Source organism: Bacillus sp. NMTD17 (assembly GCF_002998735.1).
In the GTDB taxonomy this organism is placed as follows: domain Bacteria; phylum Bacillota; class Bacilli; order Bacillales; family Bacillaceae; genus Bacillus.
In genome coordinates this window covers 748,606-844,845 of the sequence record NZ_PVRH01000002.1, presented here as the reverse complement: position 1 = coordinate 844,845, position 96,240 = coordinate 748,606, and the positions used below count along the sequence as shown (strand labels likewise).

Annotated in this window: 90 protein-coding genes, 17 tRNA genes and 1 rRNA gene (1 of these 108 only partly in view); 76 read left to right on the top strand and 32 right to left on the bottom strand. The window is 41.0% G+C overall.

Annotated elements, in window-relative coordinates; translation table 11 throughout:
- Positions 1-187: 187 nt before the first annotated feature.
- The 18 genes from rrf (at position 188) to C6347_RS09415 (ending at position 2,999) form a co-directional block, all read left to right on the top strand.
- Positions 188-303: ribosomal RNA gene (gene rrf / locus C6347_RS09500) — 5S ribosomal RNA — on the top strand.
- Between the two features lie 9 nt (positions 304-312).
- Positions 313-387: transfer RNA gene (locus tag C6347_RS09495), tRNA-Asn, on the top strand.
- A 4-nt stretch (positions 388-391) separates the two neighbouring features.
- Positions 392-482: transfer RNA gene (locus tag C6347_RS09490), tRNA-Ser, on the top strand.
- Positions 483-499: 17 nt separating this feature from the next.
- A tRNA-Glu gene (locus C6347_RS09485) sits at positions 500-574 on the top strand.
- A 31-nt stretch (positions 575-605) separates the two neighbouring features.
- Positions 606-681, top strand: a tRNA-Val gene (locus C6347_RS09480).
- 15 nt (positions 682-696) lie between these two features.
- Positions 697-773, top strand: a tRNA-Met gene (locus tag C6347_RS09475).
- Between the two features lie 4 nt (positions 774-777).
- A tRNA-Asp gene (locus tag C6347_RS09470) sits at positions 778-854 on the top strand.
- 18 nt (positions 855-872) lie between these two features.
- Positions 873-948: transfer RNA gene (locus C6347_RS09465), tRNA-Phe, on the top strand.
- 6 nt (positions 949-954) lie between these two features.
- Positions 955-1,027, top strand: a tRNA-Thr gene (locus tag C6347_RS09460).
- A gap of 15 nt (positions 1,028-1,042) precedes the next feature.
- Positions 1,043-1,127 (top strand) — tRNA-Tyr (locus tag C6347_RS09455).
- A 13-nt stretch (positions 1,128-1,140) separates the two neighbouring features.
- Positions 1,141-1,214, top strand: a tRNA-Trp gene (locus C6347_RS09450).
- 30 nt (positions 1,215-1,244) lie between these two features.
- A tRNA-His gene (locus C6347_RS09445) sits at positions 1,245-1,320 on the top strand.
- A gap of 9 nt (positions 1,321-1,329) precedes the next feature.
- Positions 1,330-1,401, top strand: a tRNA-Gln gene (locus C6347_RS09440).
- 7 nt (positions 1,402-1,408) lie between these two features.
- Positions 1,409-1,483, top strand: a tRNA-Gly gene (locus tag C6347_RS09435).
- A 5-nt stretch (positions 1,484-1,488) separates the two neighbouring features.
- A tRNA-Cys gene (locus C6347_RS09430) sits at positions 1,489-1,559 on the top strand.
- A gap of 14 nt (positions 1,560-1,573) precedes the next feature.
- Positions 1,574-1,662, top strand: a tRNA-Leu gene (locus C6347_RS09425).
- Between the two features lie 37 nt (positions 1,663-1,699).
- Positions 1,700-1,781: transfer RNA gene (locus tag C6347_RS09420), tRNA-Leu, on the top strand.
- 513 nt (positions 1,782-2,294) lie between these two features.
- Positions 2,295-2,999: a hypothetical protein gene (locus tag C6347_RS09415; RefSeq protein WP_106071609.1), complete on the top strand. Its 705-nt coding sequence runs from the start codon at positions 2,295-2,297 to the stop codon at positions 2,997-2,999.
- A gap of 34 nt (positions 3,000-3,033) precedes the next feature.
- On the opposite strand, the gene C6347_RS09410 is transcribed toward C6347_RS09415, so the two are convergent.
- The 4 genes from C6347_RS09410 to C6347_RS09390 all read right to left on the bottom strand — a co-directional run bounded on the left by C6347_RS09410 (position 3,034) and on the right by C6347_RS09390 (position 5,812).
- Positions 3,034-3,579 carry a histidine phosphatase family protein gene (locus C6347_RS09410; protein WP_106071608.1) on the bottom strand — a complete coding sequence of 182 codons (546 nt, stop codon included), beginning with the start codon at positions 3,577-3,579 and terminating at the stop codon, positions 3,034-3,036.
- A gap of 68 nt (positions 3,580-3,647) precedes the next feature.
- Complete coding sequence (locus C6347_RS09405; protein WP_106071607.1) at positions 3,648-3,839, bottom strand: hypothetical protein; 192 nt, start codon at positions 3,837-3,839, stop codon at positions 3,648-3,650.
- Positions 3,840-4,301: 462 nt separating this feature from the next.
- Positions 4,302-4,991: a DUF1963 domain-containing protein gene (locus C6347_RS09395; protein WP_106071606.1), complete on the bottom strand. Its 690-nt coding sequence runs from the start codon at positions 4,989-4,991 to the stop codon at positions 4,302-4,304.
- Positions 4,992-5,008: 17 nt separating this feature from the next.
- Entirely contained in the window at positions 5,009-5,812 is an 804-nt protein-coding gene (locus C6347_RS09390; RefSeq protein WP_060595830.1) for a DUF2262 domain-containing protein, read from the bottom strand.
- Positions 5,813-6,347: 535 nt separating this feature from the next.
- Between C6347_RS09390 and ltaS the strand changes: the two genes are divergently transcribed.
- On the top strand, positions 6,348-8,288 hold the full coding sequence (gene ltaS, locus C6347_RS09385) for a lipoteichoic acid synthase (RefSeq protein WP_034663829.1): 1,941 nt from the start codon (positions 6,348-6,350) through the stop codon (positions 8,286-8,288).
- A gap of 155 nt (positions 8,289-8,443) precedes the next feature.
- Positions 8,444-9,010 (top strand): signal peptidase I, encoded by a 567-nt coding sequence (gene lepB, locus C6347_RS09380; RefSeq protein ID WP_106071605.1) that lies wholly within the window; start codon positions 8,444-8,446, stop codon positions 9,008-9,010.
- A 42-nt stretch (positions 9,011-9,052) separates the two neighbouring features.
- Here the strand turns inward: lepB and C6347_RS09375 are convergent, their stop codons facing one another.
- Entirely contained in the window at positions 9,053-10,348 is a 1,296-nt protein-coding gene (locus tag C6347_RS09375) for a homocysteine synthase (protein WP_106071604.1), read from the bottom strand.
- Positions 10,349-11,206: 858 nt separating this feature from the next.
- Here C6347_RS09375 and C6347_RS09370 point away from each other — a divergent pair.
- From C6347_RS09370 to C6347_RS09340, 7 genes are all read left to right on the top strand, one after another.
- Positions 11,207-11,419: a hypothetical protein gene (locus tag C6347_RS09370; RefSeq protein ID WP_003211695.1), complete on the top strand. Its 213-nt coding sequence runs from the start codon at positions 11,207-11,209 to the stop codon at positions 11,417-11,419.
- Positions 11,420-11,534: 115 nt separating this feature from the next.
- Entirely contained in the window at positions 11,535-12,281 is a 747-nt protein-coding gene (locus C6347_RS09365; protein WP_034663820.1) for an ABC transporter ATP-binding protein, read from the top strand.
- Entirely contained in the window at positions 12,259-13,725 is a 1,467-nt protein-coding gene (locus tag C6347_RS09360; protein ID WP_106071603.1) for a hypothetical protein, read from the top strand. The genes C6347_RS09365 and C6347_RS09360 overlap by 23 nt, the downstream gene beginning before the upstream one ends.
- Positions 13,709-14,614 (top strand): PqqD family protein, encoded by a 906-nt coding sequence (locus C6347_RS09355; RefSeq protein WP_060595835.1) that lies wholly within the window; start codon positions 13,709-13,711, stop codon positions 14,612-14,614. The genes C6347_RS09360 and C6347_RS09355 overlap by 17 nt, the downstream gene beginning before the upstream one ends.
- A complete protein-coding gene (locus tag C6347_RS09350; protein ID WP_060595836.1) occupies positions 14,611-14,892 on the top strand; it encodes a hypothetical protein in 282 nt (93 codons plus the stop codon). Before C6347_RS09355 ends, C6347_RS09350 begins: the two co-directional genes overlap by 4 nt.
- Before the next feature lie 76 nt (positions 14,893-14,968).
- Positions 14,969-15,625 carry a hypothetical protein gene (locus C6347_RS09345; RefSeq protein WP_106036591.1) on the top strand — a complete coding sequence of 219 codons (657 nt, stop codon included), beginning with the start codon at positions 14,969-14,971 and terminating at the stop codon, positions 15,623-15,625.
- A gap of 127 nt (positions 15,626-15,752) precedes the next feature.
- Positions 15,753-15,826, top strand: a tRNA-Gly gene (locus C6347_RS09340).
- Between the two features lie 97 nt (positions 15,827-15,923).
- On the opposite strand, the gene C6347_RS09335 is transcribed toward C6347_RS09340, so the two are convergent.
- Positions 15,924-16,520, bottom strand: coding sequence for a hypothetical protein (locus C6347_RS09335; protein WP_223253325.1), 597 nt, complete (start codon positions 16,518-16,520; stop codon positions 15,924-15,926).
- Positions 16,521-16,603: 83 nt separating this feature from the next.
- Between C6347_RS09335 and queG the strand changes: the two genes are divergently transcribed.
- The 10 genes from queG to C6347_RS09285 all read left to right on the top strand — a co-directional run bounded on the left by queG (position 16,604) and on the right by C6347_RS09285 (position 27,252).
- A complete protein-coding gene (gene queG, locus C6347_RS09330) occupies positions 16,604-17,752 on the top strand; it encodes a tRNA epoxyqueuosine(34) reductase QueG (protein WP_060596035.1) in 1,149 nt (382 codons plus the stop codon).
- A gap of 61 nt (positions 17,753-17,813) precedes the next feature.
- Complete coding sequence (locus C6347_RS09325) at positions 17,814-18,716, top strand: amidase domain-containing protein (protein ID WP_060595838.1); 903 nt, start codon at positions 17,814-17,816, stop codon at positions 18,714-18,716.
- 43 nt (positions 18,717-18,759) lie between these two features.
- Entirely contained in the window at positions 18,760-19,233 is a 474-nt protein-coding gene (gene trmL / locus C6347_RS09320) for a tRNA (uridine(34)/cytosine(34)/5-carboxymethylaminomethyluridine(34)-2'-O)-methyltransferase TrmL (protein ID WP_034282301.1), read from the top strand.
- A 165-nt stretch (positions 19,234-19,398) separates the two neighbouring features.
- Positions 19,399-20,106 (top strand): YrpD family protein, encoded by a 708-nt coding sequence (locus C6347_RS09315; protein ID WP_106039589.1) that lies wholly within the window; start codon positions 19,399-19,401, stop codon positions 20,104-20,106.
- Between the two features lie 377 nt (positions 20,107-20,483).
- A complete protein-coding gene (locus C6347_RS09310) occupies positions 20,484-22,379 on the top strand; it encodes a PrkA family serine protein kinase (RefSeq protein WP_034663803.1) in 1,896 nt (631 codons plus the stop codon).
- Between the two features lie 139 nt (positions 22,380-22,518).
- Positions 22,519-23,682 carry a sporulation protein YhbH gene (gene yhbH / locus C6347_RS09305; RefSeq protein ID WP_060595839.1) on the top strand — a complete coding sequence of 388 codons (1,164 nt, stop codon included), beginning with the start codon at positions 22,519-22,521 and terminating at the stop codon, positions 23,680-23,682.
- A 363-nt stretch (positions 23,683-24,045) separates the two neighbouring features.
- Positions 24,046-24,678, top strand: coding sequence for a biotin/lipoyl-containing protein (locus tag C6347_RS09300; protein WP_034663794.1), 633 nt, complete (start codon positions 24,046-24,048; stop codon positions 24,676-24,678).
- A gap of 39 nt (positions 24,679-24,717) precedes the next feature.
- The gene (locus C6347_RS09295; RefSeq protein WP_034663790.1) at positions 24,718-26,337 is read left to right on the top strand and encodes a DHA2 family efflux MFS transporter permease subunit; all 1,620 of its coding nucleotides are present in this window, start codon (positions 24,718-24,720) and stop codon (positions 26,335-26,337) included.
- A 17-nt stretch (positions 26,338-26,354) separates the two neighbouring features.
- Positions 26,355-26,879, top strand: coding sequence for a flavodoxin family protein (locus C6347_RS09290; protein WP_034663787.1), 525 nt, complete (start codon positions 26,355-26,357; stop codon positions 26,877-26,879).
- Between the two features lie 13 nt (positions 26,880-26,892).
- Entirely contained in the window at positions 26,893-27,252 is a 360-nt protein-coding gene (locus tag C6347_RS09285) for a hypothetical protein (RefSeq protein WP_060595840.1), read from the top strand.
- Positions 27,253-27,363: 111 nt separating this feature from the next.
- On the opposite strand, the gene cspB is transcribed toward C6347_RS09285, so the two are convergent.
- Both cspB and C6347_RS09270 read right to left on the bottom strand, forming a co-directional pair.
- Positions 27,364-27,564: a cold shock-like protein CspB gene (gene cspB / locus C6347_RS09280; RefSeq protein ID WP_003212277.1), complete on the bottom strand. Its 201-nt coding sequence runs from the start codon at positions 27,562-27,564 to the stop codon at positions 27,364-27,366.
- 211 nt (positions 27,565-27,775) lie between these two features.
- Positions 27,776-28,867 carry a diguanylate cyclase gene (locus C6347_RS09270; RefSeq protein ID WP_034663781.1) on the bottom strand — a complete coding sequence of 364 codons (1,092 nt, stop codon included), beginning with the start codon at positions 28,865-28,867 and terminating at the stop codon, positions 27,776-27,778.
- Between the two features lie 98 nt (positions 28,868-28,965).
- Here C6347_RS09270 and C6347_RS09265 point away from each other — a divergent pair, with 98 nt between their 5' ends.
- A complete protein-coding gene (locus C6347_RS09265) occupies positions 28,966-29,346 on the top strand; it encodes a hypothetical protein (RefSeq protein ID WP_060595841.1) in 381 nt (126 codons plus the stop codon).
- 34 nt (positions 29,347-29,380) lie between these two features.
- Here the strand turns inward: C6347_RS09265 and C6347_RS09260 are convergent, their stop codons facing one another.
- Entirely contained in the window at positions 29,381-29,779 is a 399-nt protein-coding gene (locus C6347_RS09260; protein WP_034663775.1) for a hypothetical protein, read from the bottom strand.
- Positions 29,780-29,931: 152 nt separating this feature from the next.
- Between C6347_RS09260 and C6347_RS09255 the strand changes: the two genes are divergently transcribed.
- Together C6347_RS09255 and C6347_RS09250 are read left to right on the top strand one after the other, a co-directional pair.
- Positions 29,932-30,438 carry a YhcN/YlaJ family sporulation lipoprotein gene (locus C6347_RS09255; RefSeq protein WP_034663773.1) on the top strand — a complete coding sequence of 169 codons (507 nt, stop codon included), beginning with the start codon at positions 29,932-29,934 and terminating at the stop codon, positions 30,436-30,438.
- A gap of 156 nt (positions 30,439-30,594) precedes the next feature.
- Positions 30,595-31,470, top strand: a complete 876-nt coding sequence (locus C6347_RS09250) for a hypothetical protein (protein WP_106036807.1) — start codon at positions 30,595-30,597, stop codon at positions 31,468-31,470.
- Positions 31,471-31,495: 25 nt separating this feature from the next.
- Here C6347_RS09250 and C6347_RS09245 read toward each other — a convergent pair whose 3' ends face one another.
- On the bottom strand, positions 31,496-32,140 hold the full coding sequence (locus C6347_RS09245; protein WP_012009386.1) for a spore coat protein: 645 nt from the start codon (positions 32,138-32,140) through the stop codon (positions 31,496-31,498).
- Positions 32,141-32,283: 143 nt separating this feature from the next.
- Here C6347_RS09245 and C6347_RS09240 point away from each other — a divergent pair, with 143 nt between their 5' ends.
- The 3 genes from C6347_RS09240 (at position 32,284) to C6347_RS09230 (ending at position 39,266) form a co-directional block, all read left to right on the top strand.
- On the top strand, positions 32,284-35,664 hold the full coding sequence (locus C6347_RS09240) for a CheR family methyltransferase (RefSeq protein ID WP_106036593.1): 3,381 nt from the start codon (positions 32,284-32,286) through the stop codon (positions 35,662-35,664).
- Between the two features lie 85 nt (positions 35,665-35,749).
- Positions 35,750-38,653, top strand: coding sequence for a 5'-nucleotidase C-terminal domain-containing protein (locus C6347_RS09235; RefSeq protein WP_060595844.1), 2,904 nt, complete (start codon positions 35,750-35,752; stop codon positions 38,651-38,653).
- 46 nt (positions 38,654-38,699) lie between these two features.
- Positions 38,700-39,266 carry a class D sortase gene (locus C6347_RS09230; protein WP_060595845.1) on the top strand — a complete coding sequence of 189 codons (567 nt, stop codon included), beginning with the start codon at positions 38,700-38,702 and terminating at the stop codon, positions 39,264-39,266.
- Positions 39,267-39,472: 206 nt separating this feature from the next.
- On the opposite strand, the gene C6347_RS09225 is transcribed toward C6347_RS09230, so the two are convergent.
- On the bottom strand, positions 39,473-40,381 hold the full coding sequence (locus C6347_RS09225) for an RluA family pseudouridine synthase (RefSeq protein WP_060595846.1): 909 nt from the start codon (positions 40,379-40,381) through the stop codon (positions 39,473-39,475).
- A 109-nt stretch (positions 40,382-40,490) separates the two neighbouring features.
- Between C6347_RS09225 and C6347_RS09220 the strand changes: the two genes are divergently transcribed.
- From C6347_RS09220 to C6347_RS09145, 15 genes are all read left to right on the top strand, one after another.
- Positions 40,491-40,841, top strand: a complete 351-nt coding sequence (locus C6347_RS09220) for a DUF5365 family protein (RefSeq protein WP_106071602.1) — start codon at positions 40,491-40,493, stop codon at positions 40,839-40,841.
- 309 nt (positions 40,842-41,150) lie between these two features.
- Positions 41,151-41,816, top strand: a complete 666-nt coding sequence (locus C6347_RS09215) for an HAD family hydrolase (protein ID WP_106036598.1) — start codon at positions 41,151-41,153, stop codon at positions 41,814-41,816.
- A gap of 15 nt (positions 41,817-41,831) precedes the next feature.
- Positions 41,832-43,370 (top strand): bifunctional GNAT family N-acetyltransferase/carbon-nitrogen hydrolase family protein, encoded by a 1,539-nt coding sequence (locus tag C6347_RS09210; RefSeq protein WP_066031113.1) that lies wholly within the window; start codon positions 41,832-41,834, stop codon positions 43,368-43,370.
- Between the two features lie 197 nt (positions 43,371-43,567).
- Positions 43,568-43,984 carry a VOC family protein gene (locus tag C6347_RS09205; RefSeq protein ID WP_066031112.1) on the top strand — a complete coding sequence of 139 codons (417 nt, stop codon included), beginning with the start codon at positions 43,568-43,570 and terminating at the stop codon, positions 43,982-43,984.
- An 88-nt stretch (positions 43,985-44,072) separates the two neighbouring features.
- The gene (locus tag C6347_RS09200) at positions 44,073-44,990 is read left to right on the top strand and encodes an AEC family transporter (RefSeq protein WP_066031771.1); all 918 of its coding nucleotides are present in this window, start codon (positions 44,073-44,075) and stop codon (positions 44,988-44,990) included.
- Positions 44,991-45,022: 32 nt separating this feature from the next.
- Positions 45,023-46,615: a PucR family transcriptional regulator gene (locus tag C6347_RS09195; protein ID WP_106071601.1), complete on the top strand. Its 1,593-nt coding sequence runs from the start codon at positions 45,023-45,025 to the stop codon at positions 46,613-46,615.
- Positions 46,616-46,849: 234 nt separating this feature from the next.
- Positions 46,850-48,190 carry an aspartate aminotransferase family protein gene (locus C6347_RS09190; RefSeq protein ID WP_106071600.1) on the top strand — a complete coding sequence of 447 codons (1,341 nt, stop codon included), beginning with the start codon at positions 46,850-46,852 and terminating at the stop codon, positions 48,188-48,190.
- A 183-nt stretch (positions 48,191-48,373) separates the two neighbouring features.
- A complete protein-coding gene (locus tag C6347_RS09185) occupies positions 48,374-48,931 on the top strand; it encodes a glycerol-3-phosphate responsive antiterminator (RefSeq protein WP_034663739.1) in 558 nt (185 codons plus the stop codon).
- Between the two features lie 216 nt (positions 48,932-49,147).
- Complete coding sequence (locus C6347_RS09180; RefSeq protein WP_106048865.1) at positions 49,148-49,963, top strand: MIP/aquaporin family protein; 816 nt, start codon at positions 49,148-49,150, stop codon at positions 49,961-49,963.
- A gap of 15 nt (positions 49,964-49,978) precedes the next feature.
- Entirely contained in the window at positions 49,979-51,475 is a 1,497-nt protein-coding gene (gene glpK, locus C6347_RS09175) for a glycerol kinase GlpK (RefSeq protein ID WP_060595850.1), read from the top strand.
- Positions 51,476-51,614: 139 nt separating this feature from the next.
- Complete coding sequence (gene glpD, locus C6347_RS09170) at positions 51,615-53,276, top strand: glycerol-3-phosphate dehydrogenase (protein WP_106036600.1); 1,662 nt, start codon at positions 51,615-51,617, stop codon at positions 53,274-53,276.
- Between the two features lie 142 nt (positions 53,277-53,418).
- Complete coding sequence (locus C6347_RS09165; RefSeq protein WP_106071599.1) at positions 53,419-55,164, top strand: phospho-sugar mutase; 1,746 nt, start codon at positions 53,419-53,421, stop codon at positions 55,162-55,164.
- A 151-nt stretch (positions 55,165-55,315) separates the two neighbouring features.
- Positions 55,316-56,461, top strand: coding sequence for a GAF domain-containing sensor histidine kinase (locus tag C6347_RS09160; RefSeq protein WP_106071598.1), 1,146 nt, complete (start codon positions 55,316-55,318; stop codon positions 56,459-56,461).
- Entirely contained in the window at positions 56,458-57,108 is a 651-nt protein-coding gene (locus C6347_RS09155) for a response regulator (protein WP_106031618.1), read from the top strand. The genes C6347_RS09160 and C6347_RS09155 overlap by 4 nt, the downstream gene beginning before the upstream one ends.
- Before the next feature lie 251 nt (positions 57,109-57,359).
- Entirely contained in the window at positions 57,360-58,244 is an 885-nt protein-coding gene (locus tag C6347_RS09145) for a GNAT family N-acetyltransferase (RefSeq protein ID WP_060595855.1), read from the top strand.
- Between the two features lie 35 nt (positions 58,245-58,279).
- Here the strand turns inward: C6347_RS09145 and C6347_RS09140 are convergent, their stop codons facing one another.
- Positions 58,280-58,528 carry a YhdB family protein gene (locus C6347_RS09140; protein WP_024426598.1) on the bottom strand — a complete coding sequence of 83 codons (249 nt, stop codon included), beginning with the start codon at positions 58,526-58,528 and terminating at the stop codon, positions 58,280-58,282.
- A gap of 128 nt (positions 58,529-58,656) precedes the next feature.
- Here C6347_RS09140 and C6347_RS09135 point away from each other — a divergent pair, with 128 nt between their 5' ends.
- Positions 58,657-59,040, top strand: coding sequence for a YqzG/YhdC family protein (locus C6347_RS09135; protein ID WP_060595857.1), 384 nt, complete (start codon positions 58,657-58,659; stop codon positions 59,038-59,040).
- Between the two features lie 238 nt (positions 59,041-59,278).
- Here C6347_RS09135 and C6347_RS09130 read toward each other — a convergent pair whose 3' ends face one another.
- Positions 59,279-60,754: a catalase gene (locus C6347_RS09130; protein ID WP_066031106.1), complete on the bottom strand. Its 1,476-nt coding sequence runs from the start codon at positions 60,752-60,754 to the stop codon at positions 59,279-59,281.
- A gap of 159 nt (positions 60,755-60,913) precedes the next feature.
- Complete coding sequence (locus C6347_RS09125) at positions 60,914-61,345, bottom strand: Rrf2 family transcriptional regulator (protein WP_034663719.1); 432 nt, start codon at positions 61,343-61,345, stop codon at positions 60,914-60,916.
- Between the two features lie 184 nt (positions 61,346-61,529).
- Between C6347_RS09125 and C6347_RS09120 the strand changes: the two genes are divergently transcribed.
- The gene (locus tag C6347_RS09120) at positions 61,530-62,729 is read left to right on the top strand and encodes a globin domain-containing protein (RefSeq protein ID WP_060595859.1); all 1,200 of its coding nucleotides are present in this window, start codon (positions 61,530-61,532) and stop codon (positions 62,727-62,729) included.
- Positions 62,730-62,796: 67 nt separating this feature from the next.
- Positions 62,797-64,221 carry a SpoVR family protein gene (locus tag C6347_RS09115; protein WP_374955730.1) on the top strand — a complete coding sequence of 475 codons (1,425 nt, stop codon included), beginning with the start codon at positions 62,797-62,799 and terminating at the stop codon, positions 64,219-64,221.
- A gap of 49 nt (positions 64,222-64,270) precedes the next feature.
- On the opposite strand, the gene C6347_RS09110 is transcribed toward C6347_RS09115, so the two are convergent.
- A complete protein-coding gene (locus tag C6347_RS09110) occupies positions 64,271-65,635 on the bottom strand; it encodes an alkaline phosphatase (RefSeq protein ID WP_106036602.1) in 1,365 nt (454 codons plus the stop codon).
- A gap of 353 nt (positions 65,636-65,988) precedes the next feature.
- Between C6347_RS09110 and C6347_RS09105 the strand changes: the two genes are divergently transcribed.
- Positions 65,989-66,822 (top strand): C40 family peptidase, encoded by an 834-nt coding sequence (locus C6347_RS09105; protein ID WP_106071597.1) that lies wholly within the window; start codon positions 65,989-65,991, stop codon positions 66,820-66,822.
- A gap of 140 nt (positions 66,823-66,962) precedes the next feature.
- Here the strand turns inward: C6347_RS09105 and C6347_RS09100 are convergent, their stop codons facing one another.
- The 3 genes from C6347_RS09100 to C6347_RS09090 are packed head-to-tail and all read right to left on the bottom strand — an operon-like array spanning position 66,963 to position 68,783.
- On the bottom strand, positions 66,963-67,253 hold the full coding sequence (locus C6347_RS09100) for a hypothetical protein (RefSeq protein WP_034663689.1): 291 nt from the start codon (positions 67,251-67,253) through the stop codon (positions 66,963-66,965).
- Complete coding sequence (locus tag C6347_RS09095) at positions 67,241-68,299, bottom strand: anti-sigma factor (RefSeq protein WP_034663685.1); 1,059 nt, start codon at positions 68,297-68,299, stop codon at positions 67,241-67,243. Before C6347_RS09095 ends, C6347_RS09100 begins: the two co-directional genes overlap by 13 nt.
- Complete coding sequence (locus C6347_RS09090; RefSeq protein ID WP_003211938.1) at positions 68,292-68,783, bottom strand: sigma-70 family RNA polymerase sigma factor; 492 nt, start codon at positions 68,781-68,783, stop codon at positions 68,292-68,294. Before C6347_RS09090 ends, C6347_RS09095 begins: the two co-directional genes overlap by 8 nt.
- A gap of 372 nt (positions 68,784-69,155) precedes the next feature.
- Between C6347_RS09090 and C6347_RS09085 the strand changes: the two genes are divergently transcribed.
- Complete coding sequence (locus C6347_RS09085; RefSeq protein WP_034663683.1) at positions 69,156-69,758, top strand: lysophospholipid acyltransferase family protein; 603 nt, start codon at positions 69,156-69,158, stop codon at positions 69,756-69,758.
- 39 nt (positions 69,759-69,797) lie between these two features.
- Here the strand turns inward: C6347_RS09085 and C6347_RS09080 are convergent, their stop codons facing one another.
- Together C6347_RS09080 and C6347_RS09075 are read right to left on the bottom strand one after the other, a co-directional pair.
- Positions 69,798-71,129 (bottom strand): hemolysin family protein, encoded by a 1,332-nt coding sequence (locus tag C6347_RS09080; RefSeq protein WP_012009419.1) that lies wholly within the window; start codon positions 71,127-71,129, stop codon positions 69,798-69,800.
- 58 nt (positions 71,130-71,187) lie between these two features.
- Positions 71,188-71,580, bottom strand: coding sequence for a MerR family transcriptional regulator (locus C6347_RS09075; RefSeq protein WP_106071596.1), 393 nt, complete (start codon positions 71,578-71,580; stop codon positions 71,188-71,190).
- 384 nt (positions 71,581-71,964) lie between these two features.
- On the opposite strand from C6347_RS09075, the gene C6347_RS09070 reads away from it, so the two are divergent.
- Both C6347_RS09070 and C6347_RS09065 read left to right on the top strand, forming a co-directional pair.
- Positions 71,965-73,347: a hemolysin family protein gene (locus C6347_RS09070; protein ID WP_060595863.1), complete on the top strand. Its 1,383-nt coding sequence runs from the start codon at positions 71,965-71,967 to the stop codon at positions 73,345-73,347.
- Between the two features lie 89 nt (positions 73,348-73,436).
- Positions 73,437-73,829 carry a hypothetical protein gene (locus C6347_RS09065; protein ID WP_060595866.1) on the top strand — a complete coding sequence of 131 codons (393 nt, stop codon included), beginning with the start codon at positions 73,437-73,439 and terminating at the stop codon, positions 73,827-73,829.
- Here the strand turns inward: C6347_RS09065 and crcB (C6347_RS09060) are convergent.
- From crcB (C6347_RS09060) to C6347_RS09050, 3 genes are read right to left on the bottom strand one after another with little or no spacing between them, the layout of a single operon-like run.
- Entirely contained in the window at positions 73,826-74,191 is a 366-nt protein-coding gene (gene crcB, locus C6347_RS09060) for a fluoride efflux transporter CrcB (protein WP_060595868.1), read from the bottom strand. The genes C6347_RS09065 and crcB (C6347_RS09060) overlap by 4 nt on opposite strands.
- The gene (crcB, locus tag C6347_RS09055; protein WP_060595870.1) at positions 74,192-74,587 is read right to left on the bottom strand and encodes a fluoride efflux transporter CrcB; all 396 of its coding nucleotides are present in this window, start codon (positions 74,585-74,587) and stop codon (positions 74,192-74,194) included. It lies immediately after the preceding gene.
- Positions 74,588-74,592: 5 nt separating this feature from the next.
- Positions 74,593-75,309, bottom strand: a complete 717-nt coding sequence (locus C6347_RS09050; protein WP_106071595.1) for a glycerophosphodiester phosphodiesterase — start codon at positions 75,307-75,309, stop codon at positions 74,593-74,595.
- A 306-nt stretch (positions 75,310-75,615) separates the two neighbouring features.
- On the opposite strand from C6347_RS09050, the gene C6347_RS09045 reads away from it, so the two are divergent.
- From C6347_RS09045 to C6347_RS09035, 3 genes are all read left to right on the top strand, one after another.
- Positions 75,616-75,717, top strand: coding sequence for a YhdX family protein (locus C6347_RS09045; protein ID WP_017360338.1), 102 nt, complete (start codon positions 75,616-75,618; stop codon positions 75,715-75,717).
- Positions 75,718-75,881: 164 nt separating this feature from the next.
- Complete coding sequence (locus C6347_RS09040; RefSeq protein WP_060595874.1) at positions 75,882-76,970, top strand: mechanosensitive ion channel family protein; 1,089 nt, start codon at positions 75,882-75,884, stop codon at positions 76,968-76,970.
- Positions 76,971-76,999: 29 nt separating this feature from the next.
- Complete coding sequence (locus C6347_RS09035; protein ID WP_374955734.1) at positions 77,000-77,731, top strand: NAD-dependent protein deacylase; 732 nt, start codon at positions 77,000-77,002, stop codon at positions 77,729-77,731.
- A gap of 43 nt (positions 77,732-77,774) precedes the next feature.
- Here C6347_RS09035 and C6347_RS09030 read toward each other — a convergent pair whose 3' ends face one another.
- Positions 77,775-78,629 (bottom strand): polysaccharide deacetylase family protein, encoded by an 855-nt coding sequence (locus tag C6347_RS09030; protein WP_066031100.1) that lies wholly within the window; start codon positions 78,627-78,629, stop codon positions 77,775-77,777.
- A 296-nt stretch (positions 78,630-78,925) separates the two neighbouring features.
- Here C6347_RS09030 and dat point away from each other — a divergent pair, with 296 nt between their 5' ends.
- Positions 78,926-79,783: a D-amino-acid transaminase gene (dat, locus tag C6347_RS09025; protein WP_060595878.1), complete on the top strand. Its 858-nt coding sequence runs from the start codon at positions 78,926-78,928 to the stop codon at positions 79,781-79,783.
- Between the two features lie 46 nt (positions 79,784-79,829).
- Here dat and C6347_RS09020 read toward each other — a convergent pair whose 3' ends face one another.
- A complete protein-coding gene (locus tag C6347_RS09020) occupies positions 79,830-80,336 on the bottom strand; it encodes a universal stress protein (protein ID WP_003210990.1) in 507 nt (168 codons plus the stop codon).
- A gap of 557 nt (positions 80,337-80,893) precedes the next feature.
- Between C6347_RS09020 and bmrC the strand changes: the two genes are divergently transcribed.
- Together bmrC and C6347_RS09010 are read left to right on the top strand one after the other, a co-directional pair.
- The gene (bmrC, locus tag C6347_RS09015; protein WP_060595882.1) at positions 80,894-82,651 is read left to right on the top strand and encodes a multidrug ABC transporter ATP-binding protein BmrC; all 1,758 of its coding nucleotides are present in this window, start codon (positions 80,894-80,896) and stop codon (positions 82,649-82,651) included.
- A complete protein-coding gene (locus tag C6347_RS09010) occupies positions 82,648-84,663 on the top strand; it encodes an ABC transporter ATP-binding protein (protein ID WP_060595884.1) in 2,016 nt (671 codons plus the stop codon). The genes bmrC and C6347_RS09010 overlap by 4 nt, the downstream gene beginning before the upstream one ends.
- Before the next feature lie 119 nt (positions 84,664-84,782).
- On the opposite strand, the gene C6347_RS09005 is transcribed toward C6347_RS09010, so the two are convergent.
- The 7 genes from C6347_RS09005 to C6347_RS08975 form a co-directional block, all read right to left on the bottom strand.
- Positions 84,783-85,400, bottom strand: a complete 618-nt coding sequence (locus tag C6347_RS09005) for an NAD(P)-dependent oxidoreductase (RefSeq protein ID WP_060595886.1) — start codon at positions 85,398-85,400, stop codon at positions 84,783-84,785.
- A 288-nt stretch (positions 85,401-85,688) separates the two neighbouring features.
- Complete coding sequence (locus C6347_RS09000) at positions 85,689-85,892, bottom strand: alpha/beta-type small acid-soluble spore protein (RefSeq protein ID WP_034663637.1); 204 nt, start codon at positions 85,890-85,892, stop codon at positions 85,689-85,691.
- Positions 85,893-86,125: 233 nt separating this feature from the next.
- Positions 86,126-87,232 carry an ABC transporter ATP-binding protein gene (locus tag C6347_RS08995; protein WP_060595888.1) on the bottom strand — a complete coding sequence of 369 codons (1,107 nt, stop codon included), beginning with the start codon at positions 87,230-87,232 and terminating at the stop codon, positions 86,126-86,128.
- Positions 87,233-87,371: 139 nt separating this feature from the next.
- A complete protein-coding gene (locus C6347_RS08990; protein ID WP_106071593.1) occupies positions 87,372-88,247 on the bottom strand; it encodes a helix-turn-helix domain-containing protein in 876 nt (291 codons plus the stop codon).
- Between the two features lie 20 nt (positions 88,248-88,267).
- Positions 88,268-88,477: a YheE family protein gene (locus C6347_RS08985; protein WP_003211787.1), complete on the bottom strand. Its 210-nt coding sequence runs from the start codon at positions 88,475-88,477 to the stop codon at positions 88,268-88,270.
- 155 nt (positions 88,478-88,632) lie between these two features.
- Positions 88,633-89,910, bottom strand: coding sequence for a YheC/YheD family endospore coat-associated protein (locus tag C6347_RS08980; RefSeq protein ID WP_258182061.1), 1,278 nt, complete (start codon positions 89,908-89,910; stop codon positions 88,633-88,635).
- 38 nt (positions 89,911-89,948) lie between these two features.
- Positions 89,949-91,052 carry a YheC/YheD family protein gene (locus tag C6347_RS08975; RefSeq protein ID WP_106071592.1) on the bottom strand — a complete coding sequence of 368 codons (1,104 nt, stop codon included), beginning with the start codon at positions 91,050-91,052 and terminating at the stop codon, positions 89,949-89,951.
- Positions 91,053-91,266: 214 nt separating this feature from the next.
- On the opposite strand from C6347_RS08975, the gene C6347_RS08970 reads away from it, so the two are divergent.
- The 5 genes from C6347_RS08970 to C6347_RS08950 form a co-directional block, all read left to right on the top strand.
- On the top strand, positions 91,267-92,400 hold the full coding sequence (locus C6347_RS08970) for a DUF445 domain-containing protein (protein ID WP_106071591.1): 1,134 nt from the start codon (positions 91,267-91,269) through the stop codon (positions 92,398-92,400).
- A gap of 121 nt (positions 92,401-92,521) precedes the next feature.
- Positions 92,522-92,881 (top strand): YlbF/YmcA family competence regulator, encoded by a 360-nt coding sequence (locus C6347_RS08965; protein ID WP_034663625.1) that lies wholly within the window; start codon positions 92,522-92,524, stop codon positions 92,879-92,881.
- Positions 92,882-93,327: 446 nt separating this feature from the next.
- Positions 93,328-94,194 (top strand): Cof-type HAD-IIB family hydrolase, encoded by an 867-nt coding sequence (locus C6347_RS08960; protein WP_060595898.1) that lies wholly within the window; start codon positions 93,328-93,330, stop codon positions 94,192-94,194.
- 114 nt (positions 94,195-94,308) lie between these two features.
- Positions 94,309-95,808 carry a coproporphyrinogen III oxidase gene (locus C6347_RS08955; RefSeq protein WP_060595900.1) on the top strand — a complete coding sequence of 500 codons (1,500 nt, stop codon included), beginning with the start codon at positions 94,309-94,311 and terminating at the stop codon, positions 95,806-95,808.
- A 75-nt stretch (positions 95,809-95,883) separates the two neighbouring features.
- A protein-coding gene (locus C6347_RS08950; protein WP_106071590.1) for a lysine N(6)-hydroxylase/L-ornithine N(5)-oxygenase family protein crosses the window boundary here: on the top strand, positions 95,884-96,240 show its 5' portion. The gene runs 918 nt beyond the window's last position; only the first 357 of its 1,275 coding nucleotides appear in the window; its start codon is at positions 95,884-95,886; its stop codon lies beyond the right edge, outside the window.

Here is a 96,240-nt window from a genome sequence, read left to right as displayed (position 1 = left end):
ATCAGGTTGATAGGTCTGAGGTGGAAGCGTGGTGACACGTGGAGCTGACAGATACTAATAGATCGAGGACTTAACCTATATTCTAATGTGAAGCTTGAACATTGTTATCTAGTTTTGAGAGAACATTTTTAAAATATCTCTTGATTTATTTTCAATACATAGTATAATATCTTTTGTCACTAAATTGTCTGGTGATGATGGCGAAGAGGTCACACCCGTTCCCATGCCGAACACGGAAGTTAAGCTCTTCAGCGCCGATGGTAGTTGGGGGTCTCCCCCTGTGAGAGTAGGACATCGCCAGGCTTTCTTCATTCCGCAGTAGCTCAGTGGTAGAGCTATCGGCTGTTAACCGATCGGTCGTAGGTTCGAATCCTACCTGCGGAGCCAATTTGGAGAGCTGTCCGAGTGGCCGAAGGAGCACGATTGGAAATCGTGTAGGCGGTAACCCCGTCTCAAGGGTTCGAATCCCTTGCTCTCCGCCACAATTTACATAATAAAGGGCCCGTTGGTCAAGCGGTTAAGACACCGCCCTTTCACGGCGGTAACACGGGTTCGAATCCCGTACGGGTCACCATTTTATAGAATATACACCAGTATTTTTATTCGGAGGATTAGCTCAGCTGGGAGAGCATCTGCCTTACAAGCAGAGGGTCGGCGGTTCGAGCCCGTCATCCTCCACCATATCTTTTATATCGTCGCGGGGTGGAGCAGTTCGGTAGCTCGTCGGGCTCATAACCCGAAGGTCGCAGGTTCAAATCCTGCCCCCGCAACCAAAATGGTCCGGTAGTTCAGTTGGTTAGAATGCCTGCCTGTCACGCAGGAGGTCGCGGGTTCGAGTCCCGTCCGGACCGCCATTTTTAAAAAGAATACTTGGCTCGGTAGCTCAGTTGGTAGAGCAACGGACTGAAAATCCGTGTGTCGGCGGTTCGATTCCGTCCCGAGCCACCACTATTTGCCGGTGTAGCTCAATTGGTAGAGCAACTGACTTGTAATCAGTAGGTTGGGGGTTCAAGTCCTCTTGCCGGCACTGTTTTTCAAATGTGGAGGGGTAGCGAAGTGGCTAAACGCGGCGGACTGTAAATCCGCTCCCTCCGGGTTCGGCGGTTCGAATCCGCCCCCCTCCACCATTTTTGTTTTCATAGGGGCATAGTTTAAAGGTAGAACAGAGGTCTCCAAAACCTCCGGTGTGGGTTCGATTCCTACTGCCCCTGCCAATTTTCTTAATATGATTCATAACATCTATGGCGGTTGTGGCGAAGTGGTTAACGCACCAGATTGTGGCTCTGGCACTCGTGGGTTCGATTCCCATCAATCGCCCCATTTTATTATTGGGCTATAGCCAAGCGGTAAGGCAACGGACTTTGACTCCGTCATGCGTTGGTTCGAATCCAGCTAGCCCAGTTGATTTGCGGAAGTAGTTCAGTGGTAGAACACCACCTTGCCAAGGTGGGGGTCGCGGGTTCGAATCCCGTCTTCCGCTCCAATAATGGCGGCATAGCCAAGTGGTAAGGCAGAGGTCTGCAAAACCTTTATCCCCGGTTCAAATCCGGGTGTCGCCTTTTTTGAAAAGACTGCCGGGGTGGTGGAATTGGCAGACACACAGGACTTAAAATCCTGCGGTAGGTGACTACCGTGCCGGTTCAAGTCCGGCCCTCGGCACCATTATTTTTTATCATAAGTTGCGCTCTTTAATGATCATGCCGGTGTGGCGGAATTGGCAGACGCGCACGACTCAAAATCGTGTTCCTCACGGAGTGCCGGTTCGACCCCGGCCACCGGTATCTATTAAAAGTTTCATGATCGGTTTTTACCGTCAACCTAACGTTTCACCACAATGGTGAAACGTTTTTTTGTGGTTAAAACGAGTTATTTAGATGAAAATATAAACTTATTAGAAAATTTTGCAACAGCAGTTAGGCGTTATACCACTCTTATCAAGCAGATCGTGTAGCTGCCTCCCTTGAAATAAGAAGGACCAATAGAATATGCTAAATGCTGAAGGAAATGAATTCGCCTAGGATTATCTCGATTTTGAACATGGCTTGTGTTTAGATGACTACGGGGAGACATTCTCAGCAGCTGAAAGCGTGTATTATGTTGAAGATCGTTGGGAGAACTACGATAAAATCAAAAAAGTGATTCAAAAGCGTTATATAGATTGGGTGAATCAACGTTAAGGAATCTAGTTTTGTTTCGATAAATAAGAGCTTCTCATCTTTGTACTGTTTCATGTGGACGTTACAATTGGCTATAGGAGATAAATAGAATGAATTTAGAGGGGCGGAGTTGTTATCTTGCAAACGAAGACGATATTACAGACCATCATTGAAGACGAGGGATCACGAGATTATCCGCTTTTTAGACAGTACTGTGAGAGAAAAGAGCAGGGTCTGCGTAAAGATGCGCTTAAAGTTCTTCAGTCCTTTATTGCGGAGATGAAGGAGAACGAGGTTGAAGCAAAGCGTGTATTTGTTGCTTGGCTGTTTGAGTGGATTGAACGGTTTGAGGATGGTCATCATTTGCTTGTGTTTCCATTGGTAAATGAGGTGATTCAGCCCGTTCTGCAAGAGTGGGAGAATGTTGATCCAATGGATGTGAGACCATATCGCTGGCAAGGCTTGTTCGTGCATCAGGGAGAAGGGCTGCCTTACTTATTGAAGGCACTAGAGCTTGGAGGCAGCAAGGAGCAGCGTGTGATAGTTCAAATTTGTGAAACCTATCTATCGGCCTTATGGTATTCGTTTCATCATATACATGAAGATCTTTATTTAAGCACCTATGAGAAAGATCAAGAGCGAATTCAGGGCATTGAAGATGTCATGACACTGATTGAAGATAAGAGGATTCGTACCAATGTTGAAAAACATTCGGTCTACTATAACCAGCTTTTATCGGATTGGAAGGAATTTCAGCAGACGGAGACAAGAGGCTTTATGAAATGGTGTGCGGAGCGTAAGAAGCCCTATGAGTGGGTAGAGGCATTTTATTATCATCAATAGATGAGGAAACGGCAGAATTCATTCTGCCGTTTTTTTACTTATGCCATATTCGCTCTATTTCTACATGATCTGGTCTAAAATATTGCAGAACATAGACATCTGGATTGCTTAGCTGATCCCACTCCTTGAATCCAATCGTGGGATCGGCGTGTTTTAGAAGCAGGCTCATAATATTGCCATGTGTGGCGAATAAGGTACGATCTTTTCCTAATTTTATTTGTTCATAGAGTGCCTCTACAATACGGTTCATCGCTTCTTGGCTCGATTCTCCGCCTTCACAGGTCATATGTAAGTCCGAAAAACTGAGCTTTAGTTTCTCATACCAATCGTCCATTGGTTTGCTGCTTAACACACGTTCAGAAAGACGCTGATCAATTTGTACCTCGAGCTGTTTCACATGAGCAAGGGGCTCAGTGGTTTGGATCGCTCGTTTATAAGGACTTGAGATGATCTGATTGAGATGGATACCGGAAAAGAACTGTGCTAGTTCGTGAGATTGTGCGATGCCTTGAGGCGTTAAAGACGCATCCTCGGATTGTCCATTTGCTTGGCAATGTCTGACGATATAATATGTTTTCATGGGGCACACCTCTCATCGAGTATAAAAAAATCATCCAGGATTGGATGAGGATTCATGAAGGTCTAGGTTCATTTGCTCGGATCTGTTTCTTTATAGGGATCTGTGAGCTTTGAGGTTAGGTCTAAGTTGAACAAAAAATCGTCTACGGTGTCTGTGCCAAAGGGAAGTGTGGAGAAGTTGATTGGGATGCTGTCTTCTTGCTTTTCTGAAGTGACCTGCTGTTTAGGCTGCTTTTTTCTCCAGTACTTAAACAAGCGCATGTAAAGCCCCCTTTTCTATGAAAAAGATGGATTTATACATAATATACGGGGAGAGTTGTCCAGGCGTCAAATGTTTTCTTAGAGAACGATGAAAAGAGCCACAGGAAAGTGCGGCTCTTTTTGTACATTTACATAGCACGACGTAATGCTTTCAGCACTTTACGTTCGCATTTTAAGTTATATCGCTTGTGATGGAGTTTATCCGTGTTACATCTGCCAATGACTTGTCTGACATCTGGATGATAAATGATGAGATTCCTGAAAGTTGGATCATTTAATAACGTGTGAAACCAGCTGAATTTTTTGAGATGCGCTGCATTTCTAGAGATATCCTCTTCATCTACCTGTAGAAAAGGGATATAACAGCAAGTGAAAAGATATCGAAAATGAATCCCATTTTGGTTCCTCCCCCCATATTATTTCCTACGCTTAGAAGAAGGAAAGGTTTCATTCAATAAACCTTTAAAAACAATCCCAGTACATCAACCATTCTTTTTTGTCTTTGTCGTAATAGAAATACATCGTGCCGTTATCACCAATCATAAACCGAGGTTTTTCTTCTGGGGCGATTTGCAGCATGAATTCTCCTGGTTGATGACGGGGTGGGGATTGAATATATGCGCCATATCCATCGATTTTTGTGAATGAATAATTTGTGTATTGCTTAAAGAAGTGTTCTGTCGCTTCCTCACTTTCATTTACTTCTGATAAATCAACATATGACCACGCTTTTTCCCAGCAAGGGAAGTCCTTTTGCTCACTTTCATTCCATTGAATTTGAAAGGGTTTGAGTCCTCTCACTTCTTCTGGAGTCTCAACTACTTCGAATCCTTCCATAGTTGCGTATTCAATAAGCTTCCAGCCTTCGCCGTTTTTGGTGATATCAATCGGAAGTGCTTTCTGATTAAGAAAGATTTGAATCATCTTACATTCATTGCATCCGTTCATTCCTCCTGGCACTTCAGGTGAATAAATTTGTAAGATCGGAATCATGACACCATCTTGATCTGCTGGCCAGCCTTGATCGGGGTGGATGAAGAAATGACTGGCAAACCAGCTGTGTGCTGCTGGATCAGGACGAAAACCGCCAATCTTAGCCACGATGGGTGTTTTTCCCAGTTGTTCTAATTCGTGAAAAGCCTTTATCTCCATTACTTATCCCTCAATCTTTAGCCTGCAATGTGGGCATCTTGAAACGTGCCATTGATATTGCCTGAGACAATGATGACATGTCCCCAAAATAAATCACCGTCATGACAGTACACTTCAAACTCTCCATCTGGGTAAGCATGAAGGCTTTCGAGTGAGATGCGGCTCATAAATTGATCCAGTGTGAGCTCTTCTTGTTTTTCAGCGGAGTCATCTTGTGCCTGCCAGTCTTTAGCTAGTTCAATCAGTTGATTTGCTGCAAATGATTTAATGGAAGAGTTCCATGTGGTCTGCTCTTCCATGAGTTGTCTAGCGGTTCGAAGAGAGTCGTTTACTTTTTCATCTTCTTCGAGGTTGAAGTAGAGCAGGCACTCTTGATTGCTCCATTGGATCGTTGTTTCAAATAAGTCTAGTCCTTTCACTAATTCAAAGGTGCCCAGCATGTCATCATGGTAAAAGACAGGTTTTTGAGCTTCTTCTCGTATCTCTTGAAGCTCTTGATCCTGTGTATCTGTATCGATGAGTGATACAAGCATGAACTCACCTTCACCTTTTCGGACCTGAAGTGTCACGATTGATTCTTTATGTAATTGTGCCTGCTTTTCCCGCAAGCCCTCTTCATCTGTTAACCAGCAGAGCCTTATGTTTTCGGTTGTGATGAGGTCTTTTTCCTTCCATGCAATCAGTGGAATAGAAGCGGTCCAAAGAGATTCCTGTCCGGTTTTTCCTGCGCCTACTCCTGAAGGTCCTGTGACAGCAATGATGTGATCTATTTCTGCTGAAAATCTTTCTTTAAATGCGCTTATTTGTTTGTTATTCTTCATGTGATGTCCTCCAGCCTGCTTTTTGAAAATCTATATCTTTATCACACCGCACATCAGAAGGAGAAATCAAGCTTTTTTTTGCTTAAAACTTTTTTAGATTGACAGAGGGAGAGAAAATACATGGATTGTTGGAGGGTGAGTCACAATAAAAAACAAATGGATTATGTATCTAATTTTGTATAAATTTAGGTGAAAGAGTCGAAAGGCCTAGGTGATTCTTCCTTTTCTTTATAATTACTTTGACACGAATAGATGAAAAAAGTAAAGTAGTACTGAGTGACTTACAAACCCTTCTTCATCCACTAAAACATGAAGTGTGTGTAAATGAAGTGTAAATGGATATTTTTCCTTTTATTTACTCGTATTTTTTTTGAAACCTTTGAAGCTTCTCATACGTTATATTAAAGGAGCACATATGTCCGGCGGAAACAGAGCATCGGAATGCTTGGTGAAGAAGATTTACATTTGCAAAATCAATGTAAATTTTTTATGATTTCATTTATATCAGAACGATAACTAAGAAAGAAGAGGTTTTATGAAAAAAATATTTGCGAACAAATATAGCTTTTTTGTATTGGCTGTCCTTTTATTTTGGGCGAAATCGTACGCTGCCTACAAAATGGACTTTAATTTAGGAGTGAAAGGTTCTTTTCAAGAGGGGCTTCTCTTATTAAATCCATTTAGTTCAGCCATTGTGTTTTTGGGACTGGCTCTCTTTTTGAAGGGTCGTAAATCTGCCATTGTTTTAATTGTTATTGACTTTATTATGACCGCACTTTTATATGCGAATGTAGCGTACTACCGTTTCTTTGATGACTTTTTGACTTTCTCCACAATGAAGCAAGCAGGCAATCTTGGAGGAGGCATGACTGGCGGTGTATTATCTAGTATTAAGCCGCATGACCTTTTGTATTTCCTTGATATCATTATCTTGATTGCGATTGTGATTTGGAGACCAGAAGTGAAAAAATTCCAAATGAAAAAGACATTTGCACTGCTGATTGTGGCTGCAGGTGTAGGACTGTTTTTTGTAAACCTTCATTTAGCTGAAAAGGACCGTCCAGAATTATTAACAAGAACATTTGATCACAAGTATGTTGTCAAATACTTAGGTGTTTATAATTATACGATTTATGACGGAGTACAATCAGCACAAAATGCAACACAGGTAGCAAATGCGAGCAGTGAAGATTTAACGGATGTTGTAAACTATACGGCTTCTCACTATGCGAAGCCAAACGCAGAGTATTTTGGTAAAGCAAAAGGGAAAAACATCATTAAAATCCATTTAGAAAGCTTCCAGTCTTTCTTAATTGACTACAAACTAAATGGAGAAGAAGTGACGCCGTTTTTAAACAAACTAGCTCATGGTAAAGAGGATTTTACGTATTTCGACAACTTCTTCCATCAGACAGGTCAAGGAAAGACAGCTGATGCTGAGCTAATGATGGATAATAGTATGTTCGGCTTGCCAGAGGGAGCAGCGTTTGTGACAAAAGGTGAAAATACTTACCAATCACTCCCTGCCATCCTAGATCAAAAAGCAGGCTATACGAGCGCAGTGCTTCACGGGGACTATAAATCTTTCTGGAACCGTGACACGATTTATAAGCATATGGGATATGATCAATTCTTCGATGCTTCATATTACAACATGGATGAAGAAAATCTTGTGAATATGGGTCTGAAGGATAAACCATTCTTCAAAGAATCAATCCCGATGCTAGAATCAATGAAAAAGCCATTTTATGCACATTTAATGACATTGACTAATCACTATCCATTTAATTTAGATGAAAAAGATGCGACAATTGCTAAGGCAACAACTGGTGACAAAACAGTAGATAACTACTTCCAAACAGCAAGATATCTAGATGAGTCATTAGAGCAATTCTTTAAAGACTTGAAAAAATCAGGTATGTATAAAGACTCGGTCATTTTATTATATGGTGATCACAACGGTATTTCTGAAAACCATAACCGTGCAATGAGCGAAATTCAAGGGAAAGAAATTACACCTTATCAAAACGCACAAAACCAGCGTGTACCACTCATGATTCGTATTCCTGGCAAACAGGGCGGCGTGAACCATACGTATGGTGGTGAAGTAGACGTGATGCCTACGCTTCTTCACTTACAAGGTATTGATTCAAATGAGTATGTGAATTTTGGAACAGATCTATTCTCTAAGAAGCATGATCAAACTGTTGCATTCCGTAACGGAAACTATGTGACACCAAAATATACACTCGTAGATAACACTGTCTACGATACAAAAACAGGTAAAGTTGTGAAACAAAATAAAAAGACAGAGGCGATTAAAGCCCGTGTCGATAATCAGTTAAGCCTTTCAGATAAAGTGCTTTATAGGGATCTTCTTCGATTCCATAAGCTGTCTGACTTTAAACCAGTGAATCCATCTGATTATTTCTATGGTAAATCAAAAGAAAAAGAAGAGGATTCTTCTGCTAAGTAACTGAGTTTTGGGCAAGCACAGAAGGGTGCTTGCCTTTTTCTCTCTCACCGCTTGATTTGTTGGCAAAATATGTTTATATTTAGGGTGATACAAGCGTGATGCTGGCGTGCAGCTGGCGGAACTCATTTCGTCCTAGGGGATTTCAGGAGGAGCTTATGACAACAAATACAAAAACACAAAAAAAGAAATCAGAAGTATGGGGCTGGCTCAAAGCGATCTTAATCGCATTCATCGCTGTTTTTATCATTCGTAACTTTTTATTCGCACCGTATATTGTAAAAGGGACCTCTATGGATCCAACATTGCATAATACAGAGCGGGTTTTTGTGAATAAAACGGTTGATTACTTCGGCGATTACAAACGGGGACAGATCATTGTTCTTGATGGGGAAGACCGCAGCACTCATTATGTAAAACGATTAATTGGTTTACCTGGTGATAAAATTGAAATGAAAAATGACCAGCTATATGTCAATGGTCAAAAAGTGTCGGAGCCTTACTTAGCGTCAAACAAAAAGAAAGCAGCCGCAGATGGGACCTTGCTGACACCTGATTTTGGCCCTCTTACCGTTCCAAAAGGCAAGTATTTTGTCATGGGTGACAATCGTCAAAACTCAATGGACAGCCGCAATGGCTTAGGTCTTTTTACAAAGAGTGATATTCAAGGAACGACTTCATTTGTGTTTTATCCTTTCCAAGACATTCGACTACTCAATGATTAATGACTCATAAAAAAAAGCACACAGAGGTGTGCTTTTTCTATTTCATTCAGCCTGGCTTTTTGTGATCGCCTGTTCAAGATCTGCAAGGATGTCTTCAATCGCTTCTGTTCCAACAGATAAACGAATGAGTTCTGGTGTGACGCCTGTCGTTTTTTGTTCTGCTTCACTTAATTGTTGATGCGTTGTGCTGGCAGGATGAATAATCAGTGATTTAGAATCGCCGACATTTGCAAGGTGTGAGAACAGCTTAACGGAATCAATGAGCTTTTTACCAGCTGCTCGCCCACCTTTAATACCGAATGTGAGAATGGCGCCTTGTCCTTTTGGCAAATAGGTTTGAGCAAGCTCATAAGATTCATGGCTTTCAAGACCTGGGTAGCTTACCCAATCTACAAGAGGGTGATCTTGTAAAAATTGCGCTGTTTTTAACGCATTTTCACTATGACGCTCGAGACGCAAATGTAAAGTTTCTAGGCCTTGCAGAAGTAAAAATGAGTTAAATGGAGACAGGGCAGCCCCTAAATCCCGCAAGAGCTGCACACGTGCTTTTGTGATATAAGCCGCTTCTCCAATTGCTTCGGTATACGTCAGACCGTGATAACTTGGATCTGGTTCAGTCAGCCCTTTGAACTTATCACTGTCAGCCCAAGGAAACTGGCCGCTATCGACAATGACACCGCCGATTGATGTACCATGACCGCCAATGAATTTCGTAGCGGAATGGACGACAATGTCTGCACCAAATTCGATCGGTCTTAATAAATAGGGGCTTGCGAGCGTATTGTCCACAATAAGCGGAATATGGTGCTTGTGTGCAATGGCTGAGACGGCTTCAATATGTAGAATGTCGCCTTTAGGATTCCCAATGCTTTCTGCATACACTGCCTTCGTTTTGTCTGTAATCGCTGCTTCGAGTTCTTCCAAGTTGGATGAATCAACAAATTTCACTGTAATGCCGAGCTTTTTGAGTGTATGGGCAAATAAATTGTACGTGCCTCCATAAAGGCTGCTGGAGGATACAATTTCGTCACCAGCTCCTGCAATGTTTAAAATAGAATAAGTTGTCGCTGCTTGTCCAGAAGAGACAGCAAGTGCACCAATGCCGCCCTCAAGCTCAGCGATCCGTTTTTCAAAGACGTCATTTGTAGGGTTCATAATGCGAGAATAAATATTTCCGGGTTCCTGCAGTCCAAATAAATTCGCCGCATGCTCACTATCTCTAAAACCGAAAGAGCTTGTTTGGTAAATAGGCACGGCTCTTGAATAGGTTGCTGAATCAAGCTCCTGACCTGCGTGAATGGCTTTTGTTTCTAAACGGAATGGACGTTCTTCTGACATGTGTGTATCCTCCTTTTGTTAGATAAAACCAACTACTTTGATAAGAAATATTTAATAAGACTATAAATCTTGTTTCATGCCTGGTCAATCATTTTTTAGATAAATCTGAAAAAATAATCAATAAAATTGATGAACTTTTTTATTTCAATTGGAAGGGTGTATATGTTGGTGAAAAGAGAGATTGTTTCCTTAGAGAGTGCGGATCAGTTTTTTTAGAAAGCAGCAAATCATTCAAGTGTTGTTTGAAAAGATCATGCTCGCCATCGTTTTAGATGAATTCTATAAGCGATTAATCTAATTTGAAGCACAAAGAATGCCAGCTGGTGGAATCATGGGGAAAGCCTATGCTGTAGGTTGCTTTTTCATAGAAAGGAGCGTGTCATATGTTGGATGTTACTCAAGAAGGCAAGGGCTTTTTTCCCAATGATCTCTCTTGTATATACATATTTTAAGTGACAAGAGAAGAAGGAAAATATGCTCACTTTTTTGTCGGAATTATCAGTAAATATTTCATAAATGGAGTTATAACGACATATAATCAGGACTTTTATATCTGATATATCGGGGGAATTCTTTCTATCTCACAAAAAAGAAAGAATATATAAAGGAGATGATAAAAATGGCCTATTTCAAAAAAAGAAGAAAAAAGATGGTTTAATTGACATTATATGGGTTTGGTGGTTCTTATGGAGTGAAAAAACCTAGTTAATAAGAGAGGGGTTATACACTTAAAAGTGAATAATTGAATAAAAAGTCACATTTTACCCAAAAGTATGTTCGGTCAAAAATGGGATCTTCTGTTGATGTTTGGAGAGTGACGCCTATGATACGATCATCATAAGCTGGGAGGTGAAAAGTATGACTTATGCAGCGCCGCAAGTTGACTATTCCACTATGGAACCTGCTATTATGGATCAAGCTTGGTTCTTAGTATTTGTTGCTGTCCTTCTTGGATTGGGAGCAACAGTTGTTCTAGGAGCAGCAGTTTGGTGTTTAGCAAACGGCAAGGGTAGCTTTACAGGAGCCGTTCAGTGGGAAAGTGGCTTAAAAGTCCAAATTGAATGTAAGTAGCTATACTTAGGATTCATCTTTTTACTTCTATGAAATGACACCAGGGCTAAACCGTCTGTGGCGGGCGGTTTAGCCTGATCTGTTTTTAAAGAATATGCAGACACTTGGAGGTTATATGTTTACGATCGAGAATTTAACTAAGACGTATAAAAATAACGTGACTGCTGTCAATGATTTTCATCTACAGATCGACCCTCATCAAATCGTTGCTGTTGCTGGACCGAATGGTTCCGGTAAAACAACGATGATTAACTGTATACTCGGCATCATTAAGCATACAGAAGGAACGATTCTCTTGCAGGACGTCACAAATGACGAACCATCCTTTAAAAAACAAGTAGCCTATGTTCCAGATGATCTGCTACTCCCTGAAGCTTTGACTGGTGCTGAATATTTAGATTTTGTTTCTTCTATGTATGAATGTAAAACAATTCATAGAAGAAATCAACTAATTGAACTGTTTGATATGGACTCGGCTTTATCAAGACCGATCGAAACCTATTCACATGGTATGAAAAAAAAGACACAGCTGATTGCCGCCTTTATGCTTGATAGTCAATTGGTGATCATGGATGAGCCCTTTAGAGGACTTGATATTGAAGCGGTTATAAACACAAAGAAACTGATGAAGCGTTATGCCGAGCACCATGGTGCGATCTTGCTTTCAACGCATGATATGCTTTCAGCGGAAGAGCTGTGCCACAAAATCGCCATTATTTCTAAGGGAAATAAAATGGATGAAGGAACGGTCTCAGCCTTAAAGGAGAAGTATCAATCAAGCACATTGGAACAGGTGTTTCTGAAAGCTTCAATGTTAAGTGATAGGGGTGCACATTTTGATGAAATCATTAATCATTTCTAGAATGATGCTTAAAATGTGGCAGCAGGAGATGTATAAGCTCTTTGATACTCAGACGAAGCGGATCATTGTGATCTTATTCTTTTTGTTTGCCGTCACAATGGGCGCCATCATCGGATACAGTTTTACGGGTGTCTTTATGAAGGCTTTCTTAAATGGAGATGAACGTTCACTTGGATTACTCGTTGTGTCAATGGCGATCAATGCATCCATATTTACAAGCTTGTTATTCATTTTGATCAAGGTCAGAACGCCTGAGCAAGACCGTTTTTCTATGCAGCTCAGCTGGTTCCCGCTTTCTACCTTTCAGAAAAGCCTTGGATACTTTATTCCGATGGTGACAGTGGTGGCAGGACTTGTGTTATTTTTTATCGGTATCCTGCTTTTACCTAACTTTATTGCCCAGGGAATAGGTATTTTCTTTATCTTTACGTTCTTTTTAATGGTGATTTTGCAATCGCTTTTTGTCTTAATGCTTCTGCAACTCATTTATAATATTACCTATTTGGTCGTTCTGAAATTAAAATTACCGTTGCAAAAATTTGCAGCGATCTTTGTTTTATTAGCACTGGTTGTGGCGTATGGAATGACGCATTTTGATATCAGTCAAATTCAGCAATCATATATACAGTTTGATTATCATTTGATGTATTTTACAGCACCGTTTTTCTTAGCGGCTCAAGGAATGTCTCCTGAAGGGGTAAATTATGCAATCTTGATCCTGTTCATCCTTTTATCGGCGGGCGGCGCATTTCTTTCTCTTGCGATGATGCCAATTATGGCAGAGAAAAAAGCGTTAACCTTTTTAAACAAACTGCCGTTCTCTTCTTCAAAAAAATGGTCACTTATTGTAAAGGAAATGAAATCACAGGTGCGAAATGAAGAAAACATTTTAAACTTTCTCATTCTCCTCATTGTGATCTTATTCGTCCGTTATCAGTTTGGATTCCGCTTTGAAGAAGAAGCGTTTTTTGTTCTCTGCGCTCTTGCTGGATTAACCGCCTTCAATTCATTTGGCAATGATAAACGAATGCTGGGGATGTACAAAACATTTGGCCTAAGATCGTGGGAAGTGGCTCTGTATAAGTTTATCGGGCTTTTGCTTGTTGGTATACTGCAAATTGCGTTATTCATGCTGACAACGCTGACGCTTCCTGATCAGATTTGGAACGTATTGATTGGGGCTGCTGTTTTATGCAATGCCACTGCGCTTTTTTATGTGGTAGGTATTTTACTTCCGCTTGACCGAAACAATCCCTACACAGGTATTTTTTCATTTGGAGCACTTATTTTACTCATGATTCCGATTGTTTTTATTGGAAACTATGTCATAGGGGAGTCGAGTCAAACACTTCAGTGGCTGCTTGTAGCTACATTTGAAGGTCTGCTCATCTTTGCCATATACAAAGGTTTTTCATGGAGGTATTCACATGATTCAACTTCTTAACAATAAGCTAAAGATTGAGCGGGTACCGGCACTCGCGCCGTATGTGACCTTACAAAAGAGGCATCTCACTGATACGCAGTATGGAAGCACACTCCCGATTAATGAAAGTGCCTATCATATGTTAACGAAAGTAGATGGCAAAAGGACAGAAGCAAGTATTACCGCAGAGCTCGCCGATTTGTTTCAGGTCGATGAATCTGTGATTTCTCGTGACTTTTATCAACTGATAATGGGGTTAAATCAGCATCACTTGCTGTCTATTCATTATCAATCACCATATCGGATTGTGACAGCCTGTTGTCAATTTTTCAAACAGTATCAAGTGAAAATGAAGGAACGATTTGATTGCACTGGTCACTCGTTCCTGCACATTTTGGGGACGGCTTTGCTCATGGTGACGCGTAAAATCATCTTTTTCTGGATGCTTTTTATGGTCATGGCAGGGATCGCTTTTTTATTCATTCCTGACCAGTCGATTGCAGCCATTGCGATTTATTTTACTATTATTTATTTTGGATTAATTACCGGGACCGCCTTACATGAGGCAGCACACGGCTATGCGCATCGGAAATTTGCGGGACGGGATGGTCCTCAAGGCTTTTTTGCGAGTGATATGATGTCTGTGAAATTTGTGAGACCTGTATTAGATCCGTTTCAGAAAAAGCAAGTATGGATTACTCTGCTTGGGCCGCTTGTCCCGGGTGTGATCGGGGCAGCAGGGATCATTGTGACCGTATTATTTCTGAAAGAAAATCCAATTTCGACAGGTTTCTTTATTTTTTCAATCACGTATTTTATTCAATTACTCTATCTTCTTCCATTTATGGGGGATGGTAAATCCATTATGAAGCAGCTATTGCTTGGGGGAATGGGAGGACAACGATCATGAACGTACAGGCGATGAAACAAGGCGCTATTGTTGGTGGCTTTCTAGGATTTTTAGGCTTTCCGATGCTGACAATTGGTGTATTGTTCTATCATTTATTTCAATCAAAAACGAATGATGCCTTATTATTTAACAGTCTCGCTTTTGAGATGGAAGGTTCATCCGCATTTACTTTTCAGATCAAGCCAAACTTTTTTATTTATATGATTGTGATTTTTGCCGCGAGTTTTCTCATTGTGGCTTTCTTATCAGCAATGAAGCAGAAAAAAGCAAAAGATTAGGAGAATCCTCCTAATCTTTTTTTTGTATAATCAACCAAATTTTAGTATAATAGAAAAAACATCAAAGGGGATCTCAATGTTAAAAAAATGGAGTGTTCTTATATTCACTGTTTTTCTATTAGCAGGATGCGGCGAGAAGGCCGAAGAAACCACGACAACCGAGAAGACGGTATCTACAATAAACACGGAGTCTGCTACTAAGAAGCAAGTAACCATCGAACAAATGAAACTGACAAAAAAAGAAAAAAACTTACTAGAAGCATCAACCCCTAATGAAATGGTGGCTTTGACACTAAAAGGATTAACGAAGAAGGATAAGAGTATTACGTTTATCGGGAGTCATTACAAAAATGGTCGATTAGCTAATCAGGAAGCATCATCTGCCACCTTTACTTTACATCAGAATGGAACCGACCAAACGATGAATGTGCTCTTGCAATTAAAGCATGAGAAAGATACATATGAATCACAATTTAGTATTTGGTCAGACAAAAAGAATGAGGGAATGACGAAAGCGACATCAAGCTTCCCGTTCAAAGTAAGTGACTATGTTTTTTCTGCACAATCTGAAACTGTCAAAGTCTCTTCTGGAGGAAAGGCATTGATTGCATATACAGCGGCAATGGGGAAAGACGGGAATTCACCTATGCTTGAAGTGATTGAGAAGAATCCAAAGCAAGCGCTGAAGAATAAGTCACAAGCATACTTATTTTATATCCAGCTAGATAAATAACTATCGTAATATATACGGAGAATATGAAGTTTTTTGACGAAAAATCTTCATATTCTCTTGACGAATTGTTAAGAAAGTTGTAACATAATAAAAGTCAACGCGATGACGTTGCTTTTGAAAAATTGATGCGGGTGTAGTTTAGTGGTAAAACCTCAGCCTTCCAAGCTGATGTCGTGAGTTCGATTCTCATCACCCGCTCCAATACATAATTTTGTTTATAACGCAGTATTTCGTTTCATAGATAAACGAAGTGTTGCGTTTTTTATTATGTCAGTATAATGTGAAAAGCACTGTCAAGCTACAGTGCTTTTTCAATAAGTTCATATTTACTTTCTCCACCATGTATTTGTACAAACATCTTCGTCAAGGATTGGATTAGAGCTTCACTCTTTTCCCGGGAAATAGATGGCGGAAAGAGGATGATTTGCAGAATGTTTTTTGTGTCTTGAGAAATTTGTGCTTTACTTGCATGAGAAAATAATCCCTTAAGTCCCGCGTCCTCCTGCCATTCAATGTGGCCAGTCTCATGTTTTGCTAGTGAAAGCGGCTCTTCTATGCGATCAGCATCGAATGTCAGGATGGGCAAGAAATATTTTAAAGAGAAAAATATCGACAAATCCTGTACGGAATTGGTCGAGTCAATAAATTGTTCCTTTTGGATATCAGCAAGAATTGGCAGGAAAGGAACGTCTTTTAAAAGATCCGTCCATTCTTTGATTGCTGGTACTTCTTCTAAGACTTTATCTTCGTATTCAAAGAATAAAGATTCTTGAAACAGGCGTAGTCGGCCTTTTAACATTTGAGGGGATGTATCAACTTCAATATGCGAATATTCAATCTGTCCAACATGGATAGACGGGTTGTCAGGATGAGAAATTTCCATATGTATCTTCACAGTGACTCACTCCAATCGGTCATGATACACTCGTATTATACTGAAAACAACAGAAGAAACAAAGAAAGGAGGTTTGCAAGGTGATTCATGTTGGAGAATTAAAAGAAGAATTGATTCAATATGCGAAAGAAATTGGTGTCGATAAAATCCGATTTGCAAGTGCTGATACATTTGATTCATTAAAGGACCGCCTCATCTTACATGAATCGTTAGGGTATTTGTCAGGCTTTGAAGAGCCTGACATCGAAAAACGAACAAACCCTTCTTTGCTGCTTCCGAAGGCCAAATCAATTGTTGCGATAGCGCTCGCGTATCCTTCCAAAATGAAAGATGCTCCTCGAAGTACAAAGGATGCAAGAAGAGGGATCTTTTGCCGGGCTTCTTGGGGAACGGACTATCATGTTGTGCTGAAAAAAAAGCTCGATATGCTCGAGGAATTCTTGCGAAGCAAACATATCGATATACGGACAAAATCAATGGTGGATACAGGGGAACTGTCTGATCGTGCAGTAGCGGAACGCGCTGGCATAGGTTTTAGTGCAAAGAACTGTATGATTATCACGCCGGAGTTTGGATCTTATGTGTATTTGGCTGAAATGATCACAAATGTCCCATTTGAACCGGATGAAAAAATTGAAGACCAGTGCGGAACGTGCAATAAATGTGTAGATTCGTGCCCAACTGGTGCACTTGTGAATCCAGGACAGCTGAATTCTCAACGATGTATTTCATTTTTAACGCAGACAAAAGGATTTTTGCCTGACGAATTTCGTTCGAAAATAGGAAATCGATTGTATGGGTGTGATACGTGCCAAATCGTCTGCCCGATCAATAAAGGAAAAGACTTTCATTTGCATCCTGAAATGGAGCCGGACCCTGAAATTGCGAAGCCGCTCTTAAAGCCGCTTCTTACGATCAGTAATCGTGAGTTTAAGGAAAAATACGGTCATGTTTCAGGTTCATGGCGGGGGAAAAAGCCGATTCAGCGAAATGCGATTTTGGCACTTGCTCACTTTAAAGATACATCTGCCTTACCAGTGTTGATTGATTTGATGCACAAGGATCCACGGCCTGTTATTCGAGGCACTGCTGCTTGGGCAATAGGGAAAATTGGCGACGAGCAGCTGCTCCCAGAGTTGGAAAAAGCTCTTGAGCGGGAAAGTGATGAGGAAGCGAAACAAGAAATTGTCAAAGGGATTGAGTTTTTACAGACACCTTTAAATACTAAATAACATCCCTATGAACATAGAATGAACCAAACAGAGATTTTAAAAAAAGTTTGGTGGTGTCTGTGTGAAACAATTATTAGAGCAAACATTAGAAGACAGGCTTGGTTATTTATTAAATGGGAGTGCAATTAAACAGCCGCAGCTCATGTCTGATGTGGAAGCAGTTGAACGGAAAAAAGAGCTTTTTGCTAGAAGACAGGTGGAGATTGTCAAGGCGAAAGCCAAAGCAAAACTTCTTGATTCATCGATTCAGGATGACGGGGCTCAGCATGTGCAGTATCTCGCTCATCTCACTTATGTATGCAAGGATGCAGACGACTCTTTTTATTTAGAGGAGCAGGTAGAAAAAAGAGAAGCGTTCCTTTACAACGACATGCTTGTCAAAGATCGGATGATGCTAGAAAAACGGCAAATGGAAGAGCAGGTGGATGAGCGCTTTCAGACCGAAGAACAGTTTGGGAGAGCCTTTCACTATGACCGGCGGGCAGCTGTGCAATATGCGGAGACGTACTGGAATAAACGAAATCCCGCCTATAAAAATTTTGAAGATAACTGCACAAATTTTATTTCACAATGCTTGAAAGCAGGGAATGCACCAACGAGAGGGTATCCGAACCGCGGATCTGGCTGGTGGGTGCGTCCTCATACGTGGAGCTATAGCTGGACGGTGGCTCATTCGATGAAAAATTATTTAGCGAATTCAAAAGCGGGTTTAAGAGCAAAGAAACTCAAAGAAGCGCAGGAGCTTCAAATTGGTGATGTCATTTGCTACGATTTTGAGGGAGATGGCAGGTATAATCATACAACCATTGTCGTCGATCATGATAAAGGCGGAATGCCTCTTGTGAATGCACAGACATATGACAGCCGTATGCGTTATTGGTCGTATGAGGATTCGACCGCCTATACACCTGCTATTCGTTATACGTTTTTTCACATTTTGGACGATGCCGCGAAGGATAGTTAATGGTATAATGTTGAGCGGAAAAGAAAATTAGAGGTGAACTTTTTTGGGACTTCATGTCGTTTTATATCAACCAGAGATTCCAGCTAATACTGGAAATATTGCGCGTACATGTGCAGCAACAAATACAACTCTTCATCTGATTCGTCCGCTTGGTTTTTCGACAGATGACAAAATGCTGAAGCGTGCAGGACTCGATTATTGGAAATATGCCAATGTGGTCTATCATGACTCGCTTGATGAATTGTTTGAGGCTCATCCGAAGGGACAATTCTTCTATATCACAAAATTTGGCCAAAAGCCGCATACGACATTTGATTACTCTCAGTTAGATGAAGACTACTTCTTCGTTTTTGGCAGAGAGACAAGTGGATTGCCGAAAGATTTGATCGAACAGAATATGGACCGCTGCCTTCGTTTACCGATGACAGAGCATGTTCGTTCTCTGAATCTATCGAATACGGCAGCAATTCTTGTGTATGAGGCACTTCGCCAGCAGCAATACCGAGATCTGATTTAAGGTCATAATGAAAGCCGGGATACCTATCTTGGCTTTTTTTATATGAGATAAGAAATATAAAGAAGGAAAATACGACTTTTTTTATACTTTTTTTACATGTAAAAAAATAGGTAGTATGATAGATTGTAATCGCGTTTTCAAAAAATAATGAATCCATTAAATGAGATGAAAAAGCTACTGATCACTAGTGCCATTAGCTCTGCTATTTTAATGGGGACGATTCCAGTCAGTATCCCAGGTCTCTCTCAGACGCAGGAAATAGAAGCAGCGCAATTATCGAAAGGTATCGGCGGGCGTACTTATATCAATAGCAATGGATCAATATTGGTCACAAAGATTCAACTCCCTCCCGCAATGAGTGTGTCAAATGGGACAGCTTATATTTATTCTGGATTCACAGGTTCAAAAGAAGCAGACATCGGTCTTCAATACAGTCCAACCTATAATGTGTGGAAACCTACGATGAAAGTAGGAACAAATAATCAAGAGACATATATCGAAGGAAAAAATGATTTTACGTATACAAATGGATTTAAGCCTGGAAGTACTGTGCAAATGACCATTTATAAAAACTTGAATGGACATACAAGAGCGACGTTCTGGAGGACAAATAATGTTGGTTATACCGGGCGTATCATCACAGAAATTCAAAACTCAAACATTGGCTCTGTGACTAAGTGGAAATTACTGTCGACAGTAGCAGTGACTGACGATATCTACCGGAAAGATATTCGGGCAAACTTCTCTACTCGTTTTACTGACATCACATTAGACAGTCGTGCCGTCACACCTGTGATTGATACGCAAGACTTTACGTCCATTCATGTATCAGGGAATACAGTGAATATGCAGGTGCTAAAAACAACGAATTAAATGAAAAAAGGATGTTCCGCTAATGGAACATCCTTTTTTTCATTTACCAGGCTTGCCTTCGTAGCCAGCTGTGAAAATGGATACTAAAAACGTAATGATGACGCCCATCATAATGACCGTTCTCATATAAGCTTCCCCCTTATCCCTTTGTTTCTATCGCTGCCTGTTTCATATGGTGTGAAGTTCGCCTTGAAAAGCAAGAGAAGAAGATCATTTTTCTCCTGTTTTTCCTTTATTATGAAGGGTCTTGCGGATGGTTGTCAATTCAGTTTGCCAATTCGTCATTTTGAAGAACGAAAGCATGTAATAGGACGCCTCCGCATAGATTGTAAAACAGTATCTGATTACTTGCTTCAATCTTGAAAGAGGAGGTTCATATGGATATTTTAAAGAAAATCGAACAGCACAGAGAAGAAGAGCAGCGTCTCAAATGGGAAGGCACATTCAGCGATTATTTAGACATTATAAAGGAAAATCCACTTGTCGCTCAATCTGCTCATTCTCGCGTTTATCATATGATTAAAGACAGCGGGATTGAAGAGGAGAATGGGGTCAGAACGTACAAATTTTTTGATCAGGAACTTTTTGGGTTAGAGGAATCATTGGAAAGATTAGTAGAGGAATATTTTCACCCTGCTGCCAAGCGGCTCGATGTGAGGAAGCGTATTTTGTTATTGATGGGACCAGTAAGCGGCGGGAAATCTACGCTTGTTACTAGGCTGAAAAGAGGACTAGAAGAATATTCACTGACAGATCATGGCGCAGTCTATGCGATCAAAGGCTGCCCGATGCATGAAGACCCGCTTCATCTTATTCCGCAAAATCTGCGGGAGGATTTCTATAGAGAATATGGCATTCGTGTGCAGGGGAATTTGTCCCCTCTGAATATGATGAGGCTAGAAGAGGAATATGGCGGACGAATTGAGGATGTAAGGGTTGAACGGATCTTTTTCTCAGAGGATAAACGAACTGGTATTGGTACCTTTAGTCCATCTGATCCGAAATCTCAGGACATTGCTGATTTAACAGGAAGCATCGATTTTTCAACCATTGCTGAATTTGGATCAGAGTCAGATCCAAGGGCCTACCGCTTTGATGGAGAACTCAATAAAGCAAACCGAGGGATGATGGAGTTTCAGGAGATGTTAAAGTGTGATGAGAAATTTCTATGGCATCTCCTGTCATTAACGCAGGAAGGAAATTTTAAAGCAGGCCGTTTTGCCTTGATTAGTGCAGATGAATTGATTGTCGCTCATACGAATGAAACCGAGTACCGGTCGTTTATTTCAAATAAAAAGAACGAGGCCTTGCACTCAAGAATTATTGTGATGCCGATTCCTTATAACTTGAAGGTGACAGAGGAGGAACGCATTTATCATAAAATGATTTCAGAAAGTGATGTTTCTGATGTGCATATTGCCCCGCATACGCTGAAGGTGGCAGCGATGTTCTCCATTTTGACAAGACTCAAAGAGCCGAAGCGTTCTGATATTGATTTGGTGAAAAAAATGCGTCTGTATGACGGAGAGAGTGTCGAAGGCTTCCAATCTGCTGATATTGATGAGATGAAAAAGGAATTTCATGATGAAGGGATGAGCGGAATTGATCCGCGGTATGTGATTAACCGAATTTCCTCCACTATTATTCGAAAGAATATGGAATCGATCAATGCACTGGATGTCCTTCGATCCTTAAAAGAAGGACTCGATCAGCATCCGTCTATCTCCAGCGAGGACCGGGAGCGCTATTTGAATTTTATTTCTGTCGCGCGAAAAGAGTACGACGATATTGCGAAGAAGGAAGTTCAAAAGGCATTTGTGTATTCCTATGAGGAGTCTGCGAAAACACTGATGGATAATTACTTAGATAATGTCGAGGCGTACTGTAATAAAAACAAGCTGCGTGATCCGTTAACTGGTGAAGAAATGAATCCTGATGAAAAGCTTATGCGTTCAATTGAGGAGCAGATCGGTATTTCTGAAAACGCCAAAAAGGCATTCAGAGAAGAAATTCTGATTCGTATTTCGGCTTATGCGAGAAAGGGCAAACGCTTTGATTATAATTCTCATGAGAGATTGCGAGAGGCGATTCAGAAGAAGCTGTTTGCTGATCTAAAAGATGTGGTGAAAATTACGACGTCAACGAAGACACCGGATGAACAGCAGCTGAAGAAGGTCAATGAAGTAGTGGCTAGATTGATTGATGAACATGGCTATAATTCAACAAGTGCAAATGAACTTTTAAAATATGTAGGCAGTCTTCTCAATCGTTAATAAATGAAGGAGGCATTATTGGCGCACCTGCACCGGTAATGTCTTTTTTAGAAATGATCGTCAACTTGGGTGACGAGCAGCATAGGATAAAGGAATCGGTAGTTAGAAGAATTGTGCAAACAGGTGAGGAGGGGGATGGATGTCCCGGCAAGAAAAAAGTCAGTTTATTGTATCTCAGGAAGACTGGTCCCTCCATCGAAAAGGCTATGACGACCAGCAGCGTCATCAGAAAAAAGTCAAAGAAGCGATTAAAAATAATTTGCCGGATCTTGTCACAGAAGAAAGCATCATCATGTCTAATGGAAAAGATGTTGTCAAAATTCCGATTCGTTCGTTAGATGAATATAAAATTCGATATAATTACGACAAAAATAAGCATGTGGGTCAAGGCGATGGAGACAGCGAGGTTGGAGATATTGTCGCGCGCGATGGATCAGACAGTAAGCAAGGGCAAGGAAAGGGGCAGGGCGCTGGAGATCAGGCTGGTGAGGATTATTACGAAGCAGAGGTCTCATTAATCGATCTTGAGGAAGCGCTGTTTCGGGAGCTAAAGCTGCCAAACCTTAAACAAAAGGAGCTTGACGACATCATTGTCGAGCAAATTGAGTTTAACGATATTCGCAAAACCGGGTTAACAGGCAATATCCATAAAAAACGAACGATGCTGTCGGCATTTAAACGAAATGCGATGACAGGCAGTCCTTCCTTTTATCCAATCTACCCAGAGGATATCAAATATAAGACGTGGAATGAAGTGACCAAACCAGAGTCGAAAGCCGTCGTTTTGGCGATGATGGATACGAGCGGAAGTATGGGGCTTTGGGAAAAATATATGGCGAGAAGTTTTTTCTTTTGGATGACACGTTTCTTACGGACAAAGTATGAGACGGTCGATATTGAATTTATTGCCCACCATACGGAGGCGAAGGTTGTAGATGAAGAGCATTTCTTCTCGCGGGGCGAGAGCGGAGGGACCATTTGCTCTTCTGTCTATCGAAAGGCACTAGAGCTCATAGACGAACGATACCCGCCGTCGCAATATAATATTTATCCTTTTCATTTTTCTGATGGAGACAATTTGACCTCAGACAATGCACGGTGCGTGAAGCTTGTTTCTGAAATTATGAAAAAAGCCAACTTATTCTGTTATGGTGAAGTGAATCAATACAACCGGCATTCTACATTAATGTCAGCATATAAGCATATACAGGATGAGAAATTTAAGCATTATATTTTGAAGCAAAAATCAGATGTTTTTCTCGCACTAAAAAAATTTTTTCAGCAGGAAGAAGTTCTTTCGTAAATAGCACATTTGAAAAAACCTTTCAGCATAAGGGCTGAAGGGTTTTTTGTATGGAGAAGGAAGGGATCACCAGAAAAAAAGTAAAACTTTCTCTTTGACATTTCAATTTTCATTTATTAATATTTAATCTTGTTAAATATAAGTTTTTCAAAAAAGATGCCGATCGTCTTTTCTTCTTTTTCTACTCTTTGCTCATGAGTGAACAATAAGTATAAATGGGCTGCACACCATTTTTCAGGCGGAGTAGATGAAGGAGAAATAACAGCTTTATGAGCTTGTTTCATATTCTGTCAGATGATGGGCATTCTAAGTTTGCTAAAGCAGATGACACTATATTTTTATACATGAAAGGAGAAACAAAACATGAACAGAGGGCGTTTATTGCTAACGAACATTATTGGCCTTATTGTGATTCTTGCCATTATTGCCGGAGGTGCTTATTACTACTACGAAAGCACAAATTTTGTCAAAACTGACGAGGCGAAAGTGACAGGTGACATGTATCAAATCACAGCACCAGCAGCTGGACAAATCAAAGGCTGGGATATCAATGAAGGTGACGAAGTGCAAAAAGACAGCACAGTTGCAAAAGTTGAAGGAGAAACAAAAACAAACATTAAATCAGTGGCTGATGGCACATTAGTCAAAAAAGAAGTACAAAACAATCAACAAGTGCAGCCTGGTACAGTTCTTGGTGAAACCATTGATTTAAGCAAGCTTTACATCACAGCGAATATCAAAGAAACAGATATTAAAAGTATTGAAAAAGGCGACAAAGTCGACATCGTGGTAGATGGTGATCCTGATACAACATTTGAAGGAACAGTTGAACAAATTGGTTATGCGACAAACTCAACATTCAATATGCTGCCAGCAACAAATTCAAGTGGTAACTATACAAAAGTCACACAAAAAGTAGCAGTGAAAATTTCAATTAAAAATCCATCAGACAAAGTACTTCCTGGTATGAATGCTTCTGTCAAAATTTCATCTTAATGATGTTTGATATCAAAAAATGAAAGGAGGTTGTCTGAGATGGCAAATCAACCTGCAGCAACAAAACAGGGAGCAGGCTCCTTGTCTTTACTGATCATTTTAATGGCCGGCTTGTTCGTAGCGATTTTGAACCAAACGCTTCTGAACGTAGCCATGCCCCATTTAATGACTGAATTTAATGTGAGTGCAACGACGATTCAGTGGCTTACAACAGGTTATATGCTTGTCAACGGTGTGCTGATTCCGTTATCTGCGTTTTTAATCACACGCTTTGGACAGCGCAGCTTATTTCTAGTCGCCATGATCTCGTTTACACTAGGGACCTTTATTTGCGGGATTGCGCCGAACTTTTCAACGATGCTCATCGGTCGTTTGATTCAGGCAATCGGCGGCGGTATCCTGCAGCCGCTCGTGATGACAACAATCCTTTTTATTTTCCCTCCGGAAAACAGAGGGAAAGGAATGGGGATTTTCGGTCTTGCGATGATGTTTGCTCCTGCGGTAGGACCAACATTATCTGGTTATATTATTGAACATTATTCTTGGCGTATTATGTTTTATGGACTTGTACCAATCGGAGCGATTGTCATTATCGCGGCTTTCTTTATGTTTAGAAATATTGTAGAGCCTAAAAAAATCAAGCTGGACAGCCTTGGTGCGATTCTTTCCATCGTTGGTTTTGCTTCGCTTCTATACGGAGTGAGTGAAGCGGGAAGTGATGGCTGGACAGATCCGATCGTCTTATCGACGATTATTGTTGGTGCGATTGCGATCATTCTCTTTATTTTCCAACAGCTGAAAGCTGATAATCCGATGCTTGATTTCCGCGTGTTTAAATACAGCATCTTCTCATTATCAAGTGTCATTAATATTATTATTACAGTTGCCTTATACACTGGGATGTTCTTACTTCCGATTTATCTGCAGAACCTCGTTGGGTTTACGGCATTGCAATCCGGGCTATTAATGCTTCCAGGGGCACTTGCGATGCTGATTATGTCCCCGATTTCAGGGATTTTGTTTGATAAATTTGGACCTCGTCCGCTTGCGATTGTGGGGATGCTCATTACCGTTGTCACCACATTCGAGTTTACAAGGCTGACCATTGATACATCGTATAGTCACATTGTGCTCATGTATGCAGTTCGTGCATTCGGTATGTCACTCCTTATGATGCCGGTGATGACAGCTGGGATGAACCAATTACCACAGCACTTAAACAGCCATGGTACAGCGATGTCTAATACATTAAGACAAATTAGCGGTTCGATCGGTACGAGTTTGATCACAACGATTTATACGAATCGGACAACATTCCATTATTCCAATATGGCGGATCAAACAAATACAGCGGACCCGTTCTTTATGAATTCATTCCAGGCGGCTGTGTCGAATGTGATGCATCATATGGGCATGACAGCTGAAGCTGCTCAAAAATATGTATCCACCCAGCTCTTTACGAAAGCACAGGTCGATTCAAACGTAATGGGCATCAATGATGCTTACATGTGGGTAACGTTATTCTGTGCCGCTGGTGTCATTCTCAGCTTGTTCCTGCGTGATGTACGTAAGGATAAAAAGCGAAAAGATCAGCAGCATAAAAAACAAGAAATGACACTGCTTCCAGCACCTAAGGAAGCAAACCAAGATGCAAGATAAGTGTGGAGGGACCGTACATGAAAATTTATGTCGTATACGATAGTGAAGGTGACCATACAAAAGCACTGGCAGAAGCAATTGCAGCAGGCGCAGGTGAAACAGAGCAAGCTGAAGTATTCGTCGATCACGTGAAAGATGCGGATATTCGCAAGCTGGATCAAATGGATGCGATCATTTGGGGCTGCCCTGGTCACTTTGGTACCATTAGTTCTGGGTTAAAGACATGGATTGACCGTCTTGGCTACCTATGGGCAGAGGGAAAACTGATCGATAAAGTCGGTGCCGTTTTCTGTACAACTGCTACAACGCACGGCGGTTTAGAAATGACGATGCATAATTTGATTACACCAATGTTCCATCAAGGGATGCTTGTCGTTGGCCTTCCTGGAAATGTGCCAGAGAATGCTTTATACGGCTCTTACTATGGAGCAGGTGTGACATGTCCGATTGATTCTGATGAAGTGATTTCTACAGAAGGCATTGAACTCGGCAAAGCATTAGGAAGACGTGTAGCATCAGTCACTGCGTCATTTAAGCGATAAGGAGAGGGTTCTTTTGGCGACGATTATTGTAGCGTTAGTAGCTGCTGTTCTAGTCATTATCGGATTAGTAGCGTTCAATGTCAGACACGCTTCGGTCGAGAAGAAAGAGATCAAAGAAGATGTGCCCAATCAGCCTGACGTGCCGCACAGCGAGTCAGAAGTTGCGGCGAGACCTGTAGAGCCTGAAGAAGAAGAGGAAGCGTCAAAGCCTTCTCAAACGGATGAACGAGTGTCTGGCGATGATTTTTATAGACAGGCGCTTCAAAAGTTTAAGCAGCCAGAACCACCTGTCAAAGAAGAAGAACCAGAGACAAAAATGAATGATGATATGTATCGTTCTGCTTTACAGAAGCTAAAGCAGAAGGACAAATAAAAAAGAGAACCTCTCGCAGGTTCTCTTTTTTTATGGCACAAAAAAACCGCCGGCAGAAGCCGGACGGTTTTCCTTCACTCTATAAAGTGCTAAAGAGCAGATGCTCTTAAATTACGCTTTGTTAACGTTAGCAGCTTGTGGTCCACGGTTACCTTCAACGATTTCGAAAGAAACTGCTTGACCTTCTTCTAAAGTTTTGAAGCCTTCGCCTTGGATAGCAGAGAAGTGAACGAATACATCGTCTTGACCTTCTACTTCGATGAATCCGAAACCTTTTTCAGAGTTGAACCATTTTACTTTACCTTCTAACATGAAATTTCCTCCTAAAGCGATCTTAACGCTTAAATTCACTATTCTTGCTCTTACACAAACTTCAAAGACGAAAACTCTTTCAAAACTTTCTTCTTAAAGATGATACGAACAAAAATAATTACCTTTACTTTACCAGTGTTTGCGGGAAAAAACAACTGTTATACGAAAACTTTTTTAAAAATAATTAGCGCTAACAAATTGAGGAAAAAGCCTATATTAATTGGCCTCTTTTTCTCTCTGAGAAGCTCACTTGATTTCGGCCAGACTGCTTCGCTTTATAGAGCTCCTGATCAGCCATAATCGGTAATTGTTTGATGTCTGCACTTGTTCCGGGGTAATAAGCACACCCAAGTGATACTGTGATATGAATGGACATGCCATTTTGTAAATATATCGGCTGATCTGCTATTTTTCTCCGTAAGCGTTCTGCAATCTGCCATGTTTTTTCAACTGTACAATTTGGTAGAAGGACAGCAAATTCCTCACCGCCGATCCGGCCAATATAATCAGAGCTTCTTGTGTTTTTCATCAACCTTTTTCCGATTTCTTTTAAAACCATATCTCCCTCATGATGTCCATATTGGTCATTGATGGATTTGAAGTAATCGATGTCTAAGTAAATAAGGGACATTTGATGGATAGGCTGCTTAAATTTCATAGAAAAAGCATCACTTAAGACCTCATCGAACTTCCGTTTATTTAAAACACCTGTTAAAAAGTCATAATGAGCTTGGAATTTATACAAATTTAACAGCTGATATGCTTTTGTTTGATGCTCAATGACGTAAAAGTTAAACAGTCCTGCAACATATGAGAACATCCAATAGGCAGAATGGACTTCAATAGAGGTCTCATGTGCAATCGTGATAAACAAAAAAGTTGCAATCACATTGCTGATCGTAATGGACAAAAGCATTTTCGCAACTTGATTCATATGGCGCTCAGCAATTAAAAAAGAGGCTGTTGCAATGATCATCATGGAAAAAATATTGATGAAAGAACCGACGTTGGCATCAATTAATAATCGGCCAATGATCACAACACAGGCTGCAATGATGGTTTGGACGATGCCTCCATAAAAGGCCGTTAAAATAAGGGGGATATGTCTTAAATCGATGATGGCTGGACCTGCTTTGATAGAGAAGAACATTAAAAGGACACCGAGTAATCCAGAAAGAATGCCTTTGCATAGCTGTCTGAGCAGGGTATCTTCTTTCTTCAGAAAATTCTCTTTAAACACAAGCATAAATAAATAATGGAAAGTGACAAGAATTGTTAAATTAATAAAGAGGTCTCTTAGCAAAATAAAATCACCTTTTTAAAATTACTAAAATTTGTTGCAAAAGAAAAGGGGAAAAAGGATAATTAATAAAAATTTCACTTATGAGGGGATCGAAACACATGCGAGGAAAACGCTTCCCAGATGAAACGGACTGGCTTTCTTTTTTTGAAACGGAGCCTGATGAAAGGTTCGAGAGAGGTATGCCTATTGAATATCAAAACCTGACATTTCGATTTGAAAATCAAGACGAGCGCTTCGTTGTCACGATGTACCTTGGAAGTCAAGAATTTACGTTAAAGGCTGTTCGAAAAAAAGAGGCATCTGTTTTAGGCATATATGATTTTAAAACCGTGCAGCATGTAGAGATAAAAAAGGACAGGCCAAACGAGAAAGAGCTCTTAATCATAGTAGAAGCTTATGACGATTTTATCACAACAGTTGAAATCACCTTTTTACCTTTCTTCTCTGTGATGGTGAAAGAACATTTTTCAGGAGAATAAACAGGAGCCTCTATTTATGAAGGCTCCTGTTTTCTTATTTGTGCTCGATGTCATTGATTACTTGCTGGATTGATTCATCATCCATCACATTCATGACACTTTCATCAATATGGAGAGACTGTGCATAAGACTCTCTTGGCTGATGGTTTCTTGATGTCGATTGGTGCTGATTCGTATGATTTGGCTGTACAGCAGTGAATGCCTGCTTCATCATTTGTCCGATTTCCGCAGTTCCCTTTGATTCATTCTGTGCGTGTGACTCGTGACGAGATGAGTCATGGTGCTGATGGCTTTTTCCTTTCATCATTGAAGACATATTCATTTGCGTCATGCTTTTCAGCCTTCTTCGTAAAACCGGAGAAAATAATGCAATGATGGCTGTTGATACTGCAATCATTGCGCCAGTGCTCATGCCTTTTCTTTTCTTAAACAAACGAATCCCTCCATTTGATCATGATGATACTTTTTCATCATGTTTAGGATGACCAAAGCAGGCTGAATTATGAATTCATTTTATGAAATAGAAATGTGTGCATAAAAAGCCGGCTGGATGAAAAACCTATGAGCAAAAGGAGGGAATAATTGATGAATAAGAAATGGATGCTATCTTTACTACTCGTTCCAACATTGATCACCACTGGATGTGGAATGAACAACCAGGGCGATGAGCGAAGAGGAACAATGAAACGACAGTATGAAAATGTCACATATAAGAATGACAATATGAGACAGGACGAACCAAATGTTCAAACACCTCAGAAGGTCAAAGTGGCAGATAAAGCGTCTGAGCTTGTAGCCAACATGTCTGAAGTGAAAACAGCGAACGTGCTTGTCACAGGAAAAAATGCATTTGTTGCCGTTATGCTTGAAGGCGATAAAAGCGGTAATGTGACGGACGATCTGAAAAAGAAAATTTCAGACAAAGTCAAATCAACGGATCAACAAATCGACAACGTGTATGTATCTGCGAATCCAGACTTTATCGATCGTATGGAAGGATACGGAAAACGTATTAGAAGCGGAGAGCCAATTTCAGGATTTTTCGATGAATTTACTGAAACGGTTCGGCGTGTCTTCCCTGAATCAAAATAGCTACGACAAAAGCCGTATGTCATATGCGGCTTTTTTGTTTGGAACCGCACCTTGCGCACCTGACTGCATAAAGTAAAAAATATATCACCTCTTGTTGATCTTTGTTTCTTCATAGAAAGAGAAAGAGGCTGCAGGATGAATTCAGGTGGGGAGCAAATGAAAGCCAAGCCGTCATTGATTCATAAAAAGCTTGTAGGCGGAATGATTGCAGCAGGTCTCATTTTTTATGCTTTCACCGCGTACTTGATTTATGTTGCGTTTCAGCTGACAGGACAATATTTAGAGCAGCAGTCTTCTCCTAAAACCATATTAACGGAGGGACTCAATAAGCAAGTTTATGAACATATTAGAATATACTATGCAGAGGAAGAGGACGCTTTTGTTGACCTGACAATCGAGGCCATGGATCAGGCAAAGAAGAGGACAGCGTCAGTGTTTCAATTTGAAACTGACAAACCTTTAGACATTATTTATTTTGATGATAAAGAGACGATCGAGCAATTTGCCGGAATCAAGCATATTACGGGTTTTTACTCCGATCATGATCAAATGATTGGGTTATATCCAGATAAACGGGAAGCATTATTGAAGAAAGAGACACTGCCTTTATACTTTTTCAACACGTTATTTATTCATGAATATGCTCACTTTGTTTTCTATGAAAAAGTTCATTCTTATGAAGTGTCTCCAGTGATCTTTCCGCTTTGGTTCCATGAAGGAACAGCAGAATGGACGGCCTATGACGTGTTAAATGCCACGTCTGAACGGTTCGACGTCATTCCCTTTCAATCTCTTCATTCCGATCAAGATTGGCAGGACGCCCGGATGGCGTATGAGACAGATGTTTATTTGCAAAGCTATTATATGATCTATGAGCTGGTGCAGCTTTACGGACGAGATATCATACATGAGATCATGCAGGAAACGGCGAAAACAGGTCAATTTGCTAAAGGCTTTGAACAGGCGACAGGGCAGCGGCTAGCAGATTTTGAAGATCAGTTTAACAAGATGTATCAAAGAAAAAACGGCTGACCAGAGAAAAGGGTCAGCCGTTTTTTTAATGAAGGGGTTTTTGCTGATTGGCTTTGCTTGGCGGCATTTGAACCTGCCCTTGAAGCGGTGCGAAAGCTGATGTCATGGCTGTCATGTCTTGTCTGGAAAGCTGGGGAACTTGATAGTAGCCATGCTTGTTTTGATACAAGAAAATTTCATAGGCCATTTCAATAAAGTTCGGGATTTGCGCAGCAAGCACACGTCTGACAACTGGATTTGTTACTTCTAATGCAGACATGGAAAGTAATCCAGCATGTGATTTGACCAGGCTGAGCATATGCCCTGTGATGCCCAAGTCTTTTACATCCTGTAATGACTGATTCGGCTTCTTCGGCTGAGAAGGCTTGATCCCGTACGTCACTTGTGTGTGCTCTTTCATCATATAAGTAGCGGTTTCTTCACTAGGCTTTTGGCCGGTAGAAAAACAATCTACAGTGACATTGTACTGAGATAAAACGAATTGGTATTGTCGATCCAAGATGTCGGATAATGCAGGATCCTGAATAAACTGCCGCAGGATCATATACTGATCCAAAATATTAATCGTGCCGGCTAAAATTTCATGTAAATCGAATAACTCATGTCCGCCATGATTGAGCTCGGGCTGGGGAGCGCTTCCTTGAAACATTGGTTGCTGATCGTTTTGCATTGAGATTCCTCCTTCTGTTTATACAATCTGTTTTAATGTGAGGATGTTTTCCTTCTTTCATGCAAAAACATTATTTACAATTAGAGGGTTTTCTTCCTTTTTGTCGAAAAAAAGTATCAGACGAATGAACATGGGGGTACCAGATGCAGGACAAAATCATTAATCGTTTGATAGAAGACGAACATGTGCAGGCACCAGTGATTGGCATCGGTGTTTCACCGTTTGAACAGCATCATCTTGAGGCTTTTTTTCAATCATTTCCACATGAATTAAATGCCTCTTTTATTGTTGTGCAAAATCATGTGACGGACGATTGTATAACTGATTTGGAAGCACTTGTTTTACCGATTGGCTACCGGGCAAAAACGATTAAACATGGTGAGAAAGTCATGAAGAAGACGATTTATTTTTGTCCACAGCATGCGGTTGTGACGTTAACAGAAGATCAGCGGCTGCACCTATCAGAGCAGCTGCCGGCGTGCATGGCTTGCTCTGTGGACTTGCTTTTTCAGTCTCTTGCCAGCGTTCAAAAGGAAGAGGCTTTTGCGATTTTCTTTCAAAAAGGTCATTGTGTGGGAAGTGGCTTGCTTCAGTTGGTTGAGCAAGGCGGTACAGCTTTATCGTGCAGTGAGGTAGAAAGCGGTTTTGACACCTTGTATCAACAAACATTCAAAGACCCTTCAACCCTTGCGGCATATATCGCCAATATCATCAACGTCCCGCATGTCGATGAGGCAGATCCTGTTTTACTGAGAATTATTGAACGTCTTGAAATGTATAAAGGCATTGCCTTTTCAACCTATCAAAAGAAAAGGCTGCTATCTGTCATTCAAAAACGAATGAGGATTGCAAAAAAACGGATTTCATTATTATCAGAGTACGACTGCTTATTAGAAAGAGAACCAGATGAGCTTGATCGCCTGCACGCGCAGCTTTTAAGCGGCATGACGTCTTTTTTTAGGGATATGGAGGCTTTTCGTGTATGTGAACATCAGATCATTCCGTCGATCATTGAAAATGCGGTGAAAAACGGGAAATCTCGATGCCGTATTTGGATTGCGGGATGTTCGACAGGAGAGGAGGCCTATTCTTTTACGATCTTATTTTTAGAAGAAATGAAGCGAAGACAAGTGACCATTGAACTTCAAGTATTTGCAACAGATATCAACCGGAAAGCCATTCAAACAGCTAGTAAAGGTCTTTACTCAGTAGAGTCTATGGCAAGGATGCCGGAAAAATGGCGGGCGCGATATTTCGAAAGGAAAGGTGACGCTTTTATTGTGAAGCAGTCGCTTAGAAAACATATTGTCTTTGCACCTCACAATTTATTGATCGATTCACCTTTTATCCACCTCGATTTTATCAGCTGCCGAAATGTTCTGATGTACTTCCAGCCTGAAGTGCAAAAACGAATATTGTCCCGATTCCAATATGCTTTAAAAGATCAAGGGATGTTGATATTAGGGCCAAATGAAACTGTACCCAATATCCCTCGTTTGTTTCATTTGTTCAATGAAAAATGGAACATTTACACCCATTCAAACGTTTCTAAACCACATGTCCCTTGGGCACCAGACGCTCGTGATATCGAGTTGAAAGCGCGAGCCGCACAATATATGCAAGAAGTAAGCGAGGATTATGATGCATGTATGATTATCAACGATAGTGACGAAATCCTGGCATTATCAAATGGTGCGTATTCTTTTTTAGACCATACAGAAGTGTCAGATCAAGCATGTGAATATGTAACACCTGATTATATGAAAGAGATGTTGAGTCAAACCTTTCAAAAGGTGTGGACAGACGAGACAGAGGTTGTGTCTCAACATGTTCTCATTTCGGAAAAAGGCAGCAAGCAGTATGCAGATTTTACCGTGAAAAGTTTTGACCGCCGTTTTAAGGGAGTTTACGTCATTCTCATTCGAATGAATGAGAGAGGAAAAAATCAAAATAACGGCAGGGGCAAAGGAATGTCAGATCAGAATTCAGTCTATCAACAGCGTATTGTCGATTTAGAAAATGAACTCAATGAAGTCAAACAAAAGGAGCAGGAGGCAAGGGCTCAATTAAAAGCGAAACACACGCAATTAGAGGAGTTTGAGAAAAAACACGAGCATTTTATTAATATCATAAACAACTTAAGAGTGACAAGAGAAAAACTGTACAGACCCTCTGTCAAGCCGGAGCTTGCGACGTTGTTTGTGGACAGGGACATGAATATTCGCTATTACACTCCTACAGCTGCCTCTTTATTTACTTCAGCGAAAATCAGGCATCAGCAATCCTTTCAGTCGATGGCTAAAAAGCTTACGCAGGAAACGCTCTATCATGATATCCAATCCGTCATATCGGATAGGCGCGCGATCGAACGTGAAATTGAAACGAACGAAGGAGAGCAATTCACCGTTCACATCACACCTATCTTCGATCAAGAGCATGAAGGAGCGGTGATGACTTGGATTAAAATGACCGAAGTAACGAAAATCAAACAGTCGCTTCATCTAGCGGTGACGGCGCTTGATAACAGCCATATTCATATTGTAGTTGCAACGGAGGAAGGGGTTATCCAGTGCGTGAATCAGCGTTTCTGTCAGTTTGTCCAGCAGCATGAATATGACCTGATCGGCAAAGATATTTTTTCTGTCTACCATTCGCTATGTCAATGTGATGATTTAGAGAAGCAATGGAAGGTTTGTTTAAAAGAGGGCAGCTGGACAGGTGAGCTGTACTTTCAAGATTTATCTGGGCGCGAACGATGGGAGAGAGTCTCTTTACATCGAATCGATGATCCTGACAAAATGCAGTCAACCGTGATGCGGATTTCAGAGGATATCACCAATCAAAAGCAGTCAGAAAAGATGCTGATGAAATCAGAGATGCTGTCGGCAGTAGGGCAGCTTGCAGCAGGTATCGCTCATGAGATACGGAACCCGCTGACATCGTTAAAAGGATTTTTACAGCTGATGATTCAAAGTAAGAAGTATCAGAAAGATTATGCAGATGTGATGATGTCAGAGTTTAATCGGCTCGAGTCAATTATTAATGAATTCCTTGTTCTTTCTAGAAGCAAATCGGTGAAATTTGAACCGGTACATGTCAATCTTCTGCTCGAAGAAGTGATCATGGTTGTTGAATCCCAGGCGGTCTTAAAAGGCGTGTCCATTCAGAAAAATCTGTCTCCGTCGCTCCCTAACATTCAAGGCATTCCGAATGAATTAAAACAAGTCTTCCTGAACATCCTTAAAAACGGAATTGAAGCGATGGATGGTGTGACAGGTGTCATCAAGGTGACCTCTCTCATGAAAGATCATCAAATGATGTTGATATTTGAAGACCAAGGAAAGGGAATACCAGAGGACGAAATAGGGAAGCTCGGTGAACCTTTTTATACTACAAAAGAAAAGGGGACAGGCCTTGGTTTAATGATGACCATTAAAATCATTGAAAGCCATGGCGGCACCATTCGTTTTGAAAGTAAAAGCTTTGAGGGAACACGTGTGATTATTACCTTTCCGATGAGTTAAAAAGACAAGTTTTACATGAAATCCATTCAACATCAATATTTACTTTGTACACTATGAGAGATGAAGCGCAAAGGGGAGAGGTCTAATGAAACGAATGCTATCTATTCGAATGATTTGTTGTTTGGTTTTGATGATCTTTAGTTTGCAATCCTTACTGCCTGGCATGATCGCAGGAGGCGAGGTCAGTGCATCTGAAAAGAAGGAAATGGTGTGGAAGCAAAAAAAGATCGTGCAGATCAAAAAAGCCCGTCAGCTAATAGGAGAGACCGTGACGGTGAGCGGAATTGTGACAGCAGATCAATCCGCTGTAGGCAATGGGAAATTGTCCACATACATTCAAGACAAATCAGCTGGAATCAATATTTATTCAGCGCAGCCCAATCACTTCCCGGAACTAAAAGCAGGCATGAAGGTGACAGTGACTGGTAAGATCACGTCTTATAAAGGAATGATTGAAATTGTGCCAGATCAAGGCCGCCTGAAGATAGATGCTGTGAATCAAACTTTGCCAAAGGCGAAGCGAGTGTCCGTTAAACAACTAGAAACGGATCAAGCCGGTAAACATGAAGGAAGACTAGTGAAGATTAAAGGCTATGTTGAGGCAAAACCAGCGCAGCCGGCTGGCGGTGGATACAATGTGGTGATCATTGATAAAAAATACCACAGCACCATCCTGAGAGTGATGGTCGATACAAATGCTATTGATAAAGTAAAGACAGGGAAATGGTACGAGTTTACAGGGGTGTTAAGCAGGTATGATACGCTGCAGGTGCTTCCAAGACATAAGGATGATATCAAACTGCTGAAACGCCAGCCAAAGCCGCCAAAGATGAAGAAGGAATACAAAGCAACAGTTGACCGTGTGGTGGATGGAGATACGATTCATCTAAAGAAGCCTGTTCTTGGTACAACAAAGGTGCGTTTTGTGAATATGGACACGCCGGAAACGTATCATAAGCCAAAAAATGAATTAGACCAAAACCAATTGCGTTTTGGACAGCAAGCGACTGACTATTTAAAAACACTTCTTTCAAGCGGTGACCAAGTCACATTAAAGATTGGTCCTGAAGCGAAGGACAGCTATGGACGTCTTTTAGCTCAAGTGAAGACCAAAAAAGGGCTAAATACAAATCTAGAGCTTGTAAAAAAAGGATATGCCCCTACTTATTTCATCTGGCCAGTTGGAGATGAAAAGGACTATCATACGTTTCAAAAAGCAGTAAAAGAAGCAAAAGAAAAAGGACTGGGCATATGGAACGAAGCGGATCCTCTGATGGAACAGCCGTTTGAATTTAGAGCACGAGAACAGAAAAAAGGACTGACACGCTATGTTGGTGACTCAGCTGTGAAAACCTACGTGTCCCCTGACAAATGGAAAGAAATCAATGTGGATAAACGGATCTTTTTTGCTTCCAAAGAAGAAGCAGAGCAGGCTGGCTATCAGCCGGCAAAGGATGCAAGCGAAGTACCATTAACGATTTTAAGTATGAATGATTTACACGGTAAAATTGATCAAGAATACGAGCTGGATCTCAAAGGTGATGGCAGTAAAGGCATGTACGGACGAATGGATTATGTCGCGGCCTATATGAAGCAAAAACAAGCAGCACACAAAAATACGATTACGGTCCATGCTGGAGATATGATTGGCGGGAGCTCTCCTATATCTTCTCTTCTGCAGGATGAACCAACCGTTGAACTCATGGAGAACATTGGCTTTGATGTGGGCACGGTCGGCAACCATGAATTCGATGAAGGGGTCGACGAGCTATTGCGTATCTTAAATGGCGGAGAACATCCTAAAGGCACAAAGGGGTATGACGGACAGAACTTCCCGCTCGTTTGTGCGAACTGTGAATACAAGGATACAGGTAAGCCACTTTTACCGGCTTATGAAATCATCGATGTCGAAGGAATCCCAGTCGCATTTATCGGTGTTGTGACCAAGTCAGCCGCAGGAATGGTCATGCCAGAAGGGATTAAAGACATTCAGTTTACAGATGAAGTCAAAGCCGTGAATGAAGCCACGAAGGAACTAAAACAAAAAGGGGTTAAAGCCATTGCAGTTTTAGCTCATATGACAGCCTCTCAAAATGGCGATACGATCACTGGAGAGAGTGCAAAGCTTGCCAAAGAAGGTGATGATGAAATTGACGTCATCTTTGCAGGGCATAATCACGAAGTGGTCAATGGAGAGGTCAATGGGAAATTAATTGTGCAAGCCTTTGAATATGGGAAGGCGATTGGCGAAGTCAATGTGACACTTGACCGCAAAACGAAGGATATCGTCAAAAAGAGTGCAAATATCCAGTATGTAGATCAAGCTGGTATAGAAAAGGACAAGGAAGCAGCAGACATCTTGGCTCATTACGGGAAAGAAGTGGAGCCGATTATTAGTGAGGTTGTTGGAGAAGCTGGGGTCAAAATGGAAGGCGGCTATTCAAATGATGGAGACACGCCGCTCGGTAATTTGATTGCAGATGGTATGAGATATTCAATGAAAAGTGACTTTGCCATGATGAATGGAGGGGGCATTAGGCAAAACCTTGAAAAAGGGCCGATAACGTGGGGAGATCTCTTTAATATTCAGCCATTCGGCAACGTTTTAGTCAAACTGGAGATCAAGGGAAAAGACTTAGTTGAGATCATAGAAGCTCAAATTTCTCCACAATTTGGACCAGATTATAGCATTTCAGGCTTTTCATATTCCTATGATCCGGTAACATATAAAGTAGTCGACTTGAAGCTGCCAGATGGTTCAGCCGTAGCTTTCGATCAAACGTATACACTCACTGTAAATAACTTCATGGCAACTGCAACTGGCAGTAAATATGCACCAATAGGCAGACTTGGGAAAAACCCTGAAACAGGCCCAGAAGACTTAGAAGCCACTGTCGCTTTTGTCAAAAGCTTTGAGGGAGCTTCCATTGTGTATCAAAAAGAGGGGCGAATTCAAATAGCAAAACAAGAAGAAAAAGCAGCAAGCTAAAGAGCGTATCATCTAAGAGAAATGTAACAGGCAAAGGAGTTTAAGCATGAAAAAGTGGCTTGCACTGACTGTGATGACAGCCGGGATTGTTCTGCTCGGCTGGGGGATTTGGCAAATCGCCTCTACTCATCTTCAAACAGCCCAATCATTAGACGAAGCGAAGAAGGCTGTGGCGGACGATCAAGGGATGTCCAAAAAGCAGTTTGCTCCAGAAGTGGGGAAAGCTTCTGGCATCCTGACGATTCCAAAATTAAAAGCAGACCTTCCCATTGTCGAAGGGACGGATGCGGATGACCTTGCAAAGGGAGTAGGACACTACAAAGGCAGTTATTATCCTGATCAGAATGGACAAATCGTCCTATCTGGCCACCGTGACACGGTGTTTCGCCGGACAGGTGAACTGGATATTGGAGATCAGCTGAAAATCACTGTGCCGTATGGTGAGTTTGTGTATGAAATCACGCATACGAAAATTGTCGATCAGCATGATACATCCATTATTACGTTGCAGAATGAAAAGGAAGAGCTGATATTAACCACATGCTATCCTTTTCATTTCGTCGGCAATGCACCAGAGCGGTACATTATTTATGCAAAAAGAGCGTCTGTCTAAAGAAAAAGAGCCTGCTGATCATATGCAGGCTCCCAGCGTGTAGACAAACCCTTGCATTCGTTGTCAGATCTACGTTCCGGTGCTCGTCCTTCCTAGAACTGCAAAGGTTTTCTATCACGCTGAAAAGAAGAAAGGGCTAAAATAAGATTATTTTAGCCCTTTGTCAACAATCTGAGATCCTGCTAATCAAATGCAGGCTCTTTATTTTAATGGATGATTTTATTCATGAGCTGGTCCATATCAGGTGGTAGAGGTGCTTCGATGATCAGATGCTCACCTGTAAAGGGGTGTTTCATGTCAACTTGCTTGGCGTGAAGAGCACACCTGTTGATGTAATCACGAACTCCGTCATATAAAGTGTCCCCAGCTAGTGGATGCCCGAGACTGCTAAGGTGGACACGAATTTGATGCGTTCTACCCGTCTCTAATTGCAGTTTAACGGCTGTCATTTGCAGACGTTTATTCATGTCCATGACCTGAAAATGAGTCACAGCTTTTTGTCCAGTAGGGGAGATTCTTCGTCTGACTGCATGGTGTTTGTCACGGCCGATCGCTGCATCAATGGTGCCTTTCTTTTTTTTGAAAAGCCCCTCTGCGATGGCGATGTATGTTCGGCTGATTGTTTTTTTAGAAAGCATTTGATCAAGAGCCGCATGGGCTAATCTATGCTTTGCAAAAATGACGGTGCCGCTTGTGTCTTGATCCAGCCTGTGGATATGTCTCACCCTCTTTTCTTCTCCATTTGCTTGAAAATGGAAGGCCACAAGGTTAGCCAGTGTGCCCGTTTGTCCTTGTTCATTCGGATGAGTTGGCCGTCCGGCAGGTTTTTGCACAATTAATAAATGCTCGTCCTCGAAGAGCACCTCTAATTCACCGTATTCTGGTGCCACATCACTTTCTTCTGTTTCAAATAAATCAATGATGATCTGATCGCCTTTACTGACTTTAGCCGCGTGATGGGCAGGCTTTTGATTTAAACGGACTTTTTGATGCTCCATCCAAAAATGGATAATCGGTTTTGATGCAGATACGGCTGTCTTTAAAAAATGACTGAGTGATGTGTGATGATACTGCTCGTCTACTTTGAGTGAGAGCGTGTGCCCTTTTATGATCATGATATCCGTTCCTCTCTATGGGTATATATAGGAAACACTTACCTTGGCGAACGCCTTTTTTTCTGTGCTATTCTGAATGGAGAAATAACGACAGAGAGGTAGATGTCACGTGAGATTAATGAAAGCTGCTACAGACCTGCAAGAGCAGGCAATTGAAGAAATATCAAAGGATGTTGAAGATCTTCTTTCTCATGCTGTCAATGGACAGCAGCTGGATATGCGTCAAAAAGACCGCTCCCTTACCTTTATTGATGGCGTATATAACGGGACGATGGATGATGCTTTTCGTATTTTATCGGGACTTCAGCTATTACATACCATAATTGTAAAACCGAAACGTCATATCACCAAACGTGATCGTGAGCTATTCGAGCGGAACCGTGAGCAGGTCAATGCCTGCGGCTTTTCTTTTCCGTTTGATCTAGATGATTTTGTCAGCCGTCACCTTCAAAATGCGTAAAAGATGGTGTGAACTTCCTTGTTAACTTACAAGGCCCTCGCACATACTATTTTTAAGGGAACGGAGAAACCTTTAAGATCTGTAATACCAAACCCGCTCTTTTTCAACATTGCCTATTTCTCCACGAATCGGAGCGCTTGGATCTCTTACAGAATGAACAGAACACGGGTAGGAGCCTGACAAAACGGTGCAGGCTCCTTTTATACATAATCATTTTAGCAGACATTCATCTTTGAAAGTCAATTTTATTCACGATATGATAGCATTGAGTAAATGTTTAAGACTTTCGTAAAAAAAGGAGTGGCCTCGTTGGTAAAGGCGATTATATTTGATTTTGACGGATTAATTTTAGATACAGAAACACATGAATATGAGGTTTTACAAGAAATGTTTGCGGAGCATGAGTCAGAGCTGCCTCTTTCCGTATGGGGCAATGTCATTGGGACGCAGGCAGGCTTTAAGCCATTTGAATATTTGGAAAAGCAGCTAGGGAAGACGCTGGATCATGAGACACTCACAGCAGATCGGCGTTCTCGTTTTCAAAAAAGAATGAAGGACGAATCAGCAAGACCTGGCGTAGAAGCTTATTTAGAAGCAGCAAAGGAGCTCGGGATCAAGATTGGACTTGCTTCCAGCTCAGACTATAAATGGGTGTCAGATCACCTAAAGCAGATTGGTCTTTTCGACTACTTTGAATGTATCCGCACGTCAGATGATGTGGAAGAAGTCAAACCAAATCCAGAGCTCTATTTGCAAACCGCACGCTGCTTAGGGGTAGAGCCAAAAGATTGCGTGGCATTTGAGGATTCTGTGAATGGATCAGTAGCTGCCAAACGGGCAGGTATGAAATGTGTCATCGTCCCAAACAAAGTGACGAGCACGCTGCAATTTGAAGAATATGATGTCAGATTAGAATCCATGGCTGAAATCGAATTGCTCCAGCTATTCCATCAGCTTGAAAAAGAGGATCAGTAAGGGGGCAAAAACATCATGGCAGAAAAACTAGACTTAACGCGGTTTGAAAAAAGAATGGTGATCCGCAATATCCGTGAAGAGGATATTGACCGAATCATTGCCTTGCAAGAGGTATGCTTTCCAGGCATGGACCCTTGGAAACGAGAGCATCTTGAAAGCCACCTTGAGCATTTCCCAGAAGGACAGTTTTGTGCTGAATTCGAGGGAGAAATCATTGGCTCTTGTTCAAGTTTATTAATTAACTTTGATGAATACGATGATCGCCACACGTGGCAGGACATTACAGATGATGGGTACATCACAAACCATAATCCTGATGGGATGAATATGTACGGAATCGAAGTCATGGTGGGTCCTGAGTACCGCCGCATGAAAATTGGGCATCGTTTGTATGAAGCAAGAAAAGACTTAGCGAGAAGATTAAATTTAAAAAGCATCATCATTGGCGGACGCATTCCGAATTATCATAAATACCAAGAGGAAATGACGCCTCGCCAGTATGTGGAGCAGGTGATGCTTCACCAAATCTATGATCCCGTTTTATCTTTTCAGCTGTTAAATGAATTTAGTCTCATGCGGATCAATCCGAATTACCTGCCGGATGATAAAGCATCCAGCACATATGCGACGTTAATGGAATGGAACAATGTCGACTATCGCCCGCAATCGAAAAGATATTATAAATCGGCGTTCCCCGTTCGAATTTGTGTGATTCAATATGCGATGAAACAAATTCATTCCTTTGAGGAATTTATGAATCAGGTGGAGTATTATGTGGATGTCGCATCAGATGCATCAGCTGACTTTGCCGTATTCCCAGAAATTTTTACGACGCAGCTCATGTCTTATTTAGAAGAGCGTTCACCAAGTCTTGCCGTACAGCGGATTACGGAATATACCGAGGACTACATTAATTTGTTCACAGACCTTTCTGTGAAATATAACATTAATATCATCGGCGGGTCCCACTTTGTAGAAGAGGAAGGGAAAATCTACAATATCGCCTATTTATTTAGACGTGATGGAACGATTGAAAAGCAATATAAACTTCACATCACGCCGAATGAAAGAAAATGGTGGGGGATTTCAGCTGGTGACCAGGTCCGGGTATTTGATACAGACTGCGGCAAAATTGCGATCCAAATTTGCTACGATATTGAATTTCCTGAGCTTGCACGGATCGCGGCTGACAAAGGAGCGAAAATTATTTTCACTCCGTTCTGTACAGAAGACCGCCAAGGCTATTTAAGAGTACGTTACTGTGCACAGGCGAGAGCGGTTGAAAATCAGATTTATACCGTCATCTCGGGAACAGTTGGCAACCTTCCGCAAACCGAAAATATGGATGTTCAATATGCACAATCGGCTATATTTGCCCCATCAGACTTTGAATTTGCAAGAGATGGGATTGTAGGAGAGTGTAATCCAAACATTGAGATGGTTGTCGTTGGTGATGTCGATTTAGAAATTTTAAGAAGACAAAGGCAAGACGGGACCGTACGTCAGCTGAAAGACCGAAGAAGAGACGTGTACCATATTGAATATAAGAAATAATGAAAGGAAGCGCCTATTGTTGAGGCGCTTCTTTTTGATGACATTTTTTAAAGAGACAATGTGGCGCCATGAGCGATCGCTTTCACTGCTAAAAAAGGGACATCTGATTGGATAAGATTTTTTCGATTGACAAAGGGATGCTGGAGCAAAAGCAGAATATACTGAAAGGAGATCATGTGTTCAAAAAGGAGAGGAATATGGGGCGACAATCTAAACATCTGTATATCAATTTGCCGGTAAAGCACGTGAAGGAATCTATCGCTTTTTTTGAGCAGCTGGGTTTTGACTTTGAGCAGCAGTTCACGAATGATCAGGCGGCCTGTTTGGTCATTGATGACACGATCACCGTCATGCTGTTATCTCTTAGGCATTTTCAATCCATCTCAGAGAAACAATTAGTGGACGCAAAAGAGGCATCAGAGGTGATTATCTCTATTCGTGTCAATTCACGAGAAGAGGTCGATGAGCTTGTCGAGCAGGCAATGGCAGCAGGCGGTTCACCGTTTAAGGAGAAGCAGGATCATGAGTTCATGTATGGATGGAGCTTTCAGGATCTTGATGGTCATTTGTGGGAAGTGTTTTATATGGATGAGGAAAGAAGCGGCCTTTCATAAGGGTGCTTCTTTTTTATTGTTTATCAGTGGTATGATAATGAGGAAGCAGAAGGAATCTGGAATTCAACTAGAGAAAAGTAGGTGCAGCATGGAGTTTTTACTTGTCTTACTGCCAGTGTTCGGCATATTTCTGATTGGGTATATCGGGCAGAAGGCGATTGGTTTTGACATACATACGCTCTCATCAATGTCTTTATATTTAATGTCACCATTTCTTGCGTTTGAAACCTTTTATCAAAACAAAGTGTCGATGGACTATGTGTATTTATCCATTTTTGTTGTCGGGCTTTGTCTTGCACTTATTTTATGTGTCTTTATATTATCTCGTATTTATGGTTATTCGAATGAAACGTATTGTGCCATGATTCTGTCGTCATCCTTTATGAACAATGGAAACTACGGCACGCCCGTTGTGCTGCTTGTCTTCGGAGCAGCAGGTTTGGATATTGCGATCGTGTTGATGGTGCTGCAGCAGCTTGTCATGAGTACAATCGGCATGTATTATGCAGCAAAGGGCGGAGAGGATGCGGGAGATGGAAAGGTCGTGCTGAAAAAAGTGCTTCGTATGCCGGTTGCTTACGGGGCGCTCATCGGTCTATTATTTCAGCTGATTGACCTTTCATTACCTAAAGAGCTGATGACGGGTATTCAGCTTGTAGGGAATGCTGCCATACCGACGATTATGCTTATTTTAGGTATGCAGCTTGCCGTGATCTCTTTTAAGCAAGTGGATTATCGAAATATTTCTTATGCTGTATTGCTGAAGCTGTTTATCTCCCCACTCATCGCATTTGGCTTTACGGTTATTTTACCGGTAGATGATATGGTGAAACAAATTATGATCTTAGTGGCAGCCATGCCGACAGCAGCAAATACCACGCTGATGGCTGTACAATTTCGAACGAAGCCTGAGTTTGTCTCAAGCACGACATTTCTCAGTACAATCTTAAGTATCGTGACATTACCAGTTTTATTATGGATTTTATCCATGCACCCTCTGGGATAGGGGATAGGCGGCAAATAAAGGGGGACATATGAATGAATGTAGATGTTCATTTCCAAGTGAGTGACGTATTGAAAACGAAGCATTTTGCGCATGCAAAAGTGTTAGCAGGGGAAAAAGGATTGTTTCGGCAGGTCAAATGGATCCATGTGTTAGAAGTGCCTGATGTAGAGGATTTGTTAAATGGAGGCGAGCTTATATTAACGACAGCCGCAGGCTTCCATGATCAACTGGATGTGTTTCAAGCGTTTTTACGGCAGCTGATTGATTCAGGGGCAGCCGGCTTGTGTATTGAATTTGTTCCGCTAAGATTCGATGTGCCGGAAGAATTGCTGACCTATGCAGAAGAAAGAGATTTTCCGCTTATTCTGTTTACAAAAGAAGTGAAGTTCGTCAACATCACGCAGCATCTTCATACAATGATGATCGAGCGTCAGTATCAAATGATGGCAGATTTAGAAGCACTATCATCAAAGCTGAATGAGCTTTTACTGACCCCGCATCCGCAGATGGATATTTTGGATCAAGTGTATCAGCACGTAAGGGGGATTCTTTTACTCCTCCCTGTTCAGGGCGAGCCGATTATTTTATGTGATTCTTCCAAACCAACCGAAGAACTGGTCATGAATTATTTACAGTTTGCTTCCGTGCCAAAAGGATACGAAGTGACGCAAAAACAAGTGCTTGCACTCAAACAAACATTTGCAGATCTTGTGCTCATTCATCAAGCGGACACACTCTCTGAATTTGAACTGCTCGTGATGGATAAAGGAGCGAATGCTCTTGCCCAGCAAACATTAAGAGAGCTTTATACAGAAGAGCTGAAGAAAACAAAAGAGAATGAATGGCTGCAAAAATGGTTCCAAGAAGAGCATACAGAACGAGAGATCATAGAGCACCTTGAAGAAACAGAAGGGTTGAAAAAGCCAACTGGCTGCGTAGTTTTGCTCTTTCAAAAGCATCATCAAATCGAAGAAATTGCAGGAAATCTTTACTTTCTCGTATCTTGCCGCTCCATCTTTCAGCGTGCGGGCTTTCATCTGATTGCTTATGAGCATCAAGGACAAACCTTGTTTATTTTATTAAACACGAGAAAGAAAGAGGACTGGAAAGAGCGTGCAGAAAAGGCTGCAAACGACATCAAACAATTGTATGACCGGGAGCAGCCCCGAGGGGCCGAGATCAATTTTGGTATCGGTCAATATTGTGAACAGTTTCAGCACATGAGAAAAAGCTTTCAAGCAGCCAAAGAAGTGCTGCATTTAAAAAAAGTGATGCCTCAGCGGGTGGAAAGTCCATTTTACCAAGATCTACATATGCTTCGTCTCATGCCTATGATGAAGGAAAGCGGTCTGCTTGAATGCATGGTGAAAGAGTATTTAGAGCCCGTGATTTTATACGATAATCAAAATAGCGGGAGACTCTATCAAACGCTGAATATCTTTTTACAGACAAACGGTTCTAAAAAAGAAACCGCAAGCCAGCTCTATATTGTCAGGCAAACCCTTTATCATAGACTGGATAAACTGCATGCCTTACTTGGTGAGGATATGATGCAAGCGCCGAAACGCCAGGCACTTGAATTTGCGATTCTTGCTTATGAATTCCTGCAAGGAAATCGACGTTAGCGGAGTGTGTTCAATTTGCCAAGGCATCAAGAAAAGTGTCTTATGATGGTGTTCAATCAGTTGACGATCTGTCTAATGTAATCGGCCTGCCCCCTTTTTTATAATGAAAGAAACTGTCAAGTTCCAGTTTCATATGCCTCACGTTTCATCCATATAATGAATGGAGAGGCAATGTGCTGCTTGAACTGGTCTAAGCTTCTTTAATGATGAAAACGGATACATGGGGGCGGGAAGATGAAAATACATGAGCAGGCGCAAAATCTTCAGGCGAAAGATGATCAGTTGATCTGGCATCATATGAAAGGGACAAACAAGGAAAATGAAAGTATGGTTATTCACGAGGCAGAAGGCGCATGGGTGACAGATATTCATGGAAATCGCTATTTAGACGGGATGTCAGGTCTTTGGTGTGTAAATGCCGGATATGGCCGCAAAGAGCTTGCAGAAGCGGCGTATAAGCAATTAAAGACAATGCCTTACTATCCGCTTACACAAAGCCACGTGCCGGCTATTCAGCTGGCTGAAAAGCTAAATGAGTGGCTTGGCGGGGACTATGTCATCTTCTTTTCTAACAGCGGTTCTGAAGCCAATGAAGCCGCATTTAAAATTGTCAAACAATATCATGCGCAAAAAGGAGAGAGTACAAGGACAAAGTTCATCTCCCGGTACCGGTCGTATCACGGCAATACAGCAGCTGCTCTTGCCGCAACCGGTCAAGCGCAGCGTAAATATAAATATGAACCATTAGGTCAGGGCTTTATCCACGTTGCACCTCCTGATGTGTATCGTCATCCTGAGGACCAAGAGAATTTGGCGAGTGCTGCGGCGATTGATCAGGCTATGACGTGGGAACTAAGCGAGACCATTGCTGGGGTCATTATGGAGCCGATTATTACGGGCGGCGGTATCCTAATGCCGCCAAAAGGGTACTTGAAGAAGGTCAAAGACATCTGTGAAGCCCATGGAGCGCTTCTCATTGTAGATGAAGTCATCTGCGGCTTTGGCCGGACAGGGAAGCGGTTTGGTTTTATGCATGAGGAAGTAAAGCCGGATATTATCACAATGGCAAAAGGGATTACAAGCGGCTATTTACCACTTTCTGCAACGTGCGTGAAACGAGAAATTTATGAAGCCTATGCAGGAGAAGATACGTATGACAGGCTGCGCCATGTGAATACATTTGGCGGTCACCCTGCTTCCTGTGCGGTGGCAATTGCCAACCTAGAGATTATGGAAAACGAGCAATTAGTGGAACGGTCAGATGCACTGGGCCGAGATATGCTTGAACGTTTGCAAGAGTTAAAAGAGCACCCATTTGTCGGAGATGTCAGAGGAAAAGGCTTGCTGTTTGGCATTGAGCTTGTTCAGGATCAGCAGTCCAAAAAACCAGCTGAGCCACATGTTGTCGGTCAACTGATCGCAGAATGTAAAAAACGCGGGCTGATCATCGGGAAAAATGGTGATACGGTGGCCGGCTATAATAATGTTGCCCAACTTGCACCGCCACTTAATATCACAGATGATGACGCCTCATTTATCATCAACACATTAAAAGAAAGCATGGCACAGCTATAGCAGAGAGACTTCTCTGCTTTTTTCTATGGAATAAAAGCATGCTTTCCAGCATTTTGAGCTAGATCTATGAAGATGATGTGAAGTGAAATCGGTATTGGGCACACTAGGTGTATTGAAAAATAGAAGAGTTTCTATTACTGTTAGGAGAAGACTGATCCAATACACTTTTGAAGGAGACGGCATATGAGTTTTCATGATCAACCTATTCTACCTGCTGTTCGCAATATGAAGCAATTTGAGGAATTTTTAAAAAGTCCATTTACATATGGTGTCTTACTTGATGTTCACTTAGGCCGGCTAAAGGGCATCATGAATGAGGCAAATGCTCATCACAAAAAAATGTTTGTCCATGTCGATCTCATTCACGGGATTAAACATGATGAGTATGGAACGGAATTTATTTGTCAGGAAATGAAGCCAGCAGGAATTATTTCTACTAGGTCTTCTGTCATAGTAAAAGCCAAGCAAAAAAAGGTATATGCCATTCAGCGAATGTTTTTACTTGATACGAGTGCCATGGAAAAAAGCATGGAATTCGTCGGGAAACATCGTCCAGATTTTATTGAAGTGTTGCCGGGAGTCGTACCAGATTTAATTACAGAAGTACGCGAGCGAGCTGGGATCCCAATATTTGCAGGCGGATTTATCCGTACAAAAGAAGATGTAGAAAGAGCGCTTGAAGCAGGGGCTACAGCTGTGACAACCTCGAATACCACCCTTTGGAAAGCGTTCCAAAAATGAAGAAGAGAAAATGTGAATATTTATTGACAACGTTTTCATCCTCTGATACTATTGCACTAAGTTAATATCATGTGATGGAGAAACGGAGATCCACAACAGCGCTTTACTGGGTGACAAATGACCCTGATGTAAAGTATGTTTGTTGTGGATCTTTTTCTTTATCTTTTCTACACACATTCATAGGGGATGGCAACTGAACCAGAGGAGGAATTTTTCATGACACCATTTTGGGGAGAAGTCGTAGGTACAATGCTGCTCATCATTTTTGGAGGCGGTGTGTGTGCGGCAGTTAATTTAAAGAAATCGCTCGCATATCAATCCGGCTGGATTGTAATCGCTTTCGGATGGGGATTTGCAGTAGCCATTGCAGCATATGCAACGGGTGGAATCAGTGGAGCGCATTTAAATCCCGCACTAACAATTGGGCTTGCGCTAGAAGGAAGTTTTCCTTGGGCTGATGTTCCAATGTATATTGTTGGTCAAATGCTCGGCGCATTAATAGGTGCTATTATTGTCTTTTTACATTACTTACCGCACTGGAAAGCAACAGATGATCCAGGTGCAAAGCTAGGTGTATTCTCAACTGGTCCTGCGATTCCGCATACTTTTGCAAACGTACTTAGTGAAGCCATTGGTACATTTGTATTGGTTCTAGGAATCTTAGCGATTGGTGCAAATAAATTTGCAGACGGAGTCAATCCGCTGATTGTTGGTTTTTTAATTGTTGCAATTGGTCTTTCTTTAGGTGGAACAACTGGTTATGCAATTAACCCTGCACGTGATTTAGGTCCGAGAATTGCACATGCGATCCTGCCGATTCCAGGGAAAGGCCCATCGAATTGGAAGTATGCATGGGTGCCAGTCATTGGTCCAATTTTAGGCGGTGCATTTGGCGGTGTTTTCTACAATGCAGCTTTTAAAGCGAACGTCACTCCAGCCTTTTGGATTGTAAGCGTTATTTTAATTGTGGTATTGTTAGGACTCTATGTCTCTACGAAAAACCAAACAAATGCTGTAAATGAAAGTATGTAAGGGGAGGAAAACATCATGACAAAAGAAAAATATATTCTTGCACTAGATCAAGGGACAACAAGCTCAAGAGCGATCTTATTTGATCAAGAAGGCAAAATTGCACATACAGCTCAGAAGGAATTTAATCAATATTTTCCGAACCCAGGCTGGGTAGAACACAATGCAAATGAAATTTGGAGCTCTGTTCTATCGGTCATTTCAACTGCTTTAATTGAATCAGGAATTGAAGCAGACCAAATCGCTGGTATTGGAATTACGAATCAGCGTGAGACAGCTGTTGTTTGGGATAAACATACAGGCGCACCTATTTACAATGCAATTGTTTGGCAGTCAAGACAAACGTCTGGCATTTGTGAAGATTTAAAAGCGCAAGGACACAATGAAACGTTTAGAAATAAAACAGGTCTTCTCATCGATGCTTATTTCTCAGGTACAAAGGTCAAATGGATTTTAGACAATGTAGAAGGTGCCCGTGAGAAAGCAGAAAATGGCGACTTACTGTTTGGCACAATCGATACTTGGCTTATTTGGAAGATGACAGGCGGTAAATCACACGTCACAGATTATTCCAATGCGTCAAGAACGTTAATGTTCAACATTTACGATCTGAAATGGGATGAAGAATTACTTGATATCCTTGGCGTACCTGCATCTATGCTTCCGGAGGTGAAACCATCTTCACACATTTATGGTGAAACAACAGACTATCACTTCTTCGGCAGAAATATTCCGATTGCAGGAGCGGCGGGAGATCAGCAGGCTGCTTTATTCGGTCAGGCTTGCTTTGAAGAAGGAATGGCGAAGAACACATATGGTACAGGATGTTTCATGTTGATGAATACAGGGGAAAAAGCCATTAAGTCGGATCATGGTTTATTAACGACGATTGCATGGGGCATTGACGGCAAAGTTGAATATGCTTTAGAAGGAAGTATTTTCGTTGCTGGCTCAGCGATTCAGTGGCTGCGTGACGGACTGAGAATGTTTAAAGACTCGAAAGACAGCGAAGCATATGCAGAGCGCGTTGAGTCAACAGAGGGCGTATATGTCGTTCCGGCATTCGTTGGTCTAGGCACACCATACTGGGATAGTGATGTCAGAGGCGCTGTTTTCGGGTTAACACGCGGTACTTCTAAAGAGCACTTTGTCCGAGCAACGTTAGAATCACTTGCTTATCAAACGAAAGATGTGTTAGATGCGATGGAAAAGGATTCAAACATTTCATTAAAAACATTGCGCGTTGATGGCGGAGCTGTGAAGAATGATTTCTTAATGGGCTTCCAAAGTGATTTACTGGATGTGCCTGTAGAGCGTCCAGAAATTAATGAAACGACGGCACTCGGTGCGGCCTATCTTGCGGGAATAGCAGTTGGCTTCTGGAACGACCGTTCAGACATTGCAAAACAATGGAACCTTGACAAGCGCTTTGACCCTAAGATGGAAGAGGACAGCCGTGACTCGTTATACAGCGGGTGGAAAAAGGCTGTAAAAGCAGCTCAAGCTTTCAAATAAACCAAAAGTATGGTATACTTCAAGTAAGTTAATAGAACGGTTGGAGAACTGGAGAGACCGCAGGCACCGAAGTGTAGAAATACGCTTTGGGTGTTTGCGGTCTCTTTTTCTTTACCGTACAACATGGGAGGAACAAGAGATGACTTTTTCTAGCTTAGAAAGGGAACAAATGCTGCAGGAAATGACAAAAAAACCATATGATGTGTTTATCATTGGCGGGGGTATTACAGGCGCTGGTACAGCACTTGATGCGTCTTCACGCGGGATGCGCGTTGGTCTTGCAGAAATGCAGGATTTCGCAGCAGGTACGTCTAGCCGCTCAACGAAACTAGTGCACGGTGGACTTCGTTATTTAAAACAATTCGAAGTGAAGATGGTCGCAGAGGTCGGTAAAGAGCGTGCCATTGTATACGAAAACGGTCCTCATGTGACAACACCAGAATGGATGCTTCTTCCGATGCATAAAGGCGGGACATTCGGTAAGTTTTCAACATCCATTGGGCTTAGAGTGTATGACTTTTTAGCTGGTGTAAAGCATAGCGAACGCAGAAGCATGCTAAGTGCGAAGGAAACACTTGCAAAAGAACCGCTTGTTAAAAAGGACGGCTTAAAAGGCGGCGGCTACTATGTTGAATACCGTACAGATGATGCACGCCTGACAATCGAAGTCATGAAAGAGGCTGTGAAATTCGGGGCAGAAGCAGTCAACTATGCGAAAGTAAAAGAATTTATTTATGATAAAGGCAAAGTTGTCGGTGTTGTCATTGAAGATGTCATGACGCAGAAAACCTACGATGTGTATGCGAAGAAAATCGTCAATGCGACAGGTCCATGGGTCGATCAGCTAAGAGACAAAGATCACTCAAAAGAAGGGAAACACTTACAGCATACAAAAGGTATTCACTTAGTATTCGACCAATCAGTCTTCCCATTAAAACAAGCGATCTACTTTGACACACCTGATAAACGTATGGTTTTTGCGATTCCAAGAGAAGGCAAAACGTACGTTGGAACAACAGATACAGTGTACAAAAAGCAGCTGGAACATCCGCGTATGACAAAAGCAGATCGTGATTATGTCATCAAAGCGATTCAATACATGTTCCCTGATCTCAATATTACAGAAAAAGATGTTGAATCTAACTGGGCTGGTCTTCGTCCACTCATTCATGAAGAGGGCAAAGACCCTTCAGAAATTTCTCGTAAGGATGAAGTATGGACATCATCTTCAGGCTTAATTACCATTGCTGGCGGTAAATTAACAGGCTACCGCAAAATGGCTGAGCACATTGTGAATCTCGTACGTGATGGACTGAAAGAAGAAACGGGCAAAGACTTCGGGCCATGTAAAACAAAGCATATGCCAATTTCAGGCGGTCATGTAGGCGGGTCTAAAAATATGGCATCCTTTGTCCAAGCGAAAACAGCAGAAGGAGTATCTGTTGGTTTAACAGAACCGATTGCTCAAAAACTCGCTGAAAAATATGGCTCAAACGTCAGCAGTCTCTTCAAGCGTGTAGAGCAGCTTCAAGGTGAAGCAGACAAACGAAACATTCCAGCGTATGTACTGGCAGAGCTTGTCTATGCAATCGAAGAAGAATTAGCTGTTACCCCTGTTGATTTCTTCTTAAGAAGAACAGGAAGCCTATTATTTAATATCAACTGGGCGAAAAAATATGCACAGCCTGTCGTTGACTATATGGCAGAGCGTTTTGGCTGGGATGAAGCAGCAAAACAGAAACATCAAACAGAATTAGATCAACTATTCCATGAAGCAGTTGTACCACTTGATGCTGAATAAAAGAAAAGCCGATCATGTATCGGCTTTTTTATTTGTTCAGCATTTTCTTCATCTCTCAATGATATAGCATGACATAAAGGATGATTCCATATAAAATAACAGTAGATGTATTTTATTGATGATAAGAGCTGGGAGGACGACCATGAGTTGGAAGACGAATTATGAGCGATGGATCAATGAGAAGCACCTGGATACTGAGCTAAGGGAATGGCTGGAGGCACATCAAGATGATCAATTAGCACTTGAAGACTGTTTCTACAAAAACCTTGAGTTCGGCACTGGAGGAATGCGCGGAGAGATTGGTGCCGGCACGAACCGAATGAATGTGTACACGGTTCGTAAAGCATCTGCAGGCCTTGCTGCGTATATTGCGAAACATGGAGAGGATGCAAAAAGAAGAGGCGTCGCCATTGCATATGATTCACGCCATAAATCGCCTGAATTTGCGATGGAAGCAGCCAAAACTCTTGCTTCACAGGGCATTCAAACATACGTATTTGACGAACTGCGTCCAACACCAGAGCTCTCCTTTGCTGTTCGAGAGCTGAATGCATTTGCTGGGATTGTCGTAACAGCAAGTCATAATCCACCAGAATATAATGGCTATAAAGTATATGGAGAAGACGGCGGACAGCTGCCTCTACTTCAAGCAGATCAAGTCATTCAAGAAGTAGATGCAATAGAAAATGAACTGTCGATTTCAGTTGATTCAGAAGAAACGTTAAAACAACAAGGGCTGATCAAGATGATCGGAGAAGAAATCGATCATGCGTATATTGAAAAATTAAAAACCATCAGTGTCCACCCTGAGCTGGCAGGTGAGGTCGATGTCAAAGTCGTTTTTACCCCGCTTCATGGTACGGCCAACCAGCCTGTCCGAAAAGGGCTTCAGGCTTTAGGCTATCAGCATGTGACCGTTGTGCCTGAACAGGAAAAACCAGATCCGCAATTTTCAACAGTGACATCGCCAAATCCAGAGGAGCATGCAGCATTTGAGTATGCCATCAAGCTTGGCGAAAAGCAGAATGCTGATATCCTCATTGCAACAGACCCAGATGCGGATAGGTTAGGCATTGCGGTCAGAGATCATGATGGAGAGTTTACCGTCTTAACAGGCAACCAAACAGGAGCCCTGCTGCTCCATTATTTATTGTCTGAAAAACAAAAGCTTGGTCAGCTGCCGCCTCGTCCCGTTGTGATGAAAACGATTGTCACAAGTGAGCTTGGGCGTGCTGTTGCTTCAGCATTTGGTGCCCATACGATTGACACGCTTACTGGTTTTAAATTTATTGGAGAAAAAATCAAGCAATTCGAAGAGAGCGGAGAATACACGTTTCAATTCGGGTACGAAGAAAGCTATGGCTATTTGATCGGTGACTTTGCCCGAGATAAAGATGCGGTGCAAGCGGCGCTGTTAGCTGTCGAAGTCGCTGCTTTCTATAAAAAACAAGGCAAGTCCTTGTACGACGCGCTTGTCGATATGTTCAAGGAGTTTGGATTTTACCGGGAAGGGTTAAAGTCGTTAACCTTAAAAGGAAAAGAAGGAGCAGAGCAAATTTCAGCGATCCTTCATACCTTTAGAACAAATCCACCAGCTGCTATCGCGGGTCAGCGCATCACTGTCATCGAGGATTACCAATCAAGTCAAAGACACCTCGTTGCCGAAAAGAAAGAAGAAACCATTCACCTGCCAGCTTCAAACGTGCTGAAATATTTCCTTGAGGATGGCTCGTGGTTCTGCTTAAGACCTTCCGGCACTGAGCCTAAAGTGAAATTTTATATTGCAGTCAAAGGTACATCTTTAACAGATAGCGAAGAAAAGCTGAAGCATCTGTCAGAAGAAGTGATGAAAGTCGTTTATGAGATTGTGGAAGAAACAGCTAAATAAACAAACAAGGCCATCGTGTGAATGCATGATGGCTTTTTCTCAGTCAAAAGGATGAGAAAAAATCATCCTTTTAGCGAAAGAACCGGCAGAATGCTCATGATATAATGAGCGTAATGAAAAGAGAAGGCAGCAAATGCCGGGGGTAAACAGTATGGGAGAATATCAAGAGAAGGTTGAAACATTAAAAACGTTAAAAGAAATTGCTGAAAAGCTAAATGAAGGCACGGAAATGAAAGATACGCTTCATGAAGTGCTCCATATGCTGATGGATGTCACAGGCTTTCATTCAGCATGGATTTATTTTATAGAAAAAGACGGTTCGTACGAATTGATGGCAGAGGTCTCCTTACCCGAAGCGCTGGCAAAGCATCAAAAACAGCTCATGTGCCAAAACGATTGCTATTGCATCAATCGATATACAAAAGGTTCACTTCAATCTGCCACAAACATTATGAATTGTAAACGCATCGAAACGGCGATGAAAAAGCAGCTTGGGGATACTGAAGGAATTACGCATCATGCGACGGTTCCCCTCAAAGCATGTAAGCGTACGTTCGGATTATTGAATGTGGCGGCAAAAGGAAAAGTCACATTTACGCAAGAAGAATTGAACTTGCTTGAAAGCATTGCGCTTCAAATTGGTACCGCCATTCAACGGATGAAGCTTGTGCAAAACGAACATCAACATGCTCTTTTGGAAGAAAGAAACCGGCTTGCACAGGACTTACATGATTCCGTCAACCAGATGCTATTTTCAGTCAGTCTGACTGCTAAAGCTGCCCGTCAAATGACTAATGATCAGAATCTAGGGGAAATGATTGATTTTATTCAGCATTTGTCACAAGATGCACTGGTTGAAATGCGGTCACTCATTTGGCAGCTAAGGCCAAGAGGACTTGAAAAAGGATTCACTACAGGAATTCAAGAGTATGCAAAGCTTTTAGGATTACGCTGTACATTATCGTTATCAGGCTGTATGGAGATGGATCATTCGCAGCATGAAACGTTGTTTCGGGTATGCCAAGAAGCGCTGAATAATTGTCAAAAACATGCGGGAGTAGAGGAAGTCAAGGTCCAGCTTGAACAATCAAAAGACACGTTTGAGATGAAAATTATCGACCGCGGAAAAGGGTTTCAGTATGACGAGCAAATGAGCCTCCCTTCACTTGGTCTGAAAGGCATGTCTGACCGTATCAAAAGAGCTGGTGGAACATTTTGTATAGAGTCTGAGCTCGGTGAAGGAACCACCATTCAAGTGAAGGTGCCATTTTCTCAAGAAAGGAAGGGGTCGTCATGAGAGTCGTGATTGCAGATGATCATCATATTGTGAGAAAAGGGCTTGTGTTTTTCTTGCAGACACAGCCTGACGTCGAAATCGTTGGTGAGGCTTCTAATGGAGAAGAAGCATTAGAAGTTGTCAGACAAACGCGGCCTGACATCGTTCTAATGGATCTATCGATGCCTGTGATGAATGGTATTGAAGCCACGAAACAAATGATGCTGGAAATGCCCGATACCCGCATTGTGATTCTGACAAGCTATGCGGATAAAGATTATGTTATTCCCGCTATTCAAGCAGGGGCAAAAGCCTATCAGCTCAAGGATGTAGCGCCAGAAAAGCTCCTTACGACAATGATTGACGTACAAAAGGGCACCTATCAATTAGATGCTCATATCACCAACTTTCTTGTGCAGCATTTGACTGAGCCAAAAGAGCAAAAATGGAAGTTAATGAAAGAGCTGACCAATAGAGAGCGAGATGTCTTATTCGAAATTGCAAAGGGGAAAAGCAATAAAGAAATTGCCTCATCACTGTTTATTTCTGAAAAGACTGTCAAAACACACGTATCTCATGTATTATCAAAACTAGAGCTGGCAGATCGTACACAAGCGGCTCTGTATGCAGTGGATTATCAAAAAAATCAGCCGAAAGAGCTGCTATGACAGAAGGGAATTTAGTCGTTATGCTAAAACTTTTAAGCGCACATTCAATTCAATGAATTGAATAAAAAAGAGCACAGATGTTGGTTTATTTGACGTGCCCTTTTGCGTAAAAAGAGAAGCATGTCCAGTCTAATTTCTAATAATGAAACGATAAAAGGCTTGATGAGTATATGCTCATCAAGTCTTTTTTTATTTTGAGGGAGGTGATGAACCGGCTGACTAAAGGTGAATTTAAAAAAGGAGGGAACAAAGTGGAGACATATGAATTAGTGAATGGTTATCGCCATGATGACAAATTGAAAGAAAGCTTTAATGCGTTAGCGATCAATACATTTGATTTGGATTTTAGTGACTGGTATAAAAGAGGGTACTGGGATGAAAAATATATTCCTTATTCCTTTGTCCATCACGGGAAAGTGATCTCAAACGCTTCCGTCTACCTCATGTCCCTGATCATTGATGGCCAAACGTATCGAGCTGTTCAAATTGGCACGGTGATGACGGATCAAGCCTACCGCCATAAAGGATTAGCGACAAAGTTAATGCAGCATATTATGGATACGTACGAAAATGACTATGATATGATTTTTCTTTTTGCCAATGAAACTGTACTGGATTTTTATCCAAGATTCGGCTTTACCCGTTACCACGAAAGCGAATTTAGTCTAAATATCGGCAAAAGCGCCATTCAAATGAAAAAGGACATGCGCAAAAAGCAGCTGACGTTGGAACATGACCTGCCATTACTTGAACAGTTCGCAGAAAAACGTCAAACGGGATCAATGAAATTAGATGCTGAAGACCATGGCAGCTTATTGATGTTTTATTTTACATTCGTTTGGCCGGATGCCATTTTCTATATTGAAGCGTTGGATACCATTGTCCTGATGAATGAAGAAAATGAAACCATACATGTCTTTGATATCATTTCTCTCCAGCCGCAAAATATAGAAGAAGTTGTTGCACATATTGTGAATGAAACGACGGAAAAAGTGATATTCTATTTCACACCTGATACGTCAATTGACGGCTTACATGTGGTTATGGCGCCAAATGACGAGGATGCGCTGTTTATTTATACAAAAAAAGAATGGGTAAAAGACCACTTTATGCTTCCAATCACTGCGCACTGCTAAGTGTATGTAAAAAGGCTGATAATCAGCCTTTTTCTTTATGTGTACATCGGTTGTGAATAAACTTCAGAAGCAGCAGCCTCTGAAGCATGGTCAATGTACTGCAGGAGCCCATATAAACATTTTTCAACATCAGCATCGTTCCGGTTAAATTGATACGCGTGTAAGAAATGCTCAATACGTTTCGAGAGCAAGTCATCTTGCGTACGTACCATAAGAATAAGTAAATTATCCCATTGCGAGCGATGCGTATAATAAAGTGCTTTATCATAATCCGCCACATTCATCAAACCTTCTCCTTTCCCTTGAGAAGTCCTCATTAGTTTGCTCGGAACATATCGACATTTTCAGGGGAAAAGTTGGTGTCCGCATTAATCATGTACCGGGAATTTTAGGCTGAATAAATGCTTCATGTATGAAAAAGGATCGACCAGCAAAACATAAACAAAATATACATGAAAGTGAGATCAATGATATTATGCAGCCGAAATGGTGGATGCCTTTTGCAGCAGGAATGGTTTTGTATGGCATTTTCATGATCCATCCTGCAGCAAATGCAGCGATGCAGCCTGTTGAAAATTGGGAAAGACTTGCGTACACAGCGTTGCAAGAGGAATATGAAGGCGCCGCTTTAAACGATTATCAATATATTGGGCGCACACAAGTAAATGAAGATCAGACAAAAGATGTGTTTCGCGTCACCGTGAAGGAAGGCTCAACGCTTTTTGCCGCACATGCAGAAATCTATTTTCACCCGGTGACCGGTCATTTGATTAGTATTAACGTATTCCGGCTATAAAAAAAGCACCTCTAATAAAGAGGTGCTCCAGCGTGTAGACAAACCCTCGCATTCGGTGTCAGTCCTTGCGTGCCGGTGCTCACGAATGTCAAATTCGCTCCGCACCAGTACTCGTCCTTCCTAGACTGCAAAGGTTTTCTATCACGCTGAAAAGAAGACAAAGGGCCAAAATAAAGCTCATTTTAGCCCTTTGTCAATCTGAAGCACCTCTAATAAAGAGGTGCTCATTACGGATCAATTATTTCATGCTTCCTTGAAGGTATGAGCGAATATCCACACCAAGTGAATCGGCTAATCGTTGTCCGTAGTCTTCGTCTGCACGATAGAAGTTGCAGATCGCAAGTAATTTTGTTTTGTCATTTACATCTTTCAGGTCAGCTGTTAGGTTTTTGATCAATGCTTGCTTCTCTTCTTCAGAGTAGCTTCGATATTTTTCCCCAGCTTGTTTGAAATCGTTCGGTTTTTCAATTTTTTGTCTCACCATACGGTCACCGTGAAGAACTTGCTCACTTTCTTTGTAGTGAGGATTTTCTTTTGGCTGATCATCGTAACGGTTTGGTTCATAGTTAATATGACCGCTTGGACGAGTCGTTGTCATAAAGCCATCCTGCTGATTATTGTGTACTGGTGCATAAGGACAGTTCACCGGAATGCGCATGTAGTTTGCACCAAGACGATGACGCTGCGTATCAGGATATGAGAACAGACGGCCTTGAAGCAGTTTATCTTCTGATGCTTCGATTCCTGGAACAAGTGCACTTGGCGTGAAAGCAGATTGCTCTGTTTCAGCAAAGAAGTTCTCAGGATTGCGGTTGAGTGTCATGCGTCCTACTTTTTGAAGCGGATAATCTTCCTCGCTCCATGTCTTTGTTGGATCACATGGATCATAGTCAAGGTCATCATAATCGCTAAGCGGCATCAGCTGGACATATAAGTCCCATGCTGGGTAATGGCCATTTTCAATGCGGTCATATAAGTCTCTTGTCGCATGCTGGAAATCATTCGCTTGGATTTCTGCTGCTTCTTCCATAGATAAATTGCGAATACCTTCTGAAGGTCTCCAGTGATATTTCACATATTTTGTTTCTCCATATTTGTTGACCCATCTAAATGTATGCACACCAGAACCGCGCATTTCAGCGTAACTCGCAGGGATTCCTTCATCAGAGAAGAGCCATGTGAGCATATGAGTTGATTCAGGTGTTAAGGTCATAAAATCCCAATAACGGTCAGGATCTTGGATATTGGTTACAGGATCTGGCTTGAGAGAGTGAACCATATCAGGGAATTTCAATGCATCACGTATAAAGAAGATCGGCAAGTTGTTACCAACTAGATCATAGTTACCTTCTTCTGTGTAAAATTTGACAGCAAAGCCGCGCGGGTCACGCAATGTTTCAGGTGAACCTTTAGGATGAATAACTGTTGAGAAGCGAACAAAAACGTCTGTCTGTTTTCCTTCTTCACTTAAGAAGTCAGCTTTTGTATGTTTCTCCATGCTATTTTCAACTTCAAACACACCATAAGCGCCGGCGCCTCTTGCATGAACGACACGCTCTGGAATACGTTCACGATCGAAGTGTGCAAGTTTTTCAATCAAATGGTAATCATCAAGAAATGTAGGTCCGCGGTGACCAGCTGTTCTTGAGTTTTGGTTATCGCCAACAGGCACGCCTTGATTCGTTGTCAAATTTTTATGATTTGAATTTGTCATTCTTTTCTCCTCCTGTAAACAAAAAAATGATTTCTAGTAATCTATATACCCTAATTATATTAAATCAAACCTGATAGTCAATATTTATTTATAATAATTTTAAATTAATTATTATTACAAGAAGGTAAAGAAAAAGACGAAAGAAAAGAATTCTTTCGCCTAAAGGAGGAGCTCTCTAAGAGCATCTTTGTTTTGAGTTAAATCTTTTAATGTGTATTGATCAAGAACGCGTAAGTAAGCAGTAAGTGCTTCATGAAGTACATGCTTTAATGAACAAATCGGAGAGATGATACAGCTGTTTTTCTTTGAATCAAAGCATTCAACCATGACTAAATCATCCTCAGTATAACGGACAACTTCTCCAATATTAATGCTTTCTGGGCTTTTCCCAAGCCTAATCCCGCCATTTCTTCCACGGATCGTTTCCACATACCCGCGTTTTCCAAGATGATAAATCACCTTAGTCAGATGATTTTTAGAAATGCCATAAACATCGGCGATCTGCTGAATATTTGACAGTTCATTGTTTTCTCTTGATGCTAAATAAATGAGTACTCTTAATGAGAAATCTGTATAATTCGTTAGTTTCATTTTGACGACCTCTAAACCTGATAGAGTTTTGTATCATCGTAACACATTTTAGACAAAAACTGTTCGAGAAAGTGTTAAATGTGACAACATTTAAAACATGTATTATAAATATTGCTTTTATAAGCTGTCATCCATTACGATAAAGATGTATTTAAAATACACCTTTTTGAAAGAAGGAATGACGATGTTATCTAAAGATCAAATGAATGCCATTAAACAATCAGCCCCTCTATTAAAAGCTGAGGGAACCAAACTTGTGACTGTTTTTTATCAAAATATGATTCGGCAGCACCCAGAACTACTCAATCAATTTAATAAAACAAACCTCATGAACGGAAGTCAGCCAGAGGCGCTTGCTGCGACACTATATCAAGCAGCACTGCACATCGATCGATTAGAAGAATTACTTCCTGCGGTCAAACAGATTGCCCATAAGCATGTCAGTGTGATGGTCAAAAAAGAGCAATATCCAATCGTCGGATATCACCTCATTGAAGCGATGAAAGAAGTGTTTGGTTTAACGGAAAAAGATGACACGCTTTTAGCTTGGAAGGCCGCATATGACATTATTGCAAATATTTTTATCACGATTGAAGCAGAAATGATGGAGGAGAATGTAAAGCAAACTGGCGGATGGGCAGATGTGAAGCCGTTTGTGATTAAGAAAAAGGTACAGGAATCTCCATCGCTGATCTCCTTTTACTTAGTACCAGAAGATGAATCAGAGCTGCCAATGTATGAAGCAGGCCAATATGTTACGGTACAGGCAGATATGCCGGGTGAAGCTTATATGTGCAGCAGACAATATAGCTTATCAGATCAGCATCATCCTTCTTATTACCGCATTACAGTAAAGCGTGATGGTCATGTGTCTACATTTTTGCATGATGAAATGGAAGAAGGGGACGTTCTTCAAGTGAGTATGCCGCAGGGAATGTTCTGTTTGCAAGAAGACACTAAAGAGCCTGTTTATTTTATTAGTGCTGGTTCTGGTGTCACACCAATGATCGGTTTAATGAAAACAGCAGCGCAAAACAGCCAGCCGTTTACAATGATTCATGCAGATCGATTAGAGGATGTAACTGCTTTTGAAAATGAATTTGAAAGCGTTCTAGCTGCAGCTTCTCATGGTCGCATCATCTTATGTAATGAACAATTTGTACAGCCTGGTAAGGGTGAGCTTGTTGAGAAGGCAGTTTCCCGCATTGACCGTCCATTCCTTCAATCAGTGATTGGAGAAGGAAAAGGCCAATTTTATCTATGCGGTTCCCCGGTGTTTACACAGGAGATGATTCATATACTAAAAGAGCTGGGAATTCCAGAACAGAATATTCATTTCGAGCAATTCGGCGGGCAATCCACGAAAGAAATGGAAGTCGTCTAAACGAATGGCGGAACATCATGTTTTTTTAGGTGCGATCATATAGTAGGGATAAGTCCGATGAGGAGGGATGGTTTCCTTGAGCGTATCTGAAAAACGTCTTTTACAAAGAGCCATTGATGAAATTACAGAAATTGCAGATGGATTTGGTCTAGATTTTTATCCGATGAGGTATGAAATCTGTCCCGCGGAAATTATTTATACGTTCGGTGCATACGGAATGCCAACACGATTCAGCCACTGGAGCTTTGGGAAGCAATTTCATAAAATGAAGCTTCATTATGATTTAGGGTTAAGCAAAATTTATGAGCTGGTCATCAATTCAAATCCTTGCTACGCCTTTCTGCTTGATAACAACACGCTTGTTCAAAATAAATTAATTGTGGCTCATGTACTGGCACACTGTGATTTCTTCAAAAATAATTGCCGTTTCCAAAACACAAAACGAGACATGGTAGAAAGCATGTCAGCAGCGGCAGAGCGGATCAAAGAATATGAGCATCTTCATGGAACAAAAGAAGTGGAATCCTTTTTAGACGCCGTATTGGCTCTACAGGAGCATATTGATCCGTCTCTTGTTCGTTCAAAACTAAGCTGGAATATGGACGATGAAGAAGAATGTGAAGATGATAAACCAAAACGTCAGACGCCGTATGATGATTTGTGGGGAATGGATGAGCCGAAGACGCATGAGAAAAAGAAAATCGTCAAGCAATTTCCACCAAAGCCGGAAAAAGATATTTTGCTCTTTATTGAGGCGCACTCCCGGGAGCTAGAGCCGTGGCAGCGGGACGTCCTCACCATGCTGAGGGAGGAAATGCTCTATTTTTGGCCGCAGCTGGAAACAAAGATTATGAATGAAGGCTGGGCATCGTATTGGCATCAGCGGATTATGCGTGAGCTTGATTTAGATTCAAGTGAATCGATTGAGTTTGCCAAATTAAATGCAGGCGTGGTGCAGCCATCTAAAACAGGCATCAATCCTTACTATTTAGGTCTGAAGATTTTTGAAGATATCGAAGAGCGCTATGACAACCCATGTGAAGAATTAAAAAAAGCAGGGGTGACAGAAGGATCGGGCCGCAGCAAAATGTTTGAAGTCAGGGAAATTGAATCAGATATTTCCTTTATTCGAAATTACTTAACAAAAGACCTTGTGATGAGAGAAGATTTGTACTTGTTTCAAAAACAAGGGAGAGACTATAAAGTCATCGATAAAGAATGGAAGGCTGTTCGTGATCAGCTAGTCAGCATGAGGGTCAATGGCGGCTTTCCTTATTTGACCGTGATGGATGGCGACTATTTAAAAAACAATGAACTCTATATTAAACATTGGTATGAAGGCATTGAACTAGATCTGAAATACTTAGAAAAAGTACTCCCTTATTTGCATCAGCTATGGGGAAGAAGTGTGCATATCGAATCAGTTCTTGAAGGAAAAGAAGTCATGTTTTCGTATGATGGAAAAGGGGTTCATAGGAAATATCTCGCTTAAAAAAGACCAAAAAAAGATGTCTCTTAGCAGACATCTTTTTTTGCCCGTTTTATTGGTTTTTCAGCAGTTTGAAAATGTGTTTTGCTTGATCGGTGTTTTCCATCAGACCTTTTAGCTTTTGGCTTGTTGGGCCATATGCAAAGAATGGAACTTCATCACCCGTATGACCTGATGTTGTCCAGCCTGTATGTGATCTCATGTTGATCACTTCTTCAATCGCATCATCAATTTTAACAGCATCCTTTGTTTCAGAAGCCTTTTGAATGGAGGCTATTTCTTCTTTTGTAAATTCAAGATCGATATATTGTTTCAGCGCTGATTCAACAGGCATGCCGCTGACAATTTTGTTTGCAATAAAGTCAGGCGTCTTTTTCGCTGCTTTTACCGGTTTGTAATCCCAGCTGCCCGAGCCGTCTGCTCCGAAGGAAAGTCCGCCAGTTGAATGATCGGCAGTGGTGATGACTAACGTATTTTTATCCTTTTTTGCAAAACGAATGGCTTCTTCAAATGCTTTTTCAAAATCCTTCATTTCACTCATTGCACTGACAATATCATGATCATGTCCAGCCCAGTCAATTTGGCTGCCTTCAACCATAAGGAAAAATCCTTTTTTGTTTTTAGACAGCTGTTTAATGGCTGAGGACGTCATGTCTTGCAGGGAAGGGGTCTTTTTATCACGATCAATCGCTTTATCAAGACCACCGTCAGCAAAAATGCCTAGCACCTTTTGATTTTTGTTTTTTTGTAAGGCATCTTTATTGGTGACATAATCATATCCGGCTTGCTTGAATTCTTTCGTCAAATCACGATCCTTCCGGACAAAATCGACAAGACCTCCGCCAAGCATGACATCGACTGTATGCTGTTTTCCGATTTTTTCATCGAAGAAATCATCAGCGATGGCTGCTGTGTTTTTTCTCGATACATCGTGAGCCGCATACGCAGCAGGAGTGGCATTTGTTAATTCAGAGGTCACGACAAGACCTGTAGATTTTCCCTTCCGTTTTGCTTCTTCTAGAACTGTTTTTAATTTTTTGCCGTTTTTATTTACACCGATCGCATTGTTGTAAGTCTTTTTACCAGTTGCCATAGCTGTACCAGCTGCGGCAGAATCGGTGATATTGCTTTTAGAGTCGTTAGGGTATGTTTTGTGCATGCCAGTGAGGTAAGGGTCAAACGCTGTTTGTTTTGAAAGGTCTCCGTTGTGTTTAAATGAACGGTAAGTTGAAAGATAAGGTGTTCCCATGCCATCCCCGATCAGCACGATCACATTTTGCACGTCATTTTTTGGCTTCTTTTTAGCCTCTGCTTTGTCAGCCTGTCCAAATTCAATCCCTGAAAAAATGCCAATCGATAGCACAGATGCTGCCGCTACTGCAGCGATTTTCGTTTTCGAGCTTTTCAACACACTCATTCATTTTGCCTCCTCATTGTTTATGTATCGCTCTTACGTTTACAATGGTAGAGCAGAATTGTGGATTCCCATTTACAGGATCGTAAAGTTCACTTTAAAATTGTAAAGGTCCACTTTACATAGAATGGACCAAAAAGAGAAATGAATGTATCATTTATCCATGACAAGATGCGTTTATTTTGTCATGATTGTGTAATGAAAATGAAATATAAAGAACCCTAAAAAAAAATAAATTTTGCCGAATTAATAAGCATAATGTCGTAGGAAGTCAAGACTATTTCTTCTGGTATTTGATCCTTATAATAGTAAGTAGATAAAATTCGGATCACGATAGATACATACAGGAGGAACAAATGAAAAAACAATTGATCACAGCTGCAAGTGCAGTTCTACTTGGGACGACATTATTTGCCGGAGCTGCCTCAGCACAATCAGTAAAAGTTCAAAAAGGTGACTCTCTTTCTGTTCTAGCGAAAAAATACAAAACAAGTGTGAGCAAGATTAAATCAGACAATAAGCTGAAATCTAACACGATTTATGTTGGACAAACTTTAAAAGTAAATGGTACTTCCTCAAAAAAAACTACGAAAACATCAAAAACAACAACAAAAGTAAAAGCGGCGTCAGCGACAGCTATTCATAAAGTTGTTAAAGGTGATACATTATCTAAAATCGGCAAAAAGTACGGCATGACTGTAAAAGAGCTGAAATCGTTAAATAAACTCAAAACAAACCTGATCAAAATTGGGCAAAAGCTAAAGGTCAAAAAGACATCTAAAAAAGTGAAGACAACACCTGTTAAAGAAAAAACAGTTTCTGCTTCTTCTTTAAACACGTCTAAGCTTGTAGCAGATGCTAAAGCGCACAATGGCACACCATATAGATGGGGTGGAACGACACCAAAGGGCTTTGATTGCAGCGGGTTTATGTGGTATATCATTAATAAACAAAAAAAGATTTCAAGACAAACAACTGAAGGTTTCTGGGGATCAATGAAAAGCGTATCAACACCAAAGGTTGGCGATTTCGTGTTCTTTACAACATATAAATCGGGTCCATCTCACATGGGTGTCTACATTGGGAACAACAAGTTTATTCATGCTGCTTCTGATGGTGTGACGATCAGTAATATGAATTCAAGCTACTGGAAGCCGATTTACCTTGGAGCGAAAACATTTGTGAACTAATTTATTCTAAGAGACTGCTTATGAAGCAGTCTCTTTTTATTTGCGCTGTAGACTTACCGTTGGGTATATTTAAGAAAATACCAAAAAGCCAGTGCTGCTTGGCGTTAGTCAAGTAACACTGGCTATTCATCTAATGAGATTTAAAAACCTAATTGAAGATCGACATCGATCGATACGATGGTGTAGACACAAACAATAACAAAGATATTCAGTACGACACCGAGGAACCCTGGGCCTGTACGGCCTTTTTTAATGAACAGTTCAATAATGCCAAATGGAACTGCGGCCATTGCAAAAGGAAGCATCTGAAAAGAATAAAATGTCACGTTGCTGATAATGGCGAGGTTCAGCATGAGCAGGGATAATATCGCTGTACCGACGGAAATCCAGCCAAATACATTATGCTCTTTAAAAATTCTTACCAATTCCATAATTCCACCTCGCTCACTTTTGCCGTTTTAATGCGTTTTGTCTTCACAAATTTCTCGATTTCTTTCGAAGGACCTGTGATCACAGAGCCATAAATCGTGACACCATTTTGGTTGATATAGCGTATTCGGTTTGACAGATCCAGTTCAGGTCTGCCAGAGATCGTTTTTGCCCAGGTTGGGTGCTGATCCACATAAGCAAGGGCATCTTTAAATTGATCTACCTCTGTTTTTGATGTGTGCTGAAGCTCTTTTAAGAATTCAGAGTCTTTCCCAGGGAAGCCGATTGGCCGCTGATTCCCGCTTAATGAATCCTCTGTTTTAATCGCATTCCAGAGCACTTTCATATCATATTTTTTAGCAAAGGAATAAACGTCCTTTGGTGTATAAGCTTTGTCATAGGATACATACACTTCACTGACTGTTCCTTCAGGAAGCTTGTCTAAAGTAGTGAGTGTTTGTTTTTTTGATGCATCTGGCTGCGCCGAAGGATGGGTAAAGAAATCCTCCGTATCGCGTGCGCTGTCACCATAATACGAGATGGTAGGCTGCTTTAATTTATCGAAAAACATCTCGATTTGTTCACTGCCAATGGCTTCTGTTTTATTGCCAATTTGTTTTTGCAGCTTCAATTCGGTGTTCATCCCAAAAAGCTTGACCTGGCCTTTTAAATCCTTCATATCAATCGCCACGTTTGGTTTCGTCAAAGCGACGGTGACAGCGGCTGTTTCCATGAAGTGATTCCCTTTGCTCTCTGCTCCGCCCACACCGTAGTATAGATAACTTCCTAATGTACAAAGTGGTAAAATAATGAGTGTCGATATGACAGCAAGCACGGAAATACGTAAATAAGACTTTCTTTTTCCGTATTGTAAGATGGCTTTTTGCTTTTCAGGACTGATGGAAAAATCTGTCCAATCCGAGTCGTTCAGTTCCTGACTTAAGCGTTTTTCGTTTTCTTCAAGTTCTTCTTCAAACGCCATCATTTCTTCCTCGTTCATCTCACCATTATTATATTGTTCCCATCGCTTGTTAAACTCTTCATTCATCATTAACACCTCTGTTGTAAAGTGCTTTTAGGCGCTGCCTTGCACGAAATAAAACACTTTTAAAATTTGCTTCAGTAATATTCATGACCTTGGATGCTTCCTTGTAGTTCAGTTCTTTTAAATAATACAATGTCAACGCTTCCTTGTAGTTATCTGGAAGCTGCTCCAAATACATGTTGAGGACTTCTTTTATTTCAACCTGTTCAGCAGGGCTTTGTACAGACGTTTGTAAAAGGCCGCCAATTAGATCATCCGATATGGTCACTTCTTTTTTATGTTTCCTGACATAATCAATAAAAGCATTTCGTGCCACCTGAAATAACCAAGGTTTCACTTTGCTATGGTCGTAGGAATGAATATGTATATAAGCACGCATAAAGGTTTCCTGCAATAAGTCTTCTGCCAAATGTTTGTCTTTTGTCATGGAGAGCAGAAACCTGTAAACATCGTTCATATACATTTGATAAATTTCATCGATCGTCACTGATTTTTCTCCCCTCTATGTTATACACGCATAAGAAAGGCATAAAGTTGCACGAAACTTCTCAATACCGTACATTACTCATCTCTTTCGCCGAATCAAAATCATTTCTCCTTATCATAGCGAAATTTACGCCATTTATAAAGCATTTTCAATAGAACAAATCAGGAAAAAACCTTAAAAAACGACAAAATTGGACACAATTCCTCTTCTATTCTCTCCTAAAACCATGGACCTGGATACAGAAAGAACGATGATTCTTAACGAAAAATGATGTGATGGTTTGGCTGTTTCATGAAATTTTTAGTACCAGGTAATAAAAAATTTGTTATAATAGAAACAAATCCTTCATTCTTCAAACAAAGGAAGTGCACTATGTATAAATTTTCAGGCTATACCATCAAAGTATTATTTTCTCTCCGAGGCGGAATCAAAGTATATCAAAAAGAGAATCTGCCAACGGATCGGGGGTTTGTCATTGCATGTACACATGAGGGTTTTGTGGATGTTCTTGCATTAGGCGCAGGGATTCTTCCGTTTGAGATCCACTACATGTCGAAAAAAGAATTGTTTGCAAATAAATGGATCGGTGGATTTTTAAAGAAGATTCATGCCTTTCCAGTTGATCGAGAGAATCCTGGGCCAAGCAGTATTAAAACGCCCATTAAATTATTAAAAGAGGGGAAGATCGTTGGGATTTTTCCAAGCGGAACACGTACAACAGAGGATGTACCTTTAAAAAGAGGTGCGGTCACCATTGCCCAGCTCGGTAAAGCGCCAATCGTTCCAGCAGCGTACAAAGGACCGTCCAATGCGAAAAGTCTTTTCAAAAAGGGGAAAATGCGCTTAATTATCGGTGAACCGATTGAGCAGTCAGAATTTGAGCATCTGCCGCCAAAAGAACGGTTAGGTGCCATGACGGAAGTATTAAACACGAGAATTAAAGAACTTGAAGCTCAATTAATGGAAAAGGCATAAGAAAAACGACCGCTTGCTTTGGCAAGGGTCGTTTTTTTCTTAAGAAGCGCCTTCTTCAGCGGCTTCTGCTAATTGTTCATTTAACTTTTTGACTTCGATATATACCACATGGTGTCCATCGACTTCATTAATGATAAATTCATAGCCTTGTTCACGAATGGTGTCATTTTTCTCAACTTCATATTTCTGTGTAAGGAACCATCCGCCGATCGTATCGACCTCTTCGTTATCAAGCTGCGTACCTAAGAGCAGGTTGACTTGGTCAACTAGAACCTTTCCATCAAAGATGTAATGGTCTTCTCCAAGTTTACGCACTTCGTTGATTTCATCAATATCGAATTCATCACGAATTTCACCGACGATTTCTTCAAGGATGTCTTCTACAGTCACAAGACCTGCTGTACCGCCGTATTCATCTGATAAAATCGCCATGTGTACACGTTCACGCTGCATTTTGAGCAATAAATCATGTACAGGAACTGTTTCAATCACATGAATAATCGGGTTGACAAACTTTTCGATTGTATCACTTGTAGAACACTCACCGCTAATGCAGGCAGTGAGAACCTCTTTAATGTTCAGAACACCAATCATGTTATCTTTATCGCCATCTTCAATTGGATAACGTGTATATTTTTCTACCTTGGTCACCTTCAGCATTTCCTCAATGGTAATATCATGAGGGAAGCTGACAACTTCGGTACGAGGAATCATAATTTCTTTCGCCAGACGGTCATCAAATTCAAAAATTTTATTTACATATTTGAATTCAGACTGGTTAATTTCGCCGCTTTTATAGCTCTCTGATAAAATAATCCGCAATTCTTCTTCAGAGTGCGCCATGTCATGCTCAGAAACTTGCTGAAGACCGAACGCTTTTGTTAACAAACGAGCAGATCCATTTAATACCCAGATAAACGGGAACATCACTTTGTAAAAAATCATTAGCGGTCTAGCAAAAAGAAGAGATACTTGCTCCGCCTTTTGAATGGCGAGTGTTTTTGGTGCAAGTTCTCCAACCACAACGTGTAAAAACGTCATAATACTAAACGCAATAATAAAAGTGACAATAGAACTAGCTGATTGAGGAATGGACAGCTCTACAAATAGTGGAGCAAGCATGTGCGCAATTGTTTCTTCCCCTAACCAACCAATACCAAGGGCGGTAATGGTAATACCGAGCTGACAGGCCGACAGATACTCATCAAGGTGAGTCGTGACATGCTTGACAGCAACTGCTGTTTTATTACCTTCTGCGATTAACTGATCAATTCTTGAGCTTCTTAAGCGAATGATCGCAAACTCTGATGCTACGAAAAATGCGGTTAAAGCTATAAGCAAAGCAACTATAAGTAAATTAACTATGTCCAATTAAGGCCTTCGTTCTGACTTTGAGAACGAAGGTAACACCTCCTGTTTAGTAAAAATTTTAACTTAACAGCAGTAAAAATGATTGGACAGCCGTCATCTTTTCAGGTGTAAGCTGCTCTTTTAATTTTTCACGTTGTTCTGGCTGAAGCTGCTTACAACGTACCAAAATGCGGTCCATATGCTCGTTCATCCGATCGATATCAGAGGTTAAATGGACAAGTTCATCAGGATCTTCCTTTTGAGAAGGGAATTGTTCATCTAATCTGGATTTGATGTCAGAAAGAGCCAATCTCTGCTGTTTGCAAAGAACGATTAATTGTAATCGTTTTAAAGCATGTTCATCGTAATAACGATAATTTGAGCAAGATCTAACAGGCGCAAGCAAACCTAGATTTGTATAATAATCTACAGTTCGTTTCGTCACCTGTGCAATCTGTGCTAGTTCACCAATACGATACTTTTTCTCAGCCCCATCTGAACATCTCCTCCTAACCGGTCACGTTATAGTTTATGAAAATAGTTTAATATAATTCGAGTCTGAAATACAAGTTAATTGTTCATATTTCCTGCCGATATGAACATTAGAGAGGGATTTCTCAGTCTAGATTGTCCTGTCAAATTTAACATGGTGATACAGGAATTTTCAGATTATTTATGGTAAGATAAAAATGAATACCGTTTCATATATATGTAGAGAGGCGGATTTATACGTGAACCGGAGGTGGTTAAGTGGGGCCCTCAATGTAGTCTTATTTAATCAGTTAACCGTTTTGCAAAATATAACATCATCAATCAGGAGGTGACTCCTTGTTCTTCTAAGAAAGAGCAAGGTTAAATGGACGATATTGTTAATCTGAGTATAGTCGGTGTTTTGATTGCTTTAACAGCTTTCTTTGTTGCATCTGAATTTGCCATAGTAAAGGTGAGAAGTTCAAGAATTAATCAGCTTGTTGCCGAAGGGTCCAAAAAGGCCATCGTGGCGAAAAAGGTGACATCAAGGCTAGATGAATATTTGTCAGCCTGTCAGCTCGGTATTACAGTGACATCCCTTGGTTTAGGGTGGATTGGTAAGCCGGCTGTAAAAGAACTTTTGGTTCGAGGTTTTGGTTTGACAAACATTCCTGATTCAGCAATCAGCCTGATCTCAGCAACACTTGCGTTCTCTATTATTACCTTTTTGCATGTAGTCGTCGGTGAGCTTGCACCAAAAACGCTTGCGATTCAAAAGGCGGAAAAAATGACGCTCTGGCTGTCAGGCCCGCTGCATGCATTTTATATCCTGATGTTCCCTTTCATTTATGTGTTAAACGGGTCAGCCCGTGTTCTAACCAAAATGATGGGCATCGATATGGGGTCTGAAAAAGAACATTCCCATTCTGAAGAGGAATTGAAGATTTTATTATCTGAGAGCTTAAAAAATGGGGAAATCAACCCATCAGAATATAATTATATGAACAAAATTTTCGACTTTGATAATCGAATTGCCAGAGAGATCATGGTACCGCGGAGAGAAATTTGTGCCATTCCAGAAGATATGCCGCTAGATGATATCCTCTCCATCATGACGCAGGAAAAGTATACACGCTTTCCCGTGTTTTCAGGGGATAAAGACCATGTCATCGGCATGCTGAACAAAAAGCAGCTCTTTGCAGATCTTGTGTATCAAGGAGAAAAAGATCAACTGAAGATTCAAGATTATATATATCCAGTGATTGAGGTCATTGACACGATTCCTATTCAGGAGCTTCTCGTCAAGATGCAGCGCGATAGAATGCATTTGGCGATTTTAACCGACGAATATGGCGGAACGTCTGGACTTGTCACAACAGAAGATATTTTAGAAGAGATTGTTGGAGATATTCGAGATGAATTCGATGAAGATGAGCAGCCGGTTATTCAAAAAAGAGCCGATCATCATTATGTTTTAGATGGCAAAGTAAGATTAGATGAAGTTCAAGATTTGATCGAAATGTCATATCATGATGAAGAAATTGATACAATAGGCGGGTTAATCTTAAAAGAGAATATTGATATCCGAGAAGGACAATCCATTTATCTTGATGATATTCGGATGAAGGTCTTGGAGATGGATGGACGCTATGTTAAAAAGATCGACCTGAAGAAAGGCGTCATATCATCAGAAAAAGGAAATGCACGCACTGGGCTTGATATAAAAGAGCCGCTGTTAGTAAATGAAATGACCTTGAGCGAAAAATAAGCTCAAGGTTTTTTTAGGTATTTAGTCTCTTTTTACGAATGTTTGTTCGAGTTATAATAAGAACAAATGTTCGATAGAGGGGGATGGACATGCTTTGGTATGAAACAGCAAGTATCACAGAGAAAAAAACCTCAATGAAACGTATTGAGTTTCATTTGAAGAATTTCAAAAATTACCAGGCAGCGATTTTAAATATCGAAAGACAGCTTGAAAAAAGAAGCCCGCATCATCTGGATCACATGACACGGAAGAAGTTAGAAGAGCAAAAAAATCAGTATGAACTCATCGTTGCATGTATTAAAACAGCATTAAAAGAGTTGGATGAAATAGAGCAGCAGCTCATCGATTACAAATATTTTCGAGATTGGCGGATGGCCAAATGTGCGATGGAAATCGGCTACAGTGAAAAAACACTCTTTTTAATGAAGCGCCAGCTCATGGATCAACTGCTCATCAGCTTAGCCGCCATTACCAATATTTAAAAAAGGTGATGTCCTATTTGATAGAACGCAGCAAAGAGACAGAAAGACCCGATGATCGTCATCAATAAGTAGACAGCAAGTTTTCCGATTTGCCGCTGCTCTAGCATGGTCGCAGACTCTACACTAAACGTAGAGAATGTTGTAAAGCCACCGAAAAAACCTGTTCCAATGATCATAAGCAGCGGATGATTGGCAGTCACGGCACCTGTCAGTATACCTAAACCGGCAGCACCTAATAAGTTGATGAGAATAATACTATACGGGAAACGAGCATGAGACTTGGTTTTCTGTATTAATTGGCTAATGAAAAAACGAAGGGCGCTGCCAATCCCGCCGGCAACAGCTGTATATAAAACGATCATTTATCTGCCTCCTCTCTGCTGCTTATTTTGATGAAAGAGCCGCTGAGCAAGCATCAGTCCACATAAGGCAGCGGCTACTCCGGCAATGACTGAGAGCAGGATGTAGATCACACTTGAGGTGAATTGCCCAGTCTGTAATAAAAGAACCGTTTCTTTAGAAAAAGTGGACATTGTCGTAAAACCTCCGCAAAATCCTGTTCCGATCAAAGCGGCAAGATATTTTTTTCCCTTCTGGAACATAAAATATCCTGTTGAAAAACCAAGAAGCAGACTGCCTGTTACGTTTTCGATTAGCGTTGCATAAGGGAATGTTTGGCTGACAATCGATTGGCTTAGTTCATATCTGCAAAGTGTCCCAAGCAGTCCGCCTATAAATACAGCAAGATACGCTTTCATTTACATCATTTCTCCTTTAGAAAAAATGGCGGGTGATCCGTCACCACTCCATCAACGGGATATTTTTTGATCCGATCGGCTGTTTTTTGGTCTTTCACAGTCCATATAAACACATCCATCCCGAATGAGTGGATGCGGTCTATCCACCATCTGTTGATCATCGTTTTCTTCATATTAAGACAATCAGCAAACGAGCTGTATGCAGTTAACTTTCTTTTCGCCAGTTTATATGCAGTAGGCTTTATAATCAAAGCTGTTCGAAGAGAAGGGGCGAAAGCTTTGATTCTTTGAAGTGCATGATCATCAAAAGATTGAATCATGATATGACGAGAATAGGCAAACCGATTGATGATGTCGACAACTGCCTTTTCAATTCCTATCTGCCGTCTTGGGTGTTTGATCTCGATCAATATCCCGATCCGCTGACTGTATCTCTCAAGAACTTCTTGTAATGTTGGAATTCGTTCATTCGTGTACTGCTGGTCAAACCAGCTTCCTGCGTCCAGTTTTTTCAGCTGATCAAGTGTATAGCTTTTGACTAAACCGTTTCCGTTCGTCGTTCGGTCAACTGTATCATCATGGATCACGACTACGTGCTGATCCAATGTGAGCTGTACATCTAATTCAATATAATCTGCACCCTGCTGAACAGCTAAATCAAACGCGGCAATTGTATTTTCTGGGGCAGCACTTGATGACCCTCTATGCGCGATAATATACACATGCTCCAGCTCCCTGACATAAGTTCTGGTCTTATCATATCAAATGCTTTACCGTTTTTCCTTCTTTACTATATGGAGGGAAGAAGAGCTGTATGTAATGGTGAATCGCATTGCTAAGAAAGTATGATGATTCAAATGTGAAAAGTTGCAGGAATATCCCAAGCCATGATTGAGTAAATCTGAAGTACATCAATTTTTCTTCGATCAATTTTGTCCAAATCGTCAGCGTTCGCCAAAATATTAGTGCTTTCGTCATGTTGACTGAAAATTCTGATGTTTTATAATGATGAAAAGGAGGCGAGATGATTGGGTAAAGGGAGAATTAGAGTGGAAGAACGTATTAAGGCCGAAACGGATGCTGAAATGTTTAAAGCGACTCTCCTTGATCAGGCTCAGAAGAAAAAGTAGTTTGCTGCCCGTCGATATGTCTCTAGCCAAAATTTCATAATTGAACATCATGCCTCGGGACTGGTCCCGAGGCTTTTTATATAGAGGTCAGACATTTATGAGAGGACATAAACGAAGGTTATATTATAAACTAGAGAGGATTGTTTTAAAGGAGAGAGACAAACATGATTACACAAAAATGGATGGATACATATTTTACAGTAGATGTTGCGATCCAAATCGGTATTAGCCTTTGTATTTTATTGCTTTTTTTATTGCTTCGGAAAGTATTTACGAAGTACTTATTTCATCTTCTCTTTAGGCTGACCAATCGGTCTAAAACGGAGGTCATTAACCAAATTGTTGTGGCTTTCGAAAAGCCAGCCAGACTGTTTTTTGTCGCACTTGGGTTATATTTTGCGTTAAGACAGGCACCATACTTTGAGCATCATATGGATGTCATCGTCAAATTATATAGATCCTCCATTATATTGATGCTGACATGGGGGCTTTGTAATTTAACCGCAGCTTCTTCTTTCTTATTTCAAAAAGTAAATTCGAAATTTGAATTGGAAATGGATGATATTTTAGCACCGTTTTTATCAAAGGTACTTCGCTTCATTATCATTGCACTAAGTATTAGTGTCATTGCACAAGAATTTAATTATGATGTAAATGGACTTGTGGCAGGTCTTGGTCTAGGTGGTCTAGCCTTTGCGCTTGCTGCCCAGGATACGGTGGCGAACTTTTTTGGAGGGATCGTCATCATTACAGAGAAGCCTTTTACAATGGGTGACTTTGTGGAGACGCCAAGTGTTCTTGGAACTGTCGAGGACATTACATTTCGAAGCACAAAGTTTAGAACACCTGCTGAAGCTGTTGTGACAGTTCCGAATTCTACGCTTTCAAAGGAACCTATCACGAACTGGACGAGAATGAATAAACGCCAAATTACGTTTTCCGTACGTGTATCCTATAATACACCAAAGGAAAATCTTGACCGATGCATCAAACGTCTCAAACAAATGCTTTATGAACATGATGGGGTGCACAAGGAGACGATCATGGTAAATCTCGATGTACTGGCAGACAGTTATTTGAATTTATTTTTCAACTTTTACACAAACACGACGGCCTGGGCTGAAAACCTTGATATTAAACAGGACATTAACTACCGTATCATGGATATCTTCCATCAAGAAGGTGTAGAATTTGCCTTCCCTGGACAGACCATTTATATGAAACAAAAAGGCGAAAAACAGCTGGGTGAATAAAGGAGGAATGGTGAGTGGATCAAACAAAGGTGGCAGCGCTAAGCGAGAAATTAACGCAGGCTTCACATATTATGGTACTTTCAGGTGCGGGTATGAGCACGGAATCAGGTATCCCCGATTTTAGATCAACGGGCGGCTTATGGACTGAAGACACCGCCCGCATGGAGGCGATGAGCCGGTCCTACTTTTTATCACACCCTCAGCAATTCTGGCCGAAATTCAAGGAATTGTTTCAGATGAAAATGAGCGGAGAGTACAAGCCCAATAGTGGACATACCTTTTTAGCCAGCCTTGAGAAACAAGGAAAACATGTGGATATTTTCACCCAAAATATTGATGGCTTGCATAAAAAAGCAGGAAGCCAGCATGTATATGAACTCCACGGCTCCATTCAAACAGCTACTTGCCCATCGTGTCATGCGATATATGAACTGCCTTATTTATTACAAGAAGAAGTGCCTGTATGTCTAAAGGTTTCCTCAGACGGACGGACATGTGGGCGTGTGCTGAAAACAGATGTTGTCCTTTTTGGAGACAGGATCAAACATTTTGATCAAGTAGAGAAATCACTTCAGCGAGCGGACCTTCTGCTCGTCATGGGGACTTCCCTAGAAGTGGCGCCAGCAAGATATATTCCAGAAGATGCCGCTCAAAATCCTTCCATCTTCAAGGTGATGATGAATTTGAGTGAAACAGAATACGATCCACTGTTTGATCTTGTCTTTCATGAGCGAATTGGCGATCTCGTGAAAGCTTTATAAATCATCAAAGACCCCGCATCCAAAAAAGGTGCGGGGTCTTTCTTTATTGTTGCAGCGGCTTCATCGATTCATCAAGGACTTCAAATGTATAGCCCTTCGCTTTTAGCTGTGTGATTAAACTGTTTAAGTATTTTGCTGTCGCTGGCTGATCGTGCATTAAGATGATTTTTGGTTCTTTTGGATGTTTTGTCTCAAGCACTTGCAGCTGATTTAATACCTCTGGTACATATTTTGAGCTTTTATATTTCCAGTCAAGACTGTCAATTGTCCAATCCCAGTATACAAAGCCTTTTTGTTTTAAACGTGCCTTTTGCTGATCCGTTAAATTTGGGGCGCTGCCATAAGGTGTTCTCACAAGATGTGTATACTCACCTGTGACAGAAGCCAAAATGCGCTGATCTTCCTTCATCTCATTGACGGGAGAATCACTTTTTTGATAAAAGCGTTTCACATCATGTGTGATACCATGAAGCCCTAACTGATGACCTTCTTGATGAAGTCTTTTCACAGCTGCCGGGTGTTCCTTAATCTGCGGCCCAAGCATAAAGAATGTGGCCTTTACTTGATGCGCTTTGAGCACATCTAAAAGCTGATTTGATGTCGCTGACGGACCATCATCAAAGGTTAAAAAGATCGTTTGATCCGTTACATGTTTGTTTGGGTTGATCTTAAAATGTGCATCTAATGTTTTCGTAGAATCATCTTTTGCTTTCAGACTTGCGCTTGTGTCTCGGAATTGACTGCTCGCAGACATTTTAGCCGGCTGATCTGCTGCCTGCATATTGGTTTTAGATATATCCCAAATAAAAAAGAGGATCAGTGACAGAATCACTAAACCAATCGCCTTTGAGAGCAGCATCGTGTTTGAAGGTGTCTGTTTTTTCGTAACCCGTTGCATTACAATCGCTCCAATAAATCAAAAATTTGTGTCGAATCATGTAGTAGATTCTGTCTTTTTCCGCTGTTTTTTGTCGTGCTCATATCGATTAAGTATACAGGAAAAAAGAGCCTATGAATATAGAAGATGCTAAAAAATTGGAATCTTTTTGGTTATGAGTCTATGTTTGTTACAATAGAAAGTTGACCATTTATCATGATGTGAAATAATTCTGAATAATCATTGAAACGTACTCATTTATCCGCTAAGATAGCATCAGACTCAACCATTAATGCGAAGCGAAGGGGAGATTCCGTATGAAAGTATTGTATAATGGCGATTTCATTGAAAAAAAGGATGCACATGTTGATATTGAAGACAGAGGCTATCAATTTGGTGACGGCGTCTATGAGGTCATCCGTGTATACAATGGGACTTTGTTTACATTAAAAGAGCATACAGAGCGTCTGTTCAAGAGTGCAAAAGAAATCGGCATTCATCTTCAAGGTGCAGTATCAGATATGGAAGAAAAGTTAAAACAGCTCGTCGCCCACAACCAATTAACAGATGGAGGTGTGTATATTCAAGTCACGCGGGGCATCGCACCTCGTAAACATCAATATGGCGATTCTCTCACTCCTCAAATCACAGCATATACGTTCCAGGTGAAAAAGCCTGTTCATGAGCAGACAGCTGGTGCAAAGGCCATATTATCTGAGGACCTTCGCTGGTTAAGATGTGATATTAAAAGCTTAAATCTCTTATATAACGTCATGGAAAAGCAGAAGGCATCTGAAGCTGGTGCATTTGAAGCCATTCTCATTAGAGATGGTTTTGTGACTGAGGGAACCTCCTCGAATGTATATGCCGTCATTGATGGCGTGATTCGCACCCATCCAGCAAACAATCTTATTCTAAACGGTATTACCCGTAGAAAGCTTCTTGAGGTATGTAAAGAAGAGGGATGCAGTGTTGAAGAAACTCGTATAAGTAAAGAAGAGCTGCTGCGCGCGCAGGAAATCTTCATCAGCTCGACGACGGCTGAAGTCATTCCGATTGTTGAAATTGATGGCCAGCCAGTAGGGGAAGGCGTTCCAGGAGAGTTGACAAAGCGTGTACAGGAAGGCTTCCAGCAAAAAATTAAACATGAAAGTGAAGCATCTATTTCTTCATAAATAAAGAGAGGCTGTAAACCAATGTTTACAGCCTTTTGTGATTCTTTTATTTTACAATAAGCACAGGTATATCTGATTTTGATGATAACTTTTCACTTACACTGCCAAAGAGCATTTTTTTCAATCTGCTTTGGTCACGTGCTCCCATGACGATGAGGTCTGCTGATATGTCTTCAGCATATTCGATAATCGCTTCCGCTGGTTCCCCCTCAACAATTTCAATGGCAGCTTCAAACTGCTCCTCATTTAAAAGCATTCTTGCTTCTGCAACGACCTCTTCTGTATGATCTTCAAAAATCAAGGGACTTTGCTGTTCATCATGAGGTACATACACAGGGGGTGTTTGAAGGTCTGCCATGCCGCCGCCGATATAAGCTCCGCCAGTCATTGGGCGTGGTGCATCAAACACCTGTCTGCTTGATTTGCCATCATGTGCATAGGCAACAGTCAGCTTGGCATTCAAGGTTTTGGCTAGAGCGATTGCCTTTTTTAATGCTTTCTTACTGTCTTCATGTCCATCAAACGCAACGACCATCCGATCAGCTTGAAACAATGTCCTCATTCCTTTCAAAAGGAGTCTTTACACTCATGGTATACCCGTTATCTGAAAAAGATACACATGAAGGCGGTGAACTTTTTGTTAGAAAATTTCATTTATTGAAAAATATTTATTGACAAAATGGTGACAGCCACTATAAGATAAAAAAAGATTCAAGAGCCAAAAGGAGGAAATGTCATGTGCAACATTGGAAGAATGAAATCAAACTGCATGAATGGGTTGATTCACGTGACAATTACACCTTCATTGGTCATTGAAAAGGGACTCGTATGTTCCAATTGATCGGATGAATCAAGGCGTATGTTGCGTATTTGTCAACATGCGCCTTTTTACATGACTAAAAGAGGCGTACCAGACAGCTGGTTGCCTCTTTTTTTGTTGTATTCATTTCGCATTTCGAAATAAAGGGATGGAGATCAACAAGTAAATGAAGAGGAGTGAAAGCATGTGAACATGCCAAAAGCAAGACAAATGACAAAAACCAAAAAAACGAAACAAGGTGACAGCCAGGAAAATCTAGAAAGCGGCTAGCTTTAAAAGGAGAGACAAACATGTTTTCAGTATTTGCGAAATTAGGCTGGTTCTTCAAACAAGAGTGGAGGCGTTATACGATCGCCATTACGCTTCTGCTCATTGTGAATGTGCTTGAAATGCTGCCGCCAAGATATCTTGGGCAGGCAGTTGATGACATTCGTTCTGGTCAATTTACAACATCCAGTATTGTGTTTTATGTAACCATTTTTTGCTTGCTAGGTGTCGTCGTCTATACGCTGACATATTTTTGGATGTATCAGTTATTTGGCGGCGCAAATGTCATGGAGCGTGTGATGCGCGGGAAGCTCATGCGTCACTTACTTAAGATGACACCCACCTTTTATGAAAAGAAAAAAACCGGTAATTTAATGGCATTAGGTACAAACGATTTAAATGCTGTGGCTTTAACGACAGGTTTTGGCGTTCTGACATTGGTTGATTCCACTGCTTATATGCTGATGATCTTCTTTACGATGGGGCTGACGATTAGCTGGAAATTAACCTTAATGGCGATCATCCCTATGCCGCTGATGGCGCTCTTGATTGCGTATTATGGCAGCAAGATTCATGATCGCTTTACAGTTGCTCAAGATGCATTTGGTGATATGAACGATCGCGTCCTTGAATCAGTCGCAGGTGTCCGGGTTATTCGGTCTTTTGTACAGGAGAAACAAGATGTCGAACGCTTTCGCCAAATGACAGATGATGTATTTCAAAAAAATATGAGAGTGGCGATCATTGATTCATTGTTTGAGCCGACAGTGAAATTACTTGTCGGTGTCAGCTACTTAATTGGAATCGGCTACGGAGCCTATCTTGTGTTCCAAAGTGATTTAACCATTGGTGAGCTTGTCGCATTTAACGTCTATCTTGGAATGATGATCTGGCCAATGTTTGCGATAGGCGAATTGATTAATATTATGCAAAGGGGAAATGCGTCGTTAGACCGGTTGAATCATACACTCAGCTACAAGCCGGATGTCACAGACGCTTCTCAGCCAAAAACGTTACAAGAACCTGGCGATATTCAGTTTGATCACGTGACATTCAGGTATCCAACTTCCCCTAAAGATAATTTAATTGATGTGTCCTTTACGGTTCGAAAAGGGCAGACAATCGGAATTACAGGCAAAACAGGAAGCGGTAAAACGACTATCGTAAAACAGCTTCTACGCCAGTATCCAACAGGTGATGGTCAAATCCTGCTATCAGGAGTCCCAATCCAAGAGATCGAATTGGATCAGCTATTTCAATGGATCGGATACGTACCGCAGGATCATATCCTTTTTTCAAAAAGTGTAGAAGAGAATATGCGCTTTGGTCATCGGGACGCAAAACAAAATGAACTAGCACAAGCGATCAAAGATGCTTACTTTGAAAAAGATTTACGTCTTTTGCCAGAGGGTCTCGAAACCATGGTGGGGGAAAAAGGTGTGGCACTGTCAGGTGGACAAAAGCAGCGAATTTCCATTGCACGCGCTTTATTAATAGACCCCGACATTTTGATACTGGATGACTCGCTTTCTGCGGTAGATGCAAAAACAGAAACCGCTATTTTAGAAAATTTAAGGCAAAATCGTCATGGGAAAACGACGTTTATTACGACTCATCGTCTATCAGCTGTTGAGCATGCGGATCTCATACTTGTCATGGAAGAAGGACGCATTGTCCAAAAGGGCACCCACGAAGAGCTCATTCAGCAAGATGGGTGGTACAAAGAACAATTTCTGCGTCAGCAGCTGACAAACCAGCTGGAAGGAGGGGATGAGGCATGACAACAGGAAGAAGACTCCTTGCCTACGCACTCCTTTATAAGAAAGTACTGTCTGTTGCCTTGATCTTTCTCATCATTGCAGTAGGTGCTGAACTGACAGGACCATTTATTGGGAAGAAAATGATTGATGATCATATTTTAGGTGTAGAAAAACCATATGTCGAGGTCAATGAAAAAACAGACAAAACCGTTTATTACCAGGGAAATAACTATATACGAAGCGATCGATTAGACAGTGATATGAAATCCGGAAAACAAATCAATGTGGTGCAAGTCGGATTCGGTTACTATTTTGTAAATGAGCCGATTCGTTTTGATGGAAACCGAAAGATATCCGGAGATCAGCTTACCATTGAAAATGGGAACGAGCGCGAGACATATGAAGTACAGCGTTTATCAAAAGAAGAAATTTTCTCTTTTTATGAGCCGGAAATCAGTGGTTTGGTGCAGCTTGTTCTATTTTATCTAGGGCTTCTCGTCATTGCGATTTTCTTTCAGTATGCGCAGCATTATCTGCTACAGCGGATAGCCAATCGAATTATTCAAAAAATGAGGGTTGATGTATTTGAGCATATTCAAACGCTGCCTATCCGGTATTTTGATAATTTACCGGCTGGAAAGGTCGTAGCGAGGATTACCAATGACACAGAAACCATTCGTGATTTATATGTGACAGTCCTCGCTAATTTCGTGACGAGTGCTATTTACATGATTGGAATTTATATTGCCATGTTTTTATTAAATGTGAAGCTGGCACTCATTTGTTTGGTGGCGGTACCGATTATTTTCCTATGGTCAATGACCTACAGAAAGTTTGCATCAGTGTACAACCACCGCATTCGTTCGATCATTAGTGACATCAATGCCAAGCTAAATGAAGCCATTCAAGGGATGACCATTATTCAAGCGTTTCGTCATGAAAAAGTGACGAAAGAGGAATTTGATGAGCTGAACAACAATCACTTTCGATATCAGCGAAAGATGCTGCATTTAAATTCACTTCTGTCGCATAACTTGGTTAACCTGCTTCGGAATTTAGCATATGTGGCACTCATTTGGTATTTTGGCGGTGCGTCCTTAAGTGCGACGGGCATTGTGTCAATTGGTGTGCTCTATGCGTTTGTCGATTATTTAAATCGATTATTTCAGCCGATTACAGGCATTGTGAACCAGTTCTCGAGATTGGAATTAGCAAGGGTTTCATCGGAAAGGGTTTTCCGATTATTGGATGAGCCAGGAACAACAGTGGAAGAACCTGTTCAAAAGAAAATGGAGGGACACGTTCAGTTCCAAGATGTCACCTTTGCTTATAATGAAGGAAATAATGTATTAAAGAACATTACGTTCGAGGCCAAAAAAGGCCAAACAGTTGCACTTGTGGGGCATACCGGTTCTGGGAAAAGCTCGATCATGAACTTGCTGCTGCGTTTTTATGACATTCAGCAAGGAGACATTCTCATAGATGGGGAAAGCATTTATCACCAGTCACGCCAAACGTTGCGTAAACAAATGGGCATTGTGCTTCAAGACCCGTATTTATTTTCCGGAACGATTGCATCCAATGTCAGCTTAGGAAATGAAGACATTAAAAGAGAAACGATTGAATCATCATTAAAGCAAGTAGGCGCAGTAGAGTTATTGAAGCACCTGCCAAAAGGATTTGATGAACCAGTCGTTGAAAAGGGAAGTACTCTTTCCTCAGGAGAACGTCAGTTAATCTCATTTGCCCGTGCATTAGCGTACGATCCAGCGATCTTAATTTTAGATGAAGCCACCGCAAACATTGATACAGAAACAGAAGCGATCATTCAGCGGGCGCTTGATGTCGTCAAAGAAGGACGAACGACTTTTGTCATTGCTCACCGATTATCCACCATTAAGAAAGCCGATATGATTTTGGTATTAGAAAAAGGTGAAATTGTCGAGCGAGGCAGTCATGATCAACTCATGCAGCAAGAAGGGCTGTATGCGCAAATGTACGAACTGCAAAAGGGTGCTGTTGCAAACAGCTGATGAATAACAAAAAAGAGCCTATTCACTTTGAATGAGGCTCTTTTTATTTGCATAAAAAGTCGAGGATTCGTTTTTGACCTCGACCTTTACTAGTTATATCGTTTACACGAGCTGCATCATCAGTAGGCAATGCCGACGCGTTGATGTACAAATTCCTTCGAATTTAACTGCTGATATAAAAAGTGTGCGGTATCTTCAACTGAAATTTTCTTTCCATCTATAGGGAGAAAATCTTTCTCATAGCGATATGACCGTGTCACTTCTCCATCTGGTAAATAGGTTGGACAAATAATGGTCCAATCTAGATCAGTCGATTGAAGGATTTCAAACGCTTTGGCATGCTCTTTAGCTGCTCGGGAAGTAGTCCGCCTTGATTCATTTGTTTCAAAACGGTAAAGCTCCGGCTGCTGCCTTGCCTTTAAAATACCTGCCGTACCAATTGTAATAATTCTTGAAGTATTTGATTGCTTCATGGCTTGTACGATATGCTCCATTGAAACAGATAATGTATCATCACCATCTGTTGATAGACAGCTCACAACAATATCTGCTCCTTTGATCGTCTCAAGCACATCTTCTCGATTTCTTGAATTGCCGGTGACTTGAAACATACCCGCAAGCATTTCTTCTCGGTTTGTCCGAATCAATGAACGAACTATGTAACGATCATCTACTTGAACGAAACGAAGAAATGCTTGTCCTACACGTCCATGAGCACCGAAAAGAGCTATTTTCATCTGTTCGATCCCTCCACTACATACTATAAGTGAAAAGAACACAAAATGGTACAACTTTTATGTGATGCTTTTTTTATAAAGGTGAAAGGACCGAATACTATGAGCATATTCACATAATAGAGAGATCCCTACAAATTGTAGAAGTTCAAAGTTCATACCGGAAATAATGTCCATGAAGATCCGCTCCTTTCTACTACATGATATGAGCTGGAAAGGAGATTGGTGAGGGATAAAAATAAAAAAAGAAGACACCTTAAGAGAGGTGCCTTCTATGATCCAAATATGAAATTAAGCTTGTGTTCCACCCATGTGTTGTTGAGCGTAAGATACAAGACGCTTAGTGATTTCTCCACCAACTGATCCGTTAGCGCGAGATGTTGTTTCTGCACCAAGGTTTACACCGAATTCAGAAGCGATTTCGTACTTCATTTGGTCGATTGCTTGCTCTGCTCCAGGAACTAGTAATTGATTTGAACTATTAGAATTTGCCATGATGTGAATCTCCTTTTTGTATATGATTTGGTTTTTGGTTGGGTTTGCTGGAATCGCACCAGCGAAATGAGCAAGTCATTTGCCACTTGGCGAAACCCAATGCAGTAACTGCTTTGTACTAAGTATTATGGTGATTTCTGAAAAAAACATACGAGAAAAGAACATGGTAAATGTTGTTCAACATGCAAAAAAACCATCACTCAATCATGAGTGATGGTGCTGCATAGATCTCTTTAATCAGCAGAGCGAATGCGGAGCTCCGTATCCGAGTCAAAGAAGTGGGCTTTGTTCATATCGATGGCAAGAGGGATAGACTGTCCAGCCTGAACATCAGTACGAGAATCAACACGTGCAATAAAAGACTGACCATCGAGAGAAGAGTAAAGCATCGTTTCTGCTCCCATTAATTCAGCAACTTCTACACTGGCATCGATCTTTGTGCCCTCAGATGCCTCTATAAACACGGGTTCATCATGAAAATCTTCTGGTCTGATACCAAGGATGATATCTTTTCCGATATAACCTTGGCTGCGTAATACCTTCATCTTTCCTTCTGGTACACGAATATGCGTTTTTCCAACTGCAATAGCACCGTCAGAGAGTTTTCCTGTGAAAAAATTCATCGCAGGAGAGCCAATGAATCCGCCTACAAATACATTCTCTGGATTTTCATATACATCCTTCGGCGCTCCAACCTGCTGAATAAAGCCATCTTTCATCACAACAAGGCGAGTAGCCATTGTCATAGCTTCAGTCTGATCATGTGTGACATAGATAAATGTCGTTTGCAGACGCTGATGAAGCTTAGATATTTCAGCACGCATCTGAACGCGAAGTTTTGCATCTAAATTAGAAAGCGGCTCATCCAAAAGAAAGACCTTTGCATCACGCACAATTGCTCTCCCAAGTGCAACGCGTTGTCTTTGACCGCCAGACAGAGCTTTTGGTTTTCTGTCTAAATATTGCTCAAGCCCCAATATTTTCGCAGCATTTCGAACCCGCTCATCAATTTCTGATTTCGGGAACTTCCGCAGCTTTAATCCAAAAGCCATATTATCGTATACATTCATGTGAGGGTACAAAGCATAGTTTTGGAAAACCATTGCGATATCCCGGTCTTTTGGTGCTACATCATTCATCCGTTTTCCGTCTAACAGAAAATCCCCTTGTGAAATCTCTTCAAGTCCTGCAATCATGCGAAGGGTTGTTGATTTTCCGCACCCAGATGGACCAACAAACACAATAAATTCTTTATCTTCTATATGTAGATTAAAGTTGTCTACTGCTGTTACCTTGTTATCATACACTTTATAAATTTGATTGAGCATCATTTCAGCCATAGATGATAACCTCCCCATCCTCTTATTGAAAGCGCTTTACTTGTAAATAAAGTGTATAAAATGGGGAAGCGTCTGTAAATGGACAACGTGCACAACATCTCATTTTCACTTTTGGGCAGGATGCTCATGTCATTGATTGTTATGAAAGGTCGAGAAGATTCATCATAAAATAAACAGCAGATGCTTCTGGAAAATGCCGTATATCGATTCCTGTGCGCTCAATAAATTTATCGATTCGATATTGAAGGCTGTTTCTGTGAACATATAAAGCTTTTGCTGCCTTGGATGCATTTAAGTTACATTGCATATAGGTCATGAGGGTGCGGTAAACGTCCCGATCAAAGACCGCCTCTTTAAAAGCATCTGAAATAGCATGAGAGAGCGCGGATTCATCATAAAGTATGAGTGATGGCAGACATTCATAAAATGTGGAAATCCCTGATCTAAGCTTGCCTCGCTGCACATGGTCCAAGAAAAGCTGCTGTTCATTTAACAATTTCTTCTGTAAATGTTCATTTGGCAAATGGAGCTGTCCTTGTAAAAAGACTGAGTCTGTTAAAAAGTCACTTGTAATGGCTAGAGACAAATCGTTTAGCAGATCTAATTGACCATTTTCTGATGTAGCGTTTGTTTGAATCAGCATCGCTGTATCAGCGCCTGTCCAAATGAAATGAGTATGTTCGAGGCTGTGAACCACAGCCTCTTTTATTTGCTGCCTTTGTTCTGCTTGATGGGACATTTTAAAATAATATACACGGACGGGGTGCTGAAGGGTTAGTGGTTTGTTATCAAAAAGATAGCTGTACCATTTTTGTTCATCCTCAGTCTGCTTTGTATGAGAAAGATCAATTGGTGTAAGGAAAGTATTGAGAAGAAGTGTTTCTCTCGCTGTAAGCTCTGATTTGTCTACTCCAAATAATTCGCCTTCGTCTGTTTGATACCAAAGAATTTGATGATCATTTGTAGGTGAGCTGATGATATGCTCTCCGTAAACAAGCTTTAATTTTTCTAACATGGCGAAGCTCCTTAAACAGTTTAATCATAGACATGGAATAGCATTAATTCGTGGATTTCTTCTTTTAAGGTTGGTTCGACTTCATGAGGCGGAAGCTGAGAGCCCCATTCAATATCACCTGTTTTGTGGTAGATGCCTTCGTAGTGCGCACCATTGTGAAAAAAGGATATTTTCCAGCCTGGCAACTGTGCTTTCTTAAAGAGAGGTTTCCATTGAAAATGAGAAATCATATCATCATTGCCTCCTTGCTTTTATTGATGAAACAATAAATAAACACGACAATACGGAAACAACCTTGAACTTGATTTTATTGTATCTCATCTGATGAAAAGAGCATAGGAAAAGCATAGATTTCATAACACCATCAATTTAAAACGAAAAACAGTTAGTAGACGTTCGTGTGGTCTGTAGTTGTTGAGGTCGTTCGTGAAAGATAAGATGCATAATCCATGATTCTTTTCCCAATCAGCCTTTCTGAGTTTCGCAATGAAACATGCTGGAAAATCTCGCGGCCAGGGCGAGAATTGGCTTCAAACATCCAGATAGCTCCTGTCTGATCGATGCCTAAATCAAAACCGATTTCACCAATATGGCCGGACATTTTTTCATCTATCACCTGACTAAGCGTGATGGCAGTATAAGAAAGCTGCTCTAAAGTTTTCAAACGCTTCTTCTTTTCTGGAAAAACATCATAAAGTGTTTTTACTAAGCCACCATGTAAATGGTGAGTCGTTACTGTGTGATTGCCAGAGACTTTTGCTGCTGCTGCCGTGACTGTCCAATGGCCGTACTTATTTTTATTCGTATGAACTCTGAAATCCATTGGTTGATTGTCTATTTGAAGAAGTGCAATGCCTTGTTGAGCCATAAAGTCTTGAATTGCGTGATCTTTCCGGAGCTTGGTCACGAAATGCTCTATTGAGTCATATGGAACAGCGCTTCCGTGATTTGAGCATACAGTGATTCCATGAGCCGTCTTCTTTAATTGATAAATACCGTCGCCGTGACTTCCGTTCGATGGTTTTACGAATATGACCTGATGTAGATGGAGGAGTGTTTCTATTTTATTTAGAGCGTCCACCGGATCCAATTGTATGGAATGTGGAAGAAAAGGACATGTTTTTTCATCTGTTAACAGTTGTTCATGAATATCCCATTTATTGAAAAAATAAGGGTTGAACCAAGGAATATCATAGTCTTGTGTGAGTTTACGCTTTGTTTCTTGAATGAATGCCGACTGAGCAGCCTTTCTATTTGGAAGACGGTCGTAAATGACTGACGGCAGGGGCATCTGTTTTTTAACCCATGTTTGCTGTTGGTACAACAATCCTTCTACTATTCCTTTATCCCAATCAATAGAATGTGTACCAAAAAGGTAGGCAAATCCAGCATGCTGCCTGAAAGAGTGCAGCAGTTTGATAAAAAAGTCTGATCTCGTTCCTAGTGGCTGCGTGCTTTGCCCAAAACCTGCTGTGAAAATGCCAAGCAGCGGCCCTATAAACAGTGTATGATCAACGGCGATCACATCAGCTTTTGATTGATAAGGAATTAGTAAATTTCTATATAGATTTTCTGATAATAAAATTTTGTTTGGATGTTGATGATAGGAAACGGTGAAGTCATCTACTAAACGGGATCCTAAAGCAAGAGAATAGAATCGCATCCTGCTGTTTAAAATGGGCGGGAAGATGAACTGTTTTTTCACTTGTGAGATGAGGGGCGATGAAGAAGCGATTTTTGTTCATAAGAAACCTCCTTCGGTTGAGACGTCATCGATTGAGCATGTGCAAGAATGGTACGAATCAATTGATCTTCCTTGTCAGGATAAGCTTTTAAAAAAGCGGATCGCCCTGGCTTTGATCTTATATTTGATATGAAAAGCCTGCCTTCACTTGTATGGAGTAAGTCTACAGCGAATTCAAAGCAAGGGGAGAAGGTTTTATCTATATATGCTGGGAGAGATGCTTGAATGGATGCAATATCATCTAAAAGAAGCTCTTTGATGTGCGGCTGCAATGTGTTTAGATATTGATCAAAGCCTATCATGGGAGCTGATTTTTGTGTAATGTTTAAATGACTATTTTCTGTAGGTGATTTTGTGTGAATCCCTATGCGATTCCATTGATTTTGTGAATCTTTCATAAGGAAAATCCTTATTTCATTGAATAAAAAGTCTTTTTGATCACTCGTCTGAAAAAATTGAAGGAAATATCGGCCTACGTACTTTTTGCACCAGCGCTCTATATCTGATGGACGCGAAAATGTGATGACTTGCTCGGGACTTAGCTGAACAGTGAAAGTGTTGTCTTTTAAGAAAATGAAGTAAGTAGATGCTGCATGCTGTTGAGAGAGCGGCTGCATTTTACAATAACCGTCTTTCCTTACCATGTTGAGAAGTTCTGATGGCTCTTTTAATAATGAGCAGACAGGTAAATATGGCTGTAAAGAAGGGAGGAGACGGAGCTGCTCGAATAGCATCATTTTATTTGAAATACCTGTATTCAAAAAATCTGTTTTCGGATACTTTTTCAGCCATTCCATGATTGGTTTTGCTTTTTTAGATTGTGCGTCATGCTTGTAAAGGCATCGATCGTAAATCAAGTCAGGAATCTCAAATTCTGCTGCGGCAAATCCTTGACCATTCGTATAAGTTTGACCTTGTATCAAATTTGAAGCCGGCTTTAAATCAAATGGTGTAAAACGAACAACCTTTAAACCATAAGAAGGGGCAGCTTTGGCTAACCCACGAGTGAATGCCTCTTCATACTTTGAAGAAAGGGTCACAATACCTAATGTTGATGTCATTAAAAAACACCTTCTTTTCAACTTCTTTTTTTACCAGCACAAAAACACTTTTTCATGATTTTACATAAAGATTGCGCTCCTTTATCATTACGACAGATCGATTGATCATATGTCTAGCAACATGCTTCATTTGCTTGGGGACTTGACAACAACTATAATACGTATAGATTAAACCAATAAACATCGGGTGTTGTTTGAAAGGTAGATGACGACTTTGAATATATTCACAACGTTTGTCTTTATGATTGTTATAGGCGCAGTCATAGGAGCAGCGACAAACCATCTTGCAATTAAAATGCTTTTTCGCCCTTATAAGCCGTATTACTTATTCGGGAAACAGCTTCCTTTTACACCAGGGCTCATTCCTAAAAGAAGAGACGAAGTAGCCAAGCAGGTTGGTGTCATGGTTATGGAGCATTTGCTCACGCCAGAAGGAATTCAAAAGCGATTTGAATCATCGGAGGCAAAGCAAGAGATCTTGCATACAGTCCATCGATATATTGACAAAGGCGCTGAAATGGAGATAACAGTGCTATCTTTACTTGAAAGAGTCGGCGTATCACAGGCTGACGTCAAAGCAGATGAATGGATCCATCAGTGGTCTGATCAGAAGCTCAATTCACTGCTTGAAAAATATAATGAGCAAACTTTATCTGAATTGCTTCCGCTAGATGTGGAAAACAAAATATCTTCAAAAATTCCAGATGCAGCTGATTATATTTTAAAGAGGGGCATTCATTATTTTGAAAGCGAGGAAGGTAAAGCAAGGCTTGGCAATATGATTGATGATTTCTTAAAGGAACGAGGCATGCTTGGCAGTATGGTTCAAATGTTTCTAGGGAATTCAAGCTTAATTGATCGGGTACATCCTGAAATCATCAAATTTTTAAGAAACGCAGAAACAAAAAGATTTTTATCAGATTTGCTTGTTCAAGAATGGGACAAGGTGAAGCAGTTTTCTCTTCAGGAGCTAGATGAAAAATGGAATGTGAAGGAGCTTGCTTATAGTGTGAAAAAGCAATTGCTTTCACACTTCTCTACAAAGCTGATATTAGACAAGCCAGTTGGATATTATGTCAGTGCAGTAGCGCTTGATCTCAAAACACACTTTGCACCAGTGCTTGTCGACAAGGGGATTAAAGCAGCATCGAATGCTTTAGAGGGACTGCTCGCAAAGCTCAAATTTGAAGATATCATTCGTGAGCAGATTGAACATTTTCCGCTTAAAAAAATGGAGGAGCTTGTGGTTAGCATTTCCAACAATGAACTTAAAATGATCACGTTTTTAGGCGGTTTTTTAGGCGGATTAATCGGCGCAATTCAAGCAATCTTTGTCACGCTATTTTAAGACAAGCTAGAGAAATTTTGATGAATTCATTGTATATATGTGAAACGAAAGCCATAGTTTGTTATAGTGGAGTGGTGTCCGCCGATCATATCGGTGATAACGGATAGAAAGGAGACATAACATGTCTGTAAATGTTTATGATGTTGCATATGACCTTGAAAAAGCACTGCGTCATAGCGAAGAATATTCAACTTTAAAAAATCTTTATGATGAGGTAAACGCGGATGAGTCCTCTAAAAGAATGTTCGAGAACTTCCGGGACATTCAAGTAAACCTTCAACAAAAACAAATGACTGGTCAAGAGATCACACAAGAAGAAGTGGAGCAAGCTCAAAAAACAGTGGCACTTGTTCAACAGCACGATAAAATCTCTCAGTTGATGGAAGCAGAACAACGTGTGAGTGTTCTCATCGGAGAATTAAATAAAGTGATCATGAAGCCTCTTGAAGAGCTTTATGGGAATCCAGAAGAAAATGAATGAAAAGGGCGATGATATTCGCCCTTTTTTTATTTCACATGTTCCCTGTCCAACTTTTCAAAAAAAGGTTGTCGAAGCTCATAAATTCTGCGATAATACTTATATTGAAAGTGCTTTCAAATGAGCGCTCTCATGGGACAATTGGGTGCGTTTCACTTGGGATTTAAGGCGATTAGCCAAACGAGAGAGAAGCGCTTCTGGGAGAAACGCAAAGCATAAGGGGATCTGATATAAGCAATGCTTTGGTGTGTGAAAGATAAGGGGATCATGGGGAGCTTCATCACCTCATTGTGACGCATCCAAACCATACATAAAAAAAAGCCTAGGGGTAGGCTTTTTTTATTTACAAAAGATTCATAACACAGGGCTCTTTCAACTGCATGTTCTAAAGCACCAAGCTAGGGCATATCCTCATCGTAAGTACAGTCATCAAGAAGGGGGATGCCTCAGTGTCAAAAAAACTACTTGCACTCAATATAGATGGAACGTTACTTCGTTCCAATGGAAAAATCCATTCCGCTACAAAAGAAGCTGTGGAATACGTGAAGAAAAAAGGGGTTTACGTGACGCTTGTCACCAACCGGCATTTTCGTTCCGCACAAAAAATTGCCAAGGCGTTGAAGATTCCAACTTCAACCCTTGTGACGCATAGTGGTGCATTTATCGCGAATAAACTCGATGAGCCGCTTCATGTGAAGAAATTAACGGAAGAAAAAACTTTTAATCTTGTGCAAATTCTTGAAAGCTTTGATTGTAATGTTCGCTTACTGCATGAAAAATTCTCAATTGGCAACCGGAAAAAAACGCAGTCACAGCTGATGGGAAAGACGTTGATTCATCCGTCTGATCCAATTTTCTATCCTGTTCAATTTGTTGAATCGCTAAGTGATATGCTGATGGATGAACCGGTCAGTACACCAGTGATTGAAGTATATTCAACCGCAGAGCTTCAGCCTGAAATTCACCGAACCATTCAACAAGCTTTTCCATCTGTCGATCTCATTCGGATCAGTGATGAGAAAATGAATATTGTATGCAAAGGCGTATCGAAAGAAGCGGGGCTTTCTCTTTTGACCTCAGCATTAGGTTTGACTTTAGAAGATACTGTGGTCATTGGACAGGGGACAGATGACATCCCAATGCTCGAATTGGCTGGCTTAGGCGTTGCGATGGGAAATGCCCCTCATTCTGTTAAGCGTAAAGCCGATTGGGTGACACGTTCGCAAGATGAACAGGGAGTCGCTTATATGATCAAAGAATACTTTAGAATGCAGCAAAGAGAAGGATTTTTACATCAATTCGATATTAAACGATAATATAGACGAAGGCCCTGTCAATCAAGAAATGGCAGGGCCTTCAACTGTTCCAGTCATTGCTTTTCCTACATAGATTTTGTAAAATGAAACAAGTTTGAAGATAAAGGTGATACGATGCGAATTTTAATTAAAGGGCTGTCAGATGAACGATTTCATCGCCCGCTTGTCAATATAGCCAATTTATTTGAAGAAGATAGTGAAGTGCTGTTTGATACAGGTGAATTGGAAGATGGCTTAACCATGGTGTTTAGCTGGAAAGAAGAAAATGGAACGGTGGAAGCATCTGGCCATATCGCTGGATCAGACATCACTAGTCGTTTTTCGCGAGACGTCCCAGAGGGCTTGAATGACAAGGAGCGCTGGAAACAAATCAAAAACACAGTGCTGTCTGTTTATTTACATCTGCTTCAGGAGCACACAGGAATGACGCAAAAGTGGGGGATTCTCACAGGGATACGTCCTACAAAATTACTCCATAAGATGCTGAGAGAAGGAATGACAAAGGAAGGTGCGCATGCCGCACTAAAGCGTGATTATTTGATTCATGATGAAAAAATCGATTTGATGCAGGAGATTGTCGACCGTCAGCTTCAAGCGATTCCTGACCTGTATGACCTTCAGCAGGAAGTAAGTATTTATATTGGTATTCCTTTCTGCCCAACAAAATGCGCTTATTGCACGTTCCCTGCTTATGCGATTAAAGGACAAGCTGGAAGAGTGGGAACATTTTTGTTTGGTCTGCATTATGAGATGCAAAAAATCGGTACTTGGCTAAAAGAACATGGTATCAAAGTGACGACTGTTTATTTTGGCGGAGGTACGCCGACGAGTATCACTGCGGAAGAAATGGATTTGCTGTATGAAGAAATGTATCGCTCGTTCCCTGATGTGAAACATATACGGGAAGTGACTGTCGAAGCAGGGCGTCCTGATACGATTTCGCCTGATAAGCTAGAAGTGCTAAACCAATATCATATTGACCGGATTAGCATCAATCCACAATCGTATGAGAATGAAACACTGAAAGCCATTGGCCGGCACCATAGTGTAGAAGAAACGATTGAAAAGTATCACTTATCAAGACAGTATGGCATGAATAATATTAATATGGACTTAATTATTGGTTTGCCGGGAGAAGGGCTAAAGGAATTCCAGCATTCCTTGCAGCAGACTGAAGAACTTAAGCCTGAATCTTTAACCGTGCATACGCTCTCCTTTAAAAGAGCTTCTGAGATGACGCGCAATAAGGACAAATATCAAGTAGCAGACCGAGAAGAAATCACACGTATGATGGATGAAGCGGTCGCTTGGACGAAAGCACATGACTATCATCCCTATTATTTATATAGACAAAAAAACATCTTAGGGAACCTTGAAAATGTCGGGTATTCATTGGATGGGCAGGAAAGTTTGTATAATATCATTATTATGGAAGAAGTGCAGACAATTATAGGGATTGGATGCGGTGCTGCTAGTAAATTCATTGATCCGCGTTCAGGAAAAATTACGCAGTACGCCAATCCAAAAGATCCAAAATCGTATAATGACCGCTATGAACACTATACCGAAGAGAAAATTGAATTTCTTGAGTCATTATTTGTTCCTCACGTTTAAACACTGCGGTGACGCAGTGTTTTTTTCATTTGTAAAAGGGTATATAAGTGATAAAAAGTTAAAGCAGGTGTACATATGATTGATGTGATCGGAATTGGGATTGGGCCCGCCAATTTAGGTTTGGCGGCTTTGTTAGAGGAGTATGAAGATGTTTCATGCTGTTTTTTTGAACAGGAGTCCGAGTTTGCCTGGCATCCTGGTATGCTGATCAAAGGAACGGATTTACAAGTCTCCTTTTTAGCTGATCTTGTGACGATGGCGAATCCAAGGAGCAGGTATACATTTTTAAATTATTTACATGAATCAAATAGACTTCACCGGTTCTATACATTTGAACAGTTTGACATTCCGCGAAGAGAATTCAATGAGTATTTATCATGGGTCGCAGGTGAATTAGATAGCTGTCAATTTGGGATGAAGGTAGAGGAAGTG

Coding starts and splice junctions, on each gene's coding strand:
- C6347_RS09410 (WP_106071608.1), bottom strand. CDS start 3,579: ATGAAAACATATTATATCGTCAGACATTGCCAAGCAAATGGACAATCC.
- C6347_RS09405 (WP_106071607.1), bottom strand. CDS start 3,839: ATGCGCTTGTTTAAGTACTGGAGAAAAAAGCAGCCTAAACAGCAGGTC.
- C6347_RS09395 (WP_106071606.1), bottom strand. CDS start 4,991: ATGGAGATAAAGGCTTTTCACGAATTAGAACAACTGGGAAAAACACCC.
- C6347_RS09390 (WP_060595830.1), bottom strand. CDS start 5,812: ATGAAGAATAACAAACAAATAAGCGCATTTAAAGAAAGATTTTCAGCA.
- ltaS (WP_034663829.1), top strand. CDS start 6,348: ATGAAAAAAATATTTGCGAACAAATATAGCTTTTTTGTATTGGCTGTC.
- lepB (WP_106071605.1), top strand. CDS start 8,444: ATGACAACAAATACAAAAACACAAAAAAAGAAATCAGAAGTATGGGGC.
- C6347_RS09375 (WP_106071604.1), bottom strand. CDS start 10,348: ATGTCAGAAGAACGTCCATTCCGTTTAGAAACAAAAGCCATTCACGCA.
- C6347_RS09370 (WP_003211695.1), top strand. CDS start 11,207: ATGACTTATGCAGCGCCGCAAGTTGACTATTCCACTATGGAACCTGCT.
- C6347_RS09365 (WP_034663820.1), top strand. CDS start 11,535: ATGTTTACGATCGAGAATTTAACTAAGACGTATAAAAATAACGTGACT.
- C6347_RS09360 (WP_106071603.1), top strand. CDS start 12,259: ATGAAATCATTAATCATTTCTAGAATGATGCTTAAAATGTGGCAGCAG.
- C6347_RS09355 (WP_060595835.1), top strand. CDS start 13,709: ATGATTCAACTTCTTAACAATAAGCTAAAGATTGAGCGGGTACCGGCA.
- C6347_RS09350 (WP_060595836.1), top strand. CDS start 14,611: ATGAACGTACAGGCGATGAAACAAGGCGCTATTGTTGGTGGCTTTCTA.
- C6347_RS09345 (WP_106036591.1), top strand. CDS start 14,969: ATGTTAAAAAAATGGAGTGTTCTTATATTCACTGTTTTTCTATTAGCA.
- C6347_RS09315 (WP_106039589.1), top strand. CDS start 19,399: ATGAAAAAGCTACTGATCACTAGTGCCATTAGCTCTGCTATTTTAATG.
- C6347_RS09310 (WP_034663803.1), top strand. CDS start 20,484: ATGGATATTTTAAAGAAAATCGAACAGCACAGAGAAGAAGAGCAGCGT.
- yhbH (WP_060595839.1), top strand. CDS start 22,519: ATGTCCCGGCAAGAAAAAAGTCAGTTTATTGTATCTCAGGAAGACTGG.
- C6347_RS09300 (WP_034663794.1), top strand. CDS start 24,046: ATGAACAGAGGGCGTTTATTGCTAACGAACATTATTGGCCTTATTGTG.
- C6347_RS09295 (WP_034663790.1), top strand. CDS start 24,718: ATGGCAAATCAACCTGCAGCAACAAAACAGGGAGCAGGCTCCTTGTCT.
- C6347_RS09290 (WP_034663787.1), top strand. CDS start 26,355: ATGAAAATTTATGTCGTATACGATAGTGAAGGTGACCATACAAAAGCA.
- cspB (WP_003212277.1), bottom strand. CDS start 27,564: ATGTTAGAAGGTAAAGTAAAATGGTTCAACTCTGAAAAAGGTTTCGGA.
- C6347_RS09265 (WP_060595841.1), top strand. CDS start 28,966: ATGCGAGGAAAACGCTTCCCAGATGAAACGGACTGGCTTTCTTTTTTT.
- C6347_RS09255 (WP_034663773.1), top strand. CDS start 29,932: ATGAATAAGAAATGGATGCTATCTTTACTACTCGTTCCAACATTGATC.
- C6347_RS09250 (WP_106036807.1), top strand. CDS start 30,595: ATGAAAGCCAAGCCGTCATTGATTCATAAAAAGCTTGTAGGCGGAATG.
- C6347_RS09245 (WP_012009386.1), bottom strand. CDS start 32,140: ATGCAAAACGATCAGCAACCAATGTTTCAAGGAAGCGCTCCCCAGCCC.
- C6347_RS09240 (WP_106036593.1), top strand. CDS start 32,284: ATGCAGGACAAAATCATTAATCGTTTGATAGAAGACGAACATGTGCAG.
- C6347_RS09235 (WP_060595844.1), top strand. CDS start 35,750: ATGAAACGAATGCTATCTATTCGAATGATTTGTTGTTTGGTTTTGATG.
- C6347_RS09230 (WP_060595845.1), top strand. CDS start 38,700: ATGAAAAAGTGGCTTGCACTGACTGTGATGACAGCCGGGATTGTTCTG.
- C6347_RS09225 (WP_060595846.1), bottom strand. CDS start 40,381: ATGATCATAAAAGGGCACACGCTCTCACTCAAAGTAGACGAGCAGTAT.
- C6347_RS09210 (WP_066031113.1), top strand. CDS start 41,832: ATGGCAGAAAAACTAGACTTAACGCGGTTTGAAAAAAGAATGGTGATC.
- C6347_RS09205 (WP_066031112.1), top strand. CDS start 43,568: ATGGGGCGACAATCTAAACATCTGTATATCAATTTGCCGGTAAAGCAC.
- C6347_RS09200 (WP_066031771.1), top strand. CDS start 44,073: ATGGAGTTTTTACTTGTCTTACTGCCAGTGTTCGGCATATTTCTGATT.
- C6347_RS09195 (WP_106071601.1), top strand. CDS start 45,023: ATGAATGTAGATGTTCATTTCCAAGTGAGTGACGTATTGAAAACGAAG.
- C6347_RS09190 (WP_106071600.1), top strand. CDS start 46,850: ATGAAAATACATGAGCAGGCGCAAAATCTTCAGGCGAAAGATGATCAG.
- C6347_RS09185 (WP_034663739.1), top strand. CDS start 48,374: ATGAGTTTTCATGATCAACCTATTCTACCTGCTGTTCGCAATATGAAG.
- C6347_RS09180 (WP_106048865.1), top strand. CDS start 49,148: ATGACACCATTTTGGGGAGAAGTCGTAGGTACAATGCTGCTCATCATT.
- glpK (WP_060595850.1), top strand. CDS start 49,979: ATGACAAAAGAAAAATATATTCTTGCACTAGATCAAGGGACAACAAGC.
- glpD (WP_106036600.1), top strand. CDS start 51,615: ATGACTTTTTCTAGCTTAGAAAGGGAACAAATGCTGCAGGAAATGACA.
- C6347_RS09165 (WP_106071599.1), top strand. CDS start 53,419: ATGAGTTGGAAGACGAATTATGAGCGATGGATCAATGAGAAGCACCTG.
- C6347_RS09160 (WP_106071598.1), top strand. CDS start 55,316: ATGGGAGAATATCAAGAGAAGGTTGAAACATTAAAAACGTTAAAAGAA.
- C6347_RS09155 (WP_106031618.1), top strand. CDS start 56,458: ATGAGAGTCGTGATTGCAGATGATCATCATATTGTGAGAAAAGGGCTT.
- C6347_RS09140 (WP_024426598.1), bottom strand. CDS start 58,528: ATGAATGTGGCGGATTATGATAAAGCACTTTATTATACGCATCGCTCG.
- C6347_RS09135 (WP_060595857.1), top strand. CDS start 58,657: ATGAAAAAGGATCGACCAGCAAAACATAAACAAAATATACATGAAAGT.
- C6347_RS09130 (WP_066031106.1), bottom strand. CDS start 60,754: ATGACAAATTCAAATCATAAAAATTTGACAACGAATCAAGGCGTGCCT.
- C6347_RS09125 (WP_034663719.1), bottom strand. CDS start 61,345: ATGAAACTAACGAATTATACAGATTTCTCATTAAGAGTACTCATTTAT.
- C6347_RS09120 (WP_060595859.1), top strand. CDS start 61,530: ATGTTATCTAAAGATCAAATGAATGCCATTAAACAATCAGCCCCTCTA.
- C6347_RS09115 (WP_374955730.1), top strand. CDS start 62,797: ATGGTTTCCTTGAGCGTATCTGAAAAACGTCTTTTACAAAGAGCCATT.
- C6347_RS09110 (WP_106036602.1), bottom strand. CDS start 65,635: ATGAGTGTGTTGAAAAGCTCGAAAACGAAAATCGCTGCAGTAGCGGCA.
- C6347_RS09105 (WP_106071597.1), top strand. CDS start 65,989: ATGAAAAAACAATTGATCACAGCTGCAAGTGCAGTTCTACTTGGGACG.
- C6347_RS09100 (WP_034663689.1), bottom strand. CDS start 67,253: ATGGAATTGGTAAGAATTTTTAAAGAGCATAATGTATTTGGCTGGATT.
- C6347_RS09095 (WP_034663685.1), bottom strand. CDS start 68,299: ATGAATGAAGAGTTTAACAAGCGATGGGAACAATATAATAATGGTGAG.
- C6347_RS09085 (WP_034663683.1), top strand. CDS start 69,156: ATGTATAAATTTTCAGGCTATACCATCAAAGTATTATTTTCTCTCCGA.
- C6347_RS09070 (WP_060595863.1), top strand. CDS start 71,965: ATGGACGATATTGTTAATCTGAGTATAGTCGGTGTTTTGATTGCTTTA.
- C6347_RS09065 (WP_060595866.1), top strand. CDS start 73,437: ATGCTTTGGTATGAAACAGCAAGTATCACAGAGAAAAAAACCTCAATG.
- crcB (WP_060595868.1), bottom strand. CDS start 74,191: ATGATCGTTTTATATACAGCTGTTGCCGGCGGGATTGGCAGCGCCCTT.
- crcB (WP_060595870.1), bottom strand. CDS start 74,587: ATGAAAGCGTATCTTGCTGTATTTATAGGCGGACTGCTTGGGACACTT.
- C6347_RS09040 (WP_060595874.1), top strand. CDS start 75,882: ATGATTACACAAAAATGGATGGATACATATTTTACAGTAGATGTTGCG.
- C6347_RS09030 (WP_066031100.1), bottom strand. CDS start 78,629: ATGCAACGGGTTACGAAAAAACAGACACCTTCAAACACGATGCTGCTC.
- dat (WP_060595878.1), top strand. CDS start 78,926: ATGAAAGTATTGTATAATGGCGATTTCATTGAAAAAAAGGATGCACAT.
- bmrC (WP_060595882.1), top strand. CDS start 80,894: ATGTTTTCAGTATTTGCGAAATTAGGCTGGTTCTTCAAACAAGAGTGG.
- C6347_RS09010 (WP_060595884.1), top strand. CDS start 82,648: ATGACAACAGGAAGAAGACTCCTTGCCTACGCACTCCTTTATAAGAAA.
- C6347_RS09005 (WP_060595886.1), bottom strand. CDS start 85,400: ATGAAAATAGCTCTTTTCGGTGCTCATGGACGTGTAGGACAAGCATTT.
- C6347_RS09000 (WP_034663637.1), bottom strand. CDS start 85,892: ATGGCAAATTCTAATAGTTCAAATCAATTACTAGTTCCTGGAGCAGAG.
- C6347_RS08995 (WP_060595888.1), bottom strand. CDS start 87,232: ATGGCTGAAATGATGCTCAATCAAATTTATAAAGTGTATGATAACAAG.
- C6347_RS08990 (WP_106071593.1), bottom strand. CDS start 88,247: ATGTTAGAAAAATTAAAGCTTGTTTACGGAGAGCATATCATCAGCTCA.
- C6347_RS08985 (WP_003211787.1), bottom strand. CDS start 88,477: ATGATTTCTCATTTTCAATGGAAACCTCTCTTTAAGAAAGCACAGTTG.
- C6347_RS08980 (WP_258182061.1), bottom strand. CDS start 89,910: ATGCGATTCTATTCTCTTGCTTTAGGATCCCGTTTAGTAGATGACTTC.
- C6347_RS08975 (WP_106071592.1), bottom strand. CDS start 91,052: ATGACATCAACATTAGGTATTGTGACCCTTTCTTCAAAGTATGAAGAG.
- C6347_RS08965 (WP_034663625.1), top strand. CDS start 92,522: ATGTCTGTAAATGTTTATGATGTTGCATATGACCTTGAAAAAGCACTG.
- C6347_RS08955 (WP_060595900.1), top strand. CDS start 94,309: ATGCGAATTTTAATTAAAGGGCTGTCAGATGAACGATTTCATCGCCCG.